This window comes from Streptomyces sp. LX-29, from assembly GCF_029541745.1.
Lineage (GTDB): Bacteria > Actinomycetota > Actinomycetes > Streptomycetales > Streptomycetaceae > Streptomyces.
On record NZ_CP089746.1, the window covers coordinates 4,587,517 to 4,701,187 of the forward strand.

The 113,671-nt window shown below is 72.8% G+C and carries 101 protein-coding genes, 1 tRNA gene, 2 pseudogenes and 1 riboswitch (2 of these 105 running past the window's edge); of the genes and pseudogenes, 60 read left to right on the forward strand and 44 right to left on the reverse strand.

What is annotated here, in order from left to right; translation table 11 throughout:
* Positions 1-1,357 carry the 5' portion of an MFS transporter gene (locus tag LRS74_RS19785; RefSeq protein WP_277742245.1) on the reverse strand. 65 nt of this gene lie to the left of the window's left edge, so only the first 1,357 of its 1,422 coding nucleotides appear in the window; its start codon is at positions 1,355-1,357; its stop codon lies beyond the left edge, outside the window.
* Positions 1,358-1,420: 63 nt separating this feature from the next.
* Between LRS74_RS19785 and LRS74_RS19790 the strand changes: the two genes are divergently transcribed.
* A complete protein-coding gene (locus LRS74_RS19790; RefSeq protein WP_277742247.1) occupies positions 1,421-2,416 on the forward strand; it encodes a LysR family transcriptional regulator in 996 nt (331 codons plus the stop codon).
* Positions 2,417-2,541: 125 nt separating this feature from the next.
* On the opposite strand, the gene LRS74_RS19795 is transcribed toward LRS74_RS19790, so the two are convergent.
* Entirely contained in the window at positions 2,542-3,306 is a 765-nt protein-coding gene (locus LRS74_RS19795) for an alpha/beta hydrolase (RefSeq protein WP_277742248.1), read from the reverse strand.
* A 102-nt stretch (positions 3,307-3,408) separates the two neighbouring features.
* Here LRS74_RS19795 and LRS74_RS19800 point away from each other — a divergent pair, with 102 nt between their 5' ends.
* The 3 genes from LRS74_RS19800 (at position 3,409) to LRS74_RS19810 (ending at position 6,160) form a co-directional block, all read left to right on the forward strand.
* Positions 3,409-4,578 carry an adenosine deaminase gene (locus LRS74_RS19800; protein ID WP_277742249.1) on the forward strand — a complete coding sequence of 390 codons (1,170 nt, stop codon included), beginning with the start codon at positions 3,409-3,411 and terminating at the stop codon, positions 4,576-4,578.
* Between the two features lie 146 nt (positions 4,579-4,724).
* Complete coding sequence (locus tag LRS74_RS19805; RefSeq protein ID WP_277745053.1) at positions 4,725-5,225, forward strand: hypothetical protein; 501 nt, start codon at positions 4,725-4,727, stop codon at positions 5,223-5,225.
* Between the two features lie 209 nt (positions 5,226-5,434).
* The gene (locus LRS74_RS19810; RefSeq protein WP_277742250.1) at positions 5,435-6,160 is read left to right on the forward strand and encodes a hypothetical protein; all 726 of its coding nucleotides are present in this window, start codon (positions 5,435-5,437) and stop codon (positions 6,158-6,160) included.
* A 61-nt stretch (positions 6,161-6,221) separates the two neighbouring features.
* Here LRS74_RS19810 and LRS74_RS19815 read toward each other — a convergent pair whose 3' ends face one another.
* The 5 genes from LRS74_RS19815 to afsQ1 form a co-directional block, all read right to left on the reverse strand.
* The gene (locus tag LRS74_RS19815; protein ID WP_144385434.1) at positions 6,222-6,425 is read right to left on the reverse strand and encodes a PspC domain-containing protein; all 204 of its coding nucleotides are present in this window, start codon (positions 6,423-6,425) and stop codon (positions 6,222-6,224) included.
* A 61-nt stretch (positions 6,426-6,486) separates the two neighbouring features.
* Complete coding sequence (locus LRS74_RS19820) at positions 6,487-7,080, reverse strand: VanZ family protein (RefSeq protein WP_277742251.1); 594 nt, start codon at positions 7,078-7,080, stop codon at positions 6,487-6,489.
* Positions 7,081-7,244: 164 nt separating this feature from the next.
* Positions 7,245-7,946: a hypothetical protein gene (locus tag LRS74_RS19825; protein ID WP_277742252.1), complete on the reverse strand. Its 702-nt coding sequence runs from the start codon at positions 7,944-7,946 to the stop codon at positions 7,245-7,247.
* Positions 7,943-9,580, reverse strand: coding sequence for a HAMP domain-containing sensor histidine kinase (locus LRS74_RS19830; protein ID WP_277744838.1), 1,638 nt, complete (start codon positions 9,578-9,580; stop codon positions 7,943-7,945). Before LRS74_RS19830 ends, LRS74_RS19825 begins: the two co-directional genes overlap by 4 nt.
* 139 nt (positions 9,581-9,719) lie before the next feature.
* Positions 9,720-10,397 carry a two-component system response regulator AfsQ1 gene (afsQ1, locus tag LRS74_RS19835; protein WP_144385436.1) on the reverse strand — a complete coding sequence of 226 codons (678 nt, stop codon included), beginning with the start codon at positions 10,395-10,397 and terminating at the stop codon, positions 9,720-9,722.
* Positions 10,398-10,601: 204 nt separating this feature from the next.
* Here afsQ1 and LRS74_RS19840 point away from each other — a divergent pair, with 204 nt between their 5' ends.
* Positions 10,602-11,414 carry a SigE family RNA polymerase sigma factor gene (locus LRS74_RS19840; RefSeq protein ID WP_277742253.1) on the forward strand — a complete coding sequence of 271 codons (813 nt, stop codon included), beginning with the start codon at positions 10,602-10,604 and terminating at the stop codon, positions 11,412-11,414.
* A gap of 230 nt (positions 11,415-11,644) precedes the next feature.
* Here the strand turns inward: LRS74_RS19840 and LRS74_RS19845 are convergent, their stop codons facing one another.
* Positions 11,645-12,313, reverse strand: a complete 669-nt coding sequence (locus LRS74_RS19845; protein ID WP_277744839.1) for an ATP-binding protein — start codon at positions 12,311-12,313, stop codon at positions 11,645-11,647.
* 182 nt (positions 12,314-12,495) lie between these two features.
* Between LRS74_RS19845 and LRS74_RS19850 the strand changes: the two genes are divergently transcribed.
* Positions 12,496-13,014 carry a hypothetical protein gene (locus LRS74_RS19850; protein WP_277742254.1) on the forward strand — a complete coding sequence of 173 codons (519 nt, stop codon included), beginning with the start codon at positions 12,496-12,498 and terminating at the stop codon, positions 13,012-13,014.
* Between the two features lie 123 nt (positions 13,015-13,137).
* Here LRS74_RS19850 and LRS74_RS19855 read toward each other — a convergent pair whose 3' ends face one another.
* The 3 genes from LRS74_RS19855 to deoC are packed head-to-tail and all read right to left on the reverse strand — an operon-like array spanning position 13,138 to position 16,441.
* Complete coding sequence (locus tag LRS74_RS19855) at positions 13,138-14,010, reverse strand: aldehyde dehydrogenase family protein (protein ID WP_277742255.1); 873 nt, start codon at positions 14,008-14,010, stop codon at positions 13,138-13,140.
* Complete coding sequence (locus LRS74_RS19860) at positions 14,003-15,433, reverse strand: aldehyde dehydrogenase family protein (RefSeq protein ID WP_277742256.1); 1,431 nt, start codon at positions 15,431-15,433, stop codon at positions 14,003-14,005. The genes LRS74_RS19855 and LRS74_RS19860 overlap by 8 nt, the downstream gene beginning before the upstream one ends.
* 3 nt (positions 15,434-15,436) lie before the next feature.
* Positions 15,437-16,441 (reverse strand): deoxyribose-phosphate aldolase, encoded by a 1,005-nt coding sequence (deoC, locus tag LRS74_RS19865; RefSeq protein ID WP_277742257.1) that lies wholly within the window; start codon positions 16,439-16,441, stop codon positions 15,437-15,439.
* A 207-nt stretch (positions 16,442-16,648) separates the two neighbouring features.
* Between deoC and LRS74_RS19870 the strand changes: the two genes are divergently transcribed.
* Positions 16,649-17,293, forward strand: coding sequence for a PH domain-containing protein (locus LRS74_RS19870; RefSeq protein WP_277742258.1), 645 nt, complete (start codon positions 16,649-16,651; stop codon positions 17,291-17,293).
* 108 nt (positions 17,294-17,401) lie between these two features.
* On the opposite strand, the gene LRS74_RS19875 is transcribed toward LRS74_RS19870, so the two are convergent.
* The 4 genes from LRS74_RS19875 to LRS74_RS19890 form a co-directional block, all read right to left on the reverse strand.
* Positions 17,402-18,574 (reverse strand): hypothetical protein, encoded by a 1,173-nt coding sequence (locus LRS74_RS19875; protein ID WP_277744840.1) that lies wholly within the window; start codon positions 18,572-18,574, stop codon positions 17,402-17,404.
* A gap of 369 nt (positions 18,575-18,943) precedes the next feature.
* On the reverse strand, positions 18,944-20,623 hold the full coding sequence (locus LRS74_RS19880; RefSeq protein ID WP_277742259.1) for a phospho-sugar mutase: 1,680 nt from the start codon (positions 20,621-20,623) through the stop codon (positions 18,944-18,946).
* 278 nt (positions 20,624-20,901) lie between these two features.
* Positions 20,902-21,723, reverse strand: a complete 822-nt coding sequence (locus tag LRS74_RS19885; RefSeq protein ID WP_277742260.1) for a purine-nucleoside phosphorylase — start codon at positions 21,721-21,723, stop codon at positions 20,902-20,904.
* A gap of 189 nt (positions 21,724-21,912) precedes the next feature.
* Positions 21,913-22,350 carry a gamma-glutamylcyclotransferase gene (locus LRS74_RS19890; protein WP_277742261.1) on the reverse strand — a complete coding sequence of 146 codons (438 nt, stop codon included), beginning with the start codon at positions 22,348-22,350 and terminating at the stop codon, positions 21,913-21,915.
* Between the two features lie 230 nt (positions 22,351-22,580).
* Here LRS74_RS19890 and LRS74_RS19895 point away from each other — a divergent pair, with 230 nt between their 5' ends.
* Positions 22,581-24,029, forward strand: a complete 1,449-nt coding sequence (locus LRS74_RS19895; protein ID WP_277742262.1) for an NAD(P)H-quinone dehydrogenase — start codon at positions 22,581-22,583, stop codon at positions 24,027-24,029.
* A 146-nt stretch (positions 24,030-24,175) separates the two neighbouring features.
* The gene (locus LRS74_RS19900; RefSeq protein WP_277742263.1) at positions 24,176-25,213 is read left to right on the forward strand and encodes a DeoR/GlpR family DNA-binding transcription regulator; all 1,038 of its coding nucleotides are present in this window, start codon (positions 24,176-24,178) and stop codon (positions 25,211-25,213) included.
* 196 nt (positions 25,214-25,409) lie between these two features.
* On the opposite strand, the gene LRS74_RS19905 is transcribed toward LRS74_RS19900, so the two are convergent.
* Positions 25,410-26,003, reverse strand: coding sequence for a helix-turn-helix domain-containing protein (locus LRS74_RS19905; RefSeq protein ID WP_347178142.1), 594 nt, complete (start codon positions 26,001-26,003; stop codon positions 25,410-25,412).
* Between the two features lie 306 nt (positions 26,004-26,309).
* Between LRS74_RS19905 and LRS74_RS19910 the strand changes: the two genes are divergently transcribed.
* Positions 26,310-27,494, forward strand: a complete 1,185-nt coding sequence (locus LRS74_RS19910; protein ID WP_277744842.1) for an alpha/beta hydrolase-fold protein — start codon at positions 26,310-26,312, stop codon at positions 27,492-27,494.
* Between the two features lie 105 nt (positions 27,495-27,599).
* On the opposite strand, the gene LRS74_RS19915 is transcribed toward LRS74_RS19910, so the two are convergent.
* Positions 27,600-29,351 carry a biotin carboxylase N-terminal domain-containing protein gene (locus LRS74_RS19915; protein ID WP_277742264.1) on the reverse strand — a complete coding sequence of 584 codons (1,752 nt, stop codon included), beginning with the start codon at positions 29,349-29,351 and terminating at the stop codon, positions 27,600-27,602.
* 414 nt (positions 29,352-29,765) lie between these two features.
* Here LRS74_RS19915 and LRS74_RS19920 point away from each other — a divergent pair, with 414 nt between their 5' ends.
* Complete coding sequence (locus LRS74_RS19920; protein WP_277742265.1) at positions 29,766-30,233, forward strand: hypothetical protein; 468 nt, start codon at positions 29,766-29,768, stop codon at positions 30,231-30,233.
* A 6-nt stretch (positions 30,234-30,239) separates the two neighbouring features.
* Here LRS74_RS19920 and LRS74_RS19925 read toward each other — a convergent pair whose 3' ends face one another.
* From LRS74_RS19925 to LRS74_RS19950, 6 genes are all read right to left on the reverse strand, one after another.
* Complete coding sequence (locus tag LRS74_RS19925; protein WP_277742266.1) at positions 30,240-30,584, reverse strand: helix-turn-helix transcriptional regulator; 345 nt, start codon at positions 30,582-30,584, stop codon at positions 30,240-30,242.
* Positions 30,577-31,206, reverse strand: a complete 630-nt coding sequence (locus LRS74_RS19930) for a nucleoside triphosphate pyrophosphatase (protein ID WP_277742267.1) — start codon at positions 31,204-31,206, stop codon at positions 30,577-30,579. Before LRS74_RS19930 ends, LRS74_RS19925 begins: the two co-directional genes overlap by 8 nt.
* Positions 31,207-31,642: 436 nt before the next feature.
* The gene (locus LRS74_RS19935) at positions 31,643-33,112 is read right to left on the reverse strand and encodes a penicillin-binding transpeptidase domain-containing protein (protein WP_277742268.1); all 1,470 of its coding nucleotides are present in this window, start codon (positions 33,110-33,112) and stop codon (positions 31,643-31,645) included.
* A gap of 164 nt (positions 33,113-33,276) precedes the next feature.
* A complete protein-coding gene (locus LRS74_RS19940) occupies positions 33,277-33,405 on the reverse strand; it encodes a hypothetical protein (RefSeq protein WP_260868040.1) in 129 nt (42 codons plus the stop codon).
* A 159-nt stretch (positions 33,406-33,564) separates the two neighbouring features.
* The gene (locus LRS74_RS19945) at positions 33,565-33,771 is read right to left on the reverse strand and encodes an acyl-CoA carboxylase epsilon subunit (protein WP_144386796.1); all 207 of its coding nucleotides are present in this window, start codon (positions 33,769-33,771) and stop codon (positions 33,565-33,567) included.
* Positions 33,772-33,793: 22 nt separating this feature from the next.
* A complete protein-coding gene (locus tag LRS74_RS19950) occupies positions 33,794-35,374 on the reverse strand; it encodes an acyl-CoA carboxylase subunit beta (RefSeq protein ID WP_277744843.1) in 1,581 nt (526 codons plus the stop codon).
* 234 nt (positions 35,375-35,608) lie between these two features.
* Here LRS74_RS19950 and LRS74_RS19955 point away from each other — a divergent pair, with 234 nt between their 5' ends.
* The 5 genes from LRS74_RS19955 to hutH all read left to right on the forward strand — a co-directional run bounded on the left by LRS74_RS19955 (position 35,609) and on the right by hutH (position 43,231).
* Positions 35,609-36,466, forward strand: coding sequence for a biotin--[acetyl-CoA-carboxylase] ligase (locus tag LRS74_RS19955; protein ID WP_277742269.1), 858 nt, complete (start codon positions 35,609-35,611; stop codon positions 36,464-36,466).
* 718 nt (positions 36,467-37,184) lie between these two features.
* The gene (locus LRS74_RS19960; protein ID WP_277744844.1) at positions 37,185-38,321 is read left to right on the forward strand and encodes an adenylate/guanylate cyclase domain-containing protein; all 1,137 of its coding nucleotides are present in this window, start codon (positions 37,185-37,187) and stop codon (positions 38,319-38,321) included.
* A gap of 69 nt (positions 38,322-38,390) precedes the next feature.
* Positions 38,391-39,185: an enoyl-CoA hydratase-related protein gene (locus LRS74_RS19965; protein ID WP_277742270.1), complete on the forward strand. Its 795-nt coding sequence runs from the start codon at positions 38,391-38,393 to the stop codon at positions 39,183-39,185.
* Positions 39,186-39,895: 710 nt separating this feature from the next.
* Positions 39,896-41,065, forward strand: a complete 1,170-nt coding sequence (locus LRS74_RS19970) for a sensor domain-containing diguanylate cyclase (RefSeq protein ID WP_277742271.1) — start codon at positions 39,896-39,898, stop codon at positions 41,063-41,065.
* 621 nt (positions 41,066-41,686) lie between these two features.
* Positions 41,687-43,231 carry a histidine ammonia-lyase gene (hutH, locus tag LRS74_RS19975; protein ID WP_277742272.1) on the forward strand — a complete coding sequence of 515 codons (1,545 nt, stop codon included), beginning with the start codon at positions 41,687-41,689 and terminating at the stop codon, positions 43,229-43,231.
* A 265-nt stretch (positions 43,232-43,496) separates the two neighbouring features.
* Here the strand turns inward: hutH and LRS74_RS19980 are convergent, their stop codons facing one another.
* Complete coding sequence (locus LRS74_RS19980; protein WP_277742273.1) at positions 43,497-43,814, reverse strand: hypothetical protein; 318 nt, start codon at positions 43,812-43,814, stop codon at positions 43,497-43,499.
* A gap of 120 nt (positions 43,815-43,934) precedes the next feature.
* Between LRS74_RS19980 and LRS74_RS19985 the strand changes: the two genes are divergently transcribed.
* The 3 genes from LRS74_RS19985 (at position 43,935) to LRS74_RS19995 (ending at position 49,431) form a co-directional block, all read left to right on the forward strand.
* The gene (locus tag LRS74_RS19985) at positions 43,935-44,318 is read left to right on the forward strand and encodes a hypothetical protein (RefSeq protein WP_277742274.1); all 384 of its coding nucleotides are present in this window, start codon (positions 43,935-43,937) and stop codon (positions 44,316-44,318) included.
* 218 nt (positions 44,319-44,536) lie between these two features.
* On the forward strand, positions 44,537-45,793 hold the full coding sequence (locus LRS74_RS19990; protein WP_277742275.1) for an Ig-like domain-containing protein: 1,257 nt from the start codon (positions 44,537-44,539) through the stop codon (positions 45,791-45,793).
* 326 nt (positions 45,794-46,119) lie between these two features.
* The gene (locus LRS74_RS19995) at positions 46,120-49,431 is read left to right on the forward strand and encodes a S8 family serine peptidase (protein ID WP_347178143.1); all 3,312 of its coding nucleotides are present in this window, start codon (positions 46,120-46,122) and stop codon (positions 49,429-49,431) included.
* Between the two features lie 75 nt (positions 49,432-49,506).
* Here LRS74_RS19995 and LRS74_RS20000 read toward each other — a convergent pair whose 3' ends face one another.
* Positions 49,507-50,982: a DUF2079 domain-containing protein gene (locus LRS74_RS20000; RefSeq protein WP_277742276.1), complete on the reverse strand. Its 1,476-nt coding sequence runs from the start codon at positions 50,980-50,982 to the stop codon at positions 49,507-49,509.
* Between the two features lie 91 nt (positions 50,983-51,073).
* Here LRS74_RS20000 and LRS74_RS20005 point away from each other — a divergent pair, with 91 nt between their 5' ends.
* Complete coding sequence (locus LRS74_RS20005; protein WP_277742277.1) at positions 51,074-51,730, forward strand: HNH endonuclease family protein; 657 nt, start codon at positions 51,074-51,076, stop codon at positions 51,728-51,730.
* 78 nt (positions 51,731-51,808) lie between these two features.
* Here the strand turns inward: LRS74_RS20005 and LRS74_RS20010 are convergent, their stop codons facing one another.
* Positions 51,809-52,519, reverse strand: a complete 711-nt coding sequence (locus LRS74_RS20010) for a hypothetical protein (RefSeq protein ID WP_277742278.1) — start codon at positions 52,517-52,519, stop codon at positions 51,809-51,811.
* A gap of 332 nt (positions 52,520-52,851) precedes the next feature.
* On the opposite strand from LRS74_RS20010, the gene LRS74_RS20015 reads away from it, so the two are divergent.
* From LRS74_RS20015 to LRS74_RS20080, 14 genes are all read left to right on the forward strand, one after another.
* Complete coding sequence (locus tag LRS74_RS20015; protein WP_277744846.1) at positions 52,852-55,011, forward strand: N-6 DNA methylase; 2,160 nt, start codon at positions 52,852-52,854, stop codon at positions 55,009-55,011.
* A gap of 109 nt (positions 55,012-55,120) precedes the next feature.
* Positions 55,121-55,792 (forward strand): hypothetical protein, encoded by a 672-nt coding sequence (locus LRS74_RS20020; protein ID WP_277742279.1) that lies wholly within the window; start codon positions 55,121-55,123, stop codon positions 55,790-55,792.
* Positions 55,789-57,393 (forward strand): serine/threonine-protein kinase, encoded by a 1,605-nt coding sequence (locus LRS74_RS20025; protein ID WP_277742280.1) that lies wholly within the window; start codon positions 55,789-55,791, stop codon positions 57,391-57,393. The genes LRS74_RS20020 and LRS74_RS20025 overlap by 4 nt, the downstream gene beginning before the upstream one ends.
* A 168-nt stretch (positions 57,394-57,561) precedes the next feature.
* Positions 57,562-58,185 (forward strand): SurA N-terminal domain-containing protein, encoded by a 624-nt coding sequence (locus tag LRS74_RS20030; protein WP_144386807.1) that lies wholly within the window; start codon positions 57,562-57,564, stop codon positions 58,183-58,185.
* 143 nt (positions 58,186-58,328) lie between these two features.
* A complete protein-coding gene (locus tag LRS74_RS20035; RefSeq protein ID WP_277742281.1) occupies positions 58,329-59,318 on the forward strand; it encodes a nucleoside triphosphate pyrophosphohydrolase in 990 nt (329 codons plus the stop codon).
* A gap of 137 nt (positions 59,319-59,455) precedes the next feature.
* Complete coding sequence (locus LRS74_RS20040) at positions 59,456-60,718, forward strand: cytochrome P450 (protein ID WP_277742282.1); 1,263 nt, start codon at positions 59,456-59,458, stop codon at positions 60,716-60,718.
* Between the two features lie 180 nt (positions 60,719-60,898).
* Complete coding sequence (locus tag LRS74_RS20045) at positions 60,899-62,056, forward strand: transglycosylase family protein (protein WP_347178144.1); 1,158 nt, start codon at positions 60,899-60,901, stop codon at positions 62,054-62,056.
* Positions 62,057-62,327: 271 nt separating this feature from the next.
* Positions 62,328-62,480: riboswitch (cyclic di-AMP (ydaO/yuaA leader) on the forward strand.
* A 3-nt stretch (positions 62,481-62,483) separates the two neighbouring features.
* Positions 62,484-63,263, forward strand: coding sequence for a transglycosylase family protein (locus tag LRS74_RS20050; RefSeq protein WP_277742284.1), 780 nt, complete (start codon positions 62,484-62,486; stop codon positions 63,261-63,263).
* Between the two features lie 531 nt (positions 63,264-63,794).
* On the forward strand, positions 63,795-65,075 hold the full coding sequence (gene eno, locus LRS74_RS20055; protein WP_277742285.1) for a phosphopyruvate hydratase: 1,281 nt from the start codon (positions 63,795-63,797) through the stop codon (positions 65,073-65,075).
* Between the two features lie 151 nt (positions 65,076-65,226).
* Complete coding sequence (locus LRS74_RS20060; protein WP_277742286.1) at positions 65,227-65,694, forward strand: septum formation initiator family protein; 468 nt, start codon at positions 65,227-65,229, stop codon at positions 65,692-65,694.
* A gap of 76 nt (positions 65,695-65,770) precedes the next feature.
* Positions 65,771-66,307, forward strand: coding sequence for a DUF501 domain-containing protein (locus tag LRS74_RS20065; RefSeq protein WP_277742287.1), 537 nt, complete (start codon positions 65,771-65,773; stop codon positions 66,305-66,307).
* Positions 66,304-67,257: a Ppx/GppA phosphatase family protein gene (locus LRS74_RS20070; protein ID WP_277742288.1), complete on the forward strand. Its 954-nt coding sequence runs from the start codon at positions 66,304-66,306 to the stop codon at positions 67,255-67,257. The genes LRS74_RS20065 and LRS74_RS20070 overlap by 4 nt, the downstream gene beginning before the upstream one ends.
* Before the next feature lie 331 nt (positions 67,258-67,588).
* A complete protein-coding gene (locus LRS74_RS20075) occupies positions 67,589-68,980 on the forward strand; it encodes an NAD(P)/FAD-dependent oxidoreductase (RefSeq protein WP_277742289.1) in 1,392 nt (463 codons plus the stop codon).
* A gap of 473 nt (positions 68,981-69,453) precedes the next feature.
* The gene (locus LRS74_RS20080; RefSeq protein WP_277742290.1) at positions 69,454-70,764 is read left to right on the forward strand and encodes a cyclopropane-fatty-acyl-phospholipid synthase family protein; all 1,311 of its coding nucleotides are present in this window, start codon (positions 69,454-69,456) and stop codon (positions 70,762-70,764) included.
* 192 nt (positions 70,765-70,956) lie between these two features.
* Here the strand turns inward: LRS74_RS20080 and LRS74_RS20085 are convergent, their stop codons facing one another.
* A complete protein-coding gene (locus tag LRS74_RS20085) occupies positions 70,957-73,500 on the reverse strand; it encodes an ABC transporter permease (protein ID WP_277742291.1) in 2,544 nt (847 codons plus the stop codon).
* Between the two features lie 46 nt (positions 73,501-73,546).
* Positions 73,547-74,329 (reverse strand): ABC transporter ATP-binding protein, encoded by a 783-nt coding sequence (locus LRS74_RS20090; RefSeq protein ID WP_277744847.1) that lies wholly within the window; start codon positions 74,327-74,329, stop codon positions 73,547-73,549.
* A 595-nt stretch (positions 74,330-74,924) separates the two neighbouring features.
* Here LRS74_RS20090 and LRS74_RS20095 point away from each other — a divergent pair.
* Positions 74,925-75,006 (forward strand) — tRNA-Leu (locus LRS74_RS20095).
* Between the two features lie 199 nt (positions 75,007-75,205).
* Positions 75,206-76,099, forward strand: coding sequence for a Bax inhibitor-1/YccA family protein (locus tag LRS74_RS20100; protein WP_277742292.1), 894 nt, complete (start codon positions 75,206-75,208; stop codon positions 76,097-76,099).
* A gap of 131 nt (positions 76,100-76,230) precedes the next feature.
* Here LRS74_RS20100 and LRS74_RS20105 read toward each other — a convergent pair whose 3' ends face one another.
* Positions 76,231-76,461: a DUF4287 domain-containing protein gene (locus tag LRS74_RS20105; protein WP_144386820.1), complete on the reverse strand. Its 231-nt coding sequence runs from the start codon at positions 76,459-76,461 to the stop codon at positions 76,231-76,233.
* Between the two features lie 120 nt (positions 76,462-76,581).
* Between LRS74_RS20105 and LRS74_RS20110 the strand changes: the two genes are divergently transcribed.
* The gene (locus LRS74_RS20110; protein WP_277742293.1) at positions 76,582-76,908 is read left to right on the forward strand and encodes a hypothetical protein; all 327 of its coding nucleotides are present in this window, start codon (positions 76,582-76,584) and stop codon (positions 76,906-76,908) included.
* A gap of 156 nt (positions 76,909-77,064) precedes the next feature.
* Here the strand turns inward: LRS74_RS20110 and LRS74_RS20115 are convergent, their stop codons facing one another.
* From LRS74_RS20115 to LRS74_RS20125, 3 genes are all read right to left on the reverse strand, one after another.
* On the reverse strand, positions 77,065-77,952 hold the full coding sequence (locus LRS74_RS20115; protein ID WP_277742294.1) for a hypothetical protein: 888 nt from the start codon (positions 77,950-77,952) through the stop codon (positions 77,065-77,067).
* Positions 77,953-78,160: 208 nt separating this feature from the next.
* Entirely contained in the window at positions 78,161-79,381 is a 1,221-nt protein-coding gene (locus LRS74_RS20120; protein WP_277742295.1) for an acetyl-CoA C-acetyltransferase, read from the reverse strand.
* A 1,041-nt stretch (positions 79,382-80,422) separates the two neighbouring features.
* Positions 80,423-81,430, reverse strand: coding sequence for an SGNH/GDSL hydrolase family protein (locus LRS74_RS20125; protein ID WP_277742296.1), 1,008 nt, complete (start codon positions 81,428-81,430; stop codon positions 80,423-80,425).
* Positions 81,431-81,647: 217 nt separating this feature from the next.
* Here LRS74_RS20125 and LRS74_RS20130 point away from each other — a divergent pair, with 217 nt between their 5' ends.
* Positions 81,648-83,042: a cystathionine beta-synthase gene (locus LRS74_RS20130; protein ID WP_144386825.1), complete on the forward strand. Its 1,395-nt coding sequence runs from the start codon at positions 81,648-81,650 to the stop codon at positions 83,040-83,042.
* A 603-nt stretch (positions 83,043-83,645) separates the two neighbouring features.
* On the opposite strand, the gene LRS74_RS20135 is transcribed toward LRS74_RS20130, so the two are convergent.
* Positions 83,646-84,101: a hypothetical protein gene (locus LRS74_RS20135; protein ID WP_277742297.1), complete on the reverse strand. Its 456-nt coding sequence runs from the start codon at positions 84,099-84,101 to the stop codon at positions 83,646-83,648.
* A gap of 92 nt (positions 84,102-84,193) precedes the next feature.
* Here LRS74_RS20135 and LRS74_RS20140 point away from each other — a divergent pair, with 92 nt between their 5' ends.
* The 3 genes from LRS74_RS20140 (at position 84,194) to LRS74_RS20150 (ending at position 87,156) form a co-directional block, all read left to right on the forward strand.
* Complete coding sequence (locus tag LRS74_RS20140; protein ID WP_277742298.1) at positions 84,194-85,618, forward strand: acyl-CoA synthetase; 1,425 nt, start codon at positions 84,194-84,196, stop codon at positions 85,616-85,618.
* Positions 85,619-85,880: 262 nt separating this feature from the next.
* On the forward strand, positions 85,881-86,207 hold the full coding sequence (locus LRS74_RS20145; protein WP_144386828.1) for a hypothetical protein: 327 nt from the start codon (positions 85,881-85,883) through the stop codon (positions 86,205-86,207).
* 88 nt (positions 86,208-86,295) lie between these two features.
* Complete coding sequence (locus LRS74_RS20150; RefSeq protein WP_144386829.1) at positions 86,296-87,156, forward strand: MurR/RpiR family transcriptional regulator; 861 nt, start codon at positions 86,296-86,298, stop codon at positions 87,154-87,156.
* A gap of 478 nt (positions 87,157-87,634) precedes the next feature.
* Here LRS74_RS20150 and LRS74_RS20155 read toward each other — a convergent pair whose 3' ends face one another.
* Positions 87,635-88,969, reverse strand: a complete 1,335-nt coding sequence (locus LRS74_RS20155; RefSeq protein WP_277742299.1) for a diaminopimelate decarboxylase — start codon at positions 88,967-88,969, stop codon at positions 87,635-87,637.
* Positions 88,970-89,077: 108 nt separating this feature from the next.
* On the opposite strand from LRS74_RS20155, the gene hutU reads away from it, so the two are divergent.
* The 4 genes from hutU (at position 89,078) to hutI (ending at position 94,812) form a co-directional block, all read left to right on the forward strand.
* A complete protein-coding gene (gene hutU / locus LRS74_RS20160) occupies positions 89,078-90,748 on the forward strand; it encodes a urocanate hydratase (protein WP_277742300.1) in 1,671 nt (556 codons plus the stop codon).
* 95 nt (positions 90,749-90,843) lie between these two features.
* Complete coding sequence (locus tag LRS74_RS20165; protein WP_277744848.1) at positions 90,844-92,031, forward strand: allantoate amidohydrolase; 1,188 nt, start codon at positions 90,844-90,846, stop codon at positions 92,029-92,031.
* Positions 92,022-93,368 (forward strand): formimidoylglutamate deiminase, encoded by a 1,347-nt coding sequence (locus tag LRS74_RS20170; protein ID WP_277742301.1) that lies wholly within the window; start codon positions 92,022-92,024, stop codon positions 93,366-93,368. The genes LRS74_RS20165 and LRS74_RS20170 overlap by 10 nt, the downstream gene beginning before the upstream one ends.
* 118 nt (positions 93,369-93,486) lie before the next feature.
* On the forward strand, positions 93,487-94,812 hold the full coding sequence (gene hutI / locus LRS74_RS20175) for an imidazolonepropionase (protein WP_277744849.1): 1,326 nt from the start codon (positions 93,487-93,489) through the stop codon (positions 94,810-94,812).
* Here the strand turns inward: hutI and LRS74_RS20180 are convergent.
* A complete protein-coding gene (locus LRS74_RS20180) occupies positions 94,713-95,768 on the reverse strand; it encodes a methyltransferase (RefSeq protein ID WP_277742302.1) in 1,056 nt (351 codons plus the stop codon). The two genes, hutI and LRS74_RS20180, sit on opposite strands and share 100 nt — an antisense overlap.
* A 361-nt stretch (positions 95,769-96,129) precedes the next feature.
* Here LRS74_RS20180 and LRS74_RS20185 point away from each other — a divergent pair, with 361 nt between their 5' ends.
* From LRS74_RS20185 to LRS74_RS20220, 8 genes and pseudogenes are all read left to right on the forward strand, one after another.
* Positions 96,130-96,459 carry a TcmI family type II polyketide cyclase gene (locus tag LRS74_RS20185; RefSeq protein WP_277742303.1) on the forward strand — a complete coding sequence of 110 codons (330 nt, stop codon included), beginning with the start codon at positions 96,130-96,132 and terminating at the stop codon, positions 96,457-96,459.
* Positions 96,452-97,729 carry a beta-ketoacyl-[acyl-carrier-protein] synthase family protein gene (locus LRS74_RS20190; RefSeq protein ID WP_277742304.1) on the forward strand — a complete coding sequence of 426 codons (1,278 nt, stop codon included), beginning with the start codon at positions 96,452-96,454 and terminating at the stop codon, positions 97,727-97,729. The genes LRS74_RS20185 and LRS74_RS20190 overlap by 8 nt, the downstream gene beginning before the upstream one ends.
* Positions 97,726-98,958, forward strand: coding sequence for a ketosynthase chain-length factor (locus LRS74_RS20195; protein WP_277742305.1), 1,233 nt, complete (start codon positions 97,726-97,728; stop codon positions 98,956-98,958). The genes LRS74_RS20190 and LRS74_RS20195 overlap by 4 nt, the downstream gene beginning before the upstream one ends.
* Positions 98,959-99,017: 59 nt before the next feature.
* Complete coding sequence (locus LRS74_RS20200; protein WP_277742306.1) at positions 99,018-99,278, forward strand: acyl carrier protein; 261 nt, start codon at positions 99,018-99,020, stop codon at positions 99,276-99,278.
* 1 nt (position 99,279) lies between these two features.
* Positions 99,280-99,723 (forward strand): annotated as a pseudogene (locus LRS74_RS20205) (SRPBCC family protein); the annotation flags it as partial.
* 33 nt (positions 99,724-99,756) lie between these two features.
* Complete coding sequence (locus tag LRS74_RS20210; protein WP_277744850.1) at positions 99,757-100,065, forward strand: antibiotic biosynthesis monooxygenase; 309 nt, start codon at positions 99,757-99,759, stop codon at positions 100,063-100,065.
* Positions 100,062-100,379, forward strand: a complete 318-nt coding sequence (locus tag LRS74_RS20215) for an antibiotic biosynthesis monooxygenase (protein WP_277742307.1) — start codon at positions 100,062-100,064, stop codon at positions 100,377-100,379. Before LRS74_RS20210 ends, LRS74_RS20215 begins: the two co-directional genes overlap by 4 nt.
* Before the next feature lie 277 nt (positions 100,380-100,656).
* Entirely contained in the window at positions 100,657-102,435 is a 1,779-nt protein-coding gene (locus tag LRS74_RS20220; protein ID WP_277742308.1) for a BTAD domain-containing putative transcriptional regulator, read from the forward strand.
* A gap of 9 nt (positions 102,436-102,444) precedes the next feature.
* Here the strand turns inward: LRS74_RS20220 and LRS74_RS20225 are convergent, their stop codons facing one another.
* Both LRS74_RS20225 and LRS74_RS20230 read right to left on the reverse strand, forming a co-directional pair.
* Entirely contained in the window at positions 102,445-102,756 is a 312-nt protein-coding gene (locus LRS74_RS20225) for a hypothetical protein (protein WP_277742309.1), read from the reverse strand.
* Positions 102,737-103,309: an RNA polymerase sigma factor gene (locus tag LRS74_RS20230; protein ID WP_277742310.1), complete on the reverse strand. Its 573-nt coding sequence runs from the start codon at positions 103,307-103,309 to the stop codon at positions 102,737-102,739. The genes LRS74_RS20225 and LRS74_RS20230 overlap by 20 nt, the downstream gene beginning before the upstream one ends.
* 420 nt (positions 103,310-103,729) lie before the next feature.
* Between LRS74_RS20230 and LRS74_RS20235 the strand changes: the two genes are divergently transcribed.
* On the forward strand, positions 103,730-104,248 hold the full coding sequence (locus LRS74_RS20235) for a GtrA family protein (protein WP_277742311.1): 519 nt from the start codon (positions 103,730-103,732) through the stop codon (positions 104,246-104,248).
* Between the two features lie 74 nt (positions 104,249-104,322).
* Here the strand turns inward: LRS74_RS20235 and LRS74_RS20240 are convergent, their stop codons facing one another.
* The 4 genes and pseudogenes from LRS74_RS20240 to LRS74_RS20255 all read right to left on the reverse strand — a co-directional run.
* Positions 104,323-104,538, reverse strand: coding sequence for a DUF397 domain-containing protein (locus tag LRS74_RS20240; protein WP_277742312.1), 216 nt, complete (start codon positions 104,536-104,538; stop codon positions 104,323-104,325).
* 39 nt (positions 104,539-104,577) lie between these two features.
* Positions 104,578-104,802: a DUF397 domain-containing protein gene (locus LRS74_RS20245; RefSeq protein ID WP_277742313.1), complete on the reverse strand. Its 225-nt coding sequence runs from the start codon at positions 104,800-104,802 to the stop codon at positions 104,578-104,580.
* Entirely contained in the window at positions 104,795-105,028 is a 234-nt protein-coding gene (locus tag LRS74_RS20250; RefSeq protein ID WP_277742314.1) for a DUF397 domain-containing protein, read from the reverse strand. Before LRS74_RS20250 ends, LRS74_RS20245 begins: the two co-directional genes overlap by 8 nt.
* Before the next feature lie 31 nt (positions 105,029-105,059).
* A pseudogene (locus LRS74_RS20255) lies at positions 105,060-105,833 on the reverse strand (helix-turn-helix transcriptional regulator); the annotation flags it as partial.
* A 304-nt stretch (positions 105,834-106,137) separates the two neighbouring features.
* Here LRS74_RS20255 and LRS74_RS33635 point away from each other — a divergent pair.
* Positions 106,138-106,494: a hypothetical protein gene (locus tag LRS74_RS33635; protein ID WP_347178145.1), complete on the forward strand. Its 357-nt coding sequence runs from the start codon at positions 106,138-106,140 to the stop codon at positions 106,492-106,494.
* A complete protein-coding gene (locus LRS74_RS20265; RefSeq protein WP_277742315.1) occupies positions 106,491-106,733 on the forward strand; it encodes a hypothetical protein in 243 nt (80 codons plus the stop codon). Before LRS74_RS33635 ends, LRS74_RS20265 begins: the two co-directional genes overlap by 4 nt.
* An 81-nt stretch (positions 106,734-106,814) precedes the next feature.
* On the opposite strand, the gene LRS74_RS20270 is transcribed toward LRS74_RS20265, so the two are convergent.
* From LRS74_RS20270 to LRS74_RS20280, 3 genes are all read right to left on the reverse strand, one after another.
* Positions 106,815-107,564, reverse strand: coding sequence for an SDR family NAD(P)-dependent oxidoreductase (locus LRS74_RS20270; RefSeq protein ID WP_277742316.1), 750 nt, complete (start codon positions 107,562-107,564; stop codon positions 106,815-106,817).
* A gap of 54 nt (positions 107,565-107,618) precedes the next feature.
* Positions 107,619-108,632, reverse strand: a complete 1,014-nt coding sequence (locus LRS74_RS20275; protein WP_277742317.1) for a beta-ketoacyl-ACP synthase 3 — start codon at positions 108,630-108,632, stop codon at positions 107,619-107,621.
* 290 nt (positions 108,633-108,922) lie between these two features.
* On the reverse strand, positions 108,923-109,867 hold the full coding sequence (locus LRS74_RS20280; protein WP_277742318.1) for an RNA polymerase sigma factor SigF: 945 nt from the start codon (positions 109,865-109,867) through the stop codon (positions 108,923-108,925).
* Positions 109,868-110,120: 253 nt separating this feature from the next.
* Here LRS74_RS20280 and LRS74_RS20285 point away from each other — a divergent pair, with 253 nt between their 5' ends.
* The 4 genes from LRS74_RS20285 to LRS74_RS20300 form a co-directional block, all read left to right on the forward strand.
* Positions 110,121-110,489 (forward strand): STAS domain-containing protein, encoded by a 369-nt coding sequence (locus tag LRS74_RS20285; RefSeq protein ID WP_277742319.1) that lies wholly within the window; start codon positions 110,121-110,123, stop codon positions 110,487-110,489.
* A 163-nt stretch (positions 110,490-110,652) separates the two neighbouring features.
* Positions 110,653-111,150: an ATP-binding protein gene (locus tag LRS74_RS20290; protein WP_144386854.1), complete on the forward strand. Its 498-nt coding sequence runs from the start codon at positions 110,653-110,655 to the stop codon at positions 111,148-111,150.
* A 326-nt stretch (positions 111,151-111,476) separates the two neighbouring features.
* A complete protein-coding gene (locus LRS74_RS20295) occupies positions 111,477-112,199 on the forward strand; it encodes an LPXTG cell wall anchor domain-containing protein (RefSeq protein WP_277742320.1) in 723 nt (240 codons plus the stop codon).
* A 457-nt stretch (positions 112,200-112,656) separates the two neighbouring features.
* Positions 112,657-113,671, forward strand: partial view of a hypothetical protein gene (locus LRS74_RS20300; RefSeq protein WP_277742321.1) — the 5' portion only. It continues 92 nt past the right edge of the window; 1,015 of the gene's 1,107 nt are visible here — the first part of the coding sequence; it begins with the start codon at positions 112,657-112,659; the stop codon falls past the right edge of the window.

A 113,671-nucleotide genomic window follows, 5' to 3' on the forward strand; every position in this document is an offset into this window, starting at 1 on the left:
CCAGGGCCTTGCGCGTGGCGTAGAGGGTGATCCCGGCGGCCGCGGCCATGGCGAACAGGCCGAGGACGACCGTGCCTTCCCAGCCGGCGGCGCGGAAGGCGAGCGCGCCGAGGGCGCCGCCCACGCTGCTGCCGATGTAGTACGCGCTCTGGTAGAGGGCGGACGCCTGCGCCCGGCCGGTGTGGGCGGCACGGCTGACGGAGGACGAGGCGACCGCGTGCCCGGCGAAGAAGCCGGCGGTGATCAGGACCAGCCCCAGCAGCACGGCGGCCAGCGAGGTCGACAGGGTGAGCAGCAGACCCGCCGCCGTGGTGCCCACCGCCAGGTAGAGCGCGCCGCGTCGGCCGAGCCGGCCGACCAGCTGCCCGGCGGCGGCCGAGGAGGCGGTGCCGACCAGGTAGACGAGGAAGATGGAGCCGACCACGCCCTGCGGCAGCCCGAAGGGCTCGCCGGCGAGTCGGTAGCCGATGACCGTGTAGACGGCGCCGAAGACCGTCATGAACAGCGCGCCGATGGCGTACAGCCGGCAGAGCAGCGCGTCGGTCAGGTGCCCGGCGACGGTCCGGGCCAGCGCGCGCGGGCTGACCGGGCTCGGGGTGAAGTTCCGGGCCTTGGGCAGCAGCAGCCGGAAGGCGACGGCGGAGGCCACGGCCAGCAGCCCCACCGCGGCGAGCCCCGCCCGCCAGCCCCACACCTGGGCCACCCAGCCGGTGAGGATGCGGCCGGACATGCCGCCGATGCTGTTGCCCGCCACGAACAGCCCGATCGCGCCCACCAGCGCCTTGGGGCGTACCTCCTCCGCCAGGTACGCCATCGCCGAGGCCGGCAGCCCGGCCAGCGCCACGCCCTGCACCGCGCGGAGCGCGATCAGCCAGCCCAGGCCGGGGGCGAGCGGGATCAGCAGCGCCACGAAGGCGGCGACACACAGCGAGGCGGTCATCATCGCCCGCCGTCCGAACCGCTCCGAGAGGACGCTCAGCGGAAGCACGGCCAGCGCCAGCGCGCCGGTGGCGGCGGACACGGTCCAGCTCGCCTGATCGGCCGTCACGCCGAGGTCGGCGGAGATCGCGGGGAGCAGGGCCTGGGTGGAGTAGAGCAGCGCGAAGGCGGCGACTCCGGCGGCGAAGAGGGCGAAGCTCATCCGGCGGTAGCCGGGCTCACCGGGCTCCAACAGACCCGCGGAGGAAGCGGAAGAAGGAGAGGAGCCGGCAGAAGCGTCGGCAGAAGAGCCGGCAGAAGAGTCAGCAGAAGAGGAAGAGGCCGTGGAGGCGGCGGAAGAAGCCGCGGAAACGGCGGAAGACGAGGAGCCGGCGTCCACGGGTGTTCCGGTGGACGCCTTGGTATCTGCAGGAGGCATGTATCCGACGGTAGAGATCGACAGCTCATGCGTCCAATGCACAAAACCTCGATAATCGATGCTGTGCAGCATGAGCAGAGGTCAGCGCGTCGGGTGTCACGCGTTAGCAACGGAAAAGACATCACCGTGACGAACGAGGCCACGGACGTCGACTCGGAGTCCTGGGCGGCGACGCTCGCCCCGCGGCTGGCGCAGTTCGCCGCCGTCGCCCGGCACGAGCACGTCACCCGCGCCGCCCATGAGCTCGGCATGCCCCAGTCCACGCTCAGCCGCGCCATGGCCCGGCTCGAACAGGACCTGGGCGTCGCGCTGTTCGCCCGGCGCGGCCGGGCCGTGGCGCTCACCCCCGCCGGGCGCGCCTTCCTCGCCTCCACCGAGCGCGCGCTCGCCGAGGTCGACCGCGCCGCCGAGTCGGTGCGCGCCGACGCCGACCCGGCCGCCGGCAAGGTCGCCTTCGGCTTTCTGCACACCCTCGGCTGGGAGACCGTACCCGGCCTGATCCGCGCCTTCCGCGTCGACCACCCCCGGGTGCGCTTCCAACTCGTCCAGAACTACGGCGAGGCCATGTTGGAACGGATGCGCGCGGGCGACCTCGACCTGTGTCTGACCTCGCCCGTCCCCGACGCCCCCGACCTGGTCGCCCGTCGTCTCGACGAACAGAAGCTCCGACTCGTCGTCCCCGAGGACCACCGCCTGGCCGGCCGCAAGCGGATCCGGCTCGCCGAGGCGTCCACGGAGCTCTTCGTCACCCTGGAACCCGGCTACGGACTGCGTCGCATCACCGACGCGCTGTGCGCCGAGGCCGGATTCACCCCCAGGATCGCCTTCGAGGGGGAGGAGGCCGAGACCCTTCGCGGCCTGGTCGCCGCCGGCCTCGGCGTGGCCCTGCTGCCGCCGCCCGCCGTCCCGCGCCCCGGCGTCGCCGAGCTCACCGTGACCGCTCCCCGCGCCGTCCGCGCGATCGGCGTCGCCTGGCTCGACGGCCACCCCGACACGCCGCCCGTCGCCGCCTTCAAGCGCTTCCTCCTCAGCCGGCGCGGCCAACTGCTGCCCCGCTGAGCCGCGTTGCCGGCAGCCTCGGCCTCCGTCGCGGTCTCCGCCTCGGCTTCCTCGGGCTTCCTCGGGGCCTCCTTTGGCCTCGTGGAGCCTGCCGGGGCATCCCTCGGCGTCGTCGGCGCGCCGTCTCAGCGCCGCAGCGACCCGCCGAAGCCCGCGGCCAGCGGCATCCGCAGACCGAGTGGGGGCGGGGCGGCGAAGGCGTCCGCGACGGGGCGGGAGAAGGCGTGCGCGAAGAGGGAGCCGAGGAGGAAGTCGGCGGCGAGGGCCTGGACTTCGGCGTGGTGCTGGTGGAGGTGGTGGCCGTCGGAGTGCACCTCGAAGCGGCACACGTCGCGGTTGACCTTCTTGGCGCGCTCGGCGAGGCGGTAGGAGAGGTCGGGATCGGTGCGCTCGTCGTTGGTGCCGTGGGCGATCAGGACCTGACGGCCGATGAGCTGGCGGACCGGGTCGGGGGTCCGCGCCACGTCCGGCTCGGGGAACCAGGGGGACAGGGCCAGCACCGAGGCGACCGCGGGGTGGTCGGCGGCGTGCAGGGCGGCCCGGGCGCCCATGCCGTGGCCGGCCAGGCAGATGGGCACGTCGCCGTAGCGGCGCACCACCTCGTCGGCGGCCCAGCGGGCGTCGTCGGCCGGGTGGGCCGAGGAGCCGTTCCAGCCCCGGCAGCGGTAGCGGACGACGTGCGCGGTCAGCCCCTCGTGTCGGGCCGCCTTCACCAGGTGCCGGGCCAGCGGCCGCACCCGCGCGGCGGCCAGCGGGGAGGGCCGACCGGTCCCCTCCGACCTGCCCGGAGGGAGCAGCAGCACCACGCCGTGTACGGTGCGTCCGGCGCCCGCCGCGCCCATCGGGCGCCCGAGCCGGGCCCCGCGTTCCGCCAACGTTTGCTGAGCCATGGCAGAACGATGGCAGAAGGGGCGGTGTCCACCACCCCGCGCGCGGTCACTGTTGCGTATCTATCGCGGGCGATCTACGCGCGTAGGGGCTATGGTGCGAAGATGACGACGAGCTCGAACAACGAACGCCCCACCTCTGACCAGATCCGCCGTGCGCCCAAGGTGCTGCTCCACGACCACCTCGACGGCGGGCTGCGCCCCGGCACCATCATCGACCTCGCCCGCGAGGTCGGCTATGACGCCCTGCCGGAGACCGAGCCCGACAAGCTCGGCGTCTGGTTCCGAGAGGCCGCCGACTCCGGCTCGCTCGAGCGCTACCTGGAGACCTTCTCCCACACCTGCGCCGTCATGCAGACCCGCGAGGCGCTGGTCCGGGTCGCCGCCGAGTGCGCCGAGGACCTGGCGGAGGACGGTGTCGTCTACGCCGAGGTGCGGTACGCCCCCGAGCAGCACCTGGAGGCCGGACTGACCCTCGAAGAGGTCGTCGAGGCCGTGAACGAGGGCTTCCGCGAGGGCGAGCGTCGCGCCAAGGTCAACGGTCACCGCATCCGCGTCGGCGCGCTGCTCACCGCGATGCGGCACGCCGCCCGCGCCCTGGAGATCGCGGAGCTGGCCAACCGCTACCGCGACCTGGGCGTCGTCGGCTTCGACATCGCGGGCGCCGAGGCCGGCTTCCCGCCCACCCGCCACCTGGACGCCTTCGAGTACCTCAAGCGGGAGAACAACCACTTCACCATCCACGCCGGTGAGGCCTTCGGGCTGCCCTCCATCTGGCAGGCGCTCCAGTGGTGCGGCGCCGACCGGCTCGGCCACGGCGTCCGCATCATCGACGACATCCAGGTCGCCGAGGACGGTACCGTCGAGCTCGGCCGGCTCGCCAGCTACGTGCGCGACAAGCGCATCCCGCTGGAGATGTGCCCCACCTCCAACCTGCAGACCGGTGCCGCCAGCTCCTACGCCGAGCACCCGATCGGCCTGCTGCGCCGACTGCACTTCCGTGCCACGGTGAACACCGACAACCGCCTCATGAGCGGCACCAGCATGAGCCGGGAATTCGAGCACCTGGTCTCCACCTTCGGTTACACGCTCGATGACATGCAGTGGTTTACCGTTAATGCGATGAAGTCCGCATTCATTCCTTTCGGTGAACGTCTTGCCATGATCAATGACGTCATCAAGCCGGGATATGCTGAGCTGAAGTCCGAATGGCTGTTCCGGCAGGCCGCCGCGACCACGGCCGTGACCAGCGAGTCTGTCAGCGATGAGGGCTGAGGGCAGATAAGCGGAAAATGAAGGAAAACGGCCGGTGGAATACCCCCCGGCCGTTTTCGCTGTTTAGGGCTTGTGGTTTGCGGCGCGGGCAATTCGGTGGCTAGTTTTTTGTGTCGCTCAAGTTCTCCGCAGCAAGGACTGAATTCATGAAGCACGGAACCATCAAGACCCTCGGAGTCGTCGCGCTCGGAGCCGCCGCTGTCGCCGCTGGAGCCGGAACCGCCGCGGCGGCCGGTCCCAACGTCCACAGCTTCGCCGACCCCGTCGCCGGGGCCCTGGAGCGTCACGAGGTCACCGAGCAGAAGGCCGCGTACAAGAAGCAGCTCCAGCACAAGACGGGCAAGGAGATCGAGCAGGCCAAGTCCCAGCACGGCAAGAAGGGCAAGCCGGCCGCCAAGCCCGGCCAGCCCGCCGTCAAGCCGGCGCAGCCCGCCGCCAGGCCGGGCGAGACGGGCCAGCACGTCCACCACCCCGCGCAGTCCCAGCAGCCGCAGCAGGCCGCCCAGCCGCAGCACCCCCAGCAGGCGGCGCAGCCGCAGCAGGCCGCTCAGCCGCAGCAGCCCGCGAAGAAGGGCCTGCTCGGCGGCCTGCCCGTCGCCAACGGCCTGCCCACCAACAGCCTGCCGGGCGGCGGACTCCTGGGCTGAGGCGCCGCGCGCCCCGGTCGACGCGGCGCGCTCCCCTGCCGGGCCGAGGGACGACCACGCCGCGTCACGAAGTGGTGGGCCGCACACCCGCTCAGGGTGTGCGGCCCCCGCGTCATATGTCAGGATCCGGCAGATGACGGCACGCGTACGCCCCGCCCGGGCGAGAGTCGGGCCGAACAACGCGACAGACAACGGGGTGTGAACGTCACGTGCGCAAGCGTGCGAGGAAGACCACGGGGCTGGCTGCCCTGCTGACCATGGCCGCGCTGGCGCTGACCACCGCCTGCGCCGGCTCGGACGGCGACGACGACAAGGGCGGCCCGGGAGGCGGCGGTGACAGGGGCGACAAGGGAGCCAGCAGCGCCACGGCCGCCCCCTCGCCGCTCGACCGGTTGATCATCGCCAGCGCCGACCTCGCCGACTACACCGTCAACCAGGGCAAGCCCGACGGCTGGGCCAGCGGTCAGCCCACGTCCAGCGACCCCGAGTGCCAGCCGCTGGCCGACGCCACCGGCGACAAGCCCAGCGCGGCCGCGCGGGAGACCGTGCGGCGCGGCGTCAACGCCAAGGCCGACCCGGCCAAGGGCGTCACCACCGCGCTCAGCACCTACGACGCCGCGGACGCCGAGTCCTACATGCGTGACCTCGAGGCGGCCCTGGCCGCGTGCGGCAAGGGCTTCGAGACCACCCTCGACGGCAACACGGTGGGCTACGGCGAGGTGCGCGCCCTCGACGTCCCGACGCGTGCCGACGACACCGTGGCCTACACCATGACCGCCGTGTCCCAGGGGCAGAAGATCGTCATGCACTTCGTCGCCGTCCGGTCGGACGCGACCATCGCCACCTTCACCGCTCTGGACCTGCGGCACCTGACGGCCGGCTATCCGGTGCCGCAGGAGGTCGTCGACAAGCAGATCAAGAAGCTCGGGGCCTGACCGGCGCGGGGCCGGCTCGGCTCCCGGCCCGCCGCGGGGCCACCGCCCCGCGGCGCCGGCGTCACCAGGCCTCGCGGTACGCCTTCTCCCCGGGCAGCAGCGCCCACAGCGCCAGATAGAGCAGGAACTGCGGGCCCGGCAGCAGACACGAGACGACGAAGATCACCCGCATGGTCTTCGCGGACATCCCGAAACGCTGGGCCAGCGCCGCGCAGACGCCGGCGATCCTGCGGTTGTGTCGAGGGCGTACGAGTGCGGCGGACATGAGCGACTCCTTCGTGGACGCGCGTCCCGCCTACGACGCGGGGCGCGGTGGCTCGATGTCCTCAACGGTAGGGGCGGGCACCGGACAGAGCGTCGCTCCACGGGGCGATGGCGACCCTGGAGATCCTCGGGGTCACCGGTCGCGGCTCCTCGTCCCGAGGGAGGGCCGCCGGTTCCCGGCGGTCCGCCCGGCGGCGTAGCCAACCCCTGACGGCGGGCACCACGGCCAGGTGCGCCAGCGCCACTCCGGCGGTGTTGAGCAGCACCGTGTCGATGTTGACGACCTGGCCGGTGGCCCGGCTGTCCAGCACCTCGATGGTGAGCGAGATCATCGCGCCGGTGAAGACCGTACGGGCCAGCGAGGTGAGTCGGCGCGCCGCCACCCGCCCCGCGGCCAGCGGCAGCAGCACCCCCAGCGGGGCCAGCAGCAGCAGCTCACGGCCCATGCTGCGCACGGCCTCCCGCGGCCCGAGCTCCAGATCCGCGCGGATGCTCGACAGCGGCTCCAGGGACACCGGGGTCACATAGGGCACGTCGAGCGGGCGCAGGATCGCCCAGCAGACATACGAAAGGTGAGCGGCGAGAAGTACGAAGCCCGCCGCGCGGAAGCGGAATGCGGCCTTGCGGCCGGAACCATGACCCTGCACGCCTGACATGACGTCTGCCCCGCGGCTCCCGGTTCCGTGGGCACCGCGCTGGTCACAGTGCTGTTACCGACGCGTCGGGTCAAAAGCGCGGCCGGTGTGCCGAGCCCGGCACACCGGCGCGATCAGGCCAAACGGCCGACGCCACCGCCATATGACGAGGCCCGGCCCGGTGCTCAGGACAGCGGCGTGCCCGAGCTCAGCGCGCTCTCGGGGTGCTCGCGCAGCGCCTCCGTGCAGGCGTAGCGGCGCAGCGGATCGTCGTGGTCCGGCCCGCCCAGCACCACCTGGCGGTCGGCGTCGGAGGTCGCCGGCGAGCTGGCGTAGGTGCAGATGATCTGCGCCAGCGCGGTCGACGGGAGCTCCTCCGGTCGGCTGCTCATCCGCAAAGCCTCGACGGGGTCGCCCTTCGCGGGACCGGAGACGGTGAGGCCCGCGCGCACCTCGGTGCCGTACCCCGCCTTGCGCTCGGCCGCCGACGGCCGCTGCCGCAGCTCGGCCAGCAGGGCGCGGGCGACCTGCGCCGGATCGGTGGACATCGACGCGCCCGCCGGCCGCTCGCCCCGGTCCACCGGCTGCACCTGCGAGAGGCACTCCAGGTAGACGGTGGCCGAGCCGCGGACGGCCGGCCGGGTGGTGGGCTTCCCCTCGGGCGCGTCGCACGAGGCGCGCGAGGGGGCGGCCCCGGCGTCCACCGGGACCGCGGTGCCGCGGATCCCGCACCCGGCGAGGGCCGTCATCGCGAGCGCGCCGAGCGCGGCGGCGACGATCACCCCGCTCCGCCGGGCCGCACGTCGGTCGTCCGCGTCCGGCCGGGTCGCACGTCGGTCGTCCGCGTCCGGCCGGGTCGCCGTCACCCGTATGGGCCATCGGCTCATAGCGTCTTCTCCTTGCCCGCCGCGTCGCCGGCACCGCCGCTGCCCCCGGCGCTCGCGCCGCCCTTGTCCGTACCGCCCGCGGAGCCGTCGCCGCCGGTGCCGGTGTCGCCGACGGCCGCGCCGGACGCCGGCCCGGCCTCCTGCCCCGACTGGCCGGACTGACCCGACTGACCCGACTGGCCGGGCTTGGCCTCCGCGGCCGGCGACGGCGAGGAGTCCCGGGGCAGTCGGAGGGTGAACACCGCGCCGCCGTCGGGGGAGTTCTCCGCGGTGATCTCGCCACCGTGGATGTGCGCGTTCTCCAGGGCGATCGACAGTCCCAGCCCGCTGCCCTCCGAACGCGGCCGGGAGGCACTGGCCTTGTAGAAGCGGTCGAAGACGTGCGGCAGCACGTCCTCGGGGATGCCCGGACCGTGGTCCCGCACCTTGATCACCAGCTCGTCGCCCTCGGTGCGCACCGAGACCCGCACCGGCGAACCGCCGTGCTTGAGCGCGTTCCCGATGAGGTTGGCCAGGATCACGTCCAGCCGGCGCGGGTCGAGCCGGGCCATCATCCCGCGCTCCGCGTCCAGCTCCACCGCGTCCAGCCAGGCCCGCACGTCGACGCACGCCGTCACCTGGTCCGCGACGTCGACGTCGTCCAGCACCAGCCGGGCGGTCCCCGCGTCGAAGCGGGTGACCTCCATCAGGTTCTCCACCAGGTTGTTGAGCCGCCGGGTCTCGCTCACCACCAGCTGCACCGCGGGCGCGATCATCGGGTCGAGCGCGTCGGCCTCCTCCTCCAGCACCTCCGTGACGGCGGTGATGGCGGTCAGCGGCGTCCGCAGCTCGTGTGACATGTCAGCGACGAAGCGCCGGCTGGCCGCCTCGCGGGCGCTCAGCTCCTCCACCCGCTGCTGCAGCCGTTCCGCGGTGCGGTTGAAGGTGCGCGACAGGTTCGCCAGCTCGTCCGCGCCCGACACCTGTAGGCGGGTGTCCAGCTGTCCCTCGCCCCACCGCTGCGCGGCCTCGCCCAGCCGCTGCACGGGCCGCAGCACCGTGGCCGCGGCGGCCTGCGCCAGCAGCGCGGAGCCGATCAGCGCCAGCGCGGTGGCGATCCCCAGCGACCAGGCCAGCGAGTTCAGGTCCTGGCGCTCGTTGTCCAGCGACTTCATCAGGTAGCCGGTGGGCCCGCCGCCGATCACCTTCGCGCCGCCCACCAGATAGGGCGTGCCGTCGACGGTGATCCGCTGCCAGTACAGGTGGTACGGAGCGCTGTTGGAGCTGTTGACCTCACGCTTCTCGTTCACCTGTGTACGCAGCGTCTTGGGCACCACGTCCAGCGAGAGCAGGGTGCTCTTCGACGCCGCCATGCACTTCTTGCCGTCGTGCGTGGTGGCGATCAGCAACACCTCGTACTTCTGGGTGTTGTCCGCCATCTTCTCCGCGGCGCTGCGCAGATCCGAGCAGTCGGGGACGCGCGGCAGCGAATCCGTGGTGTCCTTCAACGACTTGCGGAACTCCCGCAGCGCCGCGTCCTGGGTACGGGTCAGCACCGCGTCCCGGTTCAGCCAGTACGCGATGGCCGAGGCCGACACCGCGGCCGCCAGCGCCACCAGCGCGAACACGAGCATCAGCCGCAGCCGCAGGCTCATCCACTGCAACAGCCCGGCGGCCCAGCCGCGGGCGCGGCTGGGCTCTTCACTCTCAGTGTTCAATGCTTGCTTTCCCCACCCGGATGATCCGGCGACGCGGGCGGCCTCGTCGGGGCGCCGGTCGCGGAGACTGTCGAGGTCACTGCGGTACGTCCAGCCGGTAGCCGACGCCGCGGACGGTACGGATCAGCGTCGGCGACGACGGCACGTCCTCCACCTTCGCCCGCAGGCGCTGCACACAGGCGTCGACCAGCCGCGAGTCGCCGAGGTAGTCGTGCTCCCAGACCAGCCGCAGCAACTGCTGGCGGGAGAGCGCCTGGCCCGGCCGGCGGCTGAGTTCGAGCAGGAGTCGCAGCTCGGTCGGCGTGAGCTGCAGGTCCTCCCCGTTCTTGGTGACGGTCATCGCCGAGCGGTCGATCACCAGGTTGCCGAACGACGCCGAGTCGTTGGCCTCGCGCTCGCCGCGCCGCAGCACGGCCCGGATGCGGGCGTCCAGCACCCGCCCCTGCACTGGCTTCACCACATAGTCGTCCGCCCCGGATTCCAGCCCGACCACGACGTCGATGTCGTCGCTGCGTGCGGTCAGCAGGATGATCGGCAGCTGGTCGGTACGCCGGATGCGGCGGCACACCTCGAAGCCGTCGATCCCCGGCAGCATCACGTCCAGCACGATCAGGTCCGGGCGCTGCTCGCGCAGCAGCTTCAGACCGTCCTCACCCGTCGCCGCGGTCGCCACACGGTGGCCCTGGCGGGTCAGGGAGAGTTCGAGGGCCGTGCGGATGGCGTCATCGTCCTCGATCAGCAACAGGAAAGGCACTTGGTCATTCTGACCTACTAAGGGCCTGTAGTTCGACCGTCAGGGGCCGAGGCGACAGGTCTGCACAGCACCTCCTCCTGTGACAGGTCTGTGACAGTCGGCGGACAACGCGATGAAACTGGCCCGGCAGTCTTTAGTGCACCGGGAGGACGGCAGCCCGGGAAGCCAGCGGATCAAGCAGGCTCCACCGACGGGGGGCGCGAGATGAACACACTGCACAGCACTGCTACCAGCGCAGTTCGCACGCGCCTCCACGACGCCGGCCGGAGCATGGAGAAGTCCGGTGCCGTGAGCGGGCGGGGGTGCGCTCGCGGCGCCGGGCGTCAGCGGCCTCCTTACATGGTGGCCATTGACGCAACGGGGGTAACGGGGGCCGTTACGGGGGCCACGGGGGGCCACGGGGGTAACGGCACTCAGGGGGGTAACGGGGGTAACGGGGGAATCGCGTACGGGGAGGCCACGGGGGAACGGCGCTCCAGCACGCAGTCGGAGGACACCGAAGCGGCGTTCACCGCCTATGTGCAGGAGCGACGCGCCTCCCTGTACGCCACCGCCTACCACCTGACCGGTGACCGGTTCGAGGCCGAGGACCTGCTGCAGAGCGCGCTGTTCTCGACCTACCGGGCCTGGGACCGGATCAGCGACAAGGCGGCCGTCGGCGGCTATCTGCGCCGCACCATGACCAACCTGCACATCAGCGCCTGGCGTCGGCGCAAGCTGAACGAGTACCCGACGGAGGAGCTGCCGGAGACGGCGGGCGACACCGACGCGATGCGCGGCACCGAGCTGCGCGCGGTGCTCTGGCAGGCGCTCGCCCGGCTGCCCGAGACGCAGCGCACCATGCTCGTCCTGCGCTACTACGAGGGCCGTACGGACCCGGAGATCGCGGACATCCTGAACATCAGCGTCGGAACGGTCAAGAGCAGCATCTGGCGCTCGCTGCGCCGGCTGCGCGAGGACGACGTCCTGAGCTTCGGCCGGGACCAGGAAGAGTCCTTCGGCGAGCTCGTCGCCTGACACGCCGAAGGTCACGGGGGAAACGGGGGCCCGTCATTCGGGGGAGTGACGGGAGCAAGTGAAAGAGCGGGACCGGGCAGTCGGGGGTCTGCCCGGTCCCGCTCTTTTCGCGTGTTCGCCTCCGGCGCGGGCGTGCGGGGTCCGCGGGGCCGCGGTGTCCGCGGTGTCCGCGGTGTCCGCGGTGTCCGCGGTGCCCGCGGCCGTCGAGCGGGAGTCCGGCCGGCCGGATGTCAGCCCGCGGTCGCGGTCGTCTCGGGCGCCGGCACGGAAGTCGTCGCCGGGGCGCCCGTGGCGGCCGTCGCCGCCGGCTTGACCTTCGCGTACGTACGGCCGGCGGCCGCCGCGGCGGCGATGCGGCCCATGGCCTCGTCCCTGTCGCAGGCGTGCGCGCCCAGCGAGCGCTGGCGGGCCACGATGCCGCGCTCGGCGCGCATCAGCCGCCAGCCGCGGCGCACCAGATAGCCGGCGGGCTTGCGGCCCTCGCGCAGATCGCGGATCAGCCGCCGCCGGAAGGTGGTGCCGGGCCGGCCGCGCAGACACAACGCGTCCGCCAGCACGCCCAGCCGCTGGCAGCGCTCGATGATGTCCGCGGCGAAGATCCCCTCGGCGATGAAGAGCGGCGTGCGGCCGATCTCCAGGAACTCCTCGCCCACCCGGGAGCTGGTGGCGATGTCGTAGACCGGGACGGCCGCCCGCGCGGTGGCGCACAGCGACTCGATCGCCGCGACCGCCGCGTCCGCGTCCCAGGACAGCGGGGAGTCCCAGTCGGTCCCCCCGCCCCCCGGCAGTTGCGGCAGCGAGGGGTCGTCGGCCTCCTTGTAGAAATCGTCCAGGTTGAGCACGGGCAGCCCGGTGCGGGCGGCGAGGGACGACTTTCCGCAACCGGAGGGGCCGGTCAGCAGGACGACGCGGGCGGCGGTGGGATGGCAGGTCACGGGATACCAGTGTGAGGCATTGCGCCGGTCGGGGGACCATCCGGGGCGCATGAGTGACGGTTCCGGCATGCCTCAACTACGCTGCGCATCTTAACGATTACGCATTGCGACTCCGTGAGCGTCCATCCCGACACTGGCAGGTGGCCATGGCCTCTTCCGCACGGCACGCGCGACATCGCGCCCGTCACGTCCGTCCGCAGCCCAGCCTCGTCCAGCGGGCGCTGCTCCGCACCGGGTTCGCCGTGTCGGCGGCCGGGGCGGCCCTGGGGGCCGGCGGGGCGGCGGCGACCGCGCAGGCGGCCGAACGGGCGGAGGAGCCCAAGGCGGTCAGCCTCAACGCGCCGGTCGCCGGGGTCGCCGCGGCCAACCTCAAGGCCGACGACCTGCAACTGCCCGACGTGGGGGAGGCGAAGGTGCAGCCGGGCAGGCTCTCGCTGCCGGCGGCGCTGGAGTTCGGACTGAACAGCGCCGCCTCCCCGGTCAAGGACGCGCAGCCCAACCCGCTGGCCAACACCCCCGTCGACCCGCTCAACAACGCGATCGGCACCCAGATCGCCGACTTCCCCACGGTGAGCACCAGCGCCGTCACCGGTCCGCTGACGCGCGGCGCGAAGCTCCGGGAGCTGCCGCTGGTGGGCGGCGCGATGAGGGCGCTGCCCGGCTGAGGCCGGCCGGACCGGGCCTGGAAACGGCGGCGGCTCCCGTACGGCGTGGTGCCGTACGGGAGCCGCCGCTGTATGCGCGCGAGGCGCCCGGGAGCGCCCGGAGTGCCGGGGCCGGTGCCGGGATCAGGTCCCGATCGGGTGCCAGACCGTCTTGGTCTCCAGGAAGGAGAGCAGGCGGTCGGTGCCCGGCTCCGCGAGCCAGTCCACAGCCTGTGGACGAACCACGCGCTTGAGGTTGTCCGCGGCGGCCTTCTCCAGCGCCACGGCCAGCTCGCCGTGCAGCTCGCCGGCCGCGCCGACCAGGTCGATCGCGTTGACGTCCTGGTGCGCGGCGAGCGGGCCGGACAGCTCGGCCGTCCTGCCGGACAGGATGTTGACCACACCGCCGGGGACGTCGGAGGTCGCGAGCACCTCGCCCAGGGACAGCGCGGGCAGCGGGGCGTGCTCGCTGGCCACGACGACGACCGTGTTGCCGGTGACGATCGCCGGGGCGATCACCGACACCAGGCCCAGGAAGGACGACTCCTGCGGGGCCAGCAGCGCCACGACGCCGGTCGGCTCGGGCGTGGAGAGGTTGAAGTACGGCCCGGCCACCGGGTTGGCGGCGCCCGCGATCTGGGCGACCTTGTCGGACCAGCCCGCGTACCAGATCCAGCGGTCGATGGCGGCGTCCACCTGGGCGGCGGCCTTCGACTTGGACAGCCCCTCGGCGTCGGAGACCTCCGCGACGAACTGGTCGCGACGGCCCTCCAGCATCTCGGCGACGCGGTAGAGGATCTGGCCGCGGTTGTACGCGGTGGCGCCCGACCAGCCCGGGAACGCCTTGCGGGCCGCGACGACCGCGTCCCGGGCGTCCTTGCGGGACGACAGCGGGGCGTTCGCCAGCCACTTGCCCTTCGAGTCGGTCACCTCGTACACCCGCCCGCTCTCGGACCGGGGGAACTTGCCCCCGACGAACAGCTTGTAGGTCTTGAGGACGCTCAAACGATCAGACATTGAGGTACGCCTCCAGACCGTGACGGCCGCCCTCGCGGCCGAAGCCCGACTCCTTGTAGCCACCGAACGGGGAGGCCGGGTCGAACTGGTTGAACGTGTTGGACCAGACGACACCCGCCCGGAGCTTGTTCGCCATCCACAGCATGCGGCTGGCCTTCTCCGTCCAGACGCCCGCCGACAGGCCGTACGGAGTGTTGTTGGCCTTCTCCACGGCCTCCTCCGGGGTGCGGAAGGTCAGCACCGACAGGACCGGGCCGAAGACCTCCTCGCGGGCGATGCGGTGCGCCTGGGTGACCCCGGTGAAGAGGGTCGGGGCGAACCAGTAGCCCTCGCCCGGTAGCTCGCAGGCCGGGGCCCAGCGCTCGGCGCCCTCGGCCTCGCCGGCCTCGGCCAGCGCCTTGATGCGGGCCAGCTGCTCGGCGGAGTTGATCGCGCCGATGTCGGTGTTCTTGTCCAGCGGGTCGCCGACCCGCAGGGTGCTCATCCGGCGCTTCAGCGAGTCCAGCAGCTCCTCGGCCACCGACTCCTGCACCAGCAGCCGGGAGCCCGCGCAGCAGACGTGGCCCTGGTTGAAGAAGATGCCGCGCACGATGCCCTCGACGGCCTGGTCGATGGCGGCGTCGTCGAAGACGATGTTCGCGGCCTTGCCGCCCAGCTCCAGGGTCAGCTTCTTGTCGGTGCCCGCGACGCCGCGTGCGATGGCCTTGCCGACCTCGGTGGAACCGGTGAAGGCGACCTTGTTGACGTCCGGGTGGGCGACCAGCGCGGCGCCGGTGGAGCCGTCGCCGGTGACGATGTTGACGACGCCCCGGGGCAGCCCCGCCTGACGGCACACGTCGGCGAAGAACAGCGCCGACAGCGGCGTGGTCTCGGCCGGCTTGAGCACCACCGTGTTGCCGGTGGCCAGCGCCGGAGCGATCTTCCAGGCGAGCATCATCAGCGGGAAGTTCCACGGGATGACCTGGCCCGCCACGCCCAGCGGGCGCGGGTCGGGGCCGAAGCCGGCGTGGTCGAGCTTGTCCGCCCAGCCCGCGTAGTAGAAGAAGTGCGCCGCGGTGATCGGCAGGTCGAAGTCGCGCGACTCCTTGATCGGCTTGCCGTTGTCCAGCGACTCCAGCACGGCCAGCTCGCGCGAGCGCTCCTGGATGATGCGCGCGATGCGGAAGAGGTACTTGGCGCGCTCGGAGCCGGGCAGCGCCGACCACTTCTCGAACGCCTTGCGGGCGGCCCGGACCGCGCGGTCCACATCGGCGTCGCCCGCCTGGGCCACCTCGGCCAGGACCTCTTCGTTGGCGGGGGAGACGGTCTTGAAGACCTTGCCGTCGGCGGCGTCGGCGAACTCGCCGTCGATGAAGAGCCCGTAGGACGGGGCGATGTCGACGACCGCGCGCGACTCGGGCGCCGGTGCGTATTCAAAAGCCATGGGTCAGTCCACCGTCACGTAGTCGGGACCGGAGTAGCGCCCGGTGCTGAGCTTCTGGCGCTGCATCAGCAGGTCGTTGAGGAGGCTGGAGGCGCCGAAGCGGAACCAGTCGGGGTTGAGCCACTGCTCACCCGCGACCTCGTTGACCATCACCAGGTACTTGATGGCGTCCTTGGTGGTACGGATGCCGCCCGCCGGCTTCACGCCGACCTGCACCCCGGTGGTGGCGTGGAAGTCGCGCACGGCCTCCAGCATCAGCAGCGTGACGGGCGGGGTGGCGTTCACGGCCACCTTGCCGGTCGAGGTCTTGATGAAGTCGGCGCCGGCCAGCATCGCCAGCCAGGAGACGCGACGGACGTTGTCGTAGGTCTGCAGCTCGCCGGTCTCGAAGATGACCTTCAGATGGGCGGCGGTGCCGTCCTCGCGGTGGCAGGCCTCCTTGACGGCCTTGATCTCCTCGAAGACGGACATGTAGCGGCCGGTGAGGAACGCGCCCCGGTCGATCACCATGTCGATCTCGTCGGCCCCGGCCGCCACCGCGTCGCGGGTGTCGGCCAGCTTGATCGGCAGCGCCGCCCGCCCCGCCGGGAAGGCGGTGGCGACGGAGGCGACGTTGATCTCCGGAGCGCCGTTGCGGAGCAGCGCCTCCTTGGCGGTGGCCACCATGTCGGGGTAGACGCAGATCGCGGCGACCTTGGGGGCGCTGCGGTCGGTGGGGTCGGGGTGGACGCCCTTGGCGCACAGCGCCCGGACCTTGCCGGGGGTGTCCGCACCTTCCAGGGTCGTCAGGTCGATCATCGAGATGGCGAGGTCGATGGCGTACGCCTTCGCCGTGGTCTTGATGGAGCGGGTGCCGAGGCTGGCGGCCCGGCCCTGCAGACCGACCGCGTCGACGCCCGGCAGGCCGTGCAGGAAGCGGCGCAGCGCGGCGTCGTTGGCGGTTACGTCCGCCATCGCGGCCAGTCGCTCCGCGGCGTCCTTGCCGTATGCGGGAACTGTGGTGGGCATGGTCACCAGGTGAGCATATCTACGCGCGTAGCTTCCTGTCACCCCCTCGCTGCCACTATTAGCGGGGTGCCGCTCATTTGATGCCGTTCCGCGTTCGTTCCGCGTTCGTACCGCAATCTGACGTGGTGTCGATGGGTGAGCGGTCGTTGTCGTACCGCAACATCCGTCACAGGGGTCACGGTCAGGCCGTCGGGCAGAATCGGGCGCATGACGAGCCCGGACGACTCCGATCACTCCGCCCCCGACGAGGCCCCGTACGCCGACCGCGTCTTCCGCTCCTCGGGCGGCATCGCGGGCGGGGTGCTGCTGCTGGCGCTGAGCGCCTGGCTCGGCGGCGACGCGGTGGTCCAGGGCGAGGGGCGCACCCCCTGGCTGGCGCTGGCCGGACTGCTCTTCGCGGTCCCGCTGATCGTCGCCTTCACCCTGCGCCCGGCCGTCTTCGCGGGCCGCGACCGGCTCCGGATCCGCAACCCCTTCCGCACGATCGCCCTGCCGTGGGCCTCGGTGGAGGCGGTCCGCTCCGGCTACTCCAGCGAGGTGCTGGCGGGCGGCGCGAAGTACCAGCTGTGGGCGATCCCGGTCTCGCTGCGCCAGCGCAAGCGGGCCGCCCGCCAGCAGAGCCGCGCCGCGGCGGAGGACCCCACGGGCCGCACCACCGCCCAGCACGACCTGGGCAACGGCGATCTGCGAGCCCCCTCCGACCAGGCCATCGCCGACCTCCGCGAGCTCGCCGAGACCCAGGCCGCCCACCCGGAGGCCCAGGGGGAGCCCGAGGTCCGCTGGGCCTACGAGGTCCTGGGCCCCGCGGGAGCGGGGATCGTGGTCCTGGCGGTACTGCTGGCCATGGGCTGACGGCCACCGCTCACGGATCCGGCCAGGACGTTCGTCCGCGCACCCGGCTTTGCTACGCGGCGGCCGCGCTCACCGACTCGGCGAGCGCGGCCGCCTCGCCTTTGAGCCCTACGGCGCGCTCGGCCAGACCAGGGCCATGTAGGACCCGAAGTACGCCGAGGAGAGAGCCGCCGTGCCCAGGAGGATGGTTCGGGTGCGGGGGGTGACGGTGGTGAGGGCGGTGGCGAGGGGGAGGAGGAGGGGGAAGCCGGGGAGGAGGAAGCGGGCGCGGGGGAAGTAGACGCCGCCGCTGCCGAGGACGATGAGGAGGAGGACGCCGGTGAAGACGAGGAGGGGAAGCGGCTGGCGTTGGGTGAGGGAGATGAGGAAGAGGGCGGTGGAGGCGATGATGACGGCGGAGACGACGACCAGGAACATCTGCGGGCGGGGCTGGTACGCGAGGATGGTGCGCAGTTCGCGGAGGGTGTCCGCGCCGCCGTCCCACTCGTTGGTCCAGGTCCGCTGCACCGCGAAGTAGCCGTCCCAGCGGCCCAGGCGTACGCCGACCCAGCCGATGTAGCCCAGCCAGCCCAGCGGGGCCAGCGCCGCGCCCAGCAGCACGCGCCCGGGGGCCGGATCGCGTTCCTTCGTCCGTGGCCCGTCCCTGCGCCGCCGCCACAGCGCCAGCGCCGCCGTCGTCAGGACCGCCGCCGCCACCGCGATGCCCGTGGGGCGGGTGAGGCCGGCCAGGAGCGAGAGGGTGCCGGCCCAGAGCCAGCGTTCGGTGAGGACGGCGTAGAGGGACCAGGCGGCCAGGGCGGTGAACAGGGACTCGGTGTAGCCCATGGACTGGACGAGGGCGACCGGGGTGGCGCCCCACAGGACCGTCAGCAGGACGCCGGTGCGGCGGCCGTAGAGGCGGTCGCCCACGGCGAAGACGCCCCAGGCGGCGATCATCGAGGCGCCCAGCGAGAGCAGCAGGCCCACGGAGGCGCGGGAGCCCGGCGTCACCCCCGCGACCGCCTTGACCAGCACCGGGTAGAGCGGGAAGAACGCCAGGTTGCAGCTGTCACGGGCGCCGGTGAGGACGTGGTCGTAGCCGTGGTCGGCGATGCGCAGGTACCACTTGGAGTCCCACTTGTCGGCCAGCTGGGGCCAGAGGCCGTGCCCCTTGAGGTGCGCCCACTTGGCGAGGACGACGATGCCCAGCAGCCGTACGGCGGCGTAGCCGAGCAGGGCGGGCGCGGCGTGGCGCAGGGCGCGGCGGAGCGGGGCGGTTCTTCGGGGCCGGGGCGGCGGCACGGTGGTCACCTGCGGCGCCGGTGAGGCCGCAGGGGAGGCGTACGGGGCCAAGGCGCGACTCCTGGGGCCGGGGAGTTGAGCGGGGGACCTGGCCTCAGGGTCTCCCGCCCCGCGGGCCCCGGCCCCGGGGGCTGCGACAGGTGCAGTACGGGATCCACCCGTTCGGGCGGTCCGGCCCGATGCGCTGTGGCGGCCTCCGGCGCGGTGTGCTGTGCGGCTCCGGCACGGTGTGCTGTGGCGGCCTCCGGTCCGGCCGACCCGGTCCTCCCCCGTGGCGCTCGCGACCCTCGGGTGAGCCGCGGTGCCCGCGCCGCACGGCGAAGGGCGCGATCCGGAGGTACCGGACCGCGCCCTTCCCGTGTCGCGTCGTCAGATGCCCGCGGCGCTCGCCAGGTCCGTCTTCAGGGCCGAGAGGACGGTTTCGGCCTCGGCACGGGCGGCGGCCAGGGCGTCGACCGAGGCCACCTCGACCACGGCCTCCAGGTAGCACTTGAGCTTGGGCTCGGTGCCGCTGGGGCGGACGATCACGCGGGCGGAGCGGACGCCCCGCTCGGGCGAGCCCGTGAGGTGGTAGCGGAGGCCGTCCGTGGGCGGCAGGGCCGCGCTGCCCCGGGACAGGTCCTCGGCGCTCGCCACCGCCAGGCCCGCCAGCTCGGTCGGGGGCTGCTCGCGCAGCCGGCGCATGGCGGACGCGATCAGCGAGAGGTCCTGGACCCGCACCGAGAGCTGGTCGGTGGCGTGCAGACCGTGCTCGACGGCGAGGTCGTCGAGGAGGTCGGTCAGGGTGCGGCCCTCGGCCTTGAGGCCGGCGGCCAGCTCGGCGACGAGCAGGGCGGCGGTGATGCCGTCCTTGTCGCGGACGCCGCCCGGGTCGACGCAGTAGCCCAGCGCCTCCTCGTAGGCGTAGGCCAGGCCGTCGACCCGCGCGAGCCACTTGAAGCCGGTCAGGGTCTCCTCGTACGGGGCGCCCGCCGCGCCCGCGATGCGGGAGAGCAGCGAAGAGGAGACGATCGTGGTGGTGAACGTACCGCTCTCTCCGTCGCGGGCGGTGCCCTTGCGGACCAGGTGGGCGGCGAGCAGCGCGCCCACCTCGTCGCCGCGCAGCATGCGCCAGCCGCCTTCGACGGCGGTGTCCGGTACGGCCACCGCGCAGCGATCCGCGTCCGGGTCGTTGGCGATCACGATGTCCGGGTTCGCCTCGCGGGCCGTGGCGAAGGCCAGGTCCATCGCGCCCGGCTCCTCCGGGTTGGGGAACGCGACGGTGGGGAAGTCGGGGTCCGGCTCGGCCTGCGCGGCCACCACGGTCGGCGCCGGGAAGCCGGCGCGGGCGAAGGCGGCGGTGAGGGTGGTCCGGCCGACGCCGTGCATCGGGGTGTAGACGACCCGTACGTCGCGCGGGGAGCCCTCGCTGAGCACCGCGTCGGTGCGGGCCAGGTAGGCGGCCACGACGTCGTCGCCGAGCGTCTCCCAGCCCGCGTCCGGACGCGGCACGTCGGCGAGCGAGGCGACGGCGGCGATCTCGGCGGCGATCTCACCGTCGGCCGGCGGCACGATCTGCGAGCCGTCGCCCAGGTAGACCTTGTAGCCGTTGTCGCGGGGCGGGTTGTGGCTGGCGGTGACCTCGACGCCGGCCACCGCGCCCAGGTGCCGGATGGCGAAGGCCAGGACCGGGGTGGGCAGCGGCTGGGGCAGCAGCGCGGCGCGCAGCCCGGCGCCGACCATCACGGCGGCGGTGTCCCGGGCGAAGTCGGCGCTCTTGTAGCGGGCGTCGTAGCCGATGACGACCAGGCCGCCGGCGTGGCCCTGCTTGCGGAGGTAACCGGCGAGGCCGGCCGCGGCCCGGATGACCACGGAGCGGTTCATCCGCATCGGGCCGGCGCCGAGTTCGCCGCGGAGCCCGGCGGTGCCGAACTGGAGGGTGCCCGCGAAGCGGACCGCGAGTTCGTCGACGTCCCCGGTCGCGAGCAGCTTGCCCAGCTCGTCGCGGGTGTCGGGGTCGGGGTCCTCGGCCAGCCAGGCTTGGGCGCGGGCGATGAGTTCGGACTCCACGGGGCTCCTCCGGAGGGTCGGCGATACGGGTGCGGTGCGTGCACGGGTCGAGGTGCGGCGGGCGGTGGGCCCGGCGCCCGGAGCGGGTGTCCCTCACTCATACGGTGCCCCAGGCGTGCGCCCGCCGCCCGGCGGCCGGAACAGAAGCCCACCGCCGAATCCCCTGACCCGATACATGCTCTGGGTCAAGCGATTCCGCGATGGGCTTCCGGTGCCGGGCTGGGCGTGGGATCAGATCCGGTCGGGACGGTCCTCGGGATCCGGATCCGGGGTGGCCGTCAGATGCGGTCCAGGACCTGGGCCAGCAGGGTCCCCATGCGGGCGGCGGAGTCGCGCCCGGCCTGGAGGACCTCCTCGTGGTTGAGCGGCTCGCCGGTCATGCCGGCGGCGAGGTTGGTGACCAGGGAGATGCCGAGCACCTCCGCACCGGCCTCGCGGGCCGCGATGGCCTCGAGGGTGGTGGACATGCCGACCAGGTCCGCGCCGAGGGTGCGGGCCATGTGGATCTCGGCCGGGGTCTCGTAGTGCGGGCCGGGGAACTGGAGGTAGACGCCCTCCTCCAGCGACGGGTCGACCTCGTGGCACAGCTGGCGCAGCCGCGCCGAGTACAGGTCGGTGAGGTCCACGAAGTTGGCGCCCACGATCGGCGAGGTGGCCGTCATGTTGATGTGGTCGCTGATCAGCACCGGCTGGCCGGGGCGCATGCCCTCGCGCAGGCCACCACAGCCGTTGGTCAGGACGACGGTCTTGCACCCGGCGGCGACGGCGGTCCGCACGCCGTGCGCGACGGCGGCGACGCCGCGGCCCTCGTAGAAGTGGGTGCGGCCCAGGAAGACCAGCACGCGCTTGTCATTGATCTTGTACGAGCGGATGGTGCCCGCGTGGCCGGCGACGACCGGCGGCGGGAAGCCGGGGAGCTCGGTGACCGGGAACTCGTGCTCCGGCGCCCCGAGGGCGTCGGTGGCGGGGACCCAGCCGGAGCCCATGACCAGGGCGACGTCGTGGGTCTCGGCACCGGTGAGCTCGCGCAGTCGCGCGGCGGCGGCGTCGGCGGCGGCGTACGGGTCGCCCTGGATGTCCGAAGTAACTGAAGCGTTCACGCGGATGAGCGTAACCGCTAATCTCCTACGCGCGTAGACCTTCGTTGAAGCAGTGCCCGGATCGTTGCTTTTATCACGCCCGCCCGGTGACCGGGCGCCCGCCCCGCGCACGAGGCGTAGGCGGGCGTGTGCGGACGGCCTTGACGGGGCCGGGGTGGCCCGCGGCCCACGGCGTGGCGTGGCGCGGCCTCAGCAGGGGCGCTTGCGCAGCTCCATCACGTAGTCGTGCGGTGCGCCCGCCGACTCCGCCGCGTCGGCGAGCTCCCCCAGATAGCGGGCGGACGGCAGCCCGCCCTCGTAGCCGTTGAGCACGTACACCCAGGCGGCCTCGTCGCCCTCCAGCGTGTGCACCCGGACCCGCATCCGCCGGTAGATGTCGAGGCCGACGCCCTCCCAGCGGTCCATGGACTCCTCGTCCATCGGGGCGATGTCGTACAGCGCGACGAACACCTGGGAGCGGGGTGCCTCGACGATGGTGGCGAGCGCCCCCTCCCACCCCATCTGTTCCCCGCCGAAGGTGAGCCGCCAGCCGGTGATCCAGCCCGTGCCGCGCAGCGGTGAGTGCGGTGCGCGGCGGGACATCAGCCGCGCGTCGAGGTTGCCGGCGTACGCGGCGTAGAGCGACATGGTTCCGAGGGTACGGGAGTGGAGCGGAATGGCAGGTGGGGTGGCAGGCTCGTAGTGCGATTCGCATGGAATACGGACATCCGATCGCCGGATGCCTCGTATGTCGGTTCGTATGACGCATGTACCGGTGGTCCCCGCGGCGACCGGTGGAGGAACCTACGGAGCGCTACGCGGAGCCACACAGGGCTACCGCCAACCCCGAGCGGAGCGGTGTTGATGGGTGCGGGACAATGGAGTACGTGACTCGGATCGTGATCATCGGTGGCGGACCCGGCGGCTATGAGGCGGCGCTGGTCGCCGCCCAGCTCGGCGCGGAGGTGACCGTCGTCGACTGCGACGGTCTGGGCGGGGCGTCGGTGCTCACCGACTGCGTGCCCTCGAAGACGTTGATCGCCACGGCCGAGGTCATGACGACCTTCGACTCTTCGTACGAGGAGTTGGGGATCATCGTCGCCGATGACACCCCGCCGATGGAGCAGGCGGCCCGCGTGGTCGGCGTGGACCTGGGCAAGGTGAACCGACGAGTCAAGCGCCTCGCGCTCGCCCAGTCGCATGACATCACCGCCTCGGTCACCCGCGCGGGCGCGCGGGTGATGCGCGGTCGCGGGCGGCTGGTGCCGACCCAGTCCCCGGACGGCACCCGCGAGGTGATCGTCCAGGTGGCGGACGGCCGGGAGGAGACGCTGACCGCCGACGCGGTGCTGATCGCCACCGGGGCCCATCCGCGGGAGATCCCGGACGCGCTGCCGGACGGGGAGCGCATCCTCAACTGGACCCAGGTCTACGACCTCGACGAGCTGCCCGAAGAGCTGATCGTGGTGGGCTCGGGTGTGACCGGTGCCGAGTTCGCCGGCGCGTACCAGGCGCTCGGCTCGAAGGTCACCCTGGTCTCCAGCCGGGACCGGGTGCTGCCGGGCGAGGACCCGGACGCGGCCGCCGTGCTGGAGGACGTGTTCCGCCGCCGCGGCATGAACGTGATGTCCCGCTCGCGGGCGCAGGCCGCCAAGCGGGTGGGCGACCGGGTGGAGGTGACGCTGGCCGACGGCCGGGTGATCACCGGTACCCACTGTCTGATGGCGGTCGGCTCCATACCCAACAGCGCCGGCATCGGCCTGGAGGAGGCCGGGGTCCGGCTGAAGGAGTCCGGGCACATCTGGACCGACAAGGTCTCCCGCACCAGCGCGCCGGGCGTGTACGCGGCGGGCGACTGCACCGGCGTCCTGGCGCTGGCCTCGGTGGCCGCGATGCAGGGCCGGATCGCGATGTACCACTTCCTCGGCGAGACGGTCAGCCCGCTGGACCTGAAGACCGTGTCGGCCAACGTGTTCACCGACCCCGAGATCGCCACGGTCGGCTACTCCCAGGCGGACGTCGACGGCGGGGTCATCGACGCCCGGGTGGTGAAGCTGCCGCTGCTGCGCAACCCGCGCGCCAAGATGCAGGGCATCCGGGACGGCTTCGTGAAGATCTTCTGCCGTCCGGGCACCGGGATCGTCGTGGGCGGCGTGGTGGTCTCCCCGCGCGCCAGCGAGCTGATCCACCCGATCTCGATCGCGGTGGACAACAATCTGACGGTGGAGCAGATAGCCAAGGCCTTCACGGTCTACCCCTCGCTGTCCGGGTCGATCGCCGAGGTCGCCCGGCAGCTGCACACGCGGAAGACGCAGAGCCAGCTCTGAACGCGGCGGTCCGCCGGCGCGCGTTCGCCGGCGGGCGTCGTTCGAGGTCGCACTCCATACCACCTCGAAGGCTCGACAGCGAACAACTTCTGCTAATTGGTGCAAGCTGCTGAAACCAGACGGTCGTTGGCGTTACTGTCAGTTTCGTGTTCGCTGCAGAACGTCGCCAATTGATCCTTGAAATGGTGCGGGCGAACGGGGCGGTATCGCTCCGTGAGCTCGCCCGCGTCGTCCAGACCTCAGAAGTGACCGTACGGCGGGACGTGCGGGCGCTCGAGGCGGAAGGACTACTCGATCGCCGGCATGGCGGTGCGGTGCTGCCGGGCGGATTCACCAGGGAGTCCGGCTTTCCGCAGAAATCCCATCTAGCGACCGCGGAGAAGACGGCCATCGCCGATCTCGCGGCCGGGCTCGTCGAGGAGGGCGAGGCGGTCGTGGTCGGCGCGGGGACGACGACGCAGGAGCTGGCCCGCCGGCTCGCGCGCGTGCCCGGCCTGACCGTGGTCACCAACTCCCTGCTGGTCGCACAGGCGTTGGCGCATGCCAACCGGGTCGAGGTCGTGATGACCGGCGGGACCCTGCGCGGCTCCAACTACGCGCTGGTGGGCAGCGGTGCCGAGCAGTCCCTCCAGGGGCTGCGGGTCTCCCGGGCCTTCCTCTCCGGCAGCGGGCTGACCGCCGAGCGCGGCCTGTCCACCTCCAACATGCTGTCGGCGAGCGTGGACCGGGCCCTGGTGCAGGCCGCGGCGGAGGTGGTGGTGCTGGCCGACCACACCAAGCTGGGCACCGACACCATGTTCCAGACCGTGCCCACGGATGTGATCACCCGGCTGGTGACGGACGAGCCGCCCGCGCACGACGAACGGGCCGCCACGGAGCTCCAGGCCCTCGCCGACCAGGGGGTGCAGATCGCGGTGGCCGGGCCGGGCGCGGGGTCCGGCTCGGGCTCCGGGGGCGCGGTCGGAGCGGACGGCGGCCCGGCGGTGCGCTCCTCGCCCCGGCTGGGGCCGGGGGGCGGCGGTCATGCGCCGGGGCGGGGCGCCGAGGAGGGCATGCCGCTGCCGGGACAGCGGCGGGCCCATCCGCAGGGGCCGGGCGGCGGGCCGCAGCTGCGCGGCGCGGTGCCCCTGGTGGAGCAGCAGGGCGGCGGCCGGGTGGCCGATCTCGCCCCTCGTCGCCGCTGAACAGCCAGGTTGTGGACAGCCGTTCCCCAGACGGAGCGGGTGGACACAACCTGGCACCGATCGCACCGATCGCACCGATCGCACCGATCGCACCGATCGCCGGCTGACCCGCGCGCGTCGGCCGCACCCTACGCGGCCGCCGCGAGGGGTGGGGCGCCGCGGCGAGGGCGGGGGCGGCCCGGGCGCGGCGATCGACTCAGCGGGCCTTGAGGCCGGTGAAGGTCAGGGTCAGCAGTCGATCGGCCAACTCCGGGTCCTCCGGTGACTGTTCCACGGCCAGTGCGATGGCGTTGGTGAGCTGCATCAGGTCGTCGATCTCGACCTCGGCCCGCACCGCGCCCGCCTCCTGGGCGCGGGCCAGCAGGGCGCTGCCCGCCTCGCGCAGGGGTTGGCGGCAGCGGGAGAGCTCCGAGCAGCTGTCGGCGGAGGCGGAGAGGAACGCGCGGGCCAGCCCCCGGTACGTGCTGGCGTGGTCGATCACCGCGCGCAGCCAGTCGACCAGCGCATGGCAGGGCCGCGGGGCCTCGGCCAGCTCGCGGGAGCGGGCCATCAGCGCGTCCATCTCCCCGTAGAAGACGGCGCCCATGAGCGCGGTGCGGTGGGGGAAGTGCCGGTAGAGGGTGCCGATGCCGACGCCCGCGCGACGGGCGATGTCCTCCAGCGAGGCGTCGGTGCCGTGCTCGGTGAAGGCGGTGCGGGCCTCCGCCAGCAGCCGCTCGTAGTTGCGGCGCGCGTCGGCGCGCATCGGCCGCCCGGTGGAGGTGCGCTCCTGCGCAGCTTCGGTCGCCATCGCCGGTCCTCACCCTTCCTCTGGCTGCCTGTGTGTCCAGGATGCCATTGGGCGGGGCGCCGCGGACCCGGCATGCGGCGTCCCCGTGCGCTTCCGTGTGCTCCCGGGGGCGCCGGGGCCGGCCGGGGCCCGTGCCGAGCCCCGGCCGGCCCCGTGTCGCGCGTGAGTGGCCAGGCGGTGGCACGACGGCGAACAACAGGGGTCATAAAACGAACAGAAGGGAAAGTCCTCTCATCTCAGGCAACGCCGGTTCGCGCAAGCGCCATCAAACAAGGCGCTGAGAACCGGAGTGGAGAAGACGTCATGATGGAACTGACCAGCCGATCGCTCGCCTACACCGTGACCGGGGCCGCGGTGGTCAGCGTGGCACTCACCGTCTGGCTATGGCCACGGTTCGCCGGCCGCGGCGTGGTCGCCGTCCTGGGCAGACTCGGCTCCATCGTGGTCACCCAGCTGGCGATCGTCTCCGCGCTGGCGCTGGCGGTGAACACCAACTTCCAGTTCTACGGAACCTGGGACGAGCTGCTCGGGAACGACGACGGGGCGCCCGCCGCGCTGGAGAAGTGGGGCGCGGGCGACGGCACCGGGCCCGGGGGAGACCTCAAGGGCGCCCTCGTCCAGCCCGCCGGCCCGGAGGGGCTGGACCGGGTGCACGGGCTGCCCGAGGGGCGGCCGGAGAAGGTGGGCAAGGTCGAGTCCGTACGGATCATCGGCCGGCGCAGCCAGGTGGCCAACCCGGCGTACGTCTACCTGCCGCCCCAGTACTTCCAGCACCAGTACGACCGGCAGCGGTTCCCCGTCATCGTCGCCATCAGCGGCTACCCCGGCGGGTCCTTCCTGCTGGCGCAGCACCTGAGGGTGCCCCAGACCGCGGGGAAGCTGATCGCGAAGGGCAAGCTCCAACCCAGCGTCGTGGTGATGATCCGCCCGACCATCGCCCCGCCCCGCGACACCCAGTGCGTGGACGTGCCGGGCGGCCCGCAGGCCGAGACCTTCTTCGCCCAGGACCTGCCGGAGGCGCTGCGGGGCCACTACCGGGTCGGCCGCGACGCCGGTGCGTGGGGCGTGCTCGGCTACTCCTCCGGCGGTAGCTGCGCGCTCCAACTGGCCATGCGCCACCCCCGCACCTACACGGCGGCGGCCGCCCTCTCCGCCGACTTCAAGGTCAAGAACGACCCGACCACCGGCGACCTCTTCGGCGACGGGGACGGCCGGCTGCGCCGGATGCGCGAGCACGACCTGGTGTGGCGGCTGGAGAACCTGCCCGCCCCGCCGGTCTCGGTGCTCGTCGCGACCAGCCGCAAGGGCGAGGGCAACTACCCGGCGGCCAAGAAGTTCCTGGACGCCGTCAAGCCGCCCATGCGCGCCGACTCCCTCGTCCTCGACCAGGGCAGCCACAACTTCCGCACCTGGCGGCGTGAGCTGCCCGCCTCCCTGGAGTGGATGAGCCGTCAGCTGACCTTCCCGCAGGACCTGGCGACGGATCGCTGAGGCCGCGCGTCCCCGAACCCGCGGGGAACGAGAAACGCCGGGGCGGGCTGGAGAGATCCAGCCCGCCCCGGCGTTCGTTCCCGGGCCCGTCGTCGGGCCCCGGTGTCAGTCCTTGATCTCGCAGATGACGGCGCCGGAGGTGATGGACGCGCCGACCTCGGCGGCCAGTCCCTTGACCGTGCCCGCGCGGTGCGCGTTCAGCGGCTGCTCCATCTTCATCGCCTCCAGGACCACGATCAGCTCGCCCTCGGCGACCTGCTGACCCTCCTCGACCGCCACCTTCACGATCGTGCCCTGCATCGGCGACGCCAACGCATCACCCGAAGCCGCCGAACCCGACTTACGAGCCGCCTTCCGCTTCGGCTTACGCGCACCCCCACCTCCGGCGGCCGCGGTCGCCACACCCAAAGACGCGGGCAGGGACACCTCCAGCCGCTTACCCCCGACCTCGACCACCACGGTCTCGCGGGACTCCGCCTCAACCTCCTCCACACCGGTGGGCGTGTAGGCGGGGATGGTGTTGACGAACTCCGTCTCGATCCACCGCGTGTGCACCGTGAACGGATCGGAGGTGAACGCCGGGTCGGTGACCACGGCCCGGTGGAACGGGATCGCGGTCGCCATCCCCTCCACCCTGAACTCCGCCAGAGCCCGCGCCGCCCGCTGCAACGCCTGCTCACGGGTCGCACCGGTCACGATCAACTTGGCCAGCAGCGAGTCCCACGCCGGACCGATCACCGACCCGGACTCCACACCCGCGTCCAACCGCACACCCGGACCCGACGGCGGGGCGAACAGCGTGACCGTGCCCGGAGCGGGCAGGAAGTTACGACCCGGGTCCTCACCGTTGATCCGGAACTCGAACGAGTGCCCCCGCACCGCAGGGTCCCCGTAACCGAGCTCCTCACCATCGGCGATCCGGAACATCTCCCGCACCAGATCGATCCCCGTGACCTCCTCGGTCACCGGGTGCTCCACCTGAAGCCGGGTGTTCACCTCCAGGAACGAGATCGTGCCATCGCTGCCGACCAGGAACTCCACCGTGCCGGCACCCACATAACCGGCCTCCTTCAAGATGGCCTTGGACGCCGCGTACAACTGCGCGTTCTGCTCCGGGGTGAGGAACGGAGCCGGGGCCTCCTCCACCAGCTTCTGATGACGCCGCTGAAGCGAGCAGTCACGGGTGGAGACCACCACCACGTTGCCATGCCGGTCGGCCAGACACTGCGTCTCCACATGCCGCGGCTTGTCCAGGTAGCGCTCCACGAAGCACTCACCCCGACCGAAGGCGGCCACCGCCTCCCGCACCGCGGACTCATACAGCTCCGGCACCTCCTCCAGCGTGCGGGCGACCTTCAGACCACGCCCACCACCACCGAAAGCAGCCTTGATCGCGATCGGCAGCCCATGCTCCCGCGCGAACGCCACGACCTCCTCCGCACCCGAGACCGGGTCAGGAGTACCCGCGACCAACGGAGCACCCGCACGCTGAGCGATATGACGAGCGGCGACCTTGTCACCCAGATCCCGGATCGCCTGCGGCGGCGGACCGATCCAGGTCAACCCCGCATCGATCACAGCCTGCGCGAACTCCGCGTTCTCAGACAGGAACCCGTACCCCGGATGCACCGCGTCCGCACCCGACTCCGCCGCCGCGGCCAACACCTTGGCCATATCCAGATAACTGGCCGCCGGAGTGTCACCGCCCAGCGCGTAGGCCTCGTCAGCCGCACGCACATGCACCGCGTCCCGGTCCGGCTCGGCGTACACAGCTACGCTCGCGATCCCGGCATCCCGACAGGCACGGGCAACGCGGACAGCGATTTCGCCACGGTTGGCGATGAGCACCTTGCGCACGATGGCTCCCTCCTTGAAACAAGCTGAGTTTAGGTACTGGCGACACTGCCCGCCGAGGCGAGTCCGGGGGTGAGCTTGACCACACGGAGTGTGAAGGTGGCCCCGCGAAGCTGGCGAAATCCTCTATCGCTCCACGGTACGCCGGGTTTTTCAGGCCCCCGTATGCCTTGGGGTGTGGCCTAAGTCTCCGCTCGGGGCGCCGTGGGCATTCGGCGTTTCTTTGTTGAATTCCTACGAACGGCGGCCGGAAACTTTGCCGTGCCGGGCGCGTCGGCCGAGCGCGTCGCGGACCCCCCTATTGACCCCTTGCAGACCCCTTGTCCCTGGGCTTACCCGTTAGTAGCGTTCCGGATGTCGCTCGTACCGGGGGTAACGGCCCGGGCGCCGGGGCGGCGACGGCGGGGAGCGGAAGAGGTGGGCGGGGTGGCACGCAGGCCGGTGGCCGCGGTGGCGGCGGTGGTGCTGATGGCCGAGGCGCTCGGCATAGCGCTGCTCAACTGGGTCCTCGGTCTGATGGTGGACCGGCAGAAGATGTCCATGGGCGGCATGGATCCTGACGCCATGTCGACCGGCACCTGGGTGATGGGTGGGCTCTTCGGTCTCTATCTGCTCTTCTGCGGCGTGACCCTGCTGCGCACCGCCCTGCGCGACCGCGGTCCGGGGCGCTTCGCCCGGATCGTGCTCATCAGCTGCGCGGTGGTGCACGGCGTGTTGGGCGCGCTGACCGTGGGCCTGGTCGGCTGGACGGCCTTCGCGTACCTGATGGTGGTGCTCGGCCTGATCGTGCTCACCCTGCTGGCCTACGACGAGCGGCGCGAGCCCGGGACCCCCGTCAAGGACGTCCCGGGGCCTCCGGGCGACCCGGGCCCCGAGCCCGTGTAGCCGGGGCTACCGGTCGGCCGGCGGGTCCGCCGGACGCTCGGCGAGGTTCTGGGCCACCAGGTCCAGCAGCCCGGGGAAGCGCGCGTCCAGCTCCGCCCGGCGCAGCGTCGCCATCCGGCTGTTGCCCCGGTCGACCTGGCGGATCAGGCCCGCCTCGCGCAGCACCCGGAAGTGGTGGGTGCGGGTGGACTTGGAGATGGGCAGCCCGAACGAGGAGCAGTGCCGGGCGGTCTCCGGCGGCTCGGCGAGCAGCGCCGAGACGATCTCGTACCGCAACGGGTCGGCCAGCGCGCCGAGGACCGCGCGCAGCTCCATCTCGCCCGGGGTCGGATGGCCGTCCGCGTCAGGCATCGCCGTCGCCGCCGGCGGCGGTCCACAGCTCGGTGATGGCCACGTCCAACTCGGCGAGCAGGCGACGCAGCAGCGGCAGGGACAGGCCGATCACATTGCCCGGATCGCCGTCGATGCCGTCGATGAACGGCGCCGAGCGGCCGTCGAGGGTGAAGGCGCCGGCGACGTACAGCGGTTCGCCGCTGGCCACGTACGCCGCGACCTCGGCGTCGCTGGGCTCGCCGAAGCGGACCGTGGTGGAGGCCGTGGCCGAGGTGCGCCGGCCGTTCGCGGTGTCGATCACGCAGTGCCCGGTGCGCAGCACCCCGGCGCGGCCGCGCATCGCCTTCCAGCGGGCGGTGGCCTCCTCGGCGTCGGCGGGCTTCCCGAGCGCCTCGCCGTCCAGTTCCAGCACGGAGTCGCAGCCGATGACGAGGGCGTCGGTGGCCTCCGGGCGCGCCGCCACCGCGTCCGCCTTGGCCTCGGCCAGCAGTCGGGCCAGCTCGGCGGGCGAGCCGGCGGTGAGGGCGTCCTCGTCCACTCCGCTGACGATCACCTCGGGGGCCAGCCCCGCCTGGCGCAACAGCCCCAGCCGGGCGGGGGAGGCGGAGGCGAGGACGAGGCGGCGGCGTGGCTCAGTCATGCGCTCCAGCGTAGAGAACCCGCTCGCCCTCCGGGGACGGTGCCCGCCCGGAGCGCGGCCTGAGCGGCGCTCGGGGGCCGTACGGCCGGTCCCCGGCCCACACCGCCCCGCCCTCGGCTCCGGCTTGAGCGGCGCCGGGCCCGCCCGTCGCGCGCCGCCCCGGACTCGACCGCGCCCCGAGCGACGGACGCCGGGGCCGAGGGCCGCCCGCCGGCCGTCGAGCCGCCTACGACCGCCACGGGGGGCGCGATCCGAGGGCCGGGCGGCCGGGGCGGGGCGGAGCGCCGTACGGGCGGCTCGGGCAGGCCCGTGAGGCTCGCTCGGACCGTCGACGGCCCGGGTGCCGCGGGAGGACGCGAACGGGCCCGGACGCCGCGTACTCGGCGTCCGGGCCCGTTCGCTCAGGCTCGGGTCGTCATCCCCGTGTCGACGGGGGTCACTTCTTCGACTTGAGGACGGCCTCCATGACCTTCTTGGCGATCGGGCCGGCGAGGCCGCCGCCGGAGATCTGGTCGCGGGGGATGCTGTTCTCCGGGTCGATCATCACCGCGACGGCGACCGGGGAGCCGTCGCCCTGCTTGGCGTAGGAGATGAACCAGGCCAGCGGCGGGATCTCGTTGTCGAGGCCGCGCTGGGCGGTGCCGGTCTTGGCGCCGACGGTCACCCCGGCGATGCGGCCGGGCTTGCCGGTGCCCTTCTCCGCGGTGTCCTCCATCATCTCCTGGAGCTTCTTGGCGGTGTCCTCGGAGACGGCCTCGGACATGACCTCCGGCTCGTGCTCCTCGATGGGGTCGAGGTCGGGGCCGCGCAGCTGCTCGACCATGTACGGCTTCATCAGCGTGCCGTCGTTGGCGATGGCGGCGGTCATCATCGCGATCTGGAGCGGGGTGGCGCGGACGCTGGACTGGCCGATGCCGGACATCGCGGTCTGCGGGCGGTCCATCTCCTTGGGGAAGACGCTCTCCACGGCGCGGGTCGGGGTGTCGACCTCGGGGTCGTTGAAGCCGAACTTCTCCGCCGTCTCGCGCATCTTGTCCTTGCCGAGATCGGCGCTGACCTTGCCGTAGACGTTGTTGCAGGAGTGCTGCATGGCCACGTTGAGCGAGGCGTTCTTGCAGGGCGCGGTCGGGCTGTGGTTGGGCAGCACCCGGTTGGTGTCCGGCATGGTCCACGGGTCGGGGGACTCCGTGGGGGCGTTGACGTCGGAGTACTTCTCGTGCTCCAGGGCGGCGGCCGCGGTGATGACCTTGAAGGTGGAGCCGGGGGCGTAGGTCTCCTTCAGTGCCCGGTTGACCATCGGCTTGCGCTTGTCCTTCTGGAGCTTGTCCCAGGCCTCGGCGTCCTTGTTGGAGTTGCCCGCGAAGACCGAGGGGTCGTACGAGGGGGTGCTGGCCAGCGCCAGGATCCTGCCCGTGCTCGGCTCGATGGCGACGACGGCGCCGACCTTGTCGCCCAGGCCCTTGTAGGCGGCCTTCTGCGCCTTCGGGTTGATGGTGGTGACGACGTCGCCGCCCTGCCGCTTCTTCCCGGTGAACATGTCGACGGTGTTCTGCAGGAACAGCCGGTCGTCGGTGCCGCTGAGCAGCTTGTTGTTGAGCGCTTCCAGGTGGGTGTAGCCGTAGGTCTGGGAGGAGTAGCCGGTGACCGGGGCGTACATCGGGCCGTTCTTGAAGACGCGCTTGTACTTGAAGTCGGAGCTGTCCACCGCCACCGAGCCGGTGATCGGGTGGCCGCCGACGATGATGTTGCCTCGCGGATGGGCGAACGCCTCGATCTTCACCCGCCGGTTCTGCTCATGGCTCTTGAGCTCCTCGGCGCGCTTGAAGCCGAGGTTGTTGGCTTGGATGAGGAGCGCGAGGATCAGCAGGCCGCTGAAGATGGCGATGTGGCGGATGGGCCTGTTCATCGTTTGGTGGGTCCCCCTGGTGCCCGGCTATGGCTATTGATCTTCTTATGAAGATGCGAAACCGGCCGCGCCGGTTGCCTCGGGCGGGACGCCCGTCGCCTCGGGCAAGGCTCGGGAGGGGGATCGCCTGGGCGAGGCCCGGTCGACCCGGGAGGGGGATCGCCTCAGGCGAGGCAGAGGAAGATCAGGGTGACGGCCATGGCGATCGCCAGGACGGTGCGCGCGCGGCGGAGCATCGCCTGCGCCTGGCGCAGCTCCTCGGGCGGCTCATTCAGCGGATCGGACCACAGCATGGAACGATCCTGCGGGTGGAACGGCCATGGCGCCTGAGTACGCGTACTCAGGCGCCATGAAGCGGAGGCCCCAAAACCGGAGCCACCGGAACCGGAGGAGCGGCGAGAGCCCCGCGGCGGGCGCCGCGCGAGGGTCGCCACTCCAGCGGTTCACCCAGCTCAGGCCGGCCAGTAGGTGGTGCGCCAGGCGTTCGGGCCGGGGTGCGGCCGGCGTCGTCCCGGAATGGTGCGGGCGGGGTCGGCCCACTCCTGCGGCAGACCCTGGCCCGGCGCGGCGGCCGCCGCGGCCGCCGCGCGGGCCTGGACCACCGCGAGTGCGGCGGCCAACTCCTCGGGGGTCGGGTTGCCCCGGATTACCTTGATCATGGAAACAGCCCCTTCCTGACGCCTAGAGCGGGATGTTGCCGTGCTTCTTCGGGGGCAGGGACTCGCGCTTGTTCCGCAGGGTGCGCAGCCCGCGGACGATGTGGCGCCGGGTGTCCGACGGCATGATCACGGCGTCCACGTACCCGCGCTCGGCCGCGATGTACGGGTTGAGCAGCGCGTCCTCGTACTCGGTGATCAGCTGGGCGCGGGTGGCCTCGGGGTCCTCGGCCTCGGCGATGGCCCGCCGGTGCAGGATGTTCACCGCGCCCTGGGCGCCCATGACCGCGATCTGGGCGGTCGGCCAGGCCAGGTTGAGGTCGGCGCCCAGGTGCTTGGAGCCCATGACGTCGTAGGCGCCGCCGAACGCCTTGCGGGTGATGACGGTGATCAGCGGGACGGTGGCCTCGGCGTAGGCGTAGATCAGCTTGGCGCCGCGCCGGATGATGCCGCCGTACTCCTGGTCGGTGCCGGGCAGGAAGCCGGGCACGTCCACGAAGGTGATGACGGGGACGTTGAAGGCGTCGCAGGTGCGCACGAAGCGGGCGGCCTTCTCCGAGGCGTCGATGTCCAGACAGCCGGCGAACTGCATGGGCTGGTTGGCGACGATGCCGACCGGGTGGCCCTCGACCCGCCCGAAGCCGGTGATGATGTTCGGCGCGAACAGCGGCTGGGTCTCCAGGAACTCCGCGTCGTCCAGCACGTGCTCGATGGCCTTGTGCATGTCGTACGGCTGGTTCGCCGAGTCCGGGATGAGGGTGTCGAGCTCGCGGTCCTCGTCGGTGACGTCCAGATCGGCCTGGTCGGGGAAGGCCGGCGGCTCGGAGAGGTTGTTGGACGGGAGGTAGGACAGCAGCGCCTTGACGTACTCGATGGCGTCCTTCTCGTCGCCGCCCATGTAGTGGGCGACGCCGGAGGTGGTGTTGTGGGTGCGGGCGCCGCCGAGGGCCTCGAATCCCACGTCCTCGCCGGTGACGGTCTTGATCACGTCCGGCCCGGTGATGAACATGTGCGAGGTCTGGTCGACCATCACGGTGAAGTCGGTGATCGCCGGGGAGTAGACCGCGCCGCCCGCGCAGGGGCCGACGATCAGGCTGATCTGCGGGATCACGCCGGAGGCGTGCACATTGCGGCGGAAGATCTCGGCGAACAGCCCGAGCGCGACCACGCCCTCCTGGATCCGGGCGCCGCCGCCGTCGTTGATGCCGATGATGGGGCAGCCCGTCTTCAGGGCGAAGTCCATCACCTTGACGATCTTCTCGCCGTACACCTCGCCGAGCGAGCCGCCGAAGATGGTGAAGTCCTGGGAGTACACGCAGACCGGGCGGCCGTCGACCGTGCCGTAGCCGGTGACGACCCCGTCGCCGTACGGCCGGTTCTTCTCGATGCCGAAGGCGGTCGAGCGGTGCCGGGCGAACTCGTCGAGCTCGGTGAAGGAGCCCTCGTCGAGGAGGAGGTCGATGCGTTCGCGTGCGGTCAGCTTGCCCTTCGCGTGCTGCTTCTCCACCGCCCGCGCGGACCCGGCGTGAGTGGCTTCATCGATGCGACGCTGCAGATCCGCGAGCTTGCCCGCGGTGGTGTGGATGTCGACTTCCGACTCGGACATCTCAGACATCGGTGTGCGGCTCCTGCTCGTCCTCGGGGCGTACTGGGACTCAAGGGACTCAAGGGAGTCAAGTGGCTGAAGTGGGATCTACTGACTCGGAGTGTCTGCGGCCTTTGAGGGGGTCTTAGGGGTATTCGAGAGGTGGTAGGTGGGCTACCGGCTCGTAGCGTATCGGCGGGACTGCGGTGTGGCACTGCGTCGTTGGCCACACCCTCTGAGCCTAGGCTGGCCCGTATGAGCCCTTCTGACACCTCTGGCAGTCGATGGAATGACCTTGACCGGCCACCGCTGAACGCCGCCGCGCTGCGCCGGGCGCTGGTCCGGCCCGACGGGCTGTGGACCGAGGTCGATGTGGTGGAGTCGACCGGCTCCACCAACACCGACCTGGTGGAGCGGGCGGCGCGGGGCGCGACGGACGGCACCGTGCTGGTCGCCGAGCGGCAGACCGCCGGCCGGGGACGGCTGGAGCGCAGCTGGACGGCGCCCGCCAGGTCCGGCCTGTTCTTCTCGGTCCTGGTGCGGCCGGGGGACGGGGTGCCCAGCGAGCACTGGAGCTGGCTGCCGCTGCTGACCGGGGTGGCGACGGCGGCCGCGCTGTCCGCCACGGCGAACGTGGACACGGCACTGAAGTGGCCCAACGACCTGCTGGTGACCGTGGCCGGCGAGGAGCGCAAGGCCGCCGGGATCCTGGCCGAGCGGTACGGGGACGCGGTCGTGGTCGGCGTCGGGCTCAACGTCTCGCTGCGCGAGGACGAGCTGCCGGTGCCCACCGCCGGCTCGCTGGCGCTGGCCGGCGCCACGGTGCTGGACCGCGAGACGCTGCTGCGGGCGGTCCTGCGCTCCTTCGAGGAGTGGTACGGGCGCTGGCGCGCGGCCGGCGGCGACCCGGCGGCCAGCGGGCTCCAGGAGGCGTACGCGTCCGGCTGCGCCACGCTCGGCCGGACCGTGCGCGCGGAGCTGCCGGGCGGACGGGACCTGGTCGGCGAGGCGGTCGCGGTGGACGGCGAGGGCCGACTGGTGCTGGCGACCGGCGACGGGGTGCAGGAACCGGTGGCGGCCGGCGACATCGTGCACCTGCGGCCCGCGAGCTGACGCGCGCCGACGCATACGCCCGCGGCCACGCCCGGTGGTGCCCGACGCGTACGCCCGAGCCCCGAGACCCGATGCGCGGGGGTGGCGCGTGCACCGGCGTTCTCCGCGCCGGCGTGGGGCCACGGACGCACCGGCGTCCTGCAACCTAACGCGGGATGACACCGCGGCGTCACGCGACGTAAGAGTGAGCTAGGGCACACCTGACGTATCGTTGAGGCGGTCCGTCCAGCTCGGAACCGCGGTGGACGAGGCTGTGGGACGCCTCCGGCGCGGAACCGGGCCGGAGTCAGGACAGAAAGAGAAGCGGCAGGGCAGTGCGCAGGGATCGGACAGGGGGCGGGCGGTGACCGTCGACGACACGGGTTCCGGCGCGGCCGCCCGCGCATCCGGGGCCGCCGCGGATCCCGCCGTGGGCGGGACGGCCGGTGACGCCAGGTCGGAAGCTGACGCCACGTCCGGCGGCGACGACCGCCCCGACGTCGACGCCGGCACGACGGCCGGCGACCGCGGCGGCGACGGACGTGACGGTGGAGGTGACCCTGCCCGCGCCGACGGACCCGGCGGCGCGCGGGGCGGGGCCGAGGACGGCGGCGAACGCGACGAGCGGGCCGCGGCCGGACCGGCGGGCCCGGCGGACCCGGTGGGCGCGGACGATGACGCCGGCGGCCACGGTGACCGCGGCGGCGGCCCCGGGGCCGCGGCGAGCCGCGGCGGGCCCATGGAGCGAGGGCCCGTGGAGCGAGCGGCCGTGGAGCGAGCGGCCGTGGAGCGAGGGGCTCTGGCGGACGAGGCCGAGGCCGAGGAGGACGAGGGCGACTCGATCGCGCTCCGACTCGAACAGCTGATCCTCGGCGCCGAGCGGCGCTACACCCCCTTCCAGGCCGCGCGCAGCGCCGGCGTCTCGGTCGAACTGGCCACGCGCTTCTGGCACGCGATGGGCTTCGCCGACATCGGCCAGGCCAGGGCGCTGACGGAGGCCGACGTGCTGGCCCTGCGCCGGCTGTCCGGCCTGGTGGAGGCGGGGCTGCTCAGCGAGCCGATGGCCGTCCAGGTCGCCCGGTCCACCGGGCAGACCACCGCGCGGCTGGCCGACTGGCAGATCGACTCCTTCCTGGAGGGGCTGACAGAGCCCCAGGAGCCGGGGATGACCCGGACCGAGATCGCCTACCCGCTGGTGGAGCTGCTCCTCCCGGAGCTGGAGGAGTTCCTCGTCTACGTCTACCGCCGGCAGCTGGCGGCGGCGACCGGGCGGGTGATCCAGGCGGCCGACGACGCGGAGATGGTCGACCGTCGGCTGGCCGTCGGCTTCGCGGACCTGGTGGGCTTCACCCGGCTGACCCGGCGGCTGGAGGAGGAGGAGCTCGGAGAGCTGGTCGAGGCGTTCGAGACCACCGCCGCCGATCTGGTGGCCGCGCACGGCGGCCGGCTCATCAAGACGCTCGGCGACGAGGTCCTCTACTCCGCCGACGACGCGGGCACGGCGGCGGAGATCGGCCTGCGGCTCATCGAGACGATGGCGCACGACGAGATGATGCCGGAGCTGCGGGTCGGCATGGCCTTCGGCACGGTGACGACCCGGATGGGAGACGTCTTCGGCACCACCGTCAACCTCGCCAGCCGGCTCACCTCGATAGCGCCCAAGGACGCCGTGCTGGTGGACCCCGCGCTGGCGGAGGAGCTGACCCGGACCGGGGAGGCGCCGATGTCCGAGGCCGAGGCGGCGGAGGCGGCGGCCGAGGCGGAGAAGCAGGGCGAGGAGCCGCCCTCGTACCGCTTCGCGCTGCGCCCGATGTGGCAGCGCCCGGTGCGCGGCCTCGGCGTGGTCGAACCCTGGCTGCTGAGCCGCAGGGGGTGACGCGTCTCCCCGGTGGCTGCGATGATCCGGTCAACGATCGTTAACAGGGTCCGTCAACTGGGAGGGCGCATGTCGGAAGAGCGGTTCGGTGAGTGGGTCGTCGTACGCCGGCACGGGCACGTGGCCGAGCTCGTGCTGGATCGGCCCAAGGCGATGAACGCCGTCTCCACGGAGCTGGCCCGGTCCATCGGGGCGGCCTGCGCGGCGCTCGCCGCCGACGCCTCCGTGCGGGCGGTCGCGCTGACCTCCACCCACGAGCGCGCCTTCTGCGTCGGCGCCGACCTCAAGGAGCGCAACGCGTTCAGCGACGCCGAGCTGGGTCGGCAGCGGCCGGTGGCCCGGGGCGCGTACACCGGGGTGCTGGAGCTGCCGATGCCCACGGTCGCGGCGGTGCACGGCTTCGCGCTGGGCGGCGGCTTCGAGCTGGCGCTGTCCTGCGATGTGATCGTGGCGGACACCACCGCCGTGGTGGGCCTGCCCGAGGTCTCCGTCGGGGTGATCCCGGGCGGTGGCGGCACCCAGCTGCTGCCGCGCCGGGTGGGCGCCGCCCGCGCCGCCGAGCTGATCTTCACGGCGCGCCGGGTGGAGGCCGCGGAGGCGCACCGGCTGGGCCTGGTGGACCAGCTGGTGGACGAGGGGAAGGACCGCGAGGAGGCGCTGGCGCTGGCCGCGCGGATGGCCGCGAACTCCCCCGTCGGGCTGCGCGCGGCCAAGAAGGCGCTGCGGCTCGGCCATGGGCTGGACCTGCGGACCGGACTGGAGGTGGAGGACGCGGCCTGGCGGTCGGTGGCCTTCTCCGGGGACCGCGCGGAGGGCGTGGCGGCGTTCAACGAGAAGCGGACGCCCGAGTGGCCGGGCGAGTGAGCGCGGCGGCCGCGTAGGCGCCGGCCGCGCCCCCGCCGGGATCCTGGCGGGATCCCGAGCGGGGGTGGCCGATGCTGAGCCGGCGCGAAGGACGCCGGCGCGGCCCGGGCCCGGAGTGACGTGGCCGAGCCGGGCGGGTTCGGGGTGATGCGAGCCCGCCCGGGCCGGAGTGGTGCGAGCGAGCTGGGCCGGGGCGGGGCGACTCGAGCCCGCCGGCCCGGGGCGACGTGAGCCCCGCCGGGTCGTGGTGACGCGAGCTGGCCGGGCCGGCCCGGGGAGAGCGAGCTGCCGGCGGGGGCGACCCGAACGGCCTGGCCCGGCTCGGGGTGATGCGCGCGCTGGGCCCGGGTCAGGGTGACGTGAGCCCGCTGGGCCGGAGAGGTCCGCGCGGCTTGGGCTGCCCGGGGCGGCATGAGTCCGTTGGCCGGGGTGGCTTGAGTCCGCCGGCCCGGGGCGACGTGAGTCCGCCGGCCCGGGGCGACGTGAGCCCGCGGGGCCGGGGTGGCGCGCGCCGGTCGGGCCGGGTGATGTGAGCCGGTCGGGTCGGCCTCGTCGGGGCGCGCCGTGTCGGTGGTGGGCCGGGCGGGAACGGGTCGAGAAGACCTGGACCGGGCCAAGGCGGAGATAGGGCAGAATTCGCCGAACATTCCTACGCTGGATTGCGCGGTGTGCGGTATCCGCGATAAGTGCGGAGTGCGCACAGTGACGGAATGCGAGGCGCGGTGACGAGCGAGGTCGACGGTGAGGCGCGGCTGAGGGCCGTGGTGGGGCTGGCGCAGGCGATGGCCGCCGCGCACACCACGCGCGAGGCGGTGCACTCGGCCGCGATCGGCGCGCGCTCCGCGCTCGGCGGGAACTTCGCCGCGATTTCGGTGTGGGAGCGGGAGCTGGGGCGACTGCGGGTCCTGGTGAACGCGGGCGAATTGGCCGAAGGGGAGCGGGAGTTTCCGGAGAACGAGTTCTATCCGGTGCACGAGTTCCCCGAGATCACCGAGTTCCTGCACGAGCAGTGGGCGCGCGGCGGTGAGCCGCACGCCTGGGTGGAAATCGCCGACGGCCCGCGCGACGGCTCGGGCTACTACTGCCACCAGCGCGTCTCCGCGCTGCGCCGGCGCGGCCGGGGCAGCTGTGTGGTGGCGCCGATCGTGCTGCAGGGACGAGCCTGGGGCGAGCTGTACGTGGCGCGGCCCGTGGGCGCCGCGACGTTCGGGCGCGGGGACGCGGACTTCGCCACCGTGCTGGCGGCGGTGATCGCCGCCGGGTTGGCGCAGAGCCAGCGGCTGGAGGAGGCTCGCAAGCTCGCCTTCACCGATCCGCTGACCGGGCTCGGCAACCGGCGGGCGGTGGACATGCGGCTGGACGAGGCGCTGGAGGACCACCGACGCCAGGGCACCGTGGTGAGCCTGGTGGTGTGCGACCTCAACGGGTTGAAGAAGGTCAACGACACGCTGGGGCACGCGGTCGGTGACCGGCTGCTGGAACGGTTCGGCTCGGTGCTCTCGCTGTGCGGGGCGATGCTGCCCGGCGCGCTGGCGGCGCGGCTCGGCGGCGACGAGTTCTGTCTGCTGGAAGTCGGGCCCTCGGCCGACGAGGTGGTTCGGGTCGCCGACGAACTGTGCCTGCGTGCCTCGCAGTTGGACATGGGGGAGGGTGTCGCCTGCGGGGTGGCGTCCACCGGCGATCCCATCGGGCCGATACGTACGGCCCGGCGGCTGTTCCGCCTCGCCGACGCCGCCCAGTACCGGGCCAAGGCCGCTCGGGCGAGCAAACCCGTGGTCGCGGGCCGCGAGGGCGGCCCCGACGACCCCGTCGTCCAGCTCGCGGACGCGCCCCCGCGCGTGTCCTCGGCGGAACGGCGCCACTTCCGCGGCCGTCCCTGACCTCTGCGCTACGGCGGTGTGCCGAGGGCCTGTTGACGACGTGAAGGACGGCCGCCTGGCGGGCCCTACGTCGCACGAATGGACACGACGTCGAGTCCAGGGAAGCCCCACGCGGACCGACGGCGCGCGCGGGCGCTCCCGCCGCGACGGTCCGGACGGCTCGGCGCCGCCGGAGGCGAGACACCGGTGTGGCAGGCATCCGGCCGTGCGGCCGCGACCGCCCCCTCCGGGCCGCCGCTTCTTCGACGCCGTCCCAGCACGCGAGGCCGCCCCGCGGGGACGGCGCTACGAGACGGCTCGTACACCTGCTTCGCGCGGCTGTCCCGCCCGGGTCCGGGCTCTCCCCGGCCGCCGTGTCCGGGCTCTCCGTAGCCGCCGGTCCGTCGGAGCCCCCCGGGACACGCCGGGCCCCTCCCGTCTCGCCCCTCGGCGGCGGAGCGCGCCGCGGTGTCGGTCCGGGGGCGGGACACCCCTCCCCGGCCCGCTCCCCGGACCGGTCCGCGGGGTCGCTCCGCGGGGTGGGTCGCGGGGTCGCTCCGCGGGGTGGGTCGCCGGGCTCGGGTGTCCACCAGAAAAATCGGGTGGTGACAGGTGGCGATTCAGTCTCTAGGGTGCCTGAATATGGATATGCACTCTGTGGTGGTGGGGACGTCCGGAACGACCGCCGGGGATGTCATCGCCGTGGCCCGCGGCGGCGCGCGAGTCGAGCTGTCGCGGGAGGCGCTGACCGCGGTCGCCGCCGCGCGTCAGGTGATCGACGATCTGGCCGCCAAGCCGGACCCGGTCTACGGCGTCTCCACGGGGTTCGGCGCGCTCGCCGTACGGCACATCAGTCCCGAGCTGCGCGCACAGCTGCAGCGCAACATCGTGCGGTCGCACGCGGCCGGCATGGGCCCGCGGGTGGAGCGGGAGGTGGTCCGGGCGCTGATGTTCCTGCGCCTGAAGACCCTCGCCTCCGGCCACACCGGCGTCCGCCCCCTCGTCGTCGAGACCATGGCCGCCATCCTGAACGCCGGCATCACCCCCGTGGTGCACGAGTACGGCTCGCTCGGCTGCTCCGGCGACCTGGCGCCGCTGTCGCACTGCGCCCTCACCCTCATGGGAGAGGGGGACGCCGAGGGCCCCGACGGCGAGGTCAAGCCGGCCGGCGAGCTGCTGGCGGAGCACGGCATCGCCCCCGTGGAGCTGCGGGAGAAGGAAGGGCTCGCGCTGCTCAACGGCACCGACGGCATGCTCGGCATGCTGGTGATGGCCTGTGCCGACCTGGCCCGGCTCTACACCTCCGCCGACATCACCGCGGCCCTCTCGCTGGAGGCCCTGCTCGGCACCGACCGGGTGCTCGCCCCCGAGCTGCACGCCATCCGACCGCACCCCGGCCAGGCGGCCAGCGCCGACAACATGCTGCGGGTGCTGGCCGGGTCCGGGCTGACCGGACACCACCAGGACGACGCGCCCCGCGTCCAGGACGCGTACTCGATCCGCTGCGCCCCGCAGGTGGCCGGCGCCGGCCGGGACACCCTCACGCACGCCCGGCTGGTCGCCGACCGTGAACTGGCCTCCGCCGTCGACAACCCGGTGGTGCTGGCCGACGGCCGGGTGGAGTCCAACGGCAACTTCCACGGCGCGCCCGTCGGCTATGTGCTGGACTTCCTCGCCATCGCCGCCGCCGACCTGGCCTCCATCGCGGAGCGGCGCACCGACCGGCTGCTGGACAAGAACCGCTCGCACGGGCTGCCGCCGTTCCTGGCCGGTGACGCGGGTGTCGACTCCGGTCTGATGATCGCGCAGTACACGCAGGCGGCGCTGGTGAGCGAGCTGAAGCGGCTGGCGGTGCCGGCCTCGGCGGACTCGATCCCCTCCTCCGCCATGCAGGAGGACCATGTCTCCATGGGCTGGTCGGCCGCGCGCAAGCTGCGCACCGCCGTGGACAACCTCGGCCGTGTCATCGCCGTGGAGCTGATGGCGGCCACCCGCGCCATCGAGCTGCGGGAAGGGCTGGAGCCCGCTCCGGCCTCCCGGGCGATCGTGGCGGCGGCGCGTGCCGCCGGCGTCCAGGGCCCCGGCGAGGACCGCTTCCTGGCCCCCGACCTGGCGGCAGCCGAGGCGTTCGTGCGGTCCGGGAAGCTGGTCGAGGCGGCCGAGTCGGCCACCGGCCCGCTGGCCTGACCAGGGCGTCGGGCCTGACCAGGGCGTCGGGCCTGACCAGGGCGTCGGGCCTGACCAGGGCGTCGGGCCTGACCAGGGCGTCGGGCCCGGATCGTCCACAGGCGTCGGTCCCGGACCTACCGCTTACGGCCGCCCGCGGATGCGGGCGGCCGTACGTGTCTCCCGGAACGGCGGCTGAAGTCGCCGGGCTGCCCAAAGCGAGCCGTGGGGCTCAGCGCCTTCTCAGCGCGTCACGCGCGTCACGTGCGTCACGGCGCGTCGTGCCTCAGTACGCCTCCGTGCGCGGCCTGCGCATGGAGGCGGTCACCATCGCCACGCCCAGCCCCAGGAACGCCGTACCGCCGATCACATAGGGCGTGACGTCCACGCTGCCGGAGTCGGCGAGGTTGAGGTCCTCGTCCTCGGAGGCGCTGGGCGCCTGGGTCCCCACCTGAGTGCGGCCGGCGGAGACGGCGGGCCGGTCGTCACGGTCCGCGCTCGCGTGCGCGTTCGCGTTGGCGGACGGTACGAACCACAGGGCGCACAGCAGCGAGCCGGCGGCGGCCGCGGTCAGCAGCGGTCGGCGGGCGGAGCGTGCGGACAACGGAATGCATCCCCCTTGAGACGGTGGCGAATTGGCCCCGTGCGTCCGATCGTAGTGACAACAGCGGGTCGCACGGAAGCGAGGCCGGGACCGCGGGCTGCGGGACCTTACGCTCCGTGCATGACTGCTCAAGAAATGTCGCGTTTTGTGAGACTTCGAGTGGAGCTCGTGCTGGAGATCGGCGATCCCACCGTCCTGACCCGAGCGGCCCTCGACCGCATCGAGGAGGACGCCGGCATGGCGGACGAGGAGCGGGGTCGGGCCCGCGACGACGCCCAGCGGGATCCGGCGGAGGCGCTGGCGTACCTGATCGATCCGGTCGAACTGGTGGACTCGGTGCCGGGGGCGGAGTTGGCCCAGGCATCATGGACGTGCGAGGAGATCCCGTACGACCCGGACGCCGCCGACTGGGAGCGGGCCATGGGGTGGGAACTGGACGACGAGCTCGACCACGATCTGGACGACGAGGCTGACGACGAGGCCGAGGAACCAGGGCGGGGGTGAGGCTGACGACGCCGACGACCAGGTCGGCGGCGTGGGGGCGAGGGCGGCCGTCGCCGCAGGTAGGAGATTCATGTCTCAGCCCCGACCCGGCCACGAGTGGTGTTGCGCACAGTTTTCACCCCGAGTGGAACCGCACACTGGCTGAACGCGTTCTTGTGTGAGTGCCGGGGCGCTTGTGAGGCAAACGTGCCGGTTCGGGGTTTTGGGGAACAGCAGTGATGGAGATGCGTGTGATGACGGACGGCAAGCGTCGTAAGGGCATGGTCGCCGTGGCCGCCGTGCTCGGCGGCGTCCTGACCCTGGCCGCGTGCGGCGGGGACGACGACGGCGACAAGGGCAAGGACGGCCACGGCAAGTCGCAGTCCCAGGTGGACGAGGCGGCGGCCAAGAACGCCTCGGACGCCCGAATAACGATCACGCCCAAGACCGGCACGCCCAACGCCGGCATCAACAAGGACGCCAAGGTCACCGTCAGCGACGGCAAGCTGACCAGCGTCACGATGACCGACGCGGCCGGCACCCCGGTCAAGGGCACCATCGCCGCCGACGGCGCCAGCTGGAAGCCGGACGCCCAGCTGGAGCGGGCCACCCAGTACAAGATCGTCGCTGAGGCGAAGGACGCCGATGGCCGCAAGGCCACCGGGAACTCGTCCTTCACCACCGTCGCCCCGACCAACAGCTTCATCGGCACCTTCACGCCGGAGGACGGCACCACGGTCGGCGTGGGCATGCCGGTGTCGATCAGGTTCGACAAGGCGGTGACCAACAAGAAGGACGTGCAGTCGCACATCACCGTCACCTCCTCCAGCGGCCAGAAGGTCGTCGGCCACTGGTTCGACGGCCAGCGCCTGGACTTCCGCCCGCAGGAGTACTGGAAGGCCGGCTCCACGGTCACCATGAAGCTGAAGCTGGACGGCGTCGAGGCGTCGAACGGCGTCACCGGTGTCCAGGACAAGACCGTGACCTTCAAGATCGGTCACTCGCAGGTCAGCACGGTCGACGCCAAGGCGCACACGATGACGGTCGTGCGCGACGGCAAGACCCTGAAGACCATCCCGATCTCCGCGGGCAGCGCGGAGAACCCGACCTACAACGGTCAGATGGTGATCTCCGAGAAGTTCAAGGAGACCCGGATGAACGGCGACACGGTCGGCTTCAAGGGTGAGTACGACATCGACGACGTGCCGCACGCGATGCGACTGTCCACCTCGGGCACCTTCATCCACGGCAACTACTGGGGTTCCGACTCGATCTTCGGCTCGGTCAACACCAGCCACGGCTGCGTCGGCCTGAACGACGTCAAGGGCGCGGGCGACCCGAACCAGGACGGCGCATGGTTCTTCGAGAACTCGCAGGTCGGTGACATCGTCGAGGTCAAGAACTCCCCGGACGACACCATCAAGCCGGACAACGGCCTGAACGGCTGGAACATGGACTGGAGCGAGTGGGTCGCGGGTAGCGCGACCGGCGCCTGATCCCGCGTCCCACGCGGACAGACCCCAGCCTCCCCCCGAACACACGCAGCACCGCCAGGCGGCGGACCGGCCAGCGCCGGTCCGCCGCCTGTGGCGTTTCGGCGGGTGGATGTCGCGTTGTCGACCGAACCTGAAGGTCGAGTTCACCGTCTTAGCCTGAGAACCGGGTCATGAGACCCAACTGCCCGTCTACGCCTCACTATTGACGATCAGTTCACCCCCTGCATACTGAGTATGCGGGGGGTGGTCAAACCCCCCGTTTCGGTGAACTATCCTCACCTGGGGGAAAGTTGCGTAGAAAATTACATACGGTCTGGGCTGCTTCCGTGGCGAGTGCCGCGGCGGTGGCGCTGGCAGCCGGGATGACCTCCGCGCCGGCGTCGGCCCAGGAACGGGGGGCGGCCGCGCGGGGCGGTTCCGAGCAGGGATCGCGCGGCGCGGAGAAGACGTGGATCACTCTGATCACGGGTGACCGGGTGGCGGTGGACGCCGCCGGGCAGCCGGTGGCGCTGGAGCGGGGTAAGGGGCGCGAGCACATACCCGTGCAGATCCAGCGGGTGAACGGGCATGTGTACGCGGTGCCGCTGGACGCCCAGCGGCTCATCGGGTCCGGGCGTGTCGACCAGCGCCTGTTCGACCTCACCACCCTCAGCAAGCCGGAGTACCGGGAGCGGATGAGCTCCGGGCTCCGGCTTGTCGTCATGTACAGGGGCGAGCGTCCGGCCGCGCGGGCGGCACTGCGGGAGGCCGGGAACGCCGAGGTGCGGCGCACCTTCCCGCGGCTGAACGCGGACGCGGTCAGCACGACGCACCAGGACGCCGGCGCCGTGTGGGACGCGCTGACCAGCGAGGCGAAGGGCGCGCCGTTCCGCAACGCGGCCTCCGGCGTCGCGGCGGTGTGGCTGGACGGCATCCGCAAGGCCAACCTCGACAAGAGCGTGCCGCAGATCGGCGCTCCGGAGGCGTGGAAGGCCGGGTTCGACGGCAAGGGCACCAAGATCGCCGTGCTGGACACCGGGGTCGACCAGACCCATCCGGACCTGGCCGGCCAGGAGATCGCGGAGAAGAACTTCTCCCAGGCCGCCGACGCCAAGGACCGGGTCGGGCACGGCACCCACGTGGCCTCGATCGCGGCGGGCACCGGCGCCAAGTCCAAGGGCAAGTACAAGGGCGTGGCCCCCGGGGCCAAGATCCTCGACGGCAAGGTGCTGGACGACGGCGGCTCCGGCGGCGACTCCGAGATCCTGGCGGGCATGGAGTGGGCGGCGGCCGAGAAGGCGGACGTCGTCAACCTCAGCCTCGGCGGGCCCGACTCGCCCGGCGATGACCCGCTGGAGGCGGCGGTCAACAAGCTGTCGGCGTCGACCGGCACGCTGTTCGTGATCTCCGCCGGCAACGAGGGCCCGGGCGCCGGCAGCGTCGGCTCCCCGGGGAGCGCGGACGCCGCGCTCACCGTCGGCGCCGTCGACAAGAAGGACAAGCTCGCCGACTTCTCCAGCATCGGCCCGCGCGTCGGCGACGGCGCGCTCAAGCCCGATGTGACCGCCCCGGGCGTGGACATCGGCGCGGCCGCCGCGCCCGGCAGTCTCATCGCCGAGGAGGGCGACCCGGTCGCGCCGGGCTACGTCTCCATCTCCGGCACCTCCATGGCCGCCCCGCACGCGGCGGGCGGCGCCGCGATCCTGGCCCAGCAGCACCCGGACTGGACCGGCGCGCAGATCAAGGCCGCGCTGGCCGGCTCGACCGTGCCGGGCAAGGGCTACACCGCCTTCCAGGAGGGCTCCGGCCGGATCGACCTGCGCAAGGCGACCAAGCAGAGCGTCATCGCCAAGGAGGTCTCGCTCTCCTTCGGCAAGCAGCTGTGGCCGCACACCGACGACAAGCCGGTCACCAAGCAGCTCACCTACCGCAACCTGGGCGGCACGCCCGTCACCCTGGACCTGGCGGTGACCGCGGCGGCGCCGAACGGCAAGCCCGCGCCGGACGGGTTCTTCAGCCTCGACAAGAAGCAGCTCACCATCGCCCCGGGCGCTGAGGCGAGCGTGGCGGTCACCTCCGACACCCGTCTCGGCGGCACCGTCGACGGCGCGTACAGCGCGGTGGTCACCGCCACCGGCGGCGGCCAGTCCGTGCGCACCGCGGCCGCGGTGGAGCGCGAGGTCGAGTCGTACGACGTGACCCTCAAGCACCTGGGCCGCGACGGCAAGCCCGCCAAGGTCTTCGGCAGCTACCTGGACGGTGTCGGCGGCCTGGGCACCGAGGTCTTCCAGTACGTCGACGACACCACGACGCCGCGTGACGGCAAGCTGCGCCTGCCCAAGGGCCGCTACGTGCTGAGCGGCTCGATCCACGACAGGGCCGCGGACGGCGCGGACTGGATCAACCAGCCGCGACTCGACGTCACCAAGAACGTCACGGTGACGCTCGACGCCCGTAAGGCCAAGCCGATCAAGATCACCCCGCCGGACAAGAAGGCCACGTCCGAGTTCGCCTCCATCAACATGACCGTCTCCGGGAAGGGCTTCTCCACCGGGTTCGGTTGGTGGCTGAACGACTACAAGGGCTTCCGCACCGCGCACCAGGGCCCGGCCCTCGGCCGCGACGAGCTGAGCCAGCACATCGGCCAGACCCTGCGCCGGGGCGCCACGGAGTACCACCTGGCGTTCGGCGGACCCACCACCAAGGTGGCCACCGGCTTCGTCCGCAAGGTGAAGGCCGGCGACCTGGCCAAGGTGACCGCGAAGCTCGGCGCCTCGGTGAGCGGTCGTTGGGGCTACCTGACGCCGTTCCCGCACCTGGGCGGAGAGGGTGGCGGCTCGGCCGTCGCCTTCGAGCGCAAGCTGCCCAGCACCGCCACCCTGTACCTGACCGCCACGGGCGGCGTGAAGTGGGCCTTCAACTTCGAGCAGATCGCCAGGTCCGACGACGAGACGCGGTTCGAGACCTCGTACGGCACCGAGCCCCTCGCCTTCAAGGCGGGCCGGGCGTACACCAAGAACTTCAACGTCGGTGTCTTCGGCCCCGCGCTCGGCAAGGAGTTCGGCGTCTTCCGCAAGGGCGACACCCTGACCCCCATGATCCCGCTCTTCGCGGACGGGCAGGGCAACCCGGGCGGTTCGCTGTTCGACATCGCCAGGACCACCCTCCGCCGCGACGGCAAGGTGATCGGCACCAACGGCGACCCGCTGACCGGTGAGAAGACCTTCACCGTGCCCTCCGGGCAGGGGTCGTACAAGCTGAGCACCTCGGTGCACCGCAGCAAGGTCGCCAAGGTCTCCACGAAGATCACCGCCGACTGGACCTTCTCCTCCCAGAAGGTCTCCGCCAAGACCCGGCTCCCGATCTCGGTGGTGCGCTTCACCCCGGCTCTGGCGGTCGACTCCACCGCCAAGGCGGGCGCCACGGTCAAGGTCCCTGTCGCCGTCCACGGCGCGGCCGCGGGCAAGAACCTCAAGTCGCTGACCGTCTACGTCTCCTACGACGACGGCAAGAGCTGGAAGAAGCTGGCCGTCAACGGCGGCAAGGTGACGGTGAAGAACCCGAAGGCCGGTAAGTCGGTCTCCTTCAAGGCCGTGGCCGCCGACAAGAAGGGCAACACCGTGACGCAGGCGATCCACCGGGCCTACCTGACCAAGTAGCCCGCCCCCGCCTGTCGACGCGACACACGCACCACGGCCCGCCGGAGCCCACGGCCCCGGCGGGCCCCGCGCTTCTCAGGCCCGGTCGCCGCCCACCCGCTTGAGGACGTAGACGCCGCCCGAGGCGCCGACGAGGCGGTACTCCTCGTCGGGGTGGAGCTGCCGCGCGTAGTCCGTCATGTGCTGCGGGGTGCGCGGCTCGTCCTCTTTCATCGCTATGTAGTCGGGCGCTATGCCCCGGGTGTCCCCGACCCAGAAGACCCGGCAGCGGTCGGTGAGCCGGCTGATGGGGCCGACGTTGGCCTCGACCGTGGCGTCGTCGGGTATCTCGCCCAGCACCCGCTCGGCGTCGGCGACGGCCGCGGGCTTGCGGTAGGTGTCCGGCTCGGTGAGGCCGTACAACGGCAGCGAACTGGTGAGGGCCACGCCGGCCGCGGCGACGGCGACCGGGAGCTGGCGGGCGTAGGCGGCGAGCCAGGGGCGCCGGCTGCGGCGGGTGCGGTGTATGGCGTCGACCAGGGCCAGGAAGACGACGGGCATCAGGACGGCGTTGTAGTGCCAGTCGGTGCCCCAGTAGTGGTCGTCGTGGGAGACGAAGCGCCAGCCGAGGGTGGGCACGGCGGCCAGCAGCAGCGGCGAACGCAGCGCCAGCAGGCCGGCGGTGGGCAGCAGCACCCAGGCCAGGGTGCGCAGCGCGGTGTCCAGCGGGATGGTGGCGGTCGCCTCGCCGCCCTCCATCTTCTTCCAGTAGGCGTAGTCCCCGGAGCCGTTGAACTCCGGTATCACCACGCCCAGCGCCAGCGCCGAGGCGATCACGCCGAACGCCGCCAGCCCGATGGCCAGCGCGGACAGCCGCGCGTCGCGCCGTCCCCAGCTGCGGAAGAGGATGACGGCGCCGATGGCCGCGACCGTGGCGCCGAGGTCCTCCTTGACGAAGACCAGGGGCGCCGTCCACAGCATCGCCCGGTACCAGCGCTCCCGGACGATCGCCTCCAGCGCGAACGCCAGCAGCGGCATCGCGAAGGCGATCTCGTGGAAGTCGAAGTCCACCGCGCGCTGTATGCCCCAGGACAGGCCGTAGGCGACGCCTATCAACAGCCCGCGGCCGCGACCCAGCAGATGGGCGGCGAGCCGCGCGACCGGCACCGCGGAGAGCGCGAACAGGGCGGCCTGGACGACGAGCAGGGTGACCGGGGTGGGGAAGACCCGGTAGAAGGGCGCCACCAGCGCGGTGACCGGGCTGAAGTGGTCGCCGAGGATGTGGGCGCCGGGGCCCTTGAGGTCGGCGACGGGCGCCTGGAGGTGGGCGTAGGCCCTTATGGCCTGTTCGAAGATGCCCAGGTCCCAGGACATGGTCGCCATGCGGCGGTAGCGGCACACCGACAGCGTCGTGTACGCGACGAACAGCGCGCCCGCCAGCCAGTACGGGTCCAGCCGCGGGTTGCGCAACGCGGCGGCCCGGGAACGGAGGGGTGAGGGTTCCGCGGCGGCGGCCGTCTGGTCCGCGGTGTCGCCTGTGGTGCCGGGCGGGACTGCGGCGGCCGTGTCCATCCAGGGTCCTTATCGTGTGGGCGTCTGTGCGAAAAGATACGTGAAGGGGGTGGCGCGGTTGCAGGGTCGGTTCGGTGGTCCGGGGCGGGCCGTGGCCGCCGTACTCGTCGTGCTGCTCGCCGCGGGCGGCTGCTCCGAGCGCGGTGGGGACGGGGGCGGCGGGGGCCGGGGGAGCGGGGCGTCGGGCCCCGCCCTGGAGGCTGTGGCCTCGCTCACGGTCAAGGGTCGGGCGCCCAGGGCCGGTTACGAGCGTGAGGCGTTCGGCAGCTCCTGGAGTGACACCGACCACAACGGCTGCGGGACCCGCGACGACATCCTCCGACGGGACCTGGCGGAGGTGACCTTCCGCGACGGGCACTGCGAGGTCGCCTCGGGCACGCTCGACGACGACCCGTACACGGGGAGGACGGTGCGCTTCGTGCGCGGCCGCAGCAAGGTCGACATCGACCATGTGGTGGCGCTCTCCGACGCCTGGCAGAAGGGCGCGCGGACCTGGGACCGGGATCGTCGGGTGGCGTTCGCCAACGATCCGCTCAACCTGATCGCGGTCGACGCCTCGGCGAACCGGCGCAAGGGCGACGGCGACACGGCGACCTGGCTGCCGCCGCACCGCGCCTACCGCTGTGACTACGTGGCGCGGCAGGTGGCGGTGAAGCGGAAGTACGGGGTGTGGGTCACCCGCGCGGAGAAGGGCGCGATGGTCCGGGTGCTGCGCGGCTGCCCGAAGACGCGGCTGCCCCGGCGGTGAGCCGCCGGGGCAGGGTGGGGACGAGGGCCCGGCCCCTCGTCCTCGTCTGGGGACGGGGGTGTGCGGGGGCGAGGGGCGTCAGCTCGCCTTCTTCCAGGTGGCGCAGCCGTTGGTCTTGAAGTAGACGTCGCCGGGGGCGATGGTCACCACGCCGTTCCCGGTGACGTTCTCGTTGGCGATGATCGACGTGGTGGCGTCGTGGAGGGCGTCCTTGTCGCGCTCCCAGTAGCAGCCGAGCTCCTCGGTGTTCCCGGTGGACTTGTAGGTGCCGGGGGCGATGTCGACGCCCACCTTGTACATCCCGCTGCCGGAGACCTCGGTCTTGGGGGAGCCGGTCTCCTTGGCCGGGACCAGCTCCCAGTCCGCACAGCCGGTGGACTTGAAGACCTTGTCGGTGGCCTTGACGGTCACATAGCTGGCGCCCACGACGTTGTCGTTGGCGAGGATCGAGTCGGGCTCGCCGCTGGAGTCCTTGGCCCGCTCCCAGTAGCAGCCGTCGTCCTCCCCGTTGTCGACGGAGCGGTAGGTGCCGGGCTTGATGTCGGTGCCGACCTGGAGGGTGCCCTCGCCGTCGACGGTATCCCCCTTCTTCTTCTCTTCCTTCTTCTCCCCGCCCTGGCCCCCGCTGCCGGCGGCGGAGGTGTCCTTGCTCTTGTCGCTCTTGTCGTCGTCTCCGCCGCCCCCGGCCGCGACCCCGCCGATGGCCACGACGGCGATGATCGCGCCGGCGGCCGTGAGCACCTTGTGCCGGGCGAACCAGTTCCGCTGCTTCTGCTGACGCTGAGACATGACGGCCCCCTTCGGGCGGTGAGTGGATCTCCGTGAACCGATGGGTCAATAACAACAGAAGCTGTGAACCGCGTCAACACGATTCACGCGTGGTGTCCGGTCCACGCGGCGAGGGGGTCCTTTTGGGGTACACGGGTATGCTCGCCGTCACAGCAGCCCACGCGCGCCAGGGGAACGGGAGCCGACCGGTGCCGGACAACGCACACAAGGCAGAGCAGCCAGAGAAGGCGCACGCGCCGGAGAAAGCGCACGCGCCGGAGAAAGCGCACGCGCCGGGGAAGGCACACGCGCCGGAGAAGGCCGAGAAACCGGACACGGCCGACAAGACCGAGGTGACCGCCGCCGGGATCGCCCGGCTCGCCGGGGTGGGCCGCGCCGCCGTCAGCAACTGGCGCCGTCGCCACGCCGACTTCCCCAAGCCGGTCGGCGGCACCGAGACCAGCCCCACCTTCGCCCTCGACGCCATCGAGCACTGGCTGCGCGCCCAGGGCAAGCTGGCCGAGGTGCCGCTGCGGGAGCGGGTCTGGCAGCTGCTCGCCGGCCACCCCGCCGGCGCCGCCACCGCGCTCCGCCACGCCGGGGCGGTGCTGCTGCTGGTCCGGCACCGGCCCGCCGCCTGGGGCGAGCTCAAGGCCGCCGACGACGCCCAGCTCGCGCAGTGGCTGCCCACCGCGCTCGCCCCCGTGCTCAGCGCCCGGCTCGGCGACCGGCACCCGGTGCGCGTCCCCGGCCCCGCCGAGCTCGCCGCCGACGCCGCCCTGGTGCGCGGCGCCGCCGAACTCGCCGCGGAACTGGGCCCGCGCGAGGCGTTCGAGTTCCTGCTCGGCCGCCATCTGGACGCCAACCCCCGGCAGTACACGCTCACCCCGCCCGGCCCGGCCGCCCTGATGGCCGCGCTGGCCGGCGTCGGCGCGGACTCCGGGCGTGGCGATGTCACCGTGCTCGACCCGGCCTCCGGAACGGGTGGGCTGCTGGCGGCGGTCGGCGGCGCGCGGACCGTCTGCGCGCAGGAGTCGGCCCCCGAGCTCGCCGCCGTCACCGCGCTGCGGCTGGCCCTCGGCTCCGACGCCCGGGTGCGGGTGCGCGACGCCGACAGCCTGCGCGCCGACGCCTTCTCCGGGCTCGCCGCCGACGCGGTGGTCTGCCACCCCCCGTTCAACGAGCGCAACTGGGGCCACGACGAGCTCGCCTACGACGCCCGCTGGGAGTACGGATTCCCGGCCCGCACCGAGTCCGAGCTGGCCTGGGTGCAGCACGCGCTGGCCCATCTGCGCGACGAGGGGGCCGCGGTGCTGCTGATGCCCCCGGCCGCCGCCGCCCGCCGCTCCGGCCGCCGCATCCGCGCCGACCTGCTGCGCCGGGGGGCGCTGCGGGCCGTGATCGCGCTGCCCGCGGGCGCGGCCCCGCCGTACGGCATCCCGCTGCATCTGTGGGTGCTGCGCCGCCCCGGCGCGGGCCGGCCCGCCGCCCCGCACCTGCTGCTGGTGGACGCGGCCGAGGCGCCGGGCGGCGGCTCGGGCGCGGGGGCCGGCGCGGGCGCCGGCGGCCGGGACCGCCTCGACTGGCCGGCCCTCCAGTCCACCGTGCTCGCGGCCTGGCGGGCCTTCGACCGGGACGGGGGGCCCGATCGGCGCGACGGCGGCGAGGGGCTGCCGGGGGTGTGCCGCGCCGTGCCGGTCATCGAACTCCTCGACGACGACGTCGACCTGACGCCGGCCCGCCACCTCCCGCCGCCGGCAGCCGGCGCCGGAAGCGCCGAGTTGGCCGCCGTGCGCGACCGCCTGGCCGCCACCCTGGCCCGCACCGCCGAGCTGACCCCGCAGGCCCCCGCCGCCGACCCGGACGCGACCGCGACGGCATCGGGCGCGGGCGGCGGCCGGTGGCCCATGACGACGGTCGGCGAACTGGCCCGCGCGGGCGCGCTGGTGCTGCGCACCGGCGGTGCGGGACAGCTCGGGGCGGCGGGCGGCGCGGGGCCCGCCGTCCTCACCGAGCAGGACGTGCTCTCCGGAACGGGACCCTCCGGAACCCTGCCGGGCGGCGCGGCGGGCGCGACCGGGGTCGGCGGCGCGGCCGGATCCGGCGGTGAGGAACCGGTGCTGACCGCTCCCGGCGACGTCGTCGTGCCGGTCCTGGGCGGCGGATCCGTCGCCCGTGTCGTCGACGAGGCCACCGCCGGAGCCGCCCTCGGCCGCAACCTCGCCCTGCTGCGGCCCGATCCGACCGCCCTGGACCCCTGGTTCGTCGCCGGCTACCTGCGCGGCAGCGCCAACCAGCGGCAGGCCAGCAGCTACGCCTCGACCGCCACCCGGCTCGATGTGCGCCGGCTGCACCTGCCCCGGCTGCCCCTGGCCGAGCAGCGGCACTACGGCGAGCGCTATCGCACCCTCGCCGCCTTCGAGGAGGCCCTGCGGCTGGCCGGGCGGCTGGGCGAGCGGCTGGTGCAGGGGCTGTACGACGGACTCGCGGACGGAACCGTCGGGGTGGAGTGAGCAACCCGACAGCCGATCCGTACAACCCCCCTACCAGCGGCGCTGTCGGTGTATACGCTCAGACCCGCGTCCCGTCCGTGTACCGTCCCGTCAGGTTTCAGGAGCAGCCATGTACGGCTCCGGCTTCCCGCAGCCGCAGCGCCCCTCGACCCCCTTGCTGGTCGTGCTGCGCGTGCTCTTCGTGGCGCTCTCGGTGCTCAGCCTGGGGCTGCTGGCCTGGGCCGCCATGCTGCGGATCGCCATCGTCCGGCGCCGCCCCCTGGACTGGGCGCTGTTCTGGGGCGCGCTGACGCTGGCGATCATCGCGATCGTGGCGTTCAGCCACAGCCCGGACGACCCGCGGGCGATCGACTACGTCTTCCTGGCCGCGATCCTCTCGATGGCCGTCGGGGTCCCGGTGCACTACCTCTTCGCCGACATCCGGCACCACCAGGGACCGCCCCGGACCCCGGTGCCGCCCGTGTCCCCGTACGCCGCGGGCGCGCCGACACCGCCCCCGTCCCCGTACGCCGCGGCGGCACCGACGCAGCCGGGCGGCTACGGCTACCCGCAGCAGCAGCCACAGCAGCAGCCCCAGCCGCCGTACGCGCAGCCCCAGCCCTACGCGCAGCCGCAGCCCTACGCACAGCCCCAGGCGCAGCCTCAGCCCCAGGCCGGGCCGCCGGCCCAGCCCCAGCCGTACACGCCGCCGCAGCCGCGCCCGCAGCCTCAGCGCATCGACCAGGTCCGGGCCGAGCTCGACGAGCTGAGCGACTACCTCCGCAGGGAGCAGGACCGTTGAACGGACGTCTCGTAGCGGACCGCTATGAGCTGGCGACCCTGCTCGGCCAGGGCGGCATGGGGCAGGTGTGGACCGCCTACGACCGGCGGTTGGACCGTCGGGTGGCGGTGAAGCTGCTGCGCACCGACCTGATGGCCGGCGCCGTGGGGGGCGGGGTCGACGACCCCGCCGAGGAGCTGCGCCGCCGCTTCGTGCGCGAATGCCGGGTCACCGCCCAGGTCGACCACCGGGGCCTGGTGACGGTGCACGACGCGGGCGGCGACGGTGCCGACCTGTACCTGGTCATGAGCCATGTCGAGGGCGCGGACCTGGCGGACCACCTCGCCGAACACGACCCGTACCCGTGGCGGTGGGCGGTGTGCGTGGCCGCTCAGCTGTGCGCGGTGCTCTCCGCCGTGCACGCGGTGCCGATCGTGCACCGCGACCTCAAGCCGCGGAACGTGATGGTCCGGCAGGACGGCACGGTCACCGTGCTGGACCTCGGCGTCGCCGCCGTCCTGGACTCCGACACCACCCGCCTCACCCGCACCGGCTCGCCCATCGGCTCGCCCGCGTACATGGCGCCCGAGCAGGCGATGGGCGGCGCCGTCGGCCCGTACACCGACCTGTACGCGCTGGGCGTGCTGCTCCACGAACTCCTGGTCGGCCAGGTGCCCTTCGCCGGCTCCACCGCGCTGGGCGTGCTCCACCGCCATCTGTACGAGCCCCCGGTGCCGGTCCGGCAGGTCCGCCCCGAGGTGCCCGAGGCCCTTGAGGCGCTGGTGCTGCGCCTGCTGGCCAAGGATCCGCGGCACCGGCCCGCCGACGCGCAGGAGGTCTACCAGGCACTGGCCCCCCTGCTGCCGACCCCGGGCGGGCCGTGGACGGCCGCCGACGGCGCCCCGGGGCAGCCGGGGGCGTCGGGAGTCGCGGGGCCCACGGGCCCGATGGACCCCACCCGTCCGTTCCTCCGCCCGCACGCGCCCTGGCCCGACCGCGCGGCCACACCGCCGCCCACGCCGGCCCCCGCCGCACCCGCACCCGCCCCGGCCGGCGGCGGGCCGGACATCGCCGCGGCCGTCGACGAGGTGAAGCGGCTGCTGGACCACGGCCGGATCACCCAGGCCGTGGACATCCTCGGCGGCGTCCTCCCGGCCGCCGCCGCCCGCCACGGCGAACACTCCGGCGTCGTCCGCAGCCTGCGCAAGCAGTACGCGGCCACGCTCATGGACGACGGGCAGTACCGCCGCGCCCTGCCCGAACTGCGGCGGCTCGCCGACGAGTACGGGGCGGAGTCGGGGCCGGTGGCGCTGCGCCAGTCGCTCCAGTTCCGTTACGAGGCAGCCCAGTGCCTGGAGCAGCTCGGGGACGCCGCCTCCGCGCTGGTGGAGTACCGCACCCTGCTCCCGTACTTCGAGCAGTACGCCGCCGCCGACCCCGCCCAGCCCTTGGAGATCCGCCGTCGCATCGGCCATCTGCTGCTCTCCACCGGCGACCGGGCCGCGGCCCACGACACGCTCGCCCGGTTGCTGTACGACGCCGAGCGGCTGCACGGCCCGCACCACCCGTTCCCCGAGGAGCTCCGCCGCACCCTCCAGTGGCTGGGCCAGGTGCACGGCTGAGCAGCGCGCCGGGCCGGTCCCACGGTCCCCATCCACCCCGCGCTACTCAATTCCCGCCGAATCGTTGGTCGAATCAGTGGCTAGAGCCGCCATGACTCCCTACCATCGATCAACGCCAGGTCGGTCGATGTCCTTGTGACGCACGATCTCTGCCGGGAGGCTGCTTCGATGAACCGCCGCCGCACCGCGTACACCCTCTCCGCCGCCGCGCTGCTGGCCGCGACCCCGCTTCTCACCGCCTGCGGCAACGACGCGCACCCCGGTGCCGCCGCAGTCGTCGACGGCCGCCGCATCACCGTGGCCCAGCTCCAGGCCCAGGTCAGAGAGGTGCGGGACGCCCAGCGTGACCATCCGCAGGCGGAGCAGCTGATCGCCGGCTCCGGGCGGCTGAGCCAGGACACACTGATCCGGATGATCCAGTACCGGGTGATCGAGCGCGCCGGCGCGGACCACGGGATCCGCGTCACCCGGCGTGAGGTGCAGGAGGAACGCGCCAGGACCGAGGCGCGGGAGGGCGGCGCGGCCACGGTGCGCGGGCTCTACCTCCAGCAGGGCATCGCGCCCGACCAGATCGACGAGGCCGTCCGGGCCGACCTGACCCGCGACAAGCTGCTGGCGAAGCTGGGCACCGAGGGCGCCAACACCGCCTTCGCCCGCACCTCCGAGGACCTCGCCATCGACGTCAATCCGCGCTTCGGCAGTTGGGACGACCGGGAGGGCACCGCCAAGCTCGCCCAGGAGCCCTGGCTGCGTGAGACGCCGCCGACGGTCGCGGCGCCCGAGCCCGCGTAAGCGGCCGCCGGCCCGGGCGGAGCTCCCGGGCGCCGACCGGCGCCGGGCACGGGCGGGCCGGCGCCGGGGTCGGGTCGCGGGCCTGGGGCACGGCCGCCGTCCCCGGTCGCGGCGGCCGCTCGGACCTGGGTTACGTTCGAAGGGTGAACGCTTCCCGCAACGGCACCGGCCTCGGCGACCCCGGCCGACTGGTGCTGCTCACCACCAGCCACCGCGTCGCCCCCGGCCTGCTGTCCTGGCCCGCCTGGCGGGCCCTGCGCGCCGCCGACCGGGTGCTCTGCGCCGACCTCGACCACCCGCAGCTGCCCTACCTCCGCGAGGCGGGTGTGGATGTCGAGCGGGCCGAGCCCGCCGCCCGCGAGCTGGTCGAGTACTGCGTCGACGGTGGCCGCATGGCCGTCGTGATCACCTCCGCGGACGGCGAGTCCGCGCTCACCGACGGGCTGGCCCGGATGGCCGGCTCGGGCCGCGAGCAGATGCCGGACCTGGAGCTGCTGCCCGGCTCGTACGACCTGCCCGGCGCCCGGCTGCTCGACCTGGTGCAGGTCATGGACCAGATCCGGGCCGAGTGCCCGTGGAGCGGCGAGCGCACCAACGCGGAGCTGGTGAAGTACGGCCTGGAGGAGGCGTACGAGCTGGTCGAGGCCATCGAGGAGGGCGACCGGCAGGCGCTGCGCGAGGAGCTGGGCGACGTACTGCTCCAGGTCGTCTTCCACGCCCGGATCGCCCAGGACGACCCGGACGAGCCCTTCTCCATCGACGACGTCGCCGCCGGCATCGTGGACAAGCTCATCCACCGCCACCCGCACGTCTTCGGCGAGGAGACCGCGCACACCGCCGACGAGGTCCGGGAGCACTGGCTGCGCACCAAGGCGGCCGAGAAGCGGCGCGACTCCGTCACCGAGGGCGTTCCGCTGGGCCAGCCCGCCCTCGCCCTCGCCGCCAAGCTCGCCTCCCGCGCCCGCACGGCCGGCCTGGACGTGGCCCCGCCGGAAGGCGAGGGCGTCGGCTACGAGCTGCTGGCGCTGGCCGTACGGGCGGAAGGCGAGGGCGTCGAGCCCGAGTCGGCGCTACGGGCCGCCGCGCGGGCCTACCGCGACGCCATCCTCCTGGCGGAGGGCGCCTCCGACTGAGGGGTCGGCCCCGTGGTCGGCGTAGGGCCCGCCTTCGACGGGGCGGCGCCGGCCCCGGCGGGGCGGTCGCCGTCCCCGGCGGGAGGGAAAGAGGGCCGTCCTCTCCCGTCCTCGGCTCAGGGGATACCGTCGATGACATGTCCGATCAGTCGCCGTGTGCCCGTTCCGCCGCCGCGCCCGAGCTCTTCACCTGGGAGTTCGCCACCGATCCGTACCCCGCGTACGCCTGGCTGCGCGAGCACGCGCCGGTACACCGGACGGAGCTGCCGAGCGGGGTGGAGGCGTGGCTGGTGACGCGCTACGCGGACGCGCGGCAGGCGCTGGCGGACCAGCGGCTGAGCAAGAACCCCGTGCACCACGCGGAGCCCGCGCACGCCAAGGGGAAGACGGGGATCCCCGGCGAGCGTAAGGCCGAGCTGATGACGCATCTGCTCAACATCGACCCGCCGGACCACACCCGGCTGCGGCGGCTGGTGTCCAAGGCGTTCACCCCGCGCCGGGTCGCGGAGTTCGCGCCGCGGGTGCAGGAGCTGACCGACGGGCTCATCGACGGCTTCGCCGGGCGCGGCGAGGCGGACCTCATCCACGAGTTCGCCTTTCCGCTGCCCATCTACGCGATCTGCGATCTGCTCGGCGTGCCGCGCGAGGACCAGGAGGACTTCCGCGACTGGGCCGGCATGATGATCCGGCACGGGAAGGGGCCGCGCGGCGGCGTCGCCCGGTCCGTGAAGAAGATGCGCGGCTACCTCGCCGAGCTCATCCACCGCAAGCGCAACGCCCTGGGCGACGACCTCATCTCCGGTCTCATCCGCGCGTCCGACCACGGCGAGCACCTCACCGAGAACGAGGCCGCGGCGATGGCGTTCATCCTGTTGTTCGCCGGCTTCGAGACCACCGTCAACCTCATCGGCAACGGCACCTACGCGCTGCTGCGCCACCCCGAGCAGCGGGCGCGCTTCGAGCGGGCGGTGGCCGAGGGGGACGAGGAGCTGCTCGCGACGGCGGTGGAGGAACTGCTCCGCTACGACGGACCGGTGGAGATCGCGACCTGGCGGTTCGCCACCGAGCCGCTGACGCTCGGCGGGCAGCGCATCGCCGCGGGCGACCCGGTGTTGGTGGTGTTGGCCGCGGCCGACCGCGACCCCGAGCGCTTCCGCCATCCGGACACCCTGGACCTCTCCCGCGGGGACAACCAGCATCTCGGATACGGCCATGGCATCCACTACTGCCTGGGCGCGCCGCTGGCCCGGCTGGAGGCGCAGACCGCCCTCGCGACCCTGCTGCGCCGCCTGCCCGACCTGCGACTTGCGGCCGAGGAGAGCGATCTGCGATGGCGTGGCGGGCTCATCATGCGGGGGCTGCGCACCCTCCCGGTGGAGTTCTCCGCGTCTGAAAAATGACGCGGAATCAACTATGTGATCTCTGCGTGACCTCCACTACATCGACTTGTGACTGTCAGGTGGCCGCATTATCTTCAACCCTCGACTCAGCCGCCACACGAGAGGCCCGTACGTATGCGCTCCGGCACTGGTAGACATCGCCGTCCCCGTCAGGCTCCGGCCATCGTCGTCGCAGCCGGCGTGACCGGCGCGAGCATCGCGCTGCCGCTGATGGGTGCGACCAGTGCGAACGCCGCAGACACCGCCACCTGGGACCGCGTCGCCGAGTGCGAGAGCGGCGGGATGTGGAGCGCCAACGAGGGCAACGGCTTCTACGGTGGGCTCCAGCTGACGCTCGACATGTGGAAGAGCCACGGTGGCATCGACTACGCCCCGCGTCCGGATCTGGCCAGCCGCTCGCAGCAGATCGCCGTGGCCCAGAGCATCCTGAAGGCCCAGGGGCCGAGCGCCTGGCCGGGCTGCGCGGTCAACGCCGGCCTCACCCAGGGGGGCAGCGCCCCGGAGGTGGACCCGGGCCGCACCCTGCCCCCGGAGCCCGACCCCATCCCGTCCGAGACTCCCGACCGCCCCTCCGGGGAGACGGACAAGGAGAAGGACCAGGGCGAGGAGGCCGACCGGGACGCGGACAAGGACGCGGACCAGGACGCGGACAAGGGCGAGGACCAGGACGCGGACAAGGGCGAGGGCCAGGACGCGGGCAAGGGCGAGGACGCGGACCGGGGCGCCGACCAGGGCTCGGACCGGGGCGAGGACCCGCGGGGTGACGACGACCGCGAGGGGCCCGCGGATCCCGTGGACCCCCAGGCGCCTGACGGGGGCTCCGACGACTCCGGAGGCGACTCCCGGGACCCGCGCGGCTCCGACGGCTCCGAAGGCTCCGACGGGTCGTCGGACACCGGCCGACCGGGTCAGCCCGACGAGGCGGAGCCGGGCACCCCCGGGGGCCGGGACGGCGAAACCGGCACCGGCGTGGACGAGGGCCCCGCTACCGACACCCGCGAGGGCACCGGGCGCCACCGCGGCCAGCCGGACACCCGCGCCCCTGAGGACGGCGACCAGCGCAGCGGACGGCACGCCTCGCGCGACGGCCTGGAGGGCCGGGACGGCTCCACCGGCCCCGGCGACTACACCGTGCGACCCGGTGACAACCTGTCAGTCATCGCCGAGGAGAACAAGGTTCCCGGCGGCTGGCCGGCGCTCTACGACGCCAACGAGCGCGTCGTCGGCAAGGACCCGAACGTGATCCAACCCGGACAGCAGCTGGTACTTGACGCCGAGAAGGCTCCGGAGACCGGCGCCGACCAGGACGCCACGAAGGCGTCGAAGACTCAGAAGTAGTGCTGACGAAGGCGGTTCGCTGCGGTATGCCCGAGTTTGGTGAAAGTGAGATATGGATCTCTTCGCCTATTCGGGTGTATCGCCCGTGTCCCGCCTTCGTACGCCACTTCTGACCTGCGGCGATGTGGGTTCCCCGGTCCAAACGGGGCTGAGATTCCACGGATGTTGGGGTTTGAGCTCTCCGGGGGGATGTGCTTACCGTCGTCATCGCTCGCACCGCGAGTGCCACCGACCGTCACGCCGAGTCCTGCCAGCGGTCGGAGGGATTGTCGACGCGCAAGCGCCGAAGGCAGGAGCGGGGGACCCAACGTATGTGCCGGGCCCTCCGGCTAGGGGTGAAGTCGCACGCGGTCACCGCACGCGGCCGGGCAACTCACGTGCCCGAACCCGACAGCTCACCTCGTAGGCGTCGGTGAGGAAACCCAACATGCTTCATGGCAAGGGCAAGCATCGTCGTCCCTCCAAGGTCACCCGCATCGCCACCCTCGCCGGTGTCGCCGGCGCCGCGGTCGCCGTCCCGCTGATGGGCGCCACCGCCGCCAACGCGGCCACCACCGAGCAGTGGGACCAGGTCGCGCAGTGCGAGTCCGGGGGCAACTGGTCCATCAACACCGGCAACGGCTACTACGGCGGCCTCCAGTTCTCGGCCTCCACCTGGGCCGCCTACGGCGGCACGCAGTACGCGCCCACCGCCGACAAGGCCAGCAAGTCCCAGCAGATCGAGATCGCCCAGAAGGTGCTGGCCGGGCAGGGCAAGGGCGCCTGGCCCAAGTGCGGCGTCAACCTGACCAGCGGCGGCAGCCAGGGCTCCGGCTCGGGCGGCTCCCAGGCGCACACCCCGTCGCAGAGCCAGAGCCACACCCAGTCGCAGTCGCAGGCCCAGTCCCGGCCGCAGACGCACCAGCAGTCCCAGCCGCAGGCCCGGCCCACCGCCCAGCCGCAGCCCGAGCGCACCACCCAGGCCCCGAAGGCCAACCGCTCCCAGGAGCGCCAGGCCCAGCCGCAGCAGTCCGCGCCGCGCCACGCCGCCCCCAAGACCATCCAGAAGGGCGACGGCGAGTACCAGGTCAGGGCGGGCGACACGCTGTCCACCATCGCCGCCGCGCAGCACGTCGACGGCGGCTGGCAGAAGCTCTACGAGCTGAACGACGACATCGTCGGCGACGCGGACCTCATCTACCCGGGTCAGATGCTCGACCTGCGCTAAGGGCTCCGCGGGAAGTGCCGTGACGGGCCGTCGTTCGCCTGCGGGCCCGTTGTGGCTGGTCGCGCAGTTCCCCGCGCCCCTTCAGGGCGCTGCCGAACCGCAGCCGACTTCACCAGAGCCGCTTAGCCCCCTTTTCAGGGCTCGGTTCGCCTGAGTGCGCGCGCGCCCTTCGGCTCACTCGCCGGAGTGCGCGCGGGGCCGGAGTGCGCGCCCGGCCGCAGTGCGTGCGCGGTCGGGAGTCAGGGGATCGTCCCCCTCGTCCCCACATCCCCGCAGTCCCCCTCTCGGCTGAGCCGCCCCAGCCTCAGCTGAGCCCCCACGCCGGCCCCGGCCGGGCGCGCCCCACCCCCCGTAACGGGCGCCCCGCCGGGGCCGTGCGCCTTCTCCGCTCAGCGAACAGCCGCCGATTCGCCCCACGATCAGGGCTTTTGGGGTGTGCGCCGTCTCGTCCGGCGGGCGAAGGGCGGGCACAGCGCCCCGGGCCCGTTAGGCTCGTGTCGCAGAACCCAGACACATACGAAGGAGACCCTCGTGCCGTCCATCGACGTCGTCGTAGCTCGCGAGATCCTCGACTCGCGAGGCAACCCCACGGTCGAGGTCGAGGTCGGCCTCGACGACGGCAGCACGGGTCGTGCTGCCGTGCCGTCCGGCGCCTCGACCGGCGCCTTCGAGGCCCTCGAACTGCGTGACGGGGACAAGAACCGCTACAACGGCAAGGGCGTCGAGAAGGCCGTCCTCGCCGTCATCGAGCAGATCGGCCCGGAGCTCGTCGGCTACGACGCCACCGAGCAGCGCCTGATCGACCAGGCGATGTTCGACCTGGACGCCACCCCGGACAAGTCCTCGCTCGGCGCCAACGCCATCCTGGGCGTCTCCCTGGCCGTCGCCCACGCCGCCTCCGAGGCGTCCGACCTCCCGCTCTTCCGGTACCTGGGTGGCCCCAACGCCCACCTGCTGCCGGTCCCGATGATGAACATCCTGAACGGCGGCTCGCACGCCGACTCCAACGTGGACATCCAGGAGTTCATGATCGCGCCGGTCGGCGCGGAGTCCTTCTCCGAGGCGCTGCGCTGGGGCACCGAGGTCTACCACACCCTCAAGTCGGTGCTGAAGGAGCGCGGCCTCTCCACCGGCCTCGGCGACGAGGGCGGCTTCGCCCCGAACCTCGACTCCAACCGCGAGGCGCTGGACCTGATCCTGGAGGCGATCCAGAAGGCCGGCTACACCCCGGGCCAGGACATCGCGCTGGCGCTGGACGTCGCCGCCTCCGAGTTCTACAAGGACGGCTCCTACGTCTTCGAGGGCCAGGAGCGCACCGCCGCCCAGATGACCGAGTACTACGCCGAGCTCGTCGAGGCGTACCCGCTGGTCTCCATCGAGGACCCGCTGTTCGAGGACGACTGGGACGGCTGGAAGACCATCACCGCCAAGCTCGGCGACAAGGTCCAGCTCGTCGGCGACGACCTGTTCGTCACCAACCCGGAGCGCCTCGGCCGCGGCATCGAGGAGGGCGCCGCCAACGCCCTGCTGGTCAAGGTCAACCAGATCGGCTCGCTCACCGAGACCCTGGACGCCGTCGAGCTGGCCCAGCGCAGCGGCTTCAAGTGCATGATGTCCCACCGCTCCGGCGAGACCGAGGACGTCACCATCGCCGACCTGGCCGTCGCCACCAACTGCGGCCAGATCAAGACCGGTGCCCCGGCCCGCTCCGAGCGTGTCGCCAAGTACAACCAGCTGCTGCGCATCGAGGAGATCCTCGACGACGCCGCGGTGTACGCGGGTCGCAGCGCGTTTCCCCGCTTCAAGGGCTGACGCCCTGAAGCTCGGCTTCCCGCGCTTCAAGGGCTGACGAACACCGCCGGTCACGGCGATGCGTCCAGCTTCCGTACGTCCCCGGCCGCGGTCCCGTACCGTGTCCGGGGACGTACGTGCGTATGTGTCACGGCTGACGGGGAGGCGGGAGATGGCTCGGGACCGGGATCGGTTCTCCACCGCGACCAGGCTGAAGGCGCTCGGCGGCCAGGCCGCCGCCCGGGTCTACCGCGCGCGCACCCCGCGCCGCGGCCGCCTCACCGGGCGCGCCGCCCTGCTCGCGTTGGTCCTCTGCTCCCTCGTCGTCGCCCTCGCCTATCCGACACGACAGTTCGTCTCGCAGCGCTCGGACATCGCCGACCAGCGGCGCCAGGCGGAGGAGGCGCGCGAGGACGTCAAGCGGCTGCGCGAGGAGAAGGCGCGGCTGCAGGACCCGGCGTACATCGAGCGGCTCGCCCGCGAACACCTGCACTACGTCCGGCCGGGCGAGACCGGCTACAGCGTGCTGGGTGGCGGCGGTCCGGGCGACCGCGTCGACAGCCGGGCCGCCGCCGACCAGCCCTGGTACCGCAATCTGTGGGACGGTGTGGACGCCGCGGACCGGCAGCCGTCCCGCTGACCCGCCACCGTCTCCGTCTCCCGAATCCGTCCCGGCCACCCACCGCTCCGAACCGACCGAAGAGAACCCTCCACACATGGACACGCCCCCTCCGCAGACCGAGCACACCGCGCCCACCGACGCCGACGTGGCCGCCATCAAGGCGCAGCTGAACCGCGTGCCGCGCGGTCTGCGCGCCATCGCCCACCGCTGCCCCTGCGGCAACCCCGACGTCGTCGAGACGGCCCCGCGGCTCGAGGACGGCACGCCCTTCCCGACGCTCTACTACCTGACCTGCCCGCGCGCCGCCTCCGCCATCGGCACCCTGGAGGCCAACGGCGTGATGAAGGAGATGCAGGCCCGGCTCGGCACCGACCCGGAGCTGGCCGCCGCCTACCGCGCCGCCCACGAGGACTACATCGCCCGCCGCGACGCGATCGAGGTGCTGGAGGGCTTCCCGAGCGCCGGCGGCATGCCGGACCGGGTCAAGTGCCTGCATGTGCTGGTCGGCCACTCGCTGGCGGCCGGGCCCGGCGTCAACCCGCTGGGCGACGAGGCCCTGGCGCTGCTGCCGGAGTGGTGGCGCAAGGGCCCGTGCGTGAACCCCTGCGGGGGCGAGGGGGAGTCCGAGTGAGGCGCGTCGCCGCCATCGACTGCGGCACCAACTCCATCCGACTGCTCGTCGCCGACCTCGACCCGGCCACCGGCGAACTGGTCGAGCTCGACCGGCGGATGCGGATCGTGCGCCTGGGCCAGGGCGTGGACCGCACCGGGCGGCTGGCCCCCGAGGCGCTGGAGCGCACGTTCGCGGCGTGCCGGGAGTACGCCGCCGTGATCGAGGAGTACGGGGCGTCCCACCCGCGCTTCGTGGCCACCTCCGCCTCGCGCGACGCGGAGAACCGCGAGGACTTCGTGCGCGGCGTGCTGGAGATCCTGGGCGTGGAGCCCGAGGTGATCACCGGCGATCAGGAGGCGGAGTTCTCCTTCACCGGCGCCACCCGGGAGCTCACCGGCGCCGACGGCTTCGAGAAGCCGTACCTGGTGGTGGACATCGGCGGCGGCTCCACGGAGTTCGTCGTCGGTGAGGACCATGTGCGGGCCGCGCGCAGCGTGGACATCGGCTGTGTGCGGATGACCGAGCGCCATCTGGTCGTCGACGGCCGGGTGGAGGACCGTCCGACGCCGGCTCAGATCGAGGCCATACGGGCCGACATCACGGCGGCGCTCGACCAGGTCGCCGAGACGGTGCCGCTCGACGAAGCCCGTACACTGGTCGGACTGGCCGGTTCGGTCACCACCGTCGCCGCCATCGCGCTGGGTCTGACCGCGTACGACTCGGCGGCCATCCACCACTCCCGCATCTCGCTCGACCAGGTGCGCGAGGTCACCGGACGGCTGCTTGAGGCCACGCACGCCGAGCGCGCCGCCATCGCGGTCATCCACCCGGGGCGGGTCGATGTGATCGCCGCGGGGGCGCTCGTACTGCTCACGATCATGGAGCGGATCGGGGCCCGGGAGGTCGTCGTCAGCGAGCACGACATCCTCGACGGGATCGCCTGGAGCGTCGCCGAGCAGACCGTCTGAAAAAAGTTCGTGAAATCCTTCACATGAAAAAGGGGCCCGGCGGCCGCAGGATGAGCCCGCCGGGCCCGTTTTGGCGTACCCGAAAGCGTCAGACGTCGGAAACCGGTGCGTTGCATGGGTGTTGCGCGGGTGTGTGCCGGAGCGGTGGTCTAGCCCGGCGGCGGACGGCAAGCCCTGATCAAAGGGGGTGAACAACGCGCTCCATGGCGCGCTGGTTCCCTTCGGCGACTATGGCGTCGGTCACGGTGGCGGCGGAGTGTAGCAGACGCCTTCCGGGTCCTTGTGAAGGGGCTCACGAGCACCCCCCCATAGGGTGCTGGATACTCAAAGCATGAGCACCACGGAGCGTCCCAGGATCCTCGTTGTAGGCGGTGGGTACGTAGGTTTGTACGCGGCACGCCGCATCCTCAAGAAGATGCGGTACGGCGAGGCGACCGTCACGGTCGTCGACCCGCGCTCGTACATGACGTACCAGCCCTTCCTCCCCGAAGCTGCTGCCGGCAGCATCTCCCCGCGGCACGTCGTGGTCCCGCTGCGACGCGTGCTCCCGAAGGCGGAGGTCCTCACCGGTCGCGTGACCACCATCGATCAGGACCGCAAGGTCGCCACCGTCCAGCCGCTGGTCGGCGAGGCGTACGAGCTGCCCTTCGACTACCTGGTCATCGCGCTCGGCGCGGTCTCCCGCACCTTCCCGATCCCCGGCCTGGCCGAGAACGGCATCGGCATGAAGGGCATCGAGGAGGCCATCGGCCTGCGCAACCACGTCCTCGAGCAGCTCGACAAGGCCGACTCCACGACGGACGAGGAGATCCGCCGCAAGGCGCTCACCTTCGTCTTCGTCGGCGGTGGCTTCGCGGGTGCGGAGACCATCGGTGAGGTCGAGGACATGGCGCGCGACGCCGCCAAGTACTACCCGAACGTGAAGCGCGAGGACATGCGCTTCGTGCTGGTGGACGCCGCCGACAAGATCCTCCCCGAGGTCGGCCCGAAGCTCGGCCAGTGGGGCCTGGAGCACCTCCAGAAGCGCGGTGTCGAGGTCTACCTCCAGACCTCCATGGAGTCCTGCGTCGACGGTCACGTCGTCCTGAAGAACGGCCTCGAGGTCGACTCCAACACCATCGTGTGGACCGCCGGCGTCAAGCCGAACCCGGCCCTGGCCCGCTTCGGTCTGCCGCTCGGCCCGCGCGGCCACGTGGACACCGCCCCCACCCTCCAGGTGCAGGGCACCGACTACATCTGGGCCGCCGGCGACAACGCCCAGGTCCCGGACCTCGTCGGCCGCAAGGGGGGCAACGAGAACGCCTGGTGCCCGCCGAACGCCCAGCACGCGCTGCGCCAGGCCAAGGTCCTCGGCGACAACGTGATCTCGGGCATGCGGGGCTTCCCGCAGCGCGAGTACAGCCACGCCAACAAGGGCGCCGTCGCGGGTCTCGGCCTGCACAAGGGCGTCGCGATGCTCGTCTTCGGCAAGACGAAGATCAAGCTGAAGGGCCGGCTGGCCTGGTACATGCACCGTGGCTACCACGGCATGGCGATGCCGACCTTCAACCGCAAGATCCGCGTCCTCGCCGACTGGACGCTGCAGATGTTCCTCAAGCGCGAGGTCGTCTCCCTCGGCGCCATCGAGAACCCCCGCGAGGAGTTCTACGAGGCCGCCAAGCCGGCCCCCGCCCCGGCCCCGGCCAAGGCCGACTCCGGAGCGGAGAAGGCCAAGGCGTCCTGACGCCTCCCGGCCGGCGCCGCGACGCGCCGGCCGGACAACCGCACACACGCCGAAGGGCGTCCGCCAATCCGTGGGGCGGACGCCCTTTCGCGTACCCGCCTGCGTACCCGCCTGCCGCGGGCGTCGTGCCCCGATCGCCGAGGCCCGTCGAACATCGCGGGCCTCCGCCGTCGGCGGGGGCGGGGAACGGGTTCCGCCCGGGATGGCGCGCAACCCGCGTGCTGGAGCCCGGCGGTGGCGAACCGGCGGTGTCGAACCGGCCGGGCCGTCGCCGGATGGGGGTGGCTGCACCCTCGGGGCGGGCCCCGGGGTGAGGGCCCGGCAGGTGCGGGCGGACCGCGCGGCCGGCGGGTCGGTGGGCCGTTCCGTTATTTGCTGATTCCACACGCCCCCAGGGGACTGCGTGACGGACCGGACGGTGTTTACGTGAGGGGTGGACTCTTCGTTGACGACCCATCACGGAGGTGTGCGACATGGCCGACGCCGCTCGACGGCTCACCGCGCTCGCTCAGGAGGCGCTGGGGGTCCCGCTCCCCGTCCGCATCCGCGCCTGGGACGGCAGTGAAGCCGGCCCCCCGGGCGCCCCGACCCTCGTCGTCAGGCGCCGCCGAGCGCTGCGCCGGCTGCTGTGGAAGCCGGGTGAACTCGGCCTGGCCCGCGCCTGGGTGGCGGGCGACCTCGACATCGAGGGCGACCTCTACGAGGCCCTGGACCGCCTCTCCGGGCTGGTCTGGGAGCGCTCCTCCGGCCGGCGACAGCTTCCCGCCCTCGCCGCGCTCCGCGCGCTGCGCGACCCGGAGCTGCGCGCCGCCCTCCGTGCGGCGGTCGCCCTCGCGGGCCCGGGGCTGCCGCCCGCCCCGCCCCCCGAGGAGGCCCCCGTCCGGCGCGGCCCGCTGCACACGCTGCGCAGCGACAGGGCGGCCATCAGCCACCACTACGACGTCGGCAACGACTTCTACGAGCTGGTGCTGGGCCCCTCGATGGTCTACTCGTGCGCCTACTGGGAGGGGGCCGGCCAGTCCCTGGAGGACGCCCAGCGCGCCAAGCTCGACCTCGTCTGCCGCAAGTTGGCGCTCGGGTCCGGTCAGCGGCTGCTGGACGTGGGCTGCGGCTGGGGCTCGATGGTGCTGCACGCGGCGCGTGAGTACGGAGTGCGCGCGGTCGGCATCACGCTCTCCGAGGAACAGGCCACGTACGCCCGCAAGCGCATCGCCGACGCCGGGCTCACCGACCGGGTGGAGATCCGGGTGCAGGACTACCGCGAGGTGACGGACGGTCCGTACGACGCGATCTCCTCCATCGGCATGGCCGAGCACGTGGGTTCCGTGCGGTACGCCGCGTACGCGGAGAGCCTGCACGGGCTGCTGGCCCCCGGCGGGCGGCTGCTCAACCACCAGATCGCCCGGCGGCCGGACCCGGACGAGACCTCGTACCGCGTGGACGAGTTCATCGACCGTTACGTCTTCCCGGACGGCGAGCTCGCCCCGGTGGGCCGCACCGTCGGCCAGTTGGAGGAGGCCGGCTTCGAGGTGCGCGACGTGGAGGCCATCCGCGAGCACTACGCGCTGACCCTGCGCCGCTGGGTGGTCAACCTGGAGGCGAACTGGGCGCGCGCGGCGGCGGTCACCTCGCCGGGCCGGGCGCGCGTCTGGCGGCTCTACATGGCGGCGTGTGCCGTGTCCTTCGAGCGCAACCGCATCGGGGTCAACCAGGTCCTCGCCGTCCGCACCCCGCTCTCCGGTGCCGCCGGGATGCCGCTGCGGACCAGGGACTGGCGCGGCTGAGGGCGCGTACGACCCCCGCGGGCCGGCGGCCCGCGCGACCCGGGTACAGCCCCGAAGGCGCCCGTACGTCGGCTTCCGGCTTCCGGCTTCCGGCTTTCGGAACGCGAGACGGCCGCCACTCCCGAGGCGGGGTGGCGGCCGTCCGGCGGCGTGGCGGGCGGGAGGCGGAGGGCCTCCCGCCCGCGGCCGGTACTACTGGGACTTGATGGCGGCCAGCATGTTGAGCTTGGCGGCCCGGCGGGCCGGCCACAGCGCGGCCAGCACGCCGACCAGCGCGGCGAGCGCCAGGAAGACGGCCATCCGGCCCCAGGGCAGGACCAGCTCGTAGGTGGACAGCCCGCTGGCGAGCAGCTCACCGGCGGCCCAGCCGAAGAAGACGCCGAGGCCGATGCCGAGCACCCCGCCGAAGAGCGAGATGACCAGCGACTCCAGCCGGACCATGCGCTTGATGCCGCGCCGGTCCAGGCCGATCGCCCGCAGCATGCCGATCTCCTGCGACCGCTCGAAGACCGACATGGCCAGGGTGTTGATGACGCCGAGTACGGCGACGATCACGGCCATGCCCAGCAGGCCGTAGAGCATGTTCAGCATCAGGGTGAAGAACTTGGCGATGTCCTCGGAGACGTCGTCCTTGTCCTGGACGTGGATGGCCGGGTTGTCGCCCAGGGCCTTCTCCAGCGCGTTCTTGGCGGCGTCGCTCGGGCCGCCCTTGGTCGCGAGCATCACCTGCATGTCGCGGGGCTGGTCGATGTGCGGGGCGAGCGCGGCGTTCTCGATCATGAGACCGCGGATCATCTCGTTGCCCTGGTAGACGCCGCTGACGGAGAGCGTGCCGCGCTTGCCGTCCTCGTAGACCACGTCGAGCCGGGTGCCGACCTTCCAGCCCTCGTCCTTGGCGGTGTCCTTGTCGACGATGACCTTGTCGCCGCCCAGCGAGGTGAAGGCGCCCTGCTGGAACTCGAGGTCGAGCAGCCGGCCCATGGCCTTGCCGTCGACACCGACCAGGGTCTCCGAGTTGCCGTTGATCCGGGACTCGGACAGCCGCAGCGGGCTGGAGGCGGTGGTCTCCGGCAGCGAGGCGAGCTTCTTCGCCACGTCCGGGGAGAGCGGGATGCCGCCGTCGAAGCTGCCCATGGAGACCACGTAGTCGGCCTTGAGCGCGTCGGTGGCCATCTTGTCGATGGACTTCTGGACGCTGCCCGCGATGACGGTCAGGCCGGTGATCAGGGTGAGGCCGACCATCAGCGCGGAGGCGGTGGCGGCGGTGCGGCGCGGGTTGCGGACCGCGTTCTGCCGGGCGAGCTTGCCCGAGATGCCGAAGACGCGCAGCAGCGGGCCGGCGGCCGCGATGATCGGCCGGGACAGCAGCGGGGTCAGCACGAACACGCCGATCAGCAGCACGACCGCGCCCATGCCCATGATGGCCTTGCCGTCGGACATGCCGGTGGCGGCCAGCACCATCGCCACACCGACGCCGGCGAAGATCGCGCCGATGGTGTTGCGGACGACCAGGCTGCGGGTGGTGGCGACCGCGTGGACGCTGCTCATGGCGGCGACCGGCGGGATCTTCGCGGCGCGGCGGCCGGGCAGCCAGGCGGCGAGCACGGTCACCACGATGCCGGTGACCAGCGCGGTGACGACGGTGGAGGGGGAGACGATCAGCGGGCCGTCCGGCACGGTGGCGCCGGTGGAGTTCAGCAGCGAGCGCAGCCCGGCGCCGATCCCGACGCCGGCGAGCAGGCCGGTGAGGGCGGCGATGGTGCCGACGACGGTGGCCTCGATCAGCACCGAGCGGGTGACCTGGCGGCGGCTGGCGCCGACCGCGCGCATCAGCGCCAGCTCCTTGGTGCGCTGGGAGACCAGCATGGTGAAGGTGTTGGCGATCAGGAAGATGCCGACGAAGAGCGCGATGCCGGCGAAGACCAGCATGCCGGTGCGCATCCCGCTCATGCTGCTCTTGATCGCCTCGGCCTGGTCGTCGGCGACCTCCTGGCCGGTCTCGGCCTTGGCCTTGCCCTTCGGCAGGATCTTCTCGATCTCGGCCTTCAGCGCGGCCTGCGAGGTGCCGGCGGCGGCCTTCACGTCGATCTCGCTGAACTGGCCGGGCTTGGCGAAGTGCTTCTGGGCGGTGGCGGTGTCGAAGAGGGTGAGCGTGCCGCCCGCCGCGACGTTGCCGTCGTCGGTGGTGAAGATGCCGGTCAGCTTCTGCTTCAGGACCGGGCCGTCGACCGAGACCCGGACCGTGTCGCCGACCTTGTAGTCGCCGCTGTCGGCGCTCTTGGCGTCGAGGGCGATCTCGCCCGCGCGCTGCGGGGCGCGGCCGTCCCGCATCGGGTAGCGGGCGTCCTTGCCGTCCTTCGACGGGTGGTAGTTGCCACCCGCGTTGTTGAAGCCGCCGCCGAGGAGGTCGCCGTCCTTGTCGGAGATGGCGGTGTAGCCGGAGACGATTCCGGTCACGGAGGCGGCGCCCGGCACCGTGCCGGCGCGGTCCAGCAGCCGCTGGCTGAGCTTGGGGGCGTCGCCCGGCTTCTTCGCGTCGTCGTTGTCGTCGTCGGGGGTGATGGCGACGTCGACGCCCACGAACCCCTTCTCGGAGCTCTTCTGGTAGGCGTCGGAGATGGTGTTGGTGAAGACCAGGGTGCCGGAGACGAAGGCCACGCCGAGGAGCACGGCGAGCACGGTCATCAGCAGCCTGGCCTTGTGCGCGAGCACGTTGCGCAAGGCGGTACGGAACATGGGAGTGGTCAGTCCTGGGGTGGGGGCCGGCGGTCGGGTCGGGGGCTCAGCTCACGCGGCCCTTGGCGTCGAAACGCTTCATGCGGTCGAGGACGGCCTCGGCGCTCGGGGTGTGCAGCTCGTCGACGATGCGGCCGTCGGCCAGGAAGACCACGCGGTCCGCGTAGGAGGCGGCGACCGGGTCGTGGGTCACCATGACCACCGTCTGGCCCAGCTCGCGCACCGAGTTGCGCAGGAAGCCGAGGACCTCGGCGCCGGAGCGGGAGTCCAGGTTTCCGGTGGGCTCGTCGGCGAAGATGATCTCGGGCTTGCCGGCCAGCGCGCGGGCCACGGCGACGCGCTGCTGCTGACCGCCGGAGAGCTGGTTGGGGCGGTGCTTGAGCCGCCCGGAGAGACCGACGGTGGCGACCACCTGGTCCAGCCACGCCTTGTCCGGCTTACGGCCGGCTATGTCCATCGGGAGCGTGATGTTCTCCAGCGCGTTCAGCGTCGGCAGCAGGTTGAACGCCTGGAAGATGAAGCCGATCTTGTCGCGGCGCAGCTGGGTGAGCTTCTTGTCCTTCAGCGAGGTCAGCTCGGTGTCGCCGATGCGCGCCGAACCGCTGGAGACCGTGTCGAGCCCGGCCATGCAGTGCATCAGGGTCGACTTGCCGGAGCCCGAGGGGCCCATGATCGCGGTGAACTCGGCCTGCCGGAACTCGACGGAGACCGCGTCCAGGGCGACCACCTGGGTCTCGCCCTGGCCGTAGACCTTGGACAGGTCCGTGGCGCGGGCCGCCGCCGCGGTGGGGCGGGCGGCGGTGTGGACGCCGGAGGGGAAGGTGGTCACGGTGGACAGCTCCTCGGTGTGGGGTCGCGGACGTTCCTCCATCGTCCAGTCCGGATCGGCCCGGCGGATCAGCCCGTGCTCCGGTTCCGGGGGCAGACCCAGGAGGTACGTCGGAGGGCTCCTCTCCTCCCTGGGGAGGAGGAGACCCCCGGGCCCCGAGAAGGAGGGTGTACGCGGGGAGCGCGCGTCCGCGCCGGTCGCTCACCGGCCCCGCCCCCTCCCCTCACGGAGTCCGCGCGGGACCCTCACCGGGCTCTCTCCCCGGGCTCTGACCGGGCGCTCGCCGGGCTCTCCCCGGGCTCTCCCCGGGCTCTCTTCGGGGGGCTTTCGGGCCATGTCGCGCCCGGGTGCGGGGCCGCACCGGGCGGCGAGATTTCGTCATTCCCTGTCACGATGGGAGCGCGTCCAGTGACCAGGCTCTGTAGGCCAATGGCATATGCCAAGGGCCTTGGCCCCCTGCTGATGAACCCTCAAGTTGCCAATAAAATAAGACAACCTCGGTTCGACGTTCCGCTGTTCGGGGGCACCTCCCCGGATAGGCTCGACTCGCTCACCTCGAAGCGCCGTATGCACCGCGATACGGCCGGAGAGTCCTGCCCGGATGGTGGAATGCAGACACGGCGAGCTTAAACCTCGCTGGCCTTCGGGCCGTGCCGGTTCAAGTCCGGCTCCGGGCACAGCCATGGCCATCCCCGCACACGCTCCGTGCGGGTTCGGTCGCCGACTGTCCGGAAGCATCCCTTCCGGTCGCCTCGCGCGGCGTCACCCGGAACGGAGTCTTCCGCGAAAGATCCTGCCCGAGCACTAGAGCGTCTCTTTTGCTCACCCATTACTCTTGAGCCAAGGTCGCGCACGGCGGCCATGGAGGAGTGAGGGATGAGGAGCAGCAACCCGGTCTTCTCGCGGTTCAGCCGCGACGCCGGCTCTGCGGGCTTCGGCGCTGCGCCGCAGGCCGGGGGCCCCACCGCAACTCAGGGCAACCCGTACGCACAGGGCAACCCGTACGCCCAGCCGCAGGCCCCGACGAACCCGTACGCGATGGGCGACCAGCACCAGCTGACGCCCGACCAGCTGCAGCAGATGTACGGCGCGCCGCCGGCGGGCCCGCTGCAGACCGGCCGGATGACGATGGACGACGTCGTCATGCGCACCGGCATGACGCTCGGCACGGTCATCGTGGCCGCCGCGGTCGCCTGGATCGCGGAGCTGCCGGCCGCGGCCGGCTTCGGCGCCGCGCTGGTCGCGATGGTGCTGGGCTTCGTCCAGTCGTTCAAGCGCAAGGCCGTCCCCGCGCTGATCCTGGCGTACGCGGCGTTCGAGGGCATCTTCCTCGGCGTCATCAGCCAGATCTACAACGAGCGCTGGTCCGGCATCCCGATGCAGGCCGTGCTCGGCACCATGGCCGTCTCGGTCGGTGTCCTGGCCGCGTACAAGACCCGGCTGATCCGGGTCGACCAGCGCTTCATGCGCTTCGTGCTCGCCGCCGCGATCGGCTTCGTGCTGCTGATGTCGGTGAACCTGCTGTTCGCCGCGTTCGGCGGCGGTGACGGCCTCGGCTTCCGCAGCGGTGGCCTCGGCGTGGTCTTCGGCATCGTGGGCGTGCTGCTCGGTGCGGCGTTCCTGGCGCTGGACTTCAAGCAGATCGAGGACGGCGTGCGGTACGGCGCGCCGCGCGAGGAGTCGTGGCTGGCCGCGTTCGGCCTGACCCTCTCGCTGGTGTGGATCTACCTGGAGATGCTGCGGCTGATCGCCATCATCAGGGAGTTGTAACCCGGCCGAGGTGATCCCACCGAGGCGAAGAAGGGCCCGCGGAGGCAACGCCCCCGCGGGCCCTTCGCCGTGTCTGCCATGCCTGTCATGTCATGCCTGTCACGTCGGTCGCGTCGTCGTGGCGAACCCGGCTAGAGCAGCTTGCGCGCCGCCCGGCGCAGGTCGTGCTCGTGGATGATCGCCTTTGCGTGCCCGTAGGCGAGCTGGTGCTCGCCGCGCAGCCAGCTCACCTTTTCCTCGAAGCGGAGGAGAGCGGGTCCTTCGTCTACCGTGCGCATCCAGTCGGAGACTTCACGGCCGGTGCAGGCGGGGATTCGGGAGAGCAGGTTGCGGTGGGTCTCTTCGGAGAAGACTGGGGACATTCGGCGCCTCCGGCATGTCCGATCGCTGTTCCACGTCGTGGCCCAGGTTGGTCTTCAGCTCACGTTGCCTGAGCGTGGGCGCGTTGGCAACAGTCCGTTGGCGGCGCATAGGCTCGCGATGTGAACGACGTGACGTCCCTACTGAACGCGGTCGACCGCCTCGCCGACCGGCTTCGCACCCTGCCCCAGTCCGCCCTGACCAGGGGCGCCGCGGCGGAAGGGCGGGAGCTGGCGCGGGCGTTGGCGGCGCGGGCGCAGGCGATAGAGGAGCCCGGAAAAGAGCCGAGAATGATGCCTGACACCGGGCTGTTCGCGGTCGGCGACCAACTGGCGGTGGCGGGCCACGATCTGGTGGAGGCGCTCCGGGCGGCGCCCTCCGAGGTCGTGGCGGCGTCGCTGGCGGAGGCGCTGGAACGGGTGGAGGCTGCCGCCGAGCGGGTGCGCTGAGCGGGGCTGCCGTGCGCCGAGCGGCGCGTGCCGGGTAGCCCGAGCGGGCGCACCGGAGGTGCCGGGGGGAGCGTGCCGAGCCGGTGCGCCGGGCGCGCGCTGGGGCGTGGGGCGGGCGTACCGGAGCCCTTGCGGGGCCGGGCGCCGGCTGCTTCGCTACAGCGAGGCGATGACGCGGTCGGCGAGCACGTAGACGTTCTCGTCGCCGCAGCGGAAGGTCAGGGCGTACGCCCCGGCCACCCCCGAGCTGCCCAGCAGCACCGGGGAGGTGCCCGCGCGCAGCGCGCCGGCGAGCCGCTCGGCGGTCTCCCGGTGACCGGGGGTCATGCACATCGTGGTGCCGTCGGCGAAGACGTAGACGTCCAGGGTGCCCAGCGGGCCGGGCCGCACGTCGGCCAGCGGTGTGCCGGCCTCGGTCAGCTCCGCCAGCCGGGCGACGGTGCGCTCGTGGTCGGTGATGCCGGGCGCGGGGGTGAAGTCCGGGTGCGAGGGGTGGCGGCGGCGCGCGGCGGCCAGCTCGGCGGACTCCACCACGTCGGCCTCCAGCTCCACCTCGCCGGAGGGGTCCAGCACCTCGGGGCCGAACATGGGCTCCAGGCCGGCGAAGTCGGCCTGCCGGGGGACGTAGAGCTGGCTCTCGGGCTGGGCGTCGACGGCGGCGTCCAGTCGGGCGTCGAGCTGCGCGTCCAGGGCGGGGTCGTCGGCGAGCCCGGCCAGCTCGCCCAGGAGCGTGGACGCCTCGCCGGCGGGGGAGGAGCCGGTCACATCGCGGGCCTCCTGCGCGGCCCAGAAAGCGCGGGCCTCGGCCAGCTCGCGCTCGCGCTCCTCGGCCAGCGCGTCCGCGACGGCCGCGCGTATCTCGGCGGCGGGAACGGTACGGGCGGGGGGCACGGCGGCCTCCTGCCGCGCGGCGGCGCTCAGCGCCAACTCGGCGCGCAGGGCGACGATCTGCCGGCGCAGGTCGCGAGTGGTGTACAGGGCGGCGACGCCCACGCCCGTGGCGGCGGCCGCGGCCAACAGGACGACAAGAGTCATGGCGCTCACTGACATACTCCCGATTGCTGTGGATCCCCCGAATTCCTACCTCAGCTTGGCTCGCGGCGCAGGTCCCTGTTAGTGCATAACGTCATTAAACGGACAGGTATTTAGTCCCAGACGTCCCGCGCGCACCACACTGACCTGCGCAGACGCCGCTCCCCCAGGACATAGGTCACATCCTGGGGGAGATTCGGTCACAGCTGAGATGGGGCGACTAGCTGAGCCGCTCGATCACCATAGCCATACCCTGGCCGCCGCCGACGCACATGGTCTCCAGACCGAACTGCTTGTCGTGGAACTGGAGCGAGTTGATCAGCGTGGTGGTGATGCGGGCGCCGGTCATGCCGAACGGGTGGCCGACGGCGATCGCGCCGCCGTTGACGTTCAGCTTGTCGATGTCGATGCCGAGGTCCCGGTAGGACGGGATCACCTGGGCGGCGAACGCCTCGTTGATCTCGACCAGGTCGATGTCGTCGATGGTCAGTCCGGCGCGGGCGAGCGCCTGCTTGCTGGCCTCCACCGGGCCGTAGCCCATGATCTCCGGGGAGAGGCCGGAGACGCCGGTGGAGACGATCCGGGCCAGCGGGGTCAGGCCGAGCTCACGCGCCTTGGTGTCGGACATGATCACCAGGGCGGCCGCGCCGTCGTTGAGCGGGCAGCAGTTGCCCGCCGTCACCAGGCCGTCGGGGCGGAAGACGGGCTTGAGGCCCTGGACGCCCTCCAGCATGGTGCCCGCGCGCGGGCCGTCGTCCTGGGAGACCACGGTGCCGTCGGGCGTGGTGATCGGGGTGATCTCGCGCTGCCAGAAGCCCTTCTTGAGGGCCTCCTCGGCGAGGTTCTGGGACCGGACGCCGAACTCGTCCATCTCCTCGCGGGTGATGCCCTTGAGTCGGGCCAGGTTCTCCGCGGTCTGCCCCATGGCGATGTACGCGTCCGGCAGCAGGCCGTTCTCGCGCGGGTCCTGCCAGCCCTCGCCGCCGTGCTCGGCGCGGTGCGCGGAACGGGCCTCCGCCTCCGCGAAGAGCGGGTTGTGGGTGCCCGGCATGCCGTCAGAGGAGCCGTTGACGCTGCGCGAGACGGTCTCGACGCCCGCCGAGATGAAGACGTCGCCCTCGCCCGCCTTGATCGCGTGCAGGGCCATCCGGGAGGTCTGCAGCGAGGAGGCGCAGTACCGGGTGATGGTGCAGCCCGGCAGGTGGTCCATGCCCAGCTGTACGGCGACGATCCGCCCCAGGTTGTGGCCCTGCTCGCCGCCGGGGAGACCGCAGCCCAGCATGAGGTCGTCGATGTCGCGCGGGTCGAGCTCGGGCACCTTGGCCAGCGCGGTCTTGATGATCTCGGCGGTCAGGTCATCCGGCCGCACGTCCTTCAGCGAGCCCTTGAAGGCGCGCCCGATCGGGGAGCGGGCGGCAGAGACGATCACGGCTTCGGGCATCACGGCTCCTGACAGGGAGAGGGCTGGACTCTCTGGGAAGTTACCCGCACGTACGGCGGGGGTCACGGGTTGCTCGCTGTGCCGCGCGTCACCCCCTCCCGGGGAGGGCCCGTCGAGTGAGGGGGTGCCCCCTCACTCCCTCCCCGCCGCCTACGGCGCCGGCCCTTTCCCCGCCCACCCGCCCGTTCACCCCAACCCGCGGGGTGCGGCGGGGCCTGCACGGCTTCCGTTCCCCGGGGGTGGGGCTTCGTGCCCGGGGGTTGTGTCGGGGTGGCCCCACCACGCGGCCGTGCCCCGCGTGCCCCTTGACCGGCGCTACCGCGCCGGGGGTCCTTTTCCCCGCCCACCCGCCCGTGCACCCCAACCCGCGGGGTGGGGCGGGGCCTACGAGGCTTCGGGTGCCCGCGGGGTGGGGCGGGGGCTGTACGGCCTGCAGTCCACGGGGTGGCCCTTCGTTCTTGGGGGTATGCGGGGTGGCCTCGCCACGCGGCGGTGCCCTGCGTTCCCGTTGACCGGCGCTACCGCGCCGGGGCCGTTTCCCCGGCCACTCGGGGACTGGGGTGGTCCCGTTGCGTGGTCGTGGGCTGCGTTCTCCGTGGCTGGAGCTACCGCGCCGGGGTCGTTTCCCTGGCTATCGGGGGCTCAGTGTGGGGCCGTCGTTTGGCTGTGCTCTGCGTTCCTGTTGGCCGGCGCTACCGTGCTGGGGTTGTTTTCGGGCGGGGGGAGGGGGCGGGGTCGCAGGGGTGGGGGGCTGGACGCTGTCGCATATTTGTGGCGTGAGGCGGGGGTGGTTGGGTGGGGGTGGGTTCTCGCCGTAAATATGCGGTCCAGGTCCCCGGCCCCGGAGACCCCATCCCCCGGCACCACCCACCCACCCCCGCCCACCACCACCACGCACCCGCACCCACGCCCGCGCCACCACCACGCACCCGCCCCACCACCACGCACCCGCACCCACGCACCCGCCCCGCCACCGCGCACCCGCCCCGCCACCGCGCACCCGCGCCACGCACCCGCCCCCGCCGCCACGCACCCGCGGGGTCAAGGCTCTGGGGTGGGGAGGGCGGTGGGGGGCTGGGATTCCGGGAGGCGACGGCGGCGGCGGAGCAGCAGGGCCCAGGGGCCTCGGGCGGCCGTGACCTCCGTACCGCCCTCCGCCGCGGCCTCGGCGGCCGCCCGCGCCACCGGCAGGTACCCCTCCTGGCGGGCCGCCTCCGGGCGGTCCTCCTCCGGCCACAGCCCCAGCGCCGCGCACAGCGTCGGCAGGACGGCCATGGCGGCCGTCGCGTACCCCTCCGCCGAGGGGTGGTAGTTGTCCGGGCCGAACAGCTCCCGCGGCCGGGCCTCGAACTCCGGCCCCAGCAGATCGCCCAGCGAGACCGTGCGCCCGCCCTGCTCGACCACCGCGATGGTCTGCGCGGCCGCCAGCTGTCGGCTCAGCCGGCGCGCGATCCAGCGCAGCGGCTGGTAGACGGGCTCGATGGTGCCCAGGTCCGGGCAGGTGCCGACGACCACCGCGCAGCCGCTCTCGCGCAGCCGCCGCACCGCGTCCGACAACAGCCGCACCGACTCGGCGGGCGGCATGCGATGCGTCACATCGTTCGCACCGATCATGATCACGCACACGTCGGGCCGCGTCCGCGGATCCGCCAGCAGCAGCGAGACCTGCCGCTGCAGGTCGGTGGACTGCGCCCCGCAGCTGGCCACGTTCCGCAGGTCCACCGGGCGCTCGGCCACCGCGGCGAGGCCGGAGGCCAGCAGCGCGCCAGGAGTCTGGCTCGGCCGGTGGACGCCCTGGCCGGCGGCGGTGGAGTCGCCGAGGAAGGCCAGCCGCAGCGGCTGCTGCCCGTTGCGCAGCGCGAAGGCGAAGCCGTATCGCCCGTCCGCGACCGGCGTCACCGCGTCCGACCCGCCGACCACCTTCCTGGCCAGCGAGACCTCGGTCAGCACCAGGCCGACGACGACCCCGCCCAGAACCCCGATCCCACCACCGCCGTAGGCCGCCGCGGCGGCGATCCGCCGGGCGACCCTCGCCCTCGACATCGACATGGGACCGTCCACCTCCCGGTCGTGTTTCCAGCCGGACACCCGCTTCGTACTGCTCGGTACTCCTTGCTAACACCTAGGTGCCCTGCCGGGGCTCTCACGCAACGCGTGAGCACTCCACCGATAGCGCAATAAGCTGACATCACGGGACCGCGACGGCGGCCACCCCCTCGACCCGCGGAGATCCCGCTCAACGATCCCGCTTAACCAGGAGTAGGGCGTGCAGTACTACGAATCGATGATTGAGCTGGTAGGCAATACGCCGCTGGTCAAGCTCAACAACGTCACGGAAGGCATCCAGGCGACGGTCCTGGCCAAGGTTGAGTACTTCAACCCCGGCGGCTCGGTGAAGGACCGTATCGCCGTACGGATGATCGAGGCCGCGGAGCGCTCCGGAGAGCTCAAGCCGGGCGGCACCATCGTGGAGCCGACCTCGGGCAACACCGGTGTGGGCCTGGCCATGGTCGCCCAGCGCAAGGGCTACAAGTGCATCTTCGTCTGCCCGGACAAGGTGTCCACCGACAAGATCAACGTGCTGCGGGCCTACGGCGCCGAGGTCGTCGTCTGCCCCACCGCCGTCGACCCCGAGCACCCCGATTCGTACTACAACGTCTCGGACCGCCTGGTGCGCGAGACCCCCGGCGCCTGGAAGCCCGACCAGTACAGCAACCCGAACAACCCGCGGTCCCACTACGAGAGCACCGGCCCGGAGCTGTGGGAGCAGACGGAGGGGAAGATCACCCACTTCGTCGCGGGCGTCGGCACCGGCGGCACCATCAGCGGCACCGGCCGCTATCTGAAGGACGCCAGTGACGGCAAGGTCAAGGTCATCGGCGCCGACCCGGAGGGCTCCGTCTACAGCGGCGGCTCCGGCCGCCCGTACCTGATCGAGGGCGTCGGCGAGGACTTCTGGCCGACCGCCTACGACCGCACCGTCGCGGACGAGATCGTCGCGGTCTCCGACAAGGACGCCTTCCAGATGACCCGCCGCCTCGCCAAGGAGGAGGGCCTGCTGGTGGGCGGCTCCTGCGGCATGGCGGTCGTCGCCGCGCTGCGCGTCGCGGAGGGGCTCGGCCCGGACGACGTCGTGGTCGTGCTGCTGCCGGACAGCGGCCGTGGCTACCTCTCGAAGATCTTCAACGACGACTGGATGGCCGACTACGGCTTCCTGGAGGAGGCCGGCCCGGCCGTCCGCGTCGGCGATGTGCTGGAGGGCAAGGAGGGCGGTCTGCCCTCGCTGGTCCACATGCACCCGGAAGAGACGGTCGGCGAGGCCATCGAGGTGCTGCGGGAGTACGGCGTCTCGCAGATGCCGATCGTCAAGCCGGGCGCCGGCCACCCCGATGTGATGGCCGCGGAGGTCGTCGGCTCGGTGGTGGAGCGCGAGCTGCTGGACGCGCTCTTCGCGCAGCGCGCCTCGCTCACCGACCCGCTGGAGAAGCACATGAGCCCGCCGCTGCCGCAGGTCGGCTCGGGCGAGCCGGTCGAGGACCTGATGGCCGCCCTGGGCACGGCCGACGCCGCCATAGTGCTGGTGGAGGGCAAGCCCAAGGGTGTGGTGAGCCGGCAGGACCTGCTCGCCTACCTGGCGAAGACCGCGGCCAAGGCGCACTGAGTCAGCGGCCGCCGGCCGCCGACCTGAGAGGTGGGGCGCCGCGGGACCGTACGGTCCCGCGGCGCCCCACCGGCCGTTCGGGGGCGGCGCTCGCCCGCCGTTCGGCACTCGCCCCGCGTTCCGGAGGTGGCACTCGCCCCGCCGCTCGGCGGGTGGCACTCGCCCGCCGTACGGGAGTGGCGCTCGCCCCGCCGTACGGGGGTGGCGCTCGCCCGTCGTCGCCGTCAAGGAGTCGTCAGAAAAGGTCCGCTGAACGCGACTTCGCGTAAACGGTACGTATGCGTCACGCGAGCGCAGCACGCATTTAACACGCGTCGGGCACATTGGAGGACGTCGGCAAGGACGCGCCGACACCCGAAGTGCGGCGACACGGACCTCCGGAGCGGCTCCCGGACCTCCAAGGTCGCCCGGACGCGACGGCACGGACCTGAACCGGAGTCGCGCGTCCCCGCGGGGGACCGCCGTCGTCCCGCCCTCGGTGCTCACACCGGGGTGCGGCGGCCCCCGCTCAGTCTCTCTCCGCGGTCTCTCTCCGCGGTCGCTCGCCGCCGGGCGCTCCCACCGTTCGGCCGGACCCCGCGAGGACCCGACGCGCGGCCGGGGTCAGTCGCGGCGGTCGGGGGCGTGGTCGCCGCGCCAGCGGCGGAAGAGGTTGAGGGCGCCGGCCGCATGCACCGCGTTGACACCGACGATCCCGGCCCAGCAGATGAGCAGGCCCGACAGCCCGGCGTTGACCACGGCGATCGCGGACAGCGGGATCGCGAGCACCAGCGATACGGCGACGAAGCCGAAGCGCTCGCCGATGCCCAGGCCCTCGCCCGGCGCGGGCGGCTGGCCCGGCTGACCGCCGATCAACTGCGGGCGGGAGCCACGCGCGGCGGCCATCTGCTGCTCGGCCATGTGCCGTCGAACATGTCGGTCGGCGGCGGCGTCGAAGCGCTGCTCGACCTTCTCCATGAAGGAGTCCACCAGCTCTTTCTCGTATTCGGCGCCCAGTTCCTTGCGGGTCTGCAAGGTGGCGTCGAGTTCTCGCGTCAGCTCGGGGTCGCGGGCGTCCATGCTGTCGACGGTACGGTCAGGGAGTGCCGTTGTAAGTAGGGCTAGCCCCCCGAAATCGTCCGGGGACAGCCCCCCTGCCGAAGGAGCAGCCCGTGGCCGCACCTCTGCTGTCGTCCCTCACCGAGCCCGGCGGCGACCGTCCGGACGCGCTCGTGGTCGCGGGCCGACCCTGTTCGCGCGAGGACCTGCTGGGCGCCGCCGGCGCGGTGGCCGCCCGGATCGCCGGGGCGCCGGTGGTCGCGGTCCGCGCCACCGCCTCGCTGGAGACGGTCACGGCGGTGACGGGCGCGCTGCTCGCCGGGGTGCCGGTGGTGCCGGTGCCGCCGGACTCCGGGCCGGCCGAGCGGGGCCACATCCTGCGCGACTCGGGCGCCGCGCTCCTGCTCACCGGCGCCGGCGAGGACGAGTCCGCCGGCGAGGGGCCGGGCGGGCCGGGCGGGCCGGGCGGGTCGGGCGTGGAGACGGTCCCGGTGGACGTGCGCGAGCGCGCGGCGTGGTCCAAGCCGGAACCCGAGCCGGACTCCACGGCGTTCATCCTCTACACGTCGGGCACCACCGGCGCCCCCAAGGGCGCGCTCATCTCGCGGCGCGCGGTCGCCGCCGACCTGGACGCGCTCGCGGAGGCGTGGGCGTGGACGCCGGAGGACACGCTGGTGCACGGGCTGCCGCTGTTCCACGTGCACGGGCTGGTGCTGGGCGTGCTGGGCGCGCTGCGGGTGGGCAGCCGGCTGGTGCACACCGGGCGGCCGACTCCGGAGGCGTACGCGGCGGCCGGCGGCAGCCTGTACTTCGGCGTGCCGACGGTGTGGGGCCGAGTGGTGCGGGAGGAGTCCGCCGCCCGCGCGCTGAGCGGGGCCCGGCTGCTGGTCTCCGGCAGCGCCCCGCTGCCCGCGCCGGTCTTCCACGCCATGGAGCGGCTCACCGGGCAGCGCCCCGTCGAGCGGTACGGCATGACGGAGACCCTCATCACGGTCTCCGCGCGGGCGGACGGCGAGCGGCGCCCCGGTTATGTGGGGACCCCGCTGGCGGGCATCGCCACCCGGGTGGTGGCCGAGCCGGGCGTCGACATCGGCGAGCTCCAGATCTCCGGACCGACGCTCTTCGACGGCTATCTGAACCGCCCCGAGGCGACCTCGGGATCGTTCACCGAGGACGGCTGGTTCCGCACCGGCGACATCGCGGCCATCGAGGAGGACGGGGCGCACCGGATCGTCGGGCGGGCCTCGACGGACATGATCAAGTCCGGTGGCTACCGGATCGGGGCGGGCGAGGTGGAGAACGCGCTGCTGGACCACCCGGCGGTGCGGGAGGCCGCGGTCGTCGGCGCCCCGCACGAGGACCTGGGCCAGGAGATCGTCGCGTACGTGGTCGCCGACGGGGTGGGGGAGCGGGAGCTCATCGGCTTCGTGGCCGAGCGGCTCTCGGTCCACAAGCGGCCCCGCAAGGTGCGCTTCCTGGAGGCGCTGCCGCGCAACGCGATGGGCAAGCCGCAGAAGAAGCTGCTGCCCCCGGTGTAGCTCCCCGCGCGGCACCGCGGGGCGACCCTGCGTAGCGGCTTCCTGGCGTGGACCGCGCCGTGACCCCGGTGTGCGGCTCGGGGCGGCGACGCTGCGTAGCGATCCGGTGCGCGTCGCGTCGTGTCGGGGCTCCGTCGCGCCGGTACCCCGCCGATGGGTGGGGTACCGAAACGGTCTGGCGACTGATGCCGGGCCGCTTGGGGCGGCATACGGTGCGTATCACGGGGATGGTGTGGGACGTGTGAAGGTGTGAAGGAGTGGCATGTTCGGCTTCAGCAACGCGGGCCTCAACGTGCTGGTGCTGCGTGACGGGGAGGAACTGGACGCCACCTTGCGGCAGGCGCTGGCGACCGCGGACGATGCCGAACGGCCCGGTCTGGAGCGCGCCGTCGCGCTGATCGCCGAGCAGAGGGCCCTGAGCGACGCGGAGCTGAGGGTCCGTTGGGTCCGCCGCGCGCTGGCGGGCTCCGGCGTCGACGACCACACCGACCAGGTCACCGCCGTCCGCGCGCTGCGCAAGGCCGAGCCCCAGCTGGGCCTGTCCACGGCGGTCCTGCTGGTGGGGGAGGCGTACGGCCGCTCGGACTGAAGCAGCTCCGCCCGGGGCCGGGTGCGCCGCCCGCATATAGTTATGCAAGGCGTAAGGGGCGTGAATAGGGTGGGCTCGGGAGGACCGGATGGGCAGTGAGCTGGACGGGGGCCCGGAGGCGGGGGCGGCCCGGCTGCAGAAGTTGTTCGAGGGGCACCGGCTGACGCCGACGCAGCGCCGCATCGCGCACTGCATGGTGCGCCGGGCGGCCGACGCGCCCTTCCTCTCCAGCGTGGAGCTGGCCGAGCTGGCCGGGGTGAGCCAACCCTCGGTGACCCGGTTCGCGGTCGCGCTGGGCTTCGACGGCTACCCGGCGCTGCGCAAGTACCTGCGCGAGGTCGCCCCCGCCGGGGTGGAGCCGGGCGGCTCGGACTCGTACAACGAGTACCAGCAGGCGGTGCAGTCGGAGATCGACAACCTGCGCCACCTGGCCTCGCTGCTGGCCGACCCCACGCCGGTGGACCGGGCCGGCCGGCTGCTGGCCGCCTCCCGCCCGCTACCGGTGCTCGGGCTGCGCGCGGCCTCCGCCCAGGCCCGCGGCTTCGCCTACTTCGCCCGCAAGGTCCACCCGGACGTCCGGCTGCTCGACGAGGGCGGCACCATGCTCGCCGACCGCATCGACGCCGCGGTCCGCGCGGGCGCCACCGCGCTGCTGTGCTTCGCGTTGCCGCGCCACCCGCGCGAGGTCGTCGAGGCCCTGGAGTACGCGCGAGGAGCGGGGCTGACGGTGGTCACCGTGGCCGACAGCGCCTTCGCCCCGGTGGCCCGGCACAGCGACCTGCTGCTGCCGGCCGCGGTCGGCACCGGCCTGGCCTTCGACACCGCCTGCGCGCCCATGCTGCTCGGCCGGGTGCTGCTGGAGGCGATGTGCGACGCGCTCCCGGACGCCCAGGCCCGGTTGGAGGAGTTCGACACCAAGGCCGCTGCGCGCGGGCTGTTCGCCGACTGACGGCCGCGCGCCGGCCGAATACCGGAAGCCCCCCGCCCGGCGCCGCCCGGTCCCGCGGCGCACGGACGTCCACCGCGCGAGGGCCGTCGCCGGGCGCCACCGCGCGAGGCCCCTCGTCGCCGCGCCGCCGCCCGCGCGGTGCGGTGTGCCGACGCCCTCGGCGCGCGACTGGCCGGTTGGCTGGCTTGCGGCTGTGTCCTCTGGCTGACGACCTCGTGGCCTCCGCCCCGCGCCATGCGGGCCCTGTGCCGTCCCGGCCTGTCCTAGCCCGCCGCCCCGGCCTGCTGCGGCCTCCGCATGCTCAGCGTGGCGCCGTGGCGGCCTGCCTCCGCGCGTCGTTCCGCCCGCCGCCGGCGCCATCCGGGCCCGCCCCGGCCCTTCCCGCCCCCCGGCCCGTCCCAGCCCGCCCCCGCGCCACCCCGGCCGTCCCCACGCCCTCCCGGCCCTCCCAGCCCGCCACCCCCGCACGGGGCCCCGGTCACAGGCCCGACAGGGCCTCCGCGTGGGCGCCGCCGCTTTCGGCGACGATCTCGGCGACCGTCTGCGGGCTTCGTACGGTGGCGAAGCGCACGGCGCCGTCGTGGTCGATCGTGAAGCCGTAGACGCCGGGCCGCGGCAGGCTGTTGTACGCGTAGTGGTTGGAGAAGTAGTAGGCGCCGGTGTCCAGCAGCGCCGTCAGGTCGCCCGCCGCGAGTGGGGGCAGGGGGCGGGCGGTCGCGACCAGGTCGCCGGCGAAGCAGCAGGGGCCGGCGACGTCCTGCTCCACCGGGCCGTCGGGGCCGGTGGCCTTGGGGTGGCCGTGCGGGTCGTAGGCGGAGATCCGCAGCGGCCAGGTCTCGGGGGCGAAGACGGTGCGCACGGCCAGTTGCGCGCCGGCGTGGGTGACCGCGATCGGGCGGCCGCCGGCGGTCTTGGTGTACTCCACGCGCGCCAGCACGGTGCCCGACTTGGCCAGCAGCGACCGGCCGAACTCGGTGACGAGGTGGTAGTCGCCGGTGAACAGCCCGGGGGCGGCGGCGCGCAGCGCTCGGGCGTAGGCCGCGAAGGTGGGGGTGGTCTCGTCGGAGGTGAAGTTGACGGGCAGTCCGCCGCCGATGTCGAGGGTGTCGATCTGCCGTCGTCCGGCCGCCCGGTTGACCTCCTCGGCCAGCTCGTACGCCTCCCGGACGCCGGCCGCCATCAGCTCCAGCGGACAGCCCTGCGAGCCGACATGGGCATGCAGTCGGGTCAGCCAGGGGCGGTCCAGGAAGGCCCGTACGGTGGCCTCCCGCGCGCCCGCGTCGCGCAGCGGGACGCCGAACTTGGCGGTGGCGGTGGCGGTGCTGAGCGCGTCGATGGCGCCGCCGCCGACCTGGGGGTTGACCCGCAGGCCCAGCGGGGAGTCGCTGTGCACCCGCTGGCGCAGCGCGTCGAGTCGGGCCAGCTCGGCGAGGGAGTCCGCGTTGACGGCGACGCTCAGGGTGAGCGCCTCGCGCAGCTCGGTGGGGGTCTTGGCGGGCGAGTCGAGGACGATGCGGTCCGCGGGCACCCCGGCCGCGCGGGCCAGCGCGAGCTCGCCGGGGCTGGCCACCTCGCACCCCAGCCCCTCGTCCGCCAGCAGCCGCAGCACCGGGACCAGGGCGGCGGCCTTGGCCGCGAAGGCGTGCAGGACGTGGGTGCCGGGGGCGGTGACCTCGGCGAAGGCGGCGCGCAGGGCGGTGGCGGCGGCGCGGATTCCGGCCACGTCCAGCAGGCCGATGACGGGCTGGTCGGGAGCGATCAGCCCTTGTTCCACGGCGGCACGGACGGCGAAGTCGCGACGGGTGGTTGTCATGTCTCCAGCCAACCACCTCAGGGACGCCGGCGAAGCTGTTGACTAGAGGTATTCAGTGACGACAAGATGTGAATATCTCGATCCAGTCAATGGCAGGAGGCGTGCTTCATGTCCGGACCGCGACCCGTACGAGCCCCGCGCGGCAACGAGCTGAGCGCTCTGGGGTGGCAGCAGGAGGCCGCCCTGCGGATGCTGCAGAACAACCTCGACCCCGAGGTCGCCGAGCACCCCGACAAGCTCGTGGTCTACGGCGGCACCGGCAAGGCGGCCCGCGACTGGCGCTCCTTCGACGCGATGGTCCGCACGCTGCGGACCCTCAAGCAGGACGAGACGATGCTCGTCCAGTCGGGCCGCCCGGTCGGCGTCATGCAGACCCACGAGTGGGCCCCGCGCGTCCTGATCGCCAACTCCAACCTGGTCGGCGACTGGGCCAACTGGGAGGAGTTCCGCCGCCTGGAGCAGCTCGGCCTGACCATGTACGGCCAGATGACCGCCGGCTCCTGGATCTACATCGGCACCCAGGGCATCCTCCAGGGCACCTACGAGACCTTCGCCGCGGTCGCCGCCAAGAAGTTCAACGGCACCCTGGCCGGCACCATCACCCTCACCGCAGGGCTCGGCGGCATGGGCGGCGCCCAGCCGCTGGCCGTGACGATGAACGACGGCGTCGCGATCTGCATCGACTGCGACCCGCGCGCCATCGAGCGCCGGATCGAGCACCGCTACCTGGACGTCAAGGCCGACAACCTCCAGCACGCGCTCCAGCTCGCCACCGAGGCCCGCGACGCCCGCAAGCCGCTCTCCATCGGCCTGCTCGGCAACGCGGCCGACCTGCTCCCGCAGATGCTGGCCGAGGGCGCCCCGATCGACATCGTGACGGACCAGACCTCCGCCCACGACCCGCTCTCCTACCTCCCCACCGGCGTCGACTTCGACGACATGGCCGCGTACGCCGCCAAGGACCCGGCCGGCTTCACCACCCGCGCCCGCGAGTCCATGGCCAAGCACGTGGAGGCCATGGTCGGCTTCATGGACGCCGGCGCCGAGGTCTTCGACTACGGCAACTCCATCCGCGGCGAGGCCCAGCTGGCCGGCTACGACCGCGCCTTCGCCTTCCCCGGCTTCGTGCCCGCCTACATCCGCCCGCTGTTCTGCGAGGGCAAGGGCCCGTTCCGCTGGGCCGCCCTCTCCGGCGAGGCGTCGGACATCCACAAGACCGACAAGGCGATCCTCGACCTGTTCCCGGAGAACGAGTCGCTGCACCGCTGGATCAAGATGGCCGGCGAGCGCGTCCACTTCCAGGGCCTGCCCGCGCGCATCTGCTGGCTCGGCTACGGCGAGCGCGACAAGGCCGGCGAGCGCTTCAACGACATGGTCGCCAGCGGTGAGCTGGCCGCCCCGCTGGCCATCGGCCGGGACCACCTCGACTGCGGCTCCGTCGCCTCGCCCTACCGCGAGACCGAGGCCATGCTCGACGGATCCGACGCCATCGCCGACTGGCCGCTGCTCAACGCCATGGTCAACGTGGCCTCCGGTGCCTCCTGGGTCTCCCTGCACCACGGCGGCGGCGTCGGCATGGGCCGCTCCATCCACGCCGGTCAGGTCACCGTCGCCGACGGCACCCCGCTCGCCGGCGAGAAGATCCGCCGCGTGCTCACCAACGACCCCGGCATGGGCGTCATCCGCCACGTCGACGCCGGCTACGACCGCGCCGACGAGGTCGCCGTGGAGCGCGGTGTGCGCGTTCCCATGCGCGAGGGCGCCGGAGGCGCCGAGTGACCGCGCACGGCGATGCGCCGTCGGGTGCGGGTGCCGGTGTGCCCGCCCGTTCCGTCCCGGCGGAACGCACGCCCACGCCGACCTCGTTCCACGAGATGTGGAAGGACCTGTTGCCCATCGGCCGCGAAGCGGCCTCGGGCGGATACCGCCGCTTCGCCTGGACCGGGGCCGACGTCGACTGCCGGGAGTGGTTCCGGGCGCAGGCGGAGTCCCGGGGGCTGGCGTACGAGGTGGACCGGAACGGGAACCAGTGGGCGTGGCTGGGCGACCCGGCCGCCGAGGACGCGGTGGTGACGGGCTCGCACCTGGACTCCGTGCCGGACGGCGGCGCGTTCGACGGCCCGCTGGGCGTCGTGTCCTCGTTCGCCGCGCTCGACGAGCTCCGCTCGCGCGGCGCGCGGCCGATCCGCCCGCTGGCGATCGTCAACTTCGGCGACGAGGAGGGCGCCCGGTTCGGGCTGGCCTGCGTGGGCTCCCGGCTGGCGGCCGGGCAGCTGACGCCGGAGCAGGCGCACGCGCTGCGCGACGCCGACGGCGTCGGGCTGGCGCACGCCATGGAGCGGGCCGGGTACGACCCGGAGGCGATCGGCCCCGACCCCGAGCGCCTCGCCCGCATCGGCGCCTTCGTCGAGCTGCACGTGGAGCAGGGCCGGGCGCTGGACCTGTCCGGGCACCCGATCGGCATCGCGTCCGCCATCTGGCCGCACGGCCGCTGGCGGTTCGACTTCCACGGCGAGGCCAACCACGCCGGCACCACCCGGCTGGAGGACCGCCGCGACCCGATGCTGACCTACGCCAACACCGTGCTCGCCGCGCGCAAGAAGGCGCGGCTGGCCGGTGCGCTGGCCACCTTCGGGAAGGTCAGCGTGGAGCCGAACGGCGTCAACGCCATCCCCTCGCTGGTGCGCGGCTGGCTGGACTCCCGCGCCGCCGACCAGGAGACGCTGGACGCCGTCGTCGCGGAGATCGAGCGGGCGGCGGTGGAGCGCGGCGAGCGGGACGGCGTCGACGTCCGGATGACCCGGGAGTCCTTCACCCCCGTGGTGGAGTTCGGGCACGCCCTGCGCGACGAGCTGGCCGCCCTCTTGGGCGACGCACCCGTGCTCCCCACCGGCGCGGGACACGACGCGGGTATTTTGTCCGCATCGGTCCCCACGGCCATGCTGTTCGTACGGAATCCCACCGGCGTCTCGCACTCGCCCGCGGAAACCGCCGCCGAGGACGACTGCCTCGCCGGAGTGACCGCACTCGCCGACGTACTGGAGGGCCTCGCGTGTCGCTGACACCGCAGACCTACTGGGCGGAACACGCCTGGCTCGGCACCCATGTCGAGCCGGGCGTCGCCATCGAGACCGGCGCCGACGGTCGCATCACGGCCCTGCGGACGGGGGTGCCGGCGCCGCCCGTCGGCGGCGTCACCCTCCGCGGGCTGACCCTCCCCGGCCTGGCCAACGCCCACTCGCACGCCTTCCACCGCGCCCTGCGCGGGCTGGTGCAGATCGGCTCCGGGACCTTCTGGACCTGGCGCGAGTTCATGTACCAGTACGCCGCTCGGCTCACCCCGGATAGCTACTTCGCCCTCGCCCGCGCCGTCTACGCGGAGATGGCGCTCGCCGGCATCACCTGCGTCGGCGAGTTCCACTACGTCCACCACGCGCCCGGCGGCACCCGGTACGCCGACCCCAACGCCATGGGCGAGGCCCTGATCGCGGCCGCCGCCGAGGCCGGCATCCGCATCACCCTGCTGGACACCGCCTACCTCTCCTCCGGCTTCGGCGCCGCGCCCTCCCCGCACCAGCTGCGCTTCAGCGACGGCACCGCCGACGCCTGGGCCGAGCGGGTCTCGGCGCTGATCCCGGCCCCGCACGCCCGGATCGGCGCGGCCATCCACTCGGTGCGGGCGGTCCCGGCGGGGCAGCTGGCCACCGTCGCCCAGTGGGCCGCCGACCGGCAGGCGCCGCTCCACGTCCACCTCTCGGAGCAGACCGCCGAGAACGACGCCTGCCGCGAGGCGCACGGCCGCACCCCCACCCGGCTGCTGGCCGACCACGGGGCGCTCGGCCCGCGCACCACGGCCGTGCACGCCACGCACCTCACCGACGAGGACATCGCGCTGCTGGGCTCCACCGGCACCGGCGTGTGCATGTGCCCGACCACCGAGCGCGACCTGGCCGACGGCATCGGCCCGGCCACCCTGCTGCAGGGCGCGGGCTCCCCGCTGAGCCTGGGCAGCGACAGCCACGCGGTCATCGACATCCTCGAAGAGGCCCGCGCGATGGAGCTGGACGAGCGGCTGCGCACCCGCACCCGGGGCCACTGGACCGCCGCCCAACTGCTGCGCGCGGCCACCGAGGACGGCCACACGGCGCTCGGTTGGGACAGCGCCGGACGGATAGAGAGCGGCGCGCTCGCCGACTTCACCACGGTCCGGCTGGACTCGGTGCGCACCGCGGGCCCGCTGCCCCGGCTGGGCGCCGAGGTCGCCGTCTTCGCGGCCTCCAACGCGGACGTGCTGCACACCGTGGTCGGCGGCCGCCACATCGTCCGGGACGGGCAGCACCAGCTGGTGCCGCAGGTCCCGCTAGCCCTGTCCGAGTCCATCGCCGCGCTGCGTGAGTGAACGGCCCGACGGCACCGGCCACCCGGCCGAAGGAGAGCCCCCCGCGATGAACCCCACGCCCCACCCGCACACCCACACACCCCTGGTCCAGCCCCCCGCGCCCACCGGGCCGGGCGGGGTGGACACCACCGCCATCGTCAACATCGCCGGCCTGGTCACCAACGACCCCGAGATCGGTGAGGGCCCGCTCGGACTGCTGAAGGACGCGGCGGTCGTCATCGAGGGCGACCGCGTCGCCTGGGTCGGCCCGTCGAGCAAGGTCCCCGGCACCGACAACCGGGTCGACGCCGAGGGCCGGGCGGTCATCCCCGGCTTCGTCGACTCCCACTCCCACCTGGTCTTCGCCGGAGACCGCACCGAGGAGTTCAACGCCCGCATGTCGGGCCGGAGCTACAGCGCCGGCGGCATCCGCACCACCGTCGCCGCCACCCGCTCCGCCTCCAACAACGAGCTGCACGACAACGTGGCCCGCTACCGGCGGGAGGCGCTGCGCCAGGGCACCACCACCATCGAGATCAAGTCCGGCTACGGGCTGACCACCGAGCACGAGGCGCGCGCCCTGCGCATCGCCGCCGCGCACACCGACGAGGTCACCTACCTCGGCGCGCACGTGGTCGCCCCGGAGTTCGCCGACCGGCCCGACGCCTACGTCGAGCTGGTCACCGGGCCGATGCTGGACGCCTGCGCCCCGCACGCCCGCTGGGTCGACGTCTTCTGCGAGCAGGGCGCCTTCGACGGGGACCAGGCGCGGGCCGTCCTCACCGCCGGCATCGCGCGCGGCCTGCTGCCGCGCGTGCACGCCAACCAGCTCTCGTACGGCCCCGGCGTGCAGCTGGCCGTGGAGCTCGGCGCCGCCTCCGCCGACCACTGCACCCACCTCTCCGACGAGGACGTGGACGCGCTGGCGAACGGCTCCACGGTGGCCACGCTGCTGCCCGGCGCCGAGTTCTCCACCCGGGCGACCTACCCGGACGCGCGCCGGCTGCTGGACGCCGGTGTCACCGTCGCCCTGTCGCCCGACTGCAACCCGGGCTCGTCCTTCACCAGCTCGATGCCGTTCTGTATCGCGGTGGCCGTGCGGGACATGCGGATGACGCCCGACGAGGCCGTCTGGTCGGCCACCGCGGGCGGCGCGGCGGCGCTGCGCCGCACCGACGTCGGGCGCGTCAGCCCCGGCGCCCGCGCCGACCTGGCGCTGCTCGACGCCCCCTCCCATGTCCACCTCGCCTACCGCCCCGCCGTCTGTCGTACGGGCCGTCTGTCGCAGGGCCGTCTCTCGTACGGGGCCTCCGGCCCGTACGGCCGTCCGCCGTGCGGGCCGTCCGCCGTACGGTCCCCGGGCGCTCAGCCCGCCGCCTGGATCCGCCCCTCGACCAGGTGCAGCCGGGGCAGCGTGCCCGGTGCCGAGGTGACGCCGGTGACCTCGATGCCCGCGCGGGCGTAGAGCGCCTCGAACTCGCCCCGGCTGTGCTTCTGGCCGCCCATGTTGAGCAGCAGGAACAGATCGAGCGCGGTGGTGATCGTCATCTCGTCGGGGTGGGCGTCGACCAGGCTGTCGACCACCACCACCCGGGCCCCGGGGCGGGCGGCGGCCCGGATGTTGCGGAGCACCGCGACGGAGAAATCGTCCGGCCAGTCCAGCAGGTTCTTCAGCACGTAGACGTCGGCGTCGACGGGGACGGACTCCAGGCAGTTGCCGCCCAGGATCCGGGTGCGGGAGCCGAGTTCGCCGCCCTCCCGCAGCTCCTCGTAGGCGCCCGGGACCACCGTCTCCAGGTCGAACAGCACGCCGTGCAGGTGCGGGTTGTGACGCAGCAGCGTGCGCAGCAGATGGCCCTGGCCGCCGCCGATGTCCACCAGCGTGGCGGCCGTGGACAGGTCCAGCGCCTCGGCCACCGCCGCCGAGCTGCGGATGCTCGACTCGGTCATGGCCTGGGCGAAGACCTTCTCGTCGGCGGGGGCGTCCTCCTTCAGATAGGTGTAGAAGTCCTTGCCGAACACGCGGGGGATGACGCTCTCGCCGCTGCGCAGGGCGTCCTCCAGCCGGGGCCAGGACTGCCAGGTCCACGGCGAGCCGACCCACAGCACGATCGCCCGCAGGCTCTGCGGGTGGTCCTCGCGCAGCAGGACCGAGACGTCGGTGTGGGCGAAGTGGCGCGGCTGGGGCTCGACGAAGACCCCGTACGAGGTCAGGGTGCGCAGCAGCCGGTAGAGGCGGTGCGCGTCCAGGCCCACCTTCTCGGCGAGCTTCTCCACGGGCAGCGGGTCGTCGTCGAGGACGTCGGGCACGCGCAGTCGCGCGGCCGTCTGCACCGCCGCCGCCACGCCGGCGCTGAAGGCCAGCTCTCCGAGCCTCCGGAACGCCTCGTCACCGGTGCCGTGCTGTGCGGTCGCAGTCATGGGCGGATCACCTCTCGATGCCGGTCGGGGGTCGGGCACGAGGCTGGTGCCCCGCGCTGGTGGGGCGCTGTCGCGCGACTGTCGCGGCGCTGTCGCTCCCGTGGGGCGCGGACGATCCGCCGACCAGCGGGGTGCCATCCGAGGCGGTGAGCATCGACCCGGAGAGGTCCGGAGAGGCCGGCGACGACCGCCGAGAGCCGGCGACGACCGCCGAGAGCCGACGCCGACGGGCGAGACCCGGCGCCGACGGGCGAGAGCCGACGCCGACCGGCGAAAGCCGACGCCGACGCCGACGCCGCCGACGACGACGACCGGCGACAGCCGGCGCGGCCGGCGCCTCCGGGACGGGACGGGAGTCGATATGCACCGAACGTTGATCGTGGCTCGGATGAACCCCGAGGACGTGGCCGGGGTGTCCGAGGTGTTCCGCTGGTCCGACGGCACCGAGCTGCCACACCTCATCGGCGTCCGCCGAAGGACCCTGTTCCGCTTCCACGACCTCTATCTGCACCTGGTCGAGGCGGACGGTGAGGACACCACCGAGCGGCTGTACGAACACCGCCGGCACCCGCTGTTCCAGGAGATCCACGAGCGGCTGCTGCCCTACATCCGGCCGTACGACCCGAACTGGTCCGAGCCCCGGCACGCCATGGCCGTGCCGTTCTACCGCTGGGAGAACGAGCGTGACTGAGCGGGGCGGCAGGCGAGCCGTCATCACCGGCATGGGCGTGGTGGCGCCCGGTGGGCTCGACGTACCGGAGTTCTGGTCCTGTCTGACCGCCGGCCGCACCGCCACCCGCACCATCAGCCTCTTCGACGCGTCGCTGTTCCGCTGCCAGGTGGCGGCCGAGTGCGACTTCGACCCGGAGAGCCGCGGGCTGACCCCGCAGGAGATCCGGCGGATGGACCGCGCGGTGCAGCTCGCGGTGGTCGCCACCCGCGAGGCGCTGGCCGACAGCGGGCTGGTCACCGGGGAGCTCGCCCCGCACCGCACCGCCGTCGCCATCGGCAACGCGGTGGGCTCCACCATGCTGATGGAGAGCGAGTACACGGTCATCTCCGACGGCGGGCGCCGCTGGCTGTGCGACGAGGAGTACGGCGTACGCCACCTCTACGGCGCGGTGGTGCCGAGCACCGCCGCCGCCGAGGTGGCCTGGCTGAGCGGGGCCGAGGGGCCCGCCGCGGTCGTCTCCACCGGCTGCACCTCGGGCCTGGACGCCGTCGGGTACGCCGCCCAGCTCATCGAGGAGGGCGCCGCCGACGTGGTCATCGGCGGCGCCACCGACGCCCCCATCTCCCCGATCACCGTGGCCTGCTTCGACGCGCTGAAGGCCACCTCCACCCGCAACAAGGAGCCGGAGCGGGCCTGTCGCCCCTTCGACCTGGAGCGCGACGGGCTGGTGCTGGGCGAGGGCGCGGCGGTCTTCGTGCTGGAGGAGCGCGGCCGGGCGGCGCGCCGCGACGCGCACGTCTACTGCGAGGTGGCCGGCTACGCCAACCGCGCCAACGCCTTCCACATGACCGGCCTCAAGCCCGACGGCCGGGAGCTGGCCGAGGCGATCACCCAGGCGCTGCGCTCCGCCGGCATCGCCCCGGAGCAGGTCGACTACGTCAACGCCCACGGCTCCGGGACCCGGCAGAACGACCGGCACGAGACCGCCGCGTTCAAGCGCAGCCTGGGCGATCACGCCCGCCGGGTGCCGGTCAGCTCCATCAAGTCGATGATCGGCCACTCGCTGGGCGCGATCGGCGCGATCGAGGTCGCCGCCTCCGCGCTCGCCATCGAGCACGGCGTGGTGCCGCCCACCGCCAACCTCACCGCCCGCGACCCGGAGTGCGACCTGGACTACGTGCCGAATCATGCGCGGGAGCACCGCACCGATGTGGTGCTCAGCGTCGGCAGCGGCTTCGGCGGCTTCCAGACGGCGGTCGTGCTCACCTCGCCGAGGAGGCTCCGATGAGTGGCGAGACCGTGGTCACCGGGCTCGGCGTGGTGGCGCCCACCGGCACCGGCACCGACGCCTACTGGGCCACCACGCTGGCCGGCAAGAGCGCCGTCGACCGCATCCAGCGCTTCGACCCCTCCGGCTACACCACCCAGCTCGCCGGGGAGGTGCGGGACTTCGACGAGGCCGCGGCGGCCGACCACGTGCCCGCGCGGCTGCTGGCGCAGACCGACCGGATGACCCACTTCGCCTTCGCCGCCGCCGCCATGGCGCTGACGGACGCCGGGGCCGACCCGGCGGACTTCCCCGAGTACGAGATGGCGGTGGTGACCGCGAACTCCTCCGGCGGCGTGGAGTTCGGCCAGCGCGAGCTGGAGAAGCTGTGGAGCGGCGGCCCGCTGCGGGTCAGCGCGTACATGTCGGTGGCCTGGTTCTACGCGGCCACCACCGGCCAGCTCTCCATCCTGCACGGGATGCGCGGCCCCTGCGGGCTGCTCGCCACCGAGCAGGCGGGCGGCCTGGACGCCGTCGGACACGCCCGCCGCCAACTGCGCGGCGGCGCCCGGCTGGCGCTGACCGGCGGCACCGACGCCCCGCTCTCCCCGGCCTGCATGGTCGCCCAGCTGGCGACCGGACGGCTGAGCCGGGTCGCCGACCCGACCGCCGCCTATCTGCCGTTCGACGCCCGAGCCGGCGGCCATGTGCCCGGCGAGGGCGGCGCGATCATGGTCCTGGAGCGGCGCGAGGACGCGCTGCGGCGCGGCGTGGACCGGCTCTACGGCGAGGTGGCCGGCTACGCGGCCAGCTTCGACCCGCCGCCGGGCTCCGGCCGCGCGCCCACCCTGCGCCGGGCCGTCGAGGCCGCCCTGGCCGACGCCCGGATCGGCCCGGACGAGGTGGACGCGGTCTTCGCCGACGGCGCCGGCGTCCCCGCCCTGGACCGCGCCGAGGCGGCCGCCCTGGTCGCCGTCTTCGGCCCGCGCGGGGTGCCCGTCACCGTGCCCAAGACCGCCACCGGGCGCCTCTACGCCGGTGCCGCCGCGCTGGACGTGGCCACGGCCCTGCTCGCCCTCGACGACCAGGTGATCCCGCCCACCGTCCACGTGCTGGACCCGCCCGCCGGGGCGCCGCCTTTGGACCTGGTGCGCGGCGCCCCGCGCGAGACGCCGCTGCGCCACGTGCTGGTGGTGGCGCGCGGCTACGGGGGCTTCAACGCGGCCGTGGTGCTGCGCGCGCCCCGCTGAGCCCTTCTCCGCACCACCGCGATCCGTGATTCGTACGACGACACCGACAAGGAGCACCCATGAGTACCCCGCTCACCCTCGACCGACTGCGTCAGATCATGCGCGCCACCCTCGGCAGCGCCGCCGACGGCCTCGACCTGGACGGCGAGATCCTGGACACGCCCTTCGCCGACCTGGAGGTCGACTCGCTCGCCGTGCTGGAGATCGTCACCCAGATCCAGGACGAGTACCGGATGCGCATCCCGGACGACGCCGTCGACACCATGAAGACGCCCCGCGCGGTGCTCGACTACGTCAACGAGCACGTCGAGGTGGGCTGAGGTGGCCGGCCACATCGACAACGCGGTCGTCATCCAGGCCCCGATGGACCTGGTGTGGGGCATGACCAACGACGTGACCTCCTGGACCGAGCTGTTCTCGGAGTACCGGAAGGTCGACGTGGTGCACCGGGAGGGGAACACCGTCCGGTTCCGGCTGACCATGCACCCGGACGAGGACGGCAAGGAGTGGAGCTGGGTCTCCGAGCGGACCGCCGACCCCCGGACCCGCACGGTCACCGCCCGCCGGGTGGAGACCGGCCCGTTCACCCACATGGACATCCGGTGGGAGTACGAACCGGACGGCGAGGGGGTGCGGATGCGCTGGATCCAGGACTTCGCCATGAAGCCCACCGCGCCCGTCGACGACGCCGCGGCCCAGGAGCACCTCGACCGGCAGACGCTCAAGGAGATGGCCCGGATCAAGCACCTGGTGGAGGAGGCGTCCGCCGCGCGGGACGCGGCCGGCGCCGTCTTCCGGGTGCTGCTCCGCGCGGAGATCGTGGCCGGCCTGGAGGTCGACTTCGAACAGGTCTGGAGCGGGATCGGCGCGGCCGTCACCGAACATCCGGACAACCTCGGACAGTGGTTGATGCGCAGCCGCGACGAGCCGGGCGTCTACTTCATCATCAGCGATTGGACCAACGAGGAGCGCTTCCGCGCCTTCGAGCGGAGCGCGGCGCACATCGAGCACCGCCGCAAGCTCCACCCGTTCCGCACCGGCGGCTCGATGACCGTCATGGACGTCGCCGCCGCCCTGCCCAAGCCCGTAACGGAGGAGTCGTCATGAGTGGCACCGGCAGCACCCGCGTCGTCATCTACTACCGGGTGCCTGAGGGCTCCGCCGACGCCCTGATCAGCGGTTATCACGCGTCGAGCGCCGCGCTGAAGGGCACGTCCGGGCTGCTCGGCAACGAGCTGCTGCGCAACGCCCACGACCCCCGGCGGTACGCGGTGCTGAGCGAGTGGGAGGACCTGGCCGCCTTCCAGACCTGGGAGGCGGCCAAGGACCACCGGGGGCAGACCGCGCCGGTGCGCGAGTTCGTCGACCCCGATCCGCGTCCCTTCGCCGTGTACGAAGTGGTCGCCTCCTATTCCGCGTAATCCGCACTTCGGCCTCCGCTTCGGTGTTCGGCCCCAGAAACCCGCGTCGCTTCTCAATCATCCAAAGGCCGACGGAATTTCGGCCGGTACGATGGGCGACGCGGGTCTGTGCTGTCGCATATCGACGGGGGAATCGATCATGTCTGAGCGGCCCAACCTGCGGTTCCGAGTCCTCGGTCCGCTGGAAGTAGTTGACGAAAGCAATCGTGAATTGACCCCGGGGGCACCGAAGTTACGCCAGATCCTGGCGTTGGCGCTGGTGTTTGAGAATCGAGTCGTGCAAACCCATGAATTCGTGGACGAACTCTGGGGATCACGTCCGCCGGTGACCGCGCTGGCGACCCTCCAGTCCTACATCTACAAAGTCCGTAAACAGGTGCTCGGCGAAGAGGGGCGCGCCGCCCTGCACACCAAGCCCAACGGCTATCTGCTGACCGTCCCCGACGCCGATCTCGACCTGCGCTGCTTCGAGGAGCTCGCCGCCCGCGGCAGGACCGAGCTGGACGCCGGGGACGCCCGCCGCGCCAGCCGCTCCCTCGGCGAGGCGCTGGCCCTGTGGCGCGGCGGCCCGCTGGCCGGGGTGGAGTCCGGCGCCCTGCTGAGCGCCCAGGTCGCCCGGCTCCAAGAGAGCCGGCTGCGCACCCTGGAGCTGCGCATCCAGGCCGACTTCACGCTCGGCCGCCACCACGAGCTGATCAGCGAGCTCAAGACGCTCTGCGCGGCACACCCGTTCAACGAGGGCCTGCACGCCAAGCTGATGATCGCGCTGTACCGCTCCGGGCGGCGGTACGAGGCGCTGGAGCTCTACCAGACCTTCCGCCGCGGCCTCGTGGACGAGCTGGGCCTGGAGCCCTCGCCGCACCTGGGGCGGCTGCAGAACGCGGTGCTGTCCGGCGCGCAGACGCTGCGCGAGGACGACGCGGGGGAGCCGCCCGTGGCGGTCGTCGTGTCCGACGGGCCCGCCCCCGCGGAGGGCGGCGACCCGTGGCCCGACGCCCCCGGTGGAGAACCGGCCCACGAGGAGCCCGCGCCCGAGGGCTACGAGGCGACCCCCAGCCCCGCCCAGCTACCGCCCGACATCGGCGACTTCACCGGCCGCGCGGAGCTGCTGCACCAGTGGGAACGGCGCTTCGCGCGGAGTCGCGAGGACTCCTGTCCGCTGCCGGTGCTGTGGCTCAGCGGCCCGCCGGGCGTCGGCAAGACCACCCTGGCCGTGCACCTCGCCCACCGGCTGCGGCACGCCTTCCCGGACGGCCAGCTCTACGCCGACCTGCGCGGCCGCAGCGCCGACCCGCCACGCCCGCGGGAGATCCTGGCGAGCTTCCTGAGCGCGGTCGGCTCCACCCGTCACCCCCGCCCTTCGGACGACCCGGACGAGTGGGGCAAGGCGTTCCGCACCTGGTGCGCGGACCGCTCGCTGCTCCTCGTCCTCGACGACGCCGCGGACGCCGCCCAGGTCCGCCCGCTGCTGCCGGGCGGCGGCCGCTGCGCCGCGCTGGTCACCGGCGCCGGCCACGGGCTGCCCGGCGCCGAGCGGGTGCTGCTGGGCCCGCTGCCCCCGCACGAGGGCGCCGATCTGCTCGGCAGGATCATCGGCACCCGGCGCACCGAGCGGGAGCCCGCGGCCGTCGAGGAGATCGTCAGACTCTGCGGCGGCCTCCCCCTGGTGCTCCGCGCGGTCGGCATCCGCCTGGCCGCCCTGCCCAGTTGGCCCCTCCTCAAGCTCGCCCACCGCCTCGCCGACGCCCGCCGTCGCCTGGACGAGGTCAGCCTCCCCGGCATGGACCTCCGCCCCGCCTACGCGGCCGGCTTCGGCCGCCTCCGCGAGCGCGAGCGCATCGCCATCCTGCTGCTCGGCGCCGTCGGCCCCGAGGAGTTCACCTCCGACGACGCGGCCCGACTCCTCGGCCACGACGGCGCGGGCGTCGAGGGCGTGCTCGCCCCGCTGGTGGAGCAGCACCTGCTCCAGGTCCGCGGCGGGGACGGCTGGACGATCCGCTACTCGGTCCCGGAGCTGGTCCGGGCCTATATCCGGGAGCGGTTGGTGGGGGACTAGGGCCCGTTCTCATGGCGTGGAGGCGACCGGTTCGCCGTGCTCCCTCCCTTGGCCCGCGACGGTCAGTCGGCACTGGCCGTCCTCGCAGGAGCGCTCCAGGCGGCCCCGGGAAACGGTCTGCGCCAGCCCGACCATCCAGCACATCGGGCACCCTCGCAGCGCGAGCAGGCCGACCGGCAGGAGCGCCAGGCTGACCGGCCCGACGGCCGGGATGAGTGCGACCGAGCCGACCAGCGCGCCGAATCCCACCGCGCCGCGCACCAGGTGCCGGGGCAGGGAGGCGCTCGCGAAGTCGGGGCCGTCAGCCTTCGTTCCGGTCATCGTCCCCTCCAGGAGCTGAGTCGGGTGTGGCGTGAAGCGTGTGTCGAACCGCCGCGCGGGCTCGGTGGAGACGCGATTTCATCGCCGCCGTACTGAGGCCCAGCGCGTCGGCGACCGCCCGTCCGCTGTGGCCCTGGATGTCTCGCATGATCAGCACCCGCCGCTGGTCGGGCGGCAGGGCCGCGACCGCCGCCGCCACCCTGCCCGCGTCCAGGCGGCGCAGTGCCTCGTCCTCGGCCGAGTCCACGGCGGTGTCCGGCACCGGTGAGTCGTCCCGCACCATCGCCCGTGCGCGCCGTAGACACTCGTTGCGGACGATGCGGAACATCCACGACGCCAGTGCGCCGGAGGCCCGCAGCATCCCGATCTTGCGGTACAGGATGATCAGGGCTTCCTGCGCCGCGTCCTCGGCGTCCTCCCGGGTCGCGCAGAGGGAGCGGGCGAAACGCTGAACGTTCGGGTGTGAGCCCGAGACCAACGCGGCGATCGAATCGACATCACCGCGCTGCGCGGCGACGATCAGCGGTTCGCTGGGCCAGGCCGAGTCAGCCACGCCCACCACGCTTGCGCTTGAGGGCGAGCACGCAGGTGCAGAGCAGCACCACGCCGACGGCGATACCGATACCGATGATCACGACAACCTCCAGATCCGTCCCGACGTTCGTCGGTACAGCGATAAGAGGCACGGGCCACCCGAAAGGATTCAGCCCGCGTCCGGATCGCGCCCCCTCATGGTGCTGACCTGCCGCCAGAGGTCGGGGATCGGCCCCGCCGAAGCGGCCGCTGAGCCGCTGACCTGCACCTTCACGGCTCCGCCCCCTGTCGTGGTGCCACTGGCGACGCGGGTGGCGCCATAAATGGATCGCTGTGGCGCCATCGATGTGCCATGATGGTGCCACGGGTGGCGCACCCCTCGGTCTCGCAGGCCGAGGGGTGCGCGTTTGGGGAGTAAGCCATCGGGGGGCGCATCATCATGGGGACAGCACAGAGTCACGAGCCGGCGACGCTCGGCGCCTTCACCGCCTTCGCCCGCTTCGCGCTCTGCGGCGGCGGGGTGGGGATCGCCTCCAGCTTCGCCGTGACGGCCCTCGCCTCCTGGATCCCCTGGGCGCTGGCCAACGCCCTCATCACCGTGGTCTCCACGCTCCTCGCCACCGAGCTGCACGCCCGCTTCACCTTCGGCGCGGGCGGCCGCGCGACCTGGCGCCAGCACGCGCAGTCGGCCGGGTCCGCGGCGGCCGGGTACACGGTGACCTGTGCGGCGATGCTCGTCCTGCACCAACTGGTGGCGGCGCCCGGTGCGATGCTCGAACAGGTCGTCTACCTGACCGCCTCCGCGCTCGCCGGCGTCGCGCGGTTCGCGGTGCTGCGCCTCGTCGTCTTCGCGCGGAACCGCACGCAGACCGCCGCCTCCGTCCGCACCGCCGCTCCCGTGTACGCCGCGGTGGCCCGTACGTCGGCCGACCCCGCGGCACTGTGCCGCGCCGCCTGACTGTTTCGAATGAGCGTGGAGCCCACCCCGCGCCATGCGGGGTGGGCTCCGAGTGGTTCCGGCCGCCGTCGACCTCAGGCGAGGGGCGCGCCTTTCGCGACAGCGGTGACGAACGCCTTCCAGGCGGGGGTGGCGAAGACGAGGGCGGGGCCGTCAGGGTTCTTGCTGTCCCGGACGGGGACGGCGCCGGTAGCAGCGAACTCGGGGGCCCATTCGAGGCAGTTGCCACCGCCGTTGCTGTAGCTGGACTTCACCCATTTCGTGCTGGAGAGGTCTGGCGTGTTGGCCATGAGTGCGCCTCCAATGCGTGCCGGATGTTGCCGGGCGTCTCAGGCGTCGAGAGGTTCGCGTTCCGCGATGGCGGCGAGGAACGCCTTCCATGCCGGTGTGGCGAAGACTAGGGCTGGGCCGTCGGGGTTCTTGCTGTCACGAATAGGGACTCCAGTCGGGTAACTGTCCAACACCTCTACGCAGTTGTCCGGCTCGGAGCTGCTGTAGGACGACTTGCGCCAGCCGACGAGCGTGGCGGCGTCCGGAATGATGCGCTTAGGCATGATGGCAGGGGCCGAAGCGCTCGCCTTCGGCGAGGGCGGTGACGAACGCCTTCCAGGCGGGGGTGGCGAAGACGAGGGCGGGGCCGTCAGGGTTCTTGCTGTCCCGGACGGGGACGGCGCCGGTAGCTGCGAACTCGGGGGCCCATTCGACGCACTGCCCGCCGTTGCCCTGGCTGTAGCTGGACTTCACCCATATCGCGCCGGAGAGGTCTGGGGTGGTGGTCATGGTGGTACGCCTCCAAGACGTGCCGGATGAGGGCGAGGGATTCGTTACGTGGCAGGGCGTCGGCGCGCAGCCGCTCGTAGGCCGCGCGGGCTTCGGCCACCACTGCCGGATTGTCGTCTACCTGCCCCCGTTGATAGGTCTCTTCGTAAAGGATCTCGGTTCCGTCCGGCCGTGTCAGCACATTGAACGAGTCTCCTCCCGACGGGGTGCCCGCGGTGAAGGGGAGGACCTGGATGTCGATGTGCCGCGACTCCGTCGCGGCCAGTAGGTGCCGAAGCTGTCCCCGCATGACCTCGGCGCCGCCTACGCGGGACCACAGGACCGCTTCATGCAGGATCACCCACAGCGACGGCGGCTTCGGCCTGTCGAAGATCTCGCGACGCCGCAAGCGCTCATCCACGCGGGCTTTGATCTGGATGGGCGTCTCGTCCGGGTGTGCGGCCCGAAAGATGGCCTCTGCGTACTCAGGCGTCTGCAGTATGCCCATGACGAACGTGCTGGAGTAGTCGCAGTTGTTCCGCGCCTCGCGCTCCAGTTTCAGGTACGGGATGAACCAGATCGGGTTCCGGCTGTCGGCCGCGCGCTCCCGCAGCCGCGCGTAGATGCCGGTCGTGCCGAACACCTTGTCGCACTGTTCCGCGAACTGCGGAGAGGCCAGTTGGTGCCCCGTCTCGACCTTGCTGACGTAGGGCTGCAAGCAGTACAGCTCGCTCGCCAGTCGCTGCTGTGACCACCCGCGGGATTCCCGGGCGAGTTTGATCTCCCGGCCGAACCAGGAGGCGGCGTCTTCGGGTTCCTCGTTCATGCGTTCAACTCCCCAGCATTCCGGCGAGCTTGGGAATGGCCGGAACGCTGGTCAGCGTACGCCCGCACAGCGACGCTTGCACTACACACAGTCATGACCGCACCAGAAGGTGTGGCAGGAGACGCAAGGACCCCCGCGACGCGCGAACGTCCGGGGGCGTGGCCATCAACCACTAGGAGGTTGACGACGTCATGGACCCTATCCGAACGATCTTCAAGGCGTTGTTGGGTTTGCTACTTCCCGCCTCCGGGCGGCACCGCGCCAGCGGACCCCGACACGCGTACCGGGTGGGGGTGGCGGCCCGATGAGTGAGCAGACGCCACCGGCGCGCGGGCAGGACCGGCCCAGCCTCGAAGAGCTCGCCCGGCGTGGGGACGATCTGGCCGAGCGGGTCCGTAGCCACCTCGGGCCCCGGGGCGGAGCCCGCCGCGCGACGTACAGGTTCCGGGAGTACACCATCGGCCCGGACCGCCGGCCGGAGGCCGAACCGCACTCGTTCAGGATGCAGTGCGCGGCCTGCGGGGAGTCCGGAGAGCCGTACGACAGTGGCGAGGCGGGCACCGAATGGGCCGTGGCGCACCTCAAGGGGCACCCCGGGCACCTCGCCTACCGCGAGATCATCACGCGCCCGTACCGGTTCGAGCCGGGGGTGTGGCTGTGAGCTTGCCGTCATCACGCTGGCGCGTCGAACGTCCCACCGAAGAGGGCGACTTCACGCTGTCGTTCCAGGTCGGCCACGTCGGGAAGCCCGTCACGCTCACGCTCACGATCACCGAGACGGAGCAGCTCCACGCGGCGCTCTGCTACGCCCTGGCCGGGCAGCGGCCGCCCGACGAAGGCGACGTGCCGGAGTGCCGGTTGGAGTACCGACGGGGAGGGCCCGTCGTCCGCTGGCCGTGACGGGCCGCCGTAGGGCGACACAGACCGCCGCCCGCCCCGCGCACCACGGGGCGGGCGGCACCCGCGGGCCGCGTCGCGGGCTCAGATCCCCCCGTCCACGCAGATCGTCTGGCCGGTGAGGTAGCTCGACAGGCCGCTGGCGAGGAAGAGCGCCGCGCCGGCGATCTCGTCCGGGCGGCCGAGGCGGCCGAGGGCGGTCATGGCGCTGTAGCGGGCGGTGAGTTCGGCGCGCCGTTCGGCCGGCAGCGCCTTGGTGTCGTCGCTGTCGATCACACCGGGGGCGATCACGTTGACCCGGATGCCGCGGGGGCCCAGCTCCTTGGCCAGCGAGCGGGTCAGCCCCTCCAGGCCCGCCTTGGCGGCGGTGTAGTGGGCGCGCAACGGGATCCCGGCACGCGCGGCCCGCGAGCCGACGGTGATCACGGAGGCGCCGGCGCCGAGCAGCGGCAGCGCCCCGCGGACCAGCAGATAGGCGGCGGTGAGGCTGGTGTCGAGGATCCGGTGCCACTCCTCGGCCTTCAGCTCGGCGAACGGCACGTGGCTGATCACGCCCGCGTTGTGCACCACCACGTCCAGCCCGCCGAAGCGCTCGCGTGCCTGGCCGAGCAGCCGGTCCACCTGGGCCGGGTCGGTGACGTCGGCCTGGACCAGCAGATGCTCTCCGGGGGCTTCCTTCAGCTCCGCGGCCAGGCGGTCCGCCTGCGGGCTCGGGTCGCGGTGGCAGGCGAGCACCTGCGCCCCCGCGTGGGCGAAGGCCAGGGCCAGGGCGCGGCCGATGCCACGGCTGCCCCCGGTGATCAGGACGTGCTTGCCGGTGAGGTCGAGGTCCATGCTTCCCCCGTCGTGGGTGGGAGGTGTTCCTACGGGTGTGGGGCCGCGGGCCGTTCAGGGCAGCTCCACCACCTGGGCCGCGTAGACCAGCCCCGAGCCGAAGCCGATGAGCAGCGCCGGGTCGCCGGAGCGGGCGGCGCCGGTGGCCAACAGCCGCTCCATGGCCAGCGGGATGGAGGCGGCGGAGGTGTTGCCGCTGTCCGCGATGTCGCGGGCGATCGCGGTGGAGCCGGGCAGGTCGAGGTCCTTGGCGAGGGCCTCGGTGATCAGCAGGTTGGCCTGGTGCGGGATGAAGGCCGCCAGCTCCGCCACGGTGAGCCCGGCGCGGGAGACCGCCGTGCGGCCCACGTCGCCGAGGGTCTCGGTGGCCCAGCGGAAGACCTTCCAGCCGGTCATGGCCAGGTACGGCCAGGGGAGCGCGGCGTCCTCGCGGCGCAGCTCCGGCACCCAGTGGCCGGTCATGGTGATGGCCTCCTGCCGGCTGCCGTCCGCGCCCCACACCGCCGGCCCGATCCCTGTCGTGCCGTCCTCCACCGCGCTGACCACGACCGCCCCGGCGCCGTCCGCGAAGAGGAACGCGGTGGCCGGGTCGTCCTGGTCGACGACGTCGGTCATCCGGTCCGCGCCGATCACCAGCACGTGTTCGGCGTCGCCCGCGCGGACGGTGGTGTCGGCGAGCGCCAGCGCGTGGCAGAAGCCGGCACAGGCCGCCGAGACGTCGAAGGCGGCCGCCCGTAGGGCGCCGAGCCGGTGTGCCACGTCGACCGCGAGCGCCGGCATCTGGGTCAGATGACTGATCGTCGCCACCATCACCGCGTCCACCCGGTCGGCCTCGATCCCGGCGGCTGCCAGCGCCTTCTCGGCGGCGGCCGTCGCCATCGCGGGGAGCGGCTCGTCCGGCCCGGCGAAGCGCCGGGCGAGGATGCCGGAGCGGCTGGCGATCCACTCCTCCGAGACGCCGATCCGCTCCGCGATCGGCGCGTTGCCGACCGTGCGGGCGGGGCGGTAGGCCCCCACGCCGCGGATACGGCTGCCGCGCGGGCCCGCCGGTCGCGTCAGCTGGGACATAGGGCTGCTCCCTCGGTGTGCGCCGGTGCTGTCGTGCGCCGATGCTGGCAACAGCGGATCGTGTGCCGATGGCGCGCCGGACCACTCCCGGACCAGTCGGGCCCCATCGCCACGCCAGCGCGCCGGGAACCCGAACCCCCGCCCCCGTACGCGGATATGGCGACCGCCGGCGCACGGCCGCGCCCAAGCGCACGGCCGCGCACGGGGGTTGATGGCTCGTCGGAGAGCAGACGTAAGGCCCGCCCCGGGGTGCCGGGACGGGCCTTCGACGTCTACGTGCCGCTACTCCGCTACTCCTCGACCAACAGCCCCTTGCGGAGCCGCACCAGGGTGCGGGACAGGAGCCGGGAGACGTGCATCTGGGAGATGCCCAACTCCTCACCGATCTCGGACTGGGTCATGTTCGCCACGAACCGCAGCGAGAGGATCTTCCGGTCGCGCGGCGCCAGATCGGCGATGAGCGGCTTGAGGGACTCGACGTACTCGATGCCCTCCAGGCCGTGGTCCTCGTAGCCGATGCGGTCGGCCAGCGCGCCCTCGGTCTCGTCCTCCTCCGGCTGGGCGTCCAGCGAGCTCGCGGTGTACGCGTTGCTCGCGGCCATGCCCTCGACGACCTCGTCCTCGGCGATGCCGAGCCGTTCGGCCAGTTCGCTCACGGTCGGTGCGCGGTCCAGGGTCTGCGCCAGCTCGTCGCCGGCCTTGGCCAGGTCCAGCCGCAGTTCCTGGAGCCTCCTGGGCACCCGCACGGACCAACTGGTGTCCCGGAAGAACCGCTTGATCTCGCCGATGATGGTCGGCATGGCGAAGGTGGGGAACTCCACACTCCGGCTGAGCTCGAAGCGGTCGATCGCCTTGATCAGGCCGATGGTGCCGACCTGGACGATGTCCTCCATGGGTTCACTGCGGGAGCGGAACCGGGAGGCGGCGAACTTGACCAGCGCCAGGTTGAGTTCGACCAGCGTGTTGCGGACGTACGCGTATTCGTGCGTCCCCTCCTCCAGCGTCTCCAGACGGGCGAAGAGGGTCTTGGACAGGGCCCGCGCGTCCACCGGCCCCACCTCGTCGTAGGGCGGGATCTCCGGCAGGTCCAGGTCGAGGTCCGGCGAGGCGGCCTCGGACGGGACCGGAGCGGGCGGTGTGTGAGTGATGAGGGTTACAGCAGCCTCGGGTGAGGCGGTCGACGGTGCGGTCTCCCGGGGGGAATGGGTCCGCGACTCGTCGAGGTGGGGTGACATGGTGTCTCCTCCATGCGTTCTCGGCATACGGCAGCCGAAGCCATTGCGTCTTCCTGCGGTGAGCGGCGCCTCCAAAGCCGGCTGGGTCGAATGTGTCCCCACTACGCCTACCGGGATTCCCCCGGCGATGGCAAGTCCGCGTTGTCCGTATATGGCGGATCATGCGCGTTGTTCCGCTACCGGACGACGTAGGGAAGGCGTAGTGTTCGATGCGCGCAATCGAAAGCAACGAGACGCCAGAAGAGGTGCGCAGATGGACCGCGGGATGGTCGGCAGCACTAGCAGGGGCCGGCTCCAGGTCGAGGTTCGGCACCACGGGGCGAGCGCGGTCGTGACACCGGCGGGTGAGCTCGATCACCACACCGCCGACCTGCTGCGGGAGCCGCTGGAGCAGTGCGTGGAGGAGGGGCGCGTACGGCTGGTCGTCGACTGCTCACGCCTCGAGTTCTGCGATTCCACCGGCCTCAACGTGCTGCTCGGGGCCCGGCTGAAGGCCGAGGCCAAGGGTGGCGGCGTGCATCTCGCCGGAATGCGCCCCGTCGTCGCCAGGGTGTTCGAGATCACGGGCGCGGACGCCGTCTTTACCGTCCATGAATCTCTGGACGCGGCGCTCACCGAATGATCTGTGAGCCACCCCACCCGTTGCCTCTGTCACATGACCCATCCCGAAGTAGTGGGTGTTCTCACGCTTTGGCCGGGCAGGAGACAGCTGAATCTGTTGAAGACGTCAGATAATTCCTTTGTCCCTGAATCGGTGCATCGTGAATCGGTGAGGTGAAGCGCTGATGAGCACCACCCGGCCGTACCCACCGGGCGAACTCGGCCCGGAGCCGGACGGCGCGGCCGCTTCGGCCACCCCACCAGCCACCCCCACCGGACAGGTCCGCCGGTTGCGGCTGACCGAGGCCAGCGGCGCGGTGCCCCGCGCCCGCGACTTCACGCGGCAGGCGCTGCGCGACTGGGGCTGGCTGCCCGCCGCCACCGCCGATCAGCGGGCGGCCGCCGAGGACGTCCTGCTGGTGGTCTCGGAGCTGGTCACCAACGCCTGCCTGCACGCGGACGGTCCCGAGGAGCTGCGCGTCAGCCACCACGGCAAGGTGCTCCGCCTGGAGGTCGTGGACCTCGGCTCCGGCACCCCCGCGCCCCGCACCCCGCACCGCGCGGGCCGCCCCGGCGGGCACGGCATGTTCATCGTGCAGCGGCTGTGCCTGGACTGGGGCGTCGTCCGGAACGCCGGCGAGGCCGGAAAGACGGTCTGGGCGGAGCTGGCCGGGCCGTCCTAGGCGCTCCGCGGTTCGCGTGCGCGGCCTTCCGGGGGGCTTCCTCCGGCGCCTGTTGGGGGTTTCCTCGGCCTTCTCGGGCTGCCCCGGCCCTTATCGGGGACTTCCTCCGGCCCCTATCGGGCTAGGCCCGGCCCTCCTCGGGCTCGCCTCGGCCGTTCCCGGGGACTTCCTCCGGCCCTTATCGGGCTGGCCCGGCCCTGCTCGGGCTCGCCTCAGCCCTCGCGGGGGTGCCATGGGTCTTCCCTCGTCACGGTCCCCGGCGTACCGTCAGGCTCCCATCTGATGTGCCGTCAGAAAACTGGCGGCCTGACGAGAGGGGAACCGAGGTGTCCCACTCCCCACACCGTGCGCTGGCCGCGGCGGTGGCCGGCGCGGCGGTGCTCCTCACCGCCCCGGCCGCGCACGCCGCCACCGTGGACGTCGACTACCAGTGCAAGACGCCGATCGGCAACAAGGGCGCGGTCTCGCCCATCGACATCAAGAGCACGCCCAGCGGCGCCGGATACCGGCTGACCATGTCCTTCCAGAAGGGCGTCTCCTCCAGCCCGGTCGAGCTGGGCAAGGGGGCGATGAACCCGAGTGCGCTCATCAGGCTGGGCGGCGCGGAGAGCGGCACGATCACGGTCACCGGACCCGCCAACGACCAGTCGATCCCCGCCAACACCCCTATCAAGATCAGCACCTTGACGGGGACCTACACCCCGAAGAAGACCGGGAAGGTCACCTTCACCGCGTCCACCCTCACCATCAAGGCGCTGGGCACCACGACCACCTGCGAGCCCGGAAACCGCCCCAAGCCGTCGCTGACGCTGGAGGTCACGGCCAAGGACGGCTCCGGCGGGACGGGGGGCTCCGGCGGTTCGGGGGGCTCGGGCGGCTCCGCCGACCAGGCCGGCTCCGGCGGCTCCCAGCGCACCCCGGACCGGCTGCCCCAGACCGGGCCGGCCGACTCGATGATCGCACTCGGCACGCTCGGCGGCACGGTCCTGCTCGGCGGGGTGGCGGGGGCGCTCTGGCTGACCCGGCGCCGCCGGCCGGCCGCGCGCTGACGCCGTGTCCGCGAAGGCTGGCCCGCCGCGGCCCTGGGCGGACGGTCCGTTGCCGACCCGGGCGGACGGTCCGTTGCGGCCCCCTGGAGGCGGCCCGCTGCGGCCTCGCGCGGAGGGTCCGCTGCCGCTCCGGGCGGACGGTCTGTTGCGGCCTCCTGGAGACGGTCCGTTGCGGCCCCGGGCGGACGGCTCACTGCCGCCTCGGGTGGACGGTCTGTCGCCGCCTCGGGCGGACGGCCCGTTGCGGCCTCGGGCGGACGGTCCGCTGTGGCCTCTTGGGGACGGCCCGCTGCCGCTTCGGGAGGACGGTCTGTTGCGGCCCTCCGGGGACGGCTCGCTGCGGCCTCGGGTGGACGGTCCGTTGCGGCCTCGGACGGACGGCCCGTTGCGGCCTCGGGCGGACGGCTCACTGCCGCCTCACGCGGACAGTCCGTTGCCGCCTCGCGCGGACGGCCCGTTGCGGCCCTCTGGGGACGGCTCACTGCGGCCCCGGGCGGACGGTCCGCTGCCGCCTCGCGCGGACGGTCCGCGACCGCGCGGAGCCGCCGTAGGGCTCGCGGCCCTGGCGCCGCTCACCGCCCTGATGATGGCCGCCGGTGCGTCGACGGGCGCGCCCCCGGCGGCCGCGGCGGCCGTACGGGGCACGGCGGCACCGACCCTGGGCCCGTCGGCGCCGGCCCTGGGCGCCTCGGCACCGACGCCGGGCACCTCGGCACCGACGCCGGGCGCGGCGGCGCCCGCTGTCGGCACGTCGGGCGGCTGGACCGCCGCGCCCGCGTCCGGCGGGAGTGCGCCGGGTCGGGGCGGCACCCGGCCGTACGTCTACCTGGAGGGCGGCCCCGGAGCCGTCCTGGAAGACGCGCTCATCCTCACCAACCACGGCGACCGGGCCCGCACGATCCGACTGCGCGTCACCGGGCCGGGGCGTGGCTCCGGCGCCGGCCCCGCCTCCGGGGGCTGGCCGGCCCTGGCCGCGCGCGAGGTGCGGCTGCCGCCGCGCACCCGCGCGGAGGTCCCGTTCACGGTGACCGTCCCGGCCGACGCGGCTCCCGGCGACCACTCCGGGGCGGTCCTCGCCTCCGCCGGCGGGCACACGACGGAGGTGCGGTTACGGCTACGGGTCGCCGGCCGGCCGCTGGCGGCGCTCAGCGTCGAGGACGTACGGGTGACGGACCGCGACGGCGGGGGAGCCGTGATCCACTACGCCGTCGTCAACCGCGGCAACACGCCGCTGACTCCACGGCTCGCGCTACGCGCCCGCGGCCTGTTCGGCGAACGGCTGCACCGCGCGGCCCGCGCCCTTCCGGTGACGCTGCGTCCGGGCCAGCGGGCCCGGCTGACCGAGAGCTGGCCGGACGCCCCGACGCTCGACCCGGTGGACGTCCGACTCACGGTCACCGCCCCCGGCGCCGCCCGCGCCACCGCCTCCGCCCGCTACACCCCCGTCCCCGGGGGCACCGTGGCGCTGGGGG

Excerpts from the sequence above, each read along its gene's own strand:
- LRS74_RS20085 (WP_277742291.1), bottom strand. The coding sequence starts at position 73,500 with ATGTTCCGTACCGCCTTGCGCAACGTGCTCGCGCACAAGGCCAGGCTG.
- LRS74_RS20285 (WP_277742319.1), top strand. The coding sequence starts at position 110,121 with ATGGACCGCGGGATGGTCGGCAGCACTAGCAGGGGCCGGCTCCAGGTC.
- LRS74_RS19895 (WP_277742262.1), top strand. The coding sequence starts at position 22,581 with ATGGAGTACGTGACTCGGATCGTGATCATCGGTGGCGGACCCGGCGGC.
- LRS74_RS20010 (WP_277742278.1), bottom strand. The coding sequence starts at position 52,519 with ATGTCTCAGCGTCAGCAGAAGCAGCGGAACTGGTTCGCCCGGCACAAG.
- LRS74_RS19805 (WP_277745053.1), top strand. The coding sequence starts at position 4,725 with ATGAAGCACGGAACCATCAAGACCCTCGGAGTCGTCGCGCTCGGAGCC.
- LRS74_RS20245 (WP_277742313.1), bottom strand. The coding sequence starts at position 104,802 with ATGCCTAAGCGCATCATTCCGGACGCCGCCACGCTCGTCGGCTGGCGC.
- LRS74_RS20060 (WP_277742286.1), top strand. The coding sequence starts at position 65,227 with ATGGCTCGGGACCGGGATCGGTTCTCCACCGCGACCAGGCTGAAGGCG.
- LRS74_RS19825 (WP_277742252.1), bottom strand. The coding sequence starts at position 7,946 with ATGAGCCGATGGCCCATACGGGTGACGGCGACCCGGCCGGACGCGGAC.
- LRS74_RS19840 (WP_277742253.1), top strand. The coding sequence starts at position 10,602 with ATGAACACACTGCACAGCACTGCTACCAGCGCAGTTCGCACGCGCCTC.
- LRS74_RS20290 (WP_144386854.1), top strand. The coding sequence starts at position 110,653 with ATGAGCACCACCCGGCCGTACCCACCGGGCGAACTCGGCCCGGAGCCG.
- LRS74_RS20195 (WP_277742305.1), top strand. The coding sequence starts at position 97,726 with ATGAGTGGCGAGACCGTGGTCACCGGGCTCGGCGTGGTGGCGCCCACC.
- LRS74_RS19870 (WP_277742258.1), top strand. The coding sequence starts at position 16,649 with ATGACGAGCCCGGACGACTCCGATCACTCCGCCCCCGACGAGGCCCCG.
- LRS74_RS19935 (WP_277742268.1), bottom strand. The coding sequence starts at position 33,112 with ATGAACAGGCCCATCCGCCACATCGCCATCTTCAGCGGCCTGCTGATC.
- LRS74_RS19930 (WP_277742267.1), bottom strand. The coding sequence starts at position 31,206 with ATGACTGAGCCACGCCGCCGCCTCGTCCTCGCCTCCGCCTCCCCCGCC.
- LRS74_RS19800 (WP_277742249.1), top strand. The coding sequence starts at position 3,409 with ATGACGACGAGCTCGAACAACGAACGCCCCACCTCTGACCAGATCCGC.
- LRS74_RS20225 (WP_277742309.1), bottom strand. The coding sequence starts at position 102,756 with ATGACCGGAACGAAGGCTGACGGCCCCGACTTCGCGAGCGCCTCCCTG.
- LRS74_RS20075 (WP_277742289.1), top strand. The coding sequence starts at position 67,589 with ATGAGCACCACGGAGCGTCCCAGGATCCTCGTTGTAGGCGGTGGGTAC.
- LRS74_RS19830 (WP_277744838.1), bottom strand. The coding sequence starts at position 9,580 with ATGAGCCTGCGGCTGCGGCTGATGCTCGTGTTCGCGCTGGTGGCGCTG.
- LRS74_RS33635 (WP_347178145.1), top strand. The coding sequence starts at position 106,138 with ATGAGTGAGCAGACGCCACCGGCGCGCGGGCAGGACCGGCCCAGCCTC.
- LRS74_RS20125 (WP_277742296.1), bottom strand. The coding sequence starts at position 81,430 with ATGTCGATGTCGAGGGCGAGGGTCGCCCGGCGGATCGCCGCCGCGGCG.
- hutU (WP_277742300.1), top strand. The coding sequence starts at position 89,078 with ATGTCCGGACCGCGACCCGTACGAGCCCCGCGCGGCAACGAGCTGAGC.
- LRS74_RS20030 (WP_144386807.1), top strand. The coding sequence starts at position 57,562 with ATGAACCGCCGCCGCACCGCGTACACCCTCTCCGCCGCCGCGCTGCTG.
- LRS74_RS20165 (WP_277744848.1), top strand. The coding sequence starts at position 90,844 with ATGTGGAAGGACCTGTTGCCCATCGGCCGCGAAGCGGCCTCGGGCGGA.
- hutH (WP_277742272.1), top strand. The coding sequence starts at position 41,687 with ATGGATATGCACTCTGTGGTGGTGGGGACGTCCGGAACGACCGCCGGG.
- LRS74_RS19950 (WP_277744843.1), bottom strand. The coding sequence starts at position 35,374 with ATGTCCGAGTCGGAAGTCGACATCCACACCACCGCGGGCAAGCTCGCG.
- LRS74_RS19905 (WP_347178142.1), bottom strand. The coding sequence starts at position 26,003 with ATGGCGACCGAAGCTGCGCAGGAGCGCACCTCCACCGGGCGGCCGATG.
- LRS74_RS19910 (WP_277744842.1), top strand. The coding sequence starts at position 26,310 with ATGGAACTGACCAGCCGATCGCTCGCCTACACCGTGACCGGGGCCGCG.
- LRS74_RS19820 (WP_277742251.1), bottom strand. The coding sequence starts at position 7,080 with ATGTCAGGCGTGCAGGGTCATGGTTCCGGCCGCAAGGCCGCATTCCGC.
- LRS74_RS20250 (WP_277742314.1), bottom strand. The coding sequence starts at position 105,028 with ATGACCACCACCCCAGACCTCTCCGGCGCGATATGGGTGAAGTCCAGC.
- deoC (WP_277742257.1), bottom strand. The coding sequence starts at position 16,441 with ATGCCCACCACAGTTCCCGCATACGGCAAGGACGCCGCGGAGCGACTG.
- LRS74_RS20065 (WP_277742287.1), top strand. The coding sequence starts at position 65,771 with ATGGACACGCCCCCTCCGCAGACCGAGCACACCGCGCCCACCGACGCC.
- LRS74_RS19795 (WP_277742248.1), bottom strand. The coding sequence starts at position 3,306 with ATGGCTCAGCAAACGTTGGCGGAACGCGGGGCCCGGCTCGGGCGCCCG.
- LRS74_RS19970 (WP_277742271.1), top strand. The coding sequence starts at position 39,896 with ATGCGAGGCGCGGTGACGAGCGAGGTCGACGGTGAGGCGCGGCTGAGG.
- LRS74_RS19985 (WP_277742274.1), top strand. The coding sequence starts at position 43,935 with ATGACTGCTCAAGAAATGTCGCGTTTTGTGAGACTTCGAGTGGAGCTC.
- LRS74_RS20105 (WP_144386820.1), bottom strand. The coding sequence starts at position 76,461 with ATGTCCCCAGTCTTCTCCGAAGAGACCCACCGCAACCTGCTCTCCCGA.
- LRS74_RS20080 (WP_277742290.1), top strand. The coding sequence starts at position 69,454 with ATGGCCGACGCCGCTCGACGGCTCACCGCGCTCGCTCAGGAGGCGCTG.
- LRS74_RS20100 (WP_277742292.1), top strand. The coding sequence starts at position 75,206 with ATGAGGAGCAGCAACCCGGTCTTCTCGCGGTTCAGCCGCGACGCCGGC.
- LRS74_RS19955 (WP_277742269.1), top strand. The coding sequence starts at position 35,609 with ATGAGCCCTTCTGACACCTCTGGCAGTCGATGGAATGACCTTGACCGG.
- LRS74_RS20000 (WP_277742276.1), bottom strand. The coding sequence starts at position 50,982 with ATGGACACGGCCGCCGCAGTCCCGCCCGGCACCACAGGCGACACCGCG.
- LRS74_RS19990 (WP_277742275.1), top strand. The coding sequence starts at position 44,537 with ATGGAGATGCGTGTGATGACGGACGGCAAGCGTCGTAAGGGCATGGTC.
- LRS74_RS20240 (WP_277742312.1), bottom strand. The coding sequence starts at position 104,538 with ATGGCCAACACGCCAGACCTCTCCAGCACGAAATGGGTGAAGTCCAGC.
- LRS74_RS19855 (WP_277742255.1), bottom strand. The coding sequence starts at position 14,010 with ATGTCTGATCGTTTGAGCGTCCTCAAGACCTACAAGCTGTTCGTCGGG.
- LRS74_RS20215 (WP_277742307.1), top strand. The coding sequence starts at position 100,062 with ATGAGTGGCACCGGCAGCACCCGCGTCGTCATCTACTACCGGGTGCCT.
- LRS74_RS20270 (WP_277742316.1), bottom strand. The coding sequence starts at position 107,564 with ATGGACCTCGACCTCACCGGCAAGCACGTCCTGATCACCGGGGGCAGC.
- LRS74_RS20235 (WP_277742311.1), top strand. The coding sequence starts at position 103,730 with ATGGGGACAGCACAGAGTCACGAGCCGGCGACGCTCGGCGCCTTCACC.
- LRS74_RS19965 (WP_277742270.1), top strand. The coding sequence starts at position 38,391 with ATGTCGGAAGAGCGGTTCGGTGAGTGGGTCGTCGTACGCCGGCACGGG.
- LRS74_RS19960 (WP_277744844.1), top strand. The coding sequence starts at position 37,185 with ATGGAGCGAGGGCCCGTGGAGCGAGCGGCCGTGGAGCGAGCGGCCGTG.
- LRS74_RS19940 (WP_260868040.1), bottom strand. The coding sequence starts at position 33,405 with ATGCTGTGGTCCGATCCGCTGAATGAGCCGCCCGAGGAGCTGCGCCAG.
- LRS74_RS20135 (WP_277742297.1), bottom strand. The coding sequence starts at position 84,101 with ATGGACGCCCGCGACCCCGAGCTGACGCGAGAACTCGACGCCACCTTG.
- LRS74_RS20050 (WP_277742284.1), top strand. The coding sequence starts at position 62,484 with ATGCTTCATGGCAAGGGCAAGCATCGTCGTCCCTCCAAGGTCACCCGC.
- LRS74_RS20145 (WP_144386828.1), top strand. The coding sequence starts at position 85,881 with ATGTTCGGCTTCAGCAACGCGGGCCTCAACGTGCTGGTGCTGCGTGAC.
- LRS74_RS20040 (WP_277742282.1), top strand. The coding sequence starts at position 59,456 with ATGTCCGATCAGTCGCCGTGTGCCCGTTCCGCCGCCGCGCCCGAGCTC.
- LRS74_RS20150 (WP_144386829.1), top strand. The coding sequence starts at position 86,296 with ATGGGCAGTGAGCTGGACGGGGGCCCGGAGGCGGGGGCGGCCCGGCTG.
- LRS74_RS20275 (WP_277742317.1), bottom strand. The coding sequence starts at position 108,632 with ATGTCCCAGCTGACGCGACCGGCGGGCCCGCGCGGCAGCCGTATCCGC.
- LRS74_RS20120 (WP_277742295.1), bottom strand. The coding sequence starts at position 79,381 with ATGCCCGAAGCCGTGATCGTCTCTGCCGCCCGCTCCCCGATCGGGCGC.
- LRS74_RS20280 (WP_277742318.1), bottom strand. The coding sequence starts at position 109,867 with ATGTCACCCCACCTCGACGAGTCGCGGACCCATTCCCCCCGGGAGACC.
- LRS74_RS20200 (WP_277742306.1), top strand. The coding sequence starts at position 99,018 with ATGAGTACCCCGCTCACCCTCGACCGACTGCGTCAGATCATGCGCGCC.
- LRS74_RS19850 (WP_277742254.1), top strand. The coding sequence starts at position 12,496 with ATGGCCTCTTCCGCACGGCACGCGCGACATCGCGCCCGTCACGTCCGT.
- LRS74_RS20155 (WP_277742299.1), bottom strand. The coding sequence starts at position 88,969 with ATGACAACCACCCGTCGCGACTTCGCCGTCCGTGCCGCCGTGGAACAA.
- LRS74_RS20180 (WP_277742302.1), bottom strand. The coding sequence starts at position 95,768 with ATGACTGCGACCGCACAGCACGGCACCGGTGACGAGGCGTTCCGGAGG.
- LRS74_RS19945 (WP_144386796.1), bottom strand. The coding sequence starts at position 33,771 with ATGATCAAGGTAATCCGGGGCAACCCGACCCCCGAGGAGTTGGCCGCC.
- LRS74_RS19925 (WP_277742266.1), bottom strand. The coding sequence starts at position 30,584 with ATGCCTGACGCGGACGGCCATCCGACCCCGGGCGAGATGGAGCTGCGC.
- LRS74_RS20185 (WP_277742303.1), top strand. The coding sequence starts at position 96,130 with ATGCACCGAACGTTGATCGTGGCTCGGATGAACCCCGAGGACGTGGCC.
- LRS74_RS19890 (WP_277742261.1), bottom strand. The coding sequence starts at position 22,350 with ATGTCGCTCTACGCCGCGTACGCCGGCAACCTCGACGCGCGGCTGATG.
- LRS74_RS20020 (WP_277742279.1), top strand. The coding sequence starts at position 55,121 with ATGTACGGCTCCGGCTTCCCGCAGCCGCAGCGCCCCTCGACCCCCTTG.
- LRS74_RS19860 (WP_277742256.1), bottom strand. The coding sequence starts at position 15,433 with ATGGCTTTTGAATACGCACCGGCGCCCGAGTCGCGCGCGGTCGTCGAC.
- LRS74_RS19815 (WP_144385434.1), bottom strand. The coding sequence starts at position 6,425 with ATGTCCGCCGCACTCGTACGCCCTCGACACAACCGCAGGATCGCCGGC.